Genomic DNA, 115,343 nt, shown 5'->3' with positions numbered 1-115,343 from the left:
TTCGTGCTGCGAGTGTGCTTTTTGATAAAGAACTCCATCAACAGATTGATGTCGGTCCGCCGTTCGCGAAGCGGCGGAATTTCGATGCTCAGAACGTTTAGCCGATAATATAGATCCTCTCGGAAGGAACCTTCCTGCGTCATTTTCAGCAGATCGCGGTTGGTCGCCGCGACGACGCGGACATCGACGTTGATCTCGCGTGTACCGCCGACGCGACGGATCTGTTTCTCCTGCAGCGCGCGCAGGATCTTGGCTTGAAGGCTGATGTCGAGTTCGCCGATCTCGTCAAGAAAAAGCGTTCCGTTGTCGGCAACCTCGAACAGCCCCTTCTTTTCGCCGATCGCGCCGGTGAACGATCCCTTCTCGTGACCGAAAAGTTCGGATTCGAGCAAATTTTCGTTGATCGCCGCGCAGTTGACCGCCTGAAATATCTGATTCGAACGCAGACTATTGTTATGTATCGAACGCGCGATCAGTTCTTTACCCGTTCCCGATTCGCCGCGGATCAGAACCGTCGAATTCGATTTCGCGACCTTCAGGATCATCTTTTTGACGCGGTCCATTTCGGGCGAGATCGAGACGATCTCCGCATCCAGATTCGTCAGCTTGTTGAGCGCGCGCGAGATGGTGTCGAGAAGCTTTTCGCGGTCGTACGGTTTCTGAAGGTAGTCGAACGCGCCGAGCCGCAACGCGTCGACCGCCGAATCGACGGTTCCATGCGCCGTCAGTAGCAGGACGATGATCGATTTGTCGAAGTCCGTCAACTGTTTGAGCAGTTCGAGTCCCGTCATTCCGCCCATCTGGAGGTCGGTCAAAACAAGATCGAAATGGCGGTCGGCGACAAACTTCATTGCCGCCTCGCCCGAACTCGCCGTCGTCACGTCATACCCCTCGCCCGACAAGATCATCTCGAGGATCTCTCGCTGGGATTTTTCGTCATCAACAACCAGAATTGATTTACGTGCCATATTTCCACTCATTATAGTCCAAACGATCAAACTTCCCACGCGCCGAACCGCTCGTTTTTTTTAAGATTTAGATAACTCTCCGATAACAGAAATTCCACACCGTCGGGCGAATATCAAAATAAACCAATCCAAATGTCAAAACGAAAACTCGATATCGCAGTCATCTCAGATGTCCATCTGGGAACTTACGGTTGTCACGCAAAAGAACTCGAACTTTACCTGAGATCGATCGATCCGGAATGGCTGATCATCAACGGCGACTTCTTCGACGGCTGGCAATTCAGCAAATCATATTTTCCGGAAACGCATACGCGTGTCCTACAGTACATCTTCAAAATGATTTCGCGCGGCGTGAAGGTCGTGTACGTCACCGGAAATCACGATGAGGTGCTGCGGCGCTACAGCGGCTTTCGGATGGGCAATTTCCGGCTCGAAGACAAATTGCTGTTGACGCACGAGGGCAAGAAGATTTGGTTCTTTCACGGCGACGTTTTCGATCTTTCGATGCAGCACGGGAAATGGCTTGCGAAGCTTGGCGGATTCGGTTACGACTTGCTGATCCTTATCAATCGATGGTTCAACAGATGCTTGGAGCGGCTCGGCCGGGAGAAATACTCGTTCTCGAAAAAGGTCAAGGATTCGGTCAAACTGGCTCTCAAACACATCAACAATTTCGAGCAGACGGTCGCCGACATCGCGATCGAAAACGGCTATGACTTCGTCGTTTGCGGTCACATCCACGAGCCGGTCATCAAGGAGTTCAGCGATCGGCGCGGATCTGTCACGTATATGAACAGCGGCGATTGGATCGAAAACCTGACCTCGCTCGAACTGGTCGATGGCCGATGGAACGTCCAATACTACGCGAGCCTCGATTACGTTGAAACTGAAGAGCTCGAGATCGATCTGAACGCCTTCGATGCAGAAACGGCGGTCATCCTCATCGAGCGTTTCAGCTAGATCGCGGAAGCCAGAGGGTGAATTTCGTTCCCTCGCCGACGGTCGATTCGACCTCGATCGAGCCGAGGTGGACGTCGACGATCTTTTGGACGATCGCGAGGCCCAGTCCGGTGCCCGTCTCCTTTGTTGAGAAATACGGCTCGAAGATCTTCTTCAGGTTTGCTTCCGGAATTCCCTTGCCGGAGTCAATGATCTCGACGCGAACGAAGTCGCCGTCCGGCGAGATCTTGACGTTCAAAAGCCCGCCGTCGGCCTCCATCGACTGCACCGCGTTGATCAACAAATTATTGAACAAAGAACGCAAATACTCGGGGTCGGCGGCGACCGGCGGAACGTCTTCGTGCTCGACGACGCTGATCTTCACGCCGCGGTCTTCGGCCTGAACCTCGACGATGGCGAGCGAGTCTTCGATCGCCTTGCGAATGTCGGTCGGCCGGATCTGCGGATTCGGCGGCCGTGAATAACTCAGGAAATCACCGATCTGCTGATTGATCCGCGCGACCTCGGCCTTGAGCTGCGACGTAAGCTTGTCGAACGTTGCGCTCTTTTCCGTATCATCGGGCCTGAACTTGCTGCGCAAATGATCGAGCGTCAAGTTAATGTAATTCAACGGGTTGCGGATCTCGTGCGCGATCGCCGAACCGAGCCGTCCGACGACCGCCGACTTTTCCGCCTCTTTTAGTTTCGCCTCGAGATCGTGCTTCTTTTCAAGTTGCGCCGTCATTTCGTTGAACTGGGAGGCGAGTTCGCCCATTTCGTCGCTGCGCAGATTCTCGTTGATGCGGACCGTGAGATTGCCGGCCGCGACCTCGCGCGCGGCGTTCGAAAGCTCGGAGATCGGACGCGTGAACCTCCAAACCAAAAAAAGCGTGATGATCGACGAGATCAACAAAACCAAGAGCGTATATATCAGCGGCCGCGCGGCGCGTTCGGCGGTTTCCTTTTTATCGTTCCGGAGCACGACCATCGCATACCAGCGGCCGTCGTATGAAGTGTCGATGGGCAGCACGTGGGCTTCGCCGTCGGCGGCGAGATCATCGTCGAGCGCTGCGTTGGGAAAGTTCTTCACGTCTTCCCCAAGCCGTCCGGCTTCCATCAGCGGCGGCAGATTCCGAATATCGCCAAGGTTGACGTAAACCGCGTCATTGTCGTCGTTTACCGTCGGAGCGAATTCCGGATTAAGACTGTCGATGATCTGCCATTTGTTGTTGATGACGAGAATCTCTTTGATGCGTTCCTTCGTATTCGCATCATAAAATGGCTGGTCCGGCCGCTGAACGAGAACTTCGAGATATTCCTTTGAGGTGATGCTGCTGAAGGCGAGGGCGAAACCGGCGACAAGCGCCTGTTCCTGTTGTTCACGGAGTTCGTTGCTTTCCTGTTGCGTCCGGAGATTCAGATAGTACTGGAATCCAAGCGTCGCGATCAGCAAAAGCGCGAGAATGATCAGCAGCCGGCCGCGGAATGTTTCCAGGAAATTCGTCATTTTCGATAAGCGGAGTCGTCACGCGGGCTTTGCGAAAACTACCCTTTTCCGGCGGCGTCGGCGCAAGAATCTCTTTGCCCCCAGATGCTTTGAATGTTATAGTTTTAACGGCTTTCGCGCAAATTCTTTGAGCAACTCGGAAGTCATTCTTTTCATCAACAGTTTCGGCTCTCCTTAAACAGCACCTGAATTCCGAACTGAGGTATCACCGATGTTTTTTGACCCCCGAAAGTTGTACTGCAAAATCTTCTTCGGCTTGATCATCTTCTCTTTTCCGTTGTTGGATGCCTCGGCGCAAACGCGCAAAACTCCCGCAAAACCGGCGCCGCTCATCAAAAAGACGGCTGCGAAAAAGAACTCGCGCGCCGAAGCCGAGAAGATCGCCGCCGCACGGAAGATCGAGGAGCAACGCCGTCAGGCCGCGCTTGAGGTTCAGCGCCGGCGCGCCCAGGCCGCGCGCGAAGCCCAGGCGCGTCGCGTCGCGTTCGAACGCGGCCTGCGCACGATGACCGTCGACAACATTTCCGGCGATATCACCGACGGTGAAGATCTCGAGGTCCGCCGCGCCGCGATCGACGCGCTCGGCGACCGCGCAGGGACAGTGGTCGTCCTCGAACCGCAAACCGGAAAGGTGCTTTCGATCATCAATCAGGAATGGGCGATCCGGCAGAGTTTCAAGCCGTGCTCGGTGATCAAACTCGTGACGTCTGTCGCCGGACTCAATGAAAGCGTGATCAATGCCGACGGCAGTTTCTCGGGAGGCAGCATCGGCATCGGGCTTGACGACGCGCTCGCCTATTCGAACAACGCCTACTTCCAGCGCGTCGGCGTCAATCTTGGAAGCGAAAAGATGATCGGCTACGCCAAGATCCTCGGGCTCGGCGCCCCGACCGGACTCAACGCGAGCGGAGAAACCCCCGGCAGACTGCCCTATGGCAACAACAACGCGCGCATCTATTCGCACGGCGACGACTTCGCGGTGACGCCTTTGCAACTGGCGGTGATGGTCTCGGCGCTTTCCAACGGCGGACGGGTGATCGTTCCGCAGATTCCGCGTCCGGGTTTCGAGAAGGCCGCGTTTCGCGGAATGTACCGGCGCCAGATCGAGCTTCCGCCTTCGACGCTCGAGCACGTTCTTCCCGGAATGATCGGCGCCGCGACCTACGGGACCGCGCGCAACGGGGTCGATTCGTCGCTCGGGATCGCCGGAAAAACAGGCTCCTGCATCGGCCAGGGCTCGTGGCTCGGCCTTTTCGCATCGGTCGCTCCGGTCCGGGATCCGAAACTCGCGGTCGTCGTCATCACACGCGGCCAGTCGGAACGCGGAAAGTACGCCGCCGCGGTTGCGGGCAGAATCTACAACGCGCTCCGCGTGCGGCTCGGCCAAAAAGGCGCCGCCACGCCGTTGGCGAAGGTCCCGGTCGAACTGAAACCGCAAACGAAGATCGACGCCAAGACATCGATCAAGATCGACGACGCGCGAACGGAGGATTCCGACGACGAACCCGGCACGCTTCGGGTGGGCAAGAAGGGCGCGCAGGAAACCGTCGGCCCGAGAAAGAACGATCAGAAGAATGAACCGTTGTTCCCGACCATCGTCATCAAGCCGAAATCCGAAGAGATCACGCGCCCGAGGGTGGTGAAGCCGTAGGCGGGTTCCGTAAGCGTTGAGATACCATAGTTTTGCGTGACCGTGAACGAGCGAAAGGACCGCTCGCTGACGGTTGCCCGGCACTATTTACGTTACACGGATCCCTATCCGGCAACGACTTCGGCTTGACACAAGTGCAAAAATTACGAGATTATTTACCTTTTCCGCCCCATACGGAGAACGTTACTTGTATTCTGGATTGCCAAGCTGGAATTTACACAAATTATGCAACCTTTTTCGGATCGCCGAACATCTATCATTTCGCAATTCGAACGGTAGAAACATAGGGTTTCCCGGCGGTTGCGGAAGGCAGGGATTTAACTTGTTTTGGAGGATTGATTCAATGAAAACTTTACTTCGGGTCTTTGCGGTGACGATGTTTCTGACCACGGTCGGCATCGTTTCTGCCAACGCTCAGGACACCACGGAAAAATGTCCGGACCTTGCGGCTTGTTTCGAGCTTTTCAAGGCCGAACTCAACAAACCGTGCGGAACCCGCGACAAGGCGATCGAATACGGCGAGTACATCGGCGAGAAATTCAAGGATGACGTCGAAAACGCGGAACTCGTCGCCAAGATCAAAGGGCGCGCGGCCAAACTCAAGAACGAGGACGAACCGCCGTGCAAGCGCATCGCCGCATACAACGATAATTTCAAAGCCAAGCGGTGGGACGACTTCCTTTCGGTCAGCAAGGAAATAATGAACGATCCGAAGACGGATCCGAGTTTGGGGCTCGATATTATGCTGACGCATGTTTCGATCGGTTACGACCGAATCGTCGAGAAGAGCGACAAATACAACAACGAAACCGTGATGTACGCGAAGACGGCGATCCAGAAGATCGAGTCGGGCGTGATGTCGAAGAATCTCAAGTGGGGAACTTACGATCCGTTCGGCAGCAAGGAGAATGCGCTTTCGTGGTTGAACTACACGATCGGTTTCATCAATTACTATCGGCTTTCGAGTAAAGACGAAGGTATCAAGTACTTTTACAAGGCCAGTCGGTCAGGTGAAAAGAAGACGGACCCGGCAGTTTTCCAGGAGATCGGTTTCTGGTACACGGCGAAGGCCGCCGAATTCTTGGACGAGTCGAAGAAGATCTTTGAGGCAAACAACAAAACGGTGACCGACGAAGCGAAAGCGAAACTCGCGCTTGCCCGCGCCTATGCGGAAAGAGCAGTCGACGCCTTTGGCCGCGCCCAGAGCCTGGCAAAGGACGCGAAGCTGAGGACCGAGATCACCGAGACGTTGACCGAAGTTTACAAGATCCGCTTTAACGGCAAGGTCGATGGAATGGACAAGTACGTTTCCGAAGCGATCGCCAAGCCGATGCCGGACCCGGCGTCCGCTCCGGCACCGGTGATCCTCGAAGAGACGACCTCGACCGTGCCCGAAACGCCGGTCGTGACGGTGTCCAAGACGACGACCGTTGCGACGACGACCAAACCTGTCGTTAAGGCAACGACGCCGACCGCGACGACCGTCAAACCCGCTGCCGCGGTAAAGAAGCCGGCGCCGAAGAAGAAAGGTACCCGTTAATCCAAAAACAAGTTAAGTCTTGAATTAAAAGGCCGGATGCGCTACAACGAAGGCATCCGGCTTTTTCCGTTTCCGGCTTTCAGATGTCGAAGAAACTCGCAAAACTAGAACAATCCCTCGGACACAGGTTTCAAAAACTCGAACTCCTTGAGCGGGCGCTGACGCATCGCTCCTGGGCGCACGAGAGTCTGCCGGACGGATCCGGGGACAATGTGCGCGACCTTCAAAACGAATCGTTCGAATTTGTCGGAGATTCGGTTCTCGGGCTGGCCGTCGCCGAGCAACTGTTTCTCAAACACCCGAAGGCCAGCGAGGGGGATCTGACGCTGATGAAGCATCAACTCGTCAGCACCGAAACGCTTGCGCGGCTTGCGGCCGATCTTAAACTCGGAGACTTTATGCGCGTCGGCCGCGGCGAAGAGAAGACCGGCGGGCGCCGCAAACAGGCGCTGCTCGCAGACACCTTCGAAGCGATCCTCGCGGCGATCTTTTTCGACGCGGGCTATATCGCGGCGCGCGCCTTCATCGCCCGCATCTTCGCAGTAGACCTTCGAAGTTCGTCGCCGCGGACGGCGCTCGATTACAAAACTCTTCTTCAGGAGACGCTTCAGGCAAACAGATTGACCGCGCCGGCGTATAAGGTTGTCAAGACCGAAGGCCCGCCGCACGAGCGCACGTTTCTTGTCGAAGCGACGTGGGAGGGCGGAAGCGTGAGTGCGAGCGGGAGTTCGATCAAACAGGCCGAAATGCACGCCGCCAAAACCGCTTTGGATCTGCTCGAACGAAAAGATTCGCCGCGCGCACGACAAAAAAAGTGAATTGTTTTATCCTTTAGTTTTTGAAAAATCCTCTTGGTCCAATTGAATTTTTATGAGTGAAGAATCGAACGAACCGGTCAAATCGAAAAAAGTAGCGCCTCCGAAGTCGACATTCCGCGAGTATATGGAATCGTTCGTCGTGACGCTGATCATGGCGATTTTCGGGATGACGTTTGTAATTCAGGCGGTCACGGTTCCGACCGGTTCGATGCAAAACACGATCCTGATCGGCGACTATCTTCTGGTCAACAAATTCGTTTTCGCGCCCGGCGGAAAGCCGGTTCCGTTGCTGCCGCAAAAAGAGATCGAGCGCGGCGACATCATCGTTTTCAAGTATCCCGGAAACAAGGTTAATCCGGCCGGTGACCGCGCCCACGGGATCACCGCCTATCAGGTCAATTATGTTAAGCGGGTCATCGGACTCCCCGGCGAAACGGTCGAGTTTCGCGGGAATCAGGTATATATCAACGGCGAGTTGCTCCCCGAAAACCGACTCGTCGCGGACGATGCGACCGACACGACGGAAGTCCCGACCAAAGTCATCGACACCAACGAGAACGCCAAGTGGTCGGTGATGTATGACGCCGACGAGGTCGCGAGGGTCGCGAAAGGCGGCACCGGCGTCGTTCCCACAATGAATTTCGGGGTCGCCGGCAAAGAAATGAAGGTTCCCGAAGATTCGTATTTCGTGATGGGCGATAACCGGAACAACAGCGAGGACAGCCGCTTCTGGGGATTCGTCAACCGCGACCTGGTCATCGGCCGCGCGATGTTCGTTTATTGGTCGTGCGACCGCAAGGCGAGCAGCGACAGCATGCTCGGATGCGTCACCCACCCGCGTTTGAGCCGCATCGGCAAGATGATCAAATAGTTCTGACTTCCCCGGTGGACCTGCGATCTCGCGTCGTTCACCGCCGTCCGATTCCTTTTTGCAATGAACATCCGTTTCAACCAGGAAGTCCGCGAAGCGTTGGTCGCGAACCGACCGATCGTCGCGCTCGAATCGACCGTCATCGCGCACGGTCTTCCGTTCCCGCAAAACCTCGAAACCGCCAACCTCCTTGAGAGCACAGTCCGCGAAAATGGCGCGGTCCCGGCGACGATCGCGGTCTTTGGCGGCGAGTTCTGCGTCGGACTCGATGCCGCGCAGATCGAGAGACTAGCCACCGGAAACGACATCCGAAAGATCTCTCGACGCGACCTGCCGATCGCCGTCGGCCGCCGACTGACTTGTGCGACGACCGTCGCGACGACCGCGTTCATCGCGCATCGTGCCGGAATAAGGGTTTTTGCGACCGGCGGCATCGGCGGCGTCCATCGCGGATTTGCAGCCGACGTTTCGGCCGATCTGCCCGAACTCGCGCGCACGCCGATCACGGTCGTCTGCTCAGGCGCGAAGATCGTCCTCGATCTTGCCGCGACCCGTGAATGGCTCGAAACCAACGGCGTCACGGTGCTCGGCTGGCAATGCGTCGAGTTGCCGGCGTTTTACAGCCGGTCGAGCGGACTTGAAGTTGACGAGTCCGTCGAGACCGCCGCCGACGCATCCGCGATCATCCGCGCGCGCGACGCTCTCGGAACCGAGGGCGCGGTACTGCTGACCGTTCCGGTGCCGGAGGATTTCGAGATCCCGCGCGCCGAACTCGAATCGATTCTGGCGGACGCGCTGAAACTCGCCGACGAACGCGGTGTTCGCGGCAAAGAGATGACGCCGTTTCTTCTCGGCGAAATGTCGTCGCGGAGCGTCGGACGAACGCTCAAGGCGAACATCGCGCTGCTTGCCAACAACGCCCGCGTTGCGTCGCTGGTCGCCGTCGAACTCGCGCGCGCTTAGACCGGTTCGGCTTTCAGCTTTTCGTCGAGCGCGGCAAGTCGCTTACGGGCCTCAACGGCTTCGGCTGAATCAGGGAATTTCTGCAAGATCTCGCGCCAGGCGGTTCCGGCATAATGCAGTTTCCGCGTTCTCGCATTAACAAAGAAAACGACGCCGAGTTTCCGGTACCGGTCAAGCCCCGAGTAATTCAGCAGGTAACCGTGAACCGGCCCGCCCGCCGCGGCCATCGCGGCACGGTTGAGCCGCTTGGACGCCAACGCGGAGAGTTTCTCCGCCGACTCCTCGATCAGATCGCCGAACAGGAGCAGCATCTGCGCACGCTGGGGCGACGCCGGAAACTCGTTCAGAAATATCCGGACGGCTTCGATCTGCTCAAAATTCTTGAGCGATAGTATGAGACCCAGCAAACGCTCGTCGTCTCCCGCCGCGGTTCGCACGACGACCGCTTCGCGCTGGATCCAGCCGTTCGTGCGGGGCGAGATCGAGACGCGCAGAAAAACCGCGCCGTCGGCGGGCTTTGAACCGAGAACCGTCAGCTCGCGGCCGCGGCGCAGCCGTCGTACCGTTTGGCCGAAGTATCCGGGCGCATTTCGGACGACGGCAAGGCTGTTGTCGACGACGACCGCACGCACGCTTCTCGGCGCCGGTTTGCGTGGTTTCTGAGCAGCCGTCGGGATGATTGAAAAAATAAAAAGAAGCACGAAAAAGAGAGGTTTTCGCATAGGGATTCTCCTTGAGTGTTGAATTGTCGAACCTGTGAAGGGCTCGTGAGTTACTTGGCGAGTTTGAGTCTCGCCGCGACGCCCGCGTGGTGAAAATGGCAGATCGCTATCGCCAGCGCATCCGCCGCGTCGTGAGGTTCGGGAATGCTCTTGAGTCTGAGCAACAGCCGGACCATTTCCTGAACCTGGTGTTTTTCAGCGTTGCCGTAACCGACAACGGTTTGTTTCACGAGTCGCGGACTGTATTCCGCGATCTCGAGCTTCTCGCGTTCGCCGACGTACAAAACCGCGCCGCGAACCTGTCCGAGTTTGAGTGCGACCTTGACGTTGTTGGCGTAAAACGCTTCTTCGATCGACAGCACGTCGGGACAGAATTTTTCGATCACCGCGGCGACACCGTCACCGATCTTCAACACGCGCTTCGAAAACGATTCTTTGGGCGACGTCTTGACCGTGCCAAAATCGACGAGGCCGTATTTCAGCTTTTCGCCCTCGATGATACCCCAACCGAGAGTCTCGCTCCCGGGATCGATTCCAAGAACACGCATTTCGATTTCGGATTTGGGATTTGGGATTTGAGAACGGCTCCGGACCAAACCGCAATCCCAAATCACAATTCCAAATTTCGATTTTGGATTTTGGATTTCTGAATTGCTCCGGAACAATCAGCAATCCTAAATCACAATTCCGAATTCCGAATTCCGGCCCGGACCAATCCGCAATCCCAAATCACAATTCCCAAATCCAATCATTCCATTTCGCTTTCGTCGATATCGAAGTTCGCGTAAACCTTCTGGACGTCGTCGTTGTCGTCGATCGCATCGTAAAGCTTGAGCATCTGCTTGGCGTCCGCGCCTTCGAGTTTGATGTAGTTCTGCGGGATCATCGAGAGTTCCGAAACCTGCGGTTCGATGCCCGCGGCACGGATCGCCTGATCGACGGCGTGAAAGTTCTCGGGCGCGGTGTAGATCTCGAAAACATCGCCTTCGTCCTGCAGATCGTCGGCGCCGGCCTCGATCACGAGTTCGAAAAGCTCGTCTTCGGATCTTGAATCCTTGTCGACGATGATCAACCCCTTTTTGTCGAACATCCAGGCGACCGATCCGGCCTCGCCAAGGTTGCCGCCGTTTTTCGAAAAAAGATGGCGAATTTCCGCGACCGTACGGTTTCGGTTGTCGGTCATCGTTTCGACCAGCATCGCGACCCCGCCGACGCCGTAGCCTTCGTACGTGATCTCATCGTAGCTGACCCCTTCGAGTTCGCCCGTGCCGCGCTTGATCGCACGGTCGATCGTCTCGTTCGGCATATTTTGCCCTTTCGCGTCGTTCACGGCTTTCCGCAGACGGGCGTTCGAGTCAGGATCGCCGCTACCGCCAGTCCGCGCGGCGACGGTGATCTCCTTGATGAGCTTGGTAAATATCTTTCCGCGCTTGGCATCGAGCGCGCCCTTTTTATGTTTGATTGTATGCCATTTGGAATGTCCGGACATTGTTGATGATTACCTTGAGTTTCTTGATTTTGTTTTGAAAAAGAGACTATATCACGGGATTTTCGGGTCAATCAAATTTATCGCTTTCGCGACGGCATCCGAGGCCACGTTGCGGACCCTTATCGATTTTGATTTCGAATTCTTTCCCCCGGCGATCTCGACATCCGACTTTGAAACTCCAAGCTGTTTCGCCAGAAACTTGATCAACTCCTCATTGGCCGCGCCGTCGACCGGCGGCGACGCGATCCGGATCTTCAGAGCGCCGTCCAGTTCGCCGGCAATCTCCGTTCTCGACGCCCGCGGCACCACGCGCACGCGAAATGTCACCGCGCCGTCTTTTTCGGTTATGTCGATCACGGGTAAACGAAGATCCGCATAACGAGGGTTTGCAGAAACCCGATGAGGATCAGCAGAATCATCGCCGAAAGATCGATCATCCCGATCGGCGGAATAAGTTTTTGGAACGGAATCAAGATCGGATCGGTGACCCTTTGAACGAATCCGAGAAACGTGTTGCGCGTGAAAACGAACCACGAAGAAATGAATCGTATGAAAATGAAAAGCACCAGCAAACTGAGCAATCCGTAGAGCACAAAGCCGATGAAGAACTTCACATTGCCCGATGCGATACCGATCGAAAGACCGTCGATGACGAACATCGTGTTGCTGACGATGCCAAGCGCGAAATACACAAGAACTCCGGCGATGAGCGCCGTCACGATCGGGGCGAGCCTGGTGTCGACCCGAAAATTCGCCAAGAACCGGGCCGCCGGATAGACGAACCTGTCGGTACGCTTCTTGAGATGGTACGAGAACCGTCCGATCTTGCCGAACGGATTCGGATCGGCGTAATTGAAGATCAAACGCAGCACGAGCAGCGCCAGGAAAACCAGATAGACGGTCGTGACGACCAGACTGATCCACGGATAAACGTCTTTTGTCAGCATAATTATCGTTGATATTCGCGTTCGCCGAAGATCGCCGTTCCGACGCGAACCAGTGTCGCGCCCTCGGCGATCGCGACCGCAAAATCGTGGCTCATCCCCATCGAAAGTTCGCCGCCCGGAACGAAACTATCTCGAAGTTTGCGAAGTTTGCGGAAAAAGGGGCGCGCGAGTTCGGGATCATCAAAAAACGGCGGCAGAGTCATTAACCCTATAAGTTTCAACCGTTTGCATCCGCCGAGGAAATCGACGATCGACGGCAATTCGGCCTCCGTTGCACCGTTCTTTGTCGCCTCGAGCGCGAGATCGACCTGAATCAGGACTTGCAGTTCATTGCGTCCCTCTTCTTCGCAGATACGCTCAAGGCGCGCCGCGAGTTCGACCGAATCGACCGATTCAATGACATCAAACAAACGCACGGCCTTGCGCGCTTTGTTCGACTGCAGATGTCCGATCAGGTGCCATTCGGCCGAATCCCGTCCGAGTTCCGCGATCTTCGACTCTGCCTCCTGCACTTTATTCTCGCCGAAAACCCGCAAACCGCAGCCGATCGCCTCGCGTATCGTCGCGGCCGTATGCGTTTTGCTGACCGCAATTAACGAGACTTCCGAAGTCTTGCGACAAGCGTTTCGGGCGGCTTCGGCGATCGACCTTTCGACGGCCGCGATTCGTTCGGCGAGAGTTTCAGACATCGTCTAATGATAACAAAAGACCGTTTGAACTTTCACGGCACAAATTGTATATTGACATTTGCCTTTTCACGCGGACGTGGCGGAACTGGTAGACGCGCAGGTCTCAGAAGCCTGTGAGCTTAAGCTCGTGATGGTTCGATTCCATTCGTCCGCACCAAGATCTTGAGGGATGAAAGATGTGTGTCTTTCATCCCTTTTTTGATTCGGGGTTCAAGAGATTCCAGATTTTCCAGATGCCGGATTCCAGACATTCCAGAGATTCCAGACATTCCAGAGATTCCGGACATTCCAGAGATTCCAGACATTCCGGATTCCAGAGATTCCAGACATTCCAGACATTCCAGATTCCAAAGATTCCAGATTTTCCAGATTTCGGATTCCAGAGATTCCAGACATTCCAGACATTCCAGAGATTCCAGACATTCCAGACATTCCAGATTCCAAAGATTCCAGATTTTCCGGATTCCGGATTCCAGAGATTCCAGAGATTCCAGAGATTCCAGACATTCCAGACATTCCAGATTCCAAAGATTCCAGATTTTCCAGATTCCGGATTCCAGAAATTCCAGAGATTCCAGACTCGAGTTCCAGATTCACGAGGTTAGAAAAACCTAGTTAGCGGCGGTTCAGGGGCCGTTTCTGACAGAACACAGATAGATCGGATGCAAGCTGATGCTTCGAACTCAGCGTTGCTTGAGATCACCATTGAGTGAAACAAATCCGCTCCATCCCGGCAATCTGTGTTCTGGAGAAAACGCGATTTGTCTCATTCATCTCGGTTTTTCAATGATCTTCAATGCTCTCGAACTCTCGAATCTCTGGAAATCTCTGGAATTCCTGGAATCTCGGGAATTCCTGGAATCTCGGGAATTCTCTTGAATCCTGGAATTCTCTGGAATCTCTGGAATCCTGGAATTCTCTGGAATCTCTGGAATCCTGGAATTCTCTGGAATCTCTGGAACTCTCTGGAATTCTCTGGAATCTCTGGAATTCTCTGGAATCCTGGAATTCTCTGGAATCCTGGAATTCTCTGGAATTCTCTGGAATCCTGGAATTCTCTGGAATCTCTGGAACTCTCTGGAATTCTCTGGAATCCTGGAATTCTCTGGAATCTCTGGAATTCTCTGGAATCTCTGGAATTCTCTGGAATCCTGGAATTCTCTGGAATCCTGGAATTCTCTGGAATCTCTGGAATTCTATGGAATCCGGGATTCCGCAGCTACTGTCGCTTGAATTCGAACTCGTAAAAGTCGAGGTGCCGGATGAGTTCGCCGTCTTCGTAACGCAGATCGGCGTCCAATTCGAGATCCCACGTCCCTCGCGTGATGACGATCTCGTTGTACGGAATGAACACCGTCGCGTCCTCGTAAACGGCTGTGTCGTAACCGGGTTTGATCGCGTACGTGACTTCGAACTCACCGTCGGCGTTCGAAAAACTCGCGCTCGCGCTTTCGAGGTATGTGTCGCCACCCTTTCGGATTCGAATCGCGAGCAGTGCATCGACGCCCTTCATTCCCGCGACTTCGAAATTGACGTGAACAAGCATTCCCTTTTTCCCGCCGCGGCTGACGTTGTAATCGACCCAAATGCGGTTCACTTTCGTGCCGGATTCGTCAACTTCCTCTTTCTTCGTTTGCGAATACGGAAAATCCTTCCACGCCAGATGCTGAATCAGTTCGCCGTTTTCACGATTGAGATCGATGTCCATCCTCAGTGAGTATTCGCCGTCTTCGAGATCGAGTTGGCTGTACGGAATGAACAGGTCCAGGTCGTTGTAATCGGTCGTCTCGAAACCCGGTTTGAGTTCCCGCGTGACGACGACCTGGCCCAACGAATTGGAGAAACTGTCGTCGCTATCCATCAACGGTTCGTCGCCGTTGTAGAAACGGATCGCGAGTTCGGAATCGACGTTCTTCATATTCGTAACGGTGAATTTAACGTGGATTCGCACCCCGTTTTCTTTGTCCTGAACGACGTCGTCTTCAAACCAAGCATCTTTGAAAACCGCGTTCGACTTGCTCACCGGCGCGGATGGCGCACCCGCGCTCTGGGCCCTGACCAATACGCCGGACGTCAAGATCGCGAGCGCTAAAACAATAAACGAAGCGGTCGCGCTTTTGACCGCCGTGAATTTGTGCAACGTAGAAATAGATTTGTACAAAGTAGCCTCCAAATTGGTTTGGGCCTCGGGATCAGAGGTAGGATTGTTAACCAACCAAGCCTCGAATCCGCGGGCGGAATATCCAAACAGCTGAACGAAGAACGTTTTGACGAAACGATTTTGCATTTGATTTGCACTTGAACTTAAACTTTGTTCACGATGCAATTTGCCGAAGCAATTTCAATGAATCAGGGGGCGTTCGGTTTGCGGATCGAAGATGCCGCGATCAAGAAACTTGCCGACTTTTACGACCTTGTCCAGGAAAACAATCCAATTCTCCATTTGGTGGCGCCGGCGCCGGTTGAAGAATTTGCCGTCCGGCATATTCTTGAGTCTCTGACGCTGCTAGAGTATCTGCCTGAAAGCTGCGCTTTCGCCGATGTCGGAACCGGTGCGGGTCTTCCGTCGATTCCATGTCTGATCGTCCGACCTGACCTCAAGAGCGTCCTTATCGAGGCGAAACTCAAGAAATCCGGATTTTTAAGGGACGCGGTCGCAGCGCTCGGAATCGAAGACCGGACAAGGGTAATAAATCGCCAATTCGAGGAGATTACCGTACCCGACGTCGACTTCGTAACCTGCCGCGCGCTCGACAAATTTTCGCAAAAGCTCCCGCGACTCATCCATTGGGCCCGAGGACGACCCTTGCGGCTCTTCGGCGGGCCGAACATCGAGGCTGAACTTGTCAAAAACGGCGTGAGGTTCACGTCGAAGCTGATGCCCGGTTCGGAGCAGCGTTTCCTATTTGTTTGCGAAAGCGCCGCCGCGCCTCAGCGGATCGTCAGAACCAGATAGAACCTTGCCTTCGGCGTTGCTTCCGTCGGCCGTTTGCGGACGGTAACCAGATAGTCGCCGGTTTCGGGTGCGCGAAACGCGTATTCGGAATACGAATCCATCTCGGTCTCGAGGTCGAAACCGTCTCCGCCGAGCGTGAAATCAAAGAAGTTGCCTTTCGGTTTTGAAGAGACCTTCAACGAGACGGATTGGTCCTTTTTGGCGCTGAAAACAAGGTCCATCTCTTCATCGTTCGAGAGCGTGTTGGTGATCGTGGCCGACGACTTCCCTTTCGCGAATTTGATCCGCATCGGTTCCGCTTTCTGAGCAAAAACGCCGGCCGCGGAAAACGACAAAAAGATCATCAACAACGGCATATATCTGGTGAAAAATTTCATCAGCTGATTCTATCGTTTTTTTGCTAGAATTGGAATATGAAAATTCCGGTCATTTCGCGCCCCGCGGAAGATGAGTATTTTGCTTACTATGGCGGTTACGTCTCGAAGGTCGAAGGCGCCGATCTGCTGAAAACACTGCGGTCACGCTGCGCTTTCGTCGAGGAACTATATTCGTCGATCTCGGATGAACAGTCGCTCTACCGTTACGCCGAAGGGAAGTGGAGCATTCGCGAGCTTCTCGGCCATCTTATTGATACAGAACGAATTATGGCGTACCGCGCACTGCGCTTCGCACGCGCCGACGGGAATGAACTGGCGGGAATGGAGCAGGACGACTATATTCTCAACGCCTATTTCGACGACTGCTGCTGGCCGGATCTGATCGACGAATTCCTGCTCCTGCGGCGCTCGCATATTCTGATGTTCGGGCAGTTTCCGGAAGCGGCCTGGGATCGCCGCGGCGTCGCCAACGACCACGAAATCAGCGTCCGCGCGCTCGGCTATATCGTTGCCGGACACGAGATCCATCACACCAACATTCTGCTCGAACGGTATCTCGGAAGATGACCTACGACGCCGTCGTCATCGGCGCCGGAGCCGCCGGACTTTTCTGCGCCATAACTGCCGGAAGGCGCGGGAAACGCGTCCTCGTTGTCGAACACAATGTGCAGCCCGGCCGCAAGATCCTGATCTCGGGCGGCGGCCGATGCAATTTCACGAATCTGAACACGACGGCCGAGAATTTCATCTCGGAAAACCCGCATTTTGCGAAGTCGGCGCTCGCCGGTTATACGCCGCACGATTTTGTCGAACTCGTCCGCAAGCATCGAATCGAGTTCTACGAAAAGAAACTAGGGCAGATCTTCTGCCGTAATTCGGCGCGGCAGATCGTCGAAATGCTGCTGCTCGAATGCGAGCGCGCGAAGGTCACGATCCTAACGAACTGCCCGGTCGCGTCGGTCGGCCGAAGCGGTTCGGGGTTCGTGATCGATACCGGCCTCGGCAGATACGAAGCCAAAAAGCTAGTCATCGCCGCGGGCGGACTTTCGTTCCCGAAGGTCGGCGCGACCGATTTGGGTTACCGGGTCGCGCGGCAGTTCGGACTCAAGATCGTTCCGACCCGTCCGGCACTCGTGCCGCTCGCGTTCGCGGGCGGTTCGAAATTCGGAAAGCTCGCCGGCGTATCGATCGATGCGACCGCGTCGGTCGGCAGAATATCTTTTCGCGAGAACATACTCTTCACCCATCAAGGACTTTCCGGGCCGGCGATCCTGCAGATATCCAACTATTGGAAACCGGAAACTCCGGTGACGATAGACCTGCTTCCTGGCCGCGACGCACTGTCGCTGCTCAGGGAGAACGCCCCGTCCAGACAAACGCTGGCGAATTTTCTCGCCGGGCATCTCCCGAAAAGCGCTGCGGAAGTTCTGTCCGCGAAATGGAACAAACCGCTCGCACAGTTGAACCCGAAGGAACAGGCGGAGGTCGCCGAGAGTCTCAATTCGTGGTGCGTCGCATTCGACCGGACCGAAGGCTATCAGAAGGCGGAGGTCACCGCCGGCGGCATCTCGACCGCCGAGCTTTCTTCGCAGACCTTGGAATCGAAAACGATTACGGGCCTGTTCTTCATCGGCGAAGTCGTCGACGTCACGGGCTGGCTCGGCGGTTACAATTTCCAGTGGGCGTGGTCCTCGGGATTTGCGTGTGGACGCGCGATCTGATTTTTTGAACCACGAAGCGACACGAAGATCACACGAAGTTCTTTTTTTACGGTCGTTTTGCGCTTCGGCGTGATCGCGGGTCGGGCCTTTTTTTCGTTTGAACCTTGATGAAAAGACCGCATTTCTTGAACCACGAAGCGACACGAAGATCACACGAAGTCTCTTTTGCCGCTTCGCTTACCGGTTGGGCGTGATCTCTTCGTCGCCCTCGATGATCTCGATCACATCGGCCGGCATTTCTTCGGCGCTCCCGAGAACGATTTTCGCCCGAACGACAAAGCAAAAAACTCTTTCATAATCGTTTTGCATTGTTTATAATGTTTCAGACGCGACGAGTCTCCCGTTCGCCATTTCCCCCTATGCTTTCTACCAATCAAATCCTTCGGAATCGCTATCGCATCACCGCGCAACTCGGCCAGATCGATGCCGGACTCGGTTACGCAGCATTCGACAATACCGCCGGCAAAAACGTTATGCTCAAAGAATCTCAGCTCGAAGGAGCGTCATCTGAAATACGCGCGGTTCCGGCAACGGTCCGGCATCAGTCACTTCTATGCGCGACCGATTCCTTCAACGAATCGGGCCGGCGCTATCTTGTAATGGATCACGCCGATGGAAAAACCCTCGGCGAATTGCTTGAAAAGACGAAGAACGCATTTCCGGTCAAGGAAGTCTCTTTCTGGGCCGACGGTCTGCTGGACGCGCTTCATCATCTGCACACTCAGGTCCCGCCGATAATCCATTCCGACATCAAGCCGCAAAACATCAAGCTGAGCTCGGGCGGCAACGTCAAGCTCTTTGTCTTTGGAGTTTCGCCATCGGGCGAACACGCCGACGAAACCGAGACGATGTCATTCGACGCCGCCATTCTCGGCTACCTGCCGATCGAACAGATCTGGCTCGGCCTCGATGTCGGTTCGCGCAAGGTCATCCGCAGCGGTTATGACGAGCAATCCGCCGAGATTCTCGAACTGCCCCTGGACGTTCAGAGCGATATCTACTCGATCGGCGCGACGATCTATCATTTGCTGACGGGGCGCGTCCCGGCGGATGCTTTGACTCGTTCGATCGATCTGCTCGAAGGCAAACCCGATCCGCTGGTCCCGGCGACGAAACTCAATCCTGCCGTGCCGTCGGAGGTATCGGACATACTGACGCGAGCGATGAAGATCAGGCGCGAGGAGCGTTACGGATCGGCTTCGATAATGCGCCAGGTACTTCGGGCCGCATTCGCCCGCATCAAGGCGGACGCGAACCCCTCGCCTTCCGACGATTTTGGCGACGACGACGCCGTTCTCGAACTTCCGGCCTCAATTCCGGCGCCGGCCCCGAAACCTGTTTCGCCGATCCCGCCGGGAATGCGTTCCGGTGAATCGCAGCAGATTGAGATCATCAAGCGTCAGCTCCGCGAGGCCGAAGCCCGGCGACTCGAAGCCGAACGGCGCGCGGCCGATGCCGAACAGCGACTGTTGGAACGCGACACGGTGGATTTCAAGCTTGCCGACATCCCGGTCGAGGTCATCGACGAGCCGGCTCCCGAGCCTGTTCCCGAATCGTTCGCAACGCCGCACGCTCCAACGGTTGAATCCGCGGAACCTTTCGCCGGGATGATCGAAGAAGCCGAACGGGCGGGCGGGCATTCGATGGCGAAGGTAGCCGGCGCTGCTGCGCTCCTGCTGGTCGTCGGCGCGTCCGGTTGGGGAATCTGGACATTCGTGGCGGAAACGCCAGCCGGGCCTGTTCCGATGAAGGTTGAAGCACCGGCCGCTTCGTTGCCGAAACCCGAAGCGAATCCCGTCGCCGATAGTCCGGTGGTAACCACGTCCGAGGACTTCAAGCCGCAGCCGGTCGCGGCGACCGCGGCCACGCCGGACGCACCGGCGGACGATCCGTCGATCAAGGCAAAACCGACCCAGACTCCGCCGCAACAGGCGAAAAAGCAGCCGACGCCGACACCCAAAACAGACAAGCCACAGAAGAAATCGGTCACCCTTGACGACCTTCTCAAGGACAATTAACGAACCGAGGTATCAGATATGAAGAGACTTTCCCCCGTATTGCTTTCATTTTTCGCGACTTGCGCAGTATTGATTTCGGCACCGATCGCGTTTGGCCAGCAAACTCAGTTGAGCCTCGTCGATATCATCACGGCCCTGCGTTCAAAAAAGGCGACGATCGCCGAAAAGAACGAGATTCTCGCCGCCGGCGTGAAGCAGCGCGGCGTGACCTTCGCGCTCAATCCGGACCTTGAAAAAGAACTCCGCACGGCCGGTGCCGACGATCAGCTTATCGGCTCGATCCGTGCGAAGAGTCCGGTCGTCAAAGCCGATCCGACGCCGCAACCGAAGACCGAACCGACGCCGGCGCCGGTCGCGACACCTAAACCTCAGGACGCCACTTACTTTCAGAATCGCGCGAACGCGAGTTTCGTGATGGGTGAATTCGACGCCGCGATCAACGATTACACGAAGGCGATCGAGCTTAACGGGAAGGACCCGATGATGTTCTTTTCGCGCGGAATGGCTCATTTCAACAAAAAGAACTTCAACCCGGCGATCGCCGATTTCGACAAGGTGATCGAGCTCGACCCGACCGAATCGATGGCGTATTTCAACCGCGGCGTCGCGCTCGAGAATGTCGGAAACTTCGAAAAGTCCCTGGCCGACCTGAAAAAGGCGGTCGAACTTGACGCCGAGAACGAACCCGCAAGAAACGCGTTGACACGACTGCAAGCCAAAATGCCGAAGCCCGTCCAGCCCGTTCCGACCAAAGAAGTCGCGAAGGCCCAACCAAATGAAGAGCGTCCGAAGATCGTTCAGCCGGGTTCTTCGAATGAGTTGTATTCGGCGGGCTCGCTTCGGGAGCTGGCTCTCAAACTCGCAGTTCCGACGTATCCGCAGATCGAACGTCAGAACCGGACCGAAGGAGTTGTGACGGTTCAGGTGACGCTCGATGAAGAAGGCAAGGTGGTCACCGCAAAGGCGACGAACGGCCCGAAAGGCCTCCGCGGCGCGAGCGAGGAAGCCGCCAAGCGTTCGAAATTCAAACCGGTGACCGTCGAAGGCAAAGCTGTAAAAGCAACCGGCACGGTAGTTTACAATTTCAAGCTGAGCTGATTTTTCACGTTGCAATCAACAAGAAAGAGGATAGCTCAGAAGTCCCTTATGTCGCCGAAGGTGACGGACAACATAGCGTAGCGAGAATCGCTACGTGAGAATCGGGATTCGTCTTCCGTCTCCGAAGGAGACGAACATAAATCGACGATTGTTGGTCACTTACAGCGACCAAGACGGGAATGCAACGTCACGTAGGGTTTCGCTTCGCTTCACCCTACGCTATGTTCTCTGTCTCCTTCGGAGACTCAATTCGGTGACTTTTAAGACAGCCTCTTCTATTTTGTCTGGCCAAATTCCAAATTCCAGATTCCAAGAACAATTTCCAGATTCCAAGAAAAATTCCAGATTTCGAGATTTCAAGATTCCAGAATCCGGATTCCAGATTCCAGATTCGGGAGCTTTGAAAAACCCACGGGTTCTTTGTATTCGGGGCCGGGACGAGTCAGTACCATCTGCGGTAGCGGATGGTTGAAGATCGGTTGGTATCAATACTTCGGTCCGGGAGTGCCGCGTCCAACCATCCGCTACCGCAGATGGTACCGACTCGACGCGATTGCAACGCGATTCGGGATTCCCAGTCTGGAACCCTTGGAATTCTGGAATCTTGAAATCTCGAACCTTCCTTGGAATTTGGGATCTGGAACCCTTGGAATCCTGGAATCTGGAATCTGGAATCTGGAATCCAAAATCCAAAAATCCAAAAATCCAAAAATCCAAAAATCCAAAATCTAAAATCTAAAGTCTAGAATCGATCAGTATCCGCCGGCGACGATCGTCGATTTCACGCCGCTCGCTTCCTGGGCGATCTTGACGCCGACCGAAGCGCCGATGCGCGTCGCGCCGGCCTCGAACATTTTGCGCGCGTCGTCGATTCCCTTCACGCCGCCCGAAGCCTTTACGCCGAGCGCGTGGCCGACGGTGTGCCGCATCAAGGCGACGTCATCAGCGGTCGCGCCGCCCTTCGCAAAACCGGTCGAAGTCTTGACGAAATCGGCGCCGGCGTTTTTCGAAGCTAGGCACGCGCGGACCTTTTCGTCGTCGGTCAGAAGCGCCGTTTCGATGATGACCTTGAGCAGCACGTGGTTCTCGTGCGCGGCCTGCGCGACCGCGCGGATGTCGTCCTCGACGGCGCAGTCGTCCCCTGATTTCAGCGCGCCGATGTTGATCACCATATCGACCTCGCGGGCGCCGTTGAAGATTGCCCGCCGCGCTTCGAACGCCTTCACGTCCGGCAACGTCGCGCCGAGCGGAAACCCGATGACCGTGCAGACCGGAACATCAGAACCGGCGAGAAACTCGGCCGCCTTCTTGACCCACGCGGGATTGACGCAAACGGACGCGAACCCGAACTCGATCGCCTCGTTGCAGAGTTTCTTGATGTCCGATTCCGTCGCATCCGGCCTGAGCAGCGTGTGATCGATGAGGCTCGCCCAATCGTGCGCCGTCGCCGTCGATCCCAGAACAATGCCGATGCGCGATGCGCCGGCATCGACGATCCGTTCGACATCGGCGCGGCAGAAGCTCGGGCAATACGCATCGTCGCCGATCTTCGCGAGCACGAGGTCGGTGATCTGTTCGACAAGTTTTTCGTAGTCTGCGTTATTCATCTTCCGTCAGCCTCAATTTCAAAAACAAGAAATCAAATCAGTTCCCAATGCCTGAGAACATCGATCAGATGCGGCATTTCATTTTGCCACAACCAATTGGAGTCAATTTGCAGCCCGTCGATCACCCGGCTCTCAAAGACGCCGTCTTTCGAGATCGGAAGGCGATTGAAAACGCCACTCGGATCCAACCCAAAGAACTCTGCCATTCGTTGTGAAGGTTCAATTATCCAATACTCGCGAACCCCGGCGGATTCGTATTCCGCGAACTTTTCCACGCGATCGCGGGTAACACTATCCGATGAGACGACTTCGACCGCGAGATCGGCCGGTCCGTCGAGAAATCGTTCGGATACGCGCCCAAGGTTCGCTTTCGCGACGAACAGGACGTCCGGTTCGCGACCTTTGACGATTCCGTCGAACGTCAACTTCATCTGAAACGCATCGCCGTAGACCCGACCGAGGTCGCGAGCCTCGACGTAAGCTCGCAAGATCGCATTCAGAAAACCTGTCAGATTATCGTGAGTTCTTGTAACTGTCATTTTTGCAAGGACTTCGCCGTCAACATATTCAATATGCCGACCTGAGTGAAGGCGAAGGAAATCATCGTAAGTGAGTTTCACGGGCGCGATGACGGGCGCGGAGTTTGAGATTTCGGTGACGCTGTTCTGCATACTTTCACCTGTTGGCCTTAATTTGAGTCACCGCGATTCTACCACCAAAAACTAAACATTGAAACGAAAATCGACGACATCGCCGTCCTGCATCACGTACTCTTTCCCTTCGAGCCGTGCGAGCCCTTTTTCGCTCGCCGCCTTGCGCGAACCGCAGGCGACAAGGTCGTCGTACGAGACGATCTCGGCGCGTATGAAACCGCGTTCGATATCGGAATGGATCTCGCCCGCGGCCTGCGGCGCCTTGGTTCCGACGGGAATCGTCCAGGCTCGGACTTCTTTCTCGCCCGCAGTCAGAAAACTCATAAGTCCGAGCATCTTGTAGGCGGCTTTGATGAGTTTGTCGACGCCGCTCGACGTGACCCCGAGGTCGGCGAGAAACTCGGTTCTTTCGGCGGGTTCGAGCGCGACGAGTTCCGCCTCGAGTTTGGCGCAGATGAGCACGACTTCGGCGTTTTCCTTCGCGGCGTGCTCGCGGACGACGGCGACGTGCGGATTCGCCGCCTCGTCCATCAACGTGTCCTCATCGACGTTCGCGGCGTAGATCGTCGGTTTTGACGAGAGCAGGAACCAGGTTCTGACGACCGCGCGTTCGTCGTCGGTCAGATCGGCGGTGCGCGCGGCGCGGCCATCCTCGAGCACCGGCTGGAGTTTGTCGATGATCTCGAGATCGCGTTTCGCGTCCTTGTCGCCCGCTTTCGCGGCGCGCATCGCTTTGTCCCGGCGTTTTTCGATCGACGCGAGATCGGCAAGCGCGAGTTCGATCTGGATCGTCTCGATATCGCGGACCGGATCGACCGATCCCTCGACGTGAATGATGTCATCATCCTCGAAACACCGCACGACCTGGACGATGGCGTGCGTTTCGCGGATGTTCGCGAGGAACTGGTTGCCGAGCCCGGCGCCTTCCGACGCGCCTTTGACGAGTCCGGCGATGTCGAGAAATTCGACCGTCGCGGGCACGACCTTTTGCGCCTTGTTGAGTTTTTCAAGCACGGCGAGGCGCTCGTCCGGAACGGCGACGACGCCGACGTTCGGTTCGATCGTGGCGAACGGATAATTCGCCGCGAGCGCCGCTTCCTGGGCGGTCAAAGCGTTAAAAAGAGTTGACTTTCCGACGTTCGGAAGTCCGACGATTCCTGCTTGCAGCATAAGTTATTAAATGGCGTGCGAACTCAAAACGCTTATTCTACCTTTTCTCTTCCAAAGTGAGAAATTACGCACGACGAGTTTGAATCATACGGCCGCTAAACCGTGCCGCCGTTTGGACGCCCGTGCGGCTTATCCAAATCCGAGAAGTTTGTTATAAATGATGCAATGATTATCACCTTCGCGATCATCGTCTTGATAACCGCCGGCGGCGGCGCGCTGACGTATCTATACGAAAAGCACGATTCGCTGCTCGCGCGGCTCGCGGCCGGAACCGTGATCGGTCTCGCGATCTTCGCGACCGCCGGATTCCTGCTCGCCTGCGTCTTCGGTCTTTCATCGATAACCGCCGTTGCGGCGCTGGTGCTGACCCTGACGCCGCTCGCGTTGCTGTCGAATCCCAAACTGATCAAGGAATTGCGTCACGATTGGGCGAAGGCAAAAGGCAAAGCTCAAGGCGCGACCACCCAGAAAACGATCCGTTTCGGCTATTACGTCTTCATTCTCGTCGTGCTCGCGTTCTTTTTCGAACGCGCGATGATCGAGACCGAGAGCGGCATCTTTACGGGCGGGTCGCAGAATCTCGGCGATCTGCCGTTTCATCTCGGGGCGATCTTTTCGTTCACCGAGGGCAACAATTTCCCGCCGCAGAATCCGTCATATGCGGACGCGAAGTTCACATATCCGTTTTTCGCCGATATGTTGACGGCGTTTTTCGTCAAGCTCGGCGCGGGCGTTCGCGAGGCGATGCTCGTGCAGAATGTCTTTCTCGGCTTCTCGCTGGTCGTTCTGCTCGAAAAGTTCGTCGTGAAGTTGACCGGCATTCGAAAGACCGGAAAGATCGCCGTGTTGCTTCTGCTCTTCAGCGGCGGACTCGGATTCGTCTGGTTTCTGAAGGATTACTGGCAGGGCGCGCAGGGATTTTTCGAGATTCTCTGGAAGCTGCCGAAGGACTACACGATCGGCGAAAAATTCCGTTGGGGCAATTCGCTAGTCGTTTTGTTTATGACGCAACGGAGCCTTTTGTTCGGAATGCCTTTGACGCTGATCGCGCTGACGAAGATCTGGGAGATCTTTGCAGGTGAAACAACGGACGAGTCCGCGGATTACGGTTTCCGCATTTTTTCGCTTTTCCCGTTTTCGACGTTTCCACTTTTCTTGGTCGGGCTTTTCGCCGGAACGCTGCCGCTGATCCACGTCCACAGCCTTGCCGTGCTTTTCGTCGTTTGCGGGTTTCTTTTCTTTATGCGGCTCGACCGCTGGCGCGAATGGCTCGCGTTCGGAATCGGCGTCGCGGTCATCGCGCTGCCGCAATTGATCTGGTCGCTGACGGGCAGCGCGAGCAACCTCAAAGAGTTCATCGGCTGGCATTTCGGATGGGACTCGAAGGACGATAACATTCTTTTTTTCTGGGCCAAGAACATCGGACTTTTCATCCCCCTGCTGGCGCTCGGGCTTTACCTGATCAGCCGTCGTCACCCGAAAGCCGGCGAACACGAATCGTCCGACAATAGATTGATTTTGTTCTACATTCCCTTCGCGTTTCTTTTTCTTGTCTCAAACACCGTCAAACTCGCACCGTGGGAATGGGACAATATCAAGGTCCTGATCTACTGGTTCGTCGGTTCATTGCCGTTTGTCGCGTACGTGCTGGCGTGGGCGTGGGAGAGATCGGTTGTGCTGAAGGCCGCGGCCGTCGGCGCGATCCTGATCCTGACGCTTTCGGGCGCGCTCGACGTTTGGCGGACGATCTCGGGACAGATCAGCTACAACGTTTTCAGCCAGGATTCGGTAAAGATCGCCCAGCAGATCAAGGCGAAGACGCCGCCGAATGCCTTGTTTCTGAATGCGCCGACCTACAATTCGGCGGTCGTCCTTTCCGGGCGCCGCTCGCTGATGCGTTATTCGGGACATCTCAGCTCGTACGGCATCGATTACGCGCCGCGCGAGGGCGAGGTCAAGCGTATCTACGAGGGTTCGTCGATCGCCGAAAGCCTGTTGCGCAAGAACAACATCGAGTACGTCATCATCTCGCCCGAGGAAACCGCCAACATCTCGGTCAGCAAGGAATTCTTCGACAGGTTTCCGCCGCTCGCCCAGATTGGCGAATACAAGGTCGTAAAAGTAAAATAGCGAACGCGGACTTCTCGCTCCGCGGCCGAAACAATGGATAACAAAGAAATCGATATCGAGGAACAAACGTTTCCGGACAAAGAAGCGTCGGAGCGCGACTATCTTTGGCTTTTCAGTTGCGGACTCGTCACCGCGATCGCGGCGTTCCTTCGTTTTTTCTGGCTCGAACTGAAACCGCTCCACCACGACGAAGGCGTCAACGGTTATTTCCTGACGACGCTGTTTCGCGACGGAGAATACCAGTATGACCCGGCGAACTATCACGGTCCGGATCTTTACTACCTGTCGCTCGCGTTCACCAAGGTGTTCGGACTGAATACTCTGAGCGTCCGCTCGAGCGTCGCCGTGTTCGGCGTTTTGACGGTCGTGCTCGCGTTTTGCCTGAAGCGTTACATCGGCAAAACAGGTGCGTTGTTCGCCGGCCTCTTTCTGGCGCTTTCGCCGGGAATGGTCTTCATTTCGAGATATTTCATACACGAGATCCTCTTTGTCTTCTTCAGTCTCGCGATCGTCGTCTCCGTCGTCTTTTTTCTCGAAAAACGCCGCGCCGGGATCTTTGCGATCGGCTGGATGACGCTCTTGCTGCTGATATGCTTCCTGCCCTCGACGCTCAATCTCGCGAACCAGATCGGCGGTGACAATGCGACGCTTCTCTGGACCTTCCGGATCGCGTTTCTCATCATCGAGGCCGTCCTCGTCGTTTTTGTGGTTCGGATGCTGCTTGCCTGGAACGAGGGCCACGCGATCTATTTGATGCTCGCGTCGGCGTCGGCCGTGTTGCTCTTCGCGACCAAGGAAACGGGTTTCATCACCGTCGGGACGATGCTGATCGCTTGTTTGTGTGTTTGGATCTGGCAGAAACTTGCCGCGTCGGAGGCCTTTCAGAAATCGCGATTTTGGATCTTCGCGATTCCGACGGTTCTCGCGATTCTCGCCGCGATCGGGCTTTCGGGCCGCATCAAAGAGTTTTTCGCGTGGTTTTCGAACGAGTTCCTTACGCTCAATGACGGCGGACAGACGCTGGTCTTCTACTCGATCGTCGCTTTGGTCGCGATCGCAACCGGTATCTGGTTCGTAATTCTGCGGCGCATCAAGACGAACTCCGATTCGGACTCGGAGATCGACGAGCCGCCGGTTCTGACTTTCGAGACGCTGCGCGAAAAACTGCGCGCGGCGGATCTTTCGGAGATCCTGATCGTCAAATGCGCGATCGGTTCGTTGAGCGTCTTCGTCGTTTGGGTCTTCGTGCGCATCGTGATCGAGATGCTTGTCGGTTCAAAGACCGCCGGGGGCGCGATGGCGGCCTGGCGAAAACTTGAATTCGCGAATTTCGATTATGTGATCCTCGGTTTCGCGCTCGCGATGCTGCTGACGGCAGCGTTCCTTTACCGTTTCCGTCGTCCGGCCAAGTTTTCGGCCGACCTGGCGCTGATGGTCGTCGCTGCGATCGTTGTTTTCTTTTACGTCGGAGCGCTTTTCTTTTCGTCCTTCTTCACTTATCCGGAAGGACTTCAGGGCGCGTTCAAGGCATATGCCATCTGGACCAAGACCGGCAACACGGATCACACGCAAAACGGATTTTTCGCGTATCTGAAATGGGGGATGAAGCTCGAATCGCCACTGCTGATCCTGTCGGCGCTCGGATTTCTTTACGCGCTCGTCCGCGCGCGCCATCGTTTCGCTCTCTTTGCCGGACTTTGGGCGTTCGGGCTCTTCGCGGCGTATACCATCATCCCGTACAAGACTCCCTGGCTTGCGCTTTCATTCCTGCTGCCGATGTGCATCGCCGGCGGTTACGCGGTCAACGAACTGATCGCGTCGAAGAATACCGGACTGAAAGTTCTCGGCGGCGCAGCGGCGGCGGTCGCGAGTGTGATCCTCGCCTTTCAAACCTACGACATCAACTTCCAGCGCTACGACGACGACTCGATGCCGTACGTTTACGCGCACACCAAGCGGGGCTTTGTCGATCTCATCAAACAGATCGAGTATTACGCCGACAAGAGCGGCAACGGAAAGGAAACCTCTATCGAGATCGTGACCAACGAGTATTGGCCGATGCCCTGGTATTTGAACGATTATTCAAAGGCCAACTTCCACGGTCGGATGGTCGATTCGAACACGTCGGAGATCATCGTCGCCAAAATGGTCGATCAGGAGTCGGACGTGATCGAGAAATATGCCGTTCACTACAAATTCGCGGGACAATTCCCGTTGCGCCCGGGCGTCGATCTGATGCTCCTCGTCCGCAACGACATCGCCGATTCCGACGCGCAGGATATTTACACGGTTTTCGGTGAACCTGTGACGGTTGGCCCTGAAGAGTCGAGCGCAATGCCGCTTGATCCGAAATGAGTCGGAATCGACAAACTGAACTCGAACGATTAAAAATGACGCCGGCCAAGATTCGACCGGCGTTCATTTGTGCGATCAGTTTTCTTGATTAGTCGTTGACCCGTTCAAATCCCGTGAACGAAATCAGATAAACGTAAGGAGTTCCGGGTGGAAGCCGACTGGGATCCTTGAATGACTCTTCGAACGTCCAGTCGCGTGACGGAGGCGAGTAAACCGCATTGCAGCACTTGTGACGTGCGTTGCTGTTGAACGCATTGTAGAGATTGATAAATGAACCTGAATAGTTGAAACGTTTGCTTGACCAGGTTTCCAGATAACGCGGAAAATTGATCAGGCCGCCGTTCTGATTTCCGGTCAGACCGGCGCTCGGTGAATATCCGGTTATCGGATCCCCGGCAAGCATCGCGAAGCGGACCTGGGTGTCGTTTGCAACGCGGTTGGCGGGCGTGTTCGGCGAAGCGAAACTTTGCGCGTCGTTCCAGGCGGATGAAAGCACGGTTACCAGGTCGCTCGCGATCGATGCCGGAATATGCAGCGAAGAATTATACGGCGCATACTTGTCCGACGTTGACACGTTGGTTCCACCTGCAACCGCGACCGATGTCGCGTTGAAGTTTCCTTGCGTATAAACGGAATTCTCGGATGCGAACGTGAAACCCCGGGTGTTCGTCGAAACGGTTGCATCGTAAATACCGGGAAGCGTCACGGCGTTGATCAGTCGTACCGAACGTCGGTAGAACGCGTGATCGGTAACCGATGATTGAGCAGCGTTGACCTCTGAATCCGCGTTCGGAGCCTCATTGGAGTAGTCGGTATCAACCGCACCATTTCCATCGAGGTCTTCCTCAATCAGCGAATTCGAATTCGGGTTGACGTCTTCCATATTGTATCGGCCGTCGAAGTTATAGTCGCCGCGACGGTCGGAAACATAAACGACCCAGCCTCGATTCTGCGGCACATCGGTGCTTCGGAGACCAACATTTCCTTTTGAGATTGCGTAAGGCGTATTGTTCGGAAGTTTTCCGTCGTGCGTTCCATTTAGAAACGCGCGCAAATTCGCGACATCAATGTCAACGATGCTCATCACTCCGTTCTTATACACATTACCGGTCGATAATCCGGCAGCGTCGTCGTCTCGATTACCCTCACGAGTGTCGTGCATCTGAATCGGAAACGGCACGATCACGTAGCGATTGGCCTGCGCCGTCCCGTTGATCGTAGCGATCTTGTAATGAGCGGACTCGTTCGTCGTCGTGCTCGATGTGCCGGAATTCAAAATTGAAGCCGTGAATGCATCGTCCGCGGTACAAGCGGATCCGGTACATTGCGTCGCCGGATTTGTCACCGATGTCGCAACATTTTTGAATCTGGTCACGAGATTCAGTGATTTTGAGTTCACCGTGTAATTGGAAACATAACTCGTTGTCGAGTTCGGAATCGCCGGCCCCGGAATAACGAAGCGTTGAAGCTTGACGATTGAGCGTGAATCGTTCGCGGTCGTGTAACCGGGAACGGTCAGGCTTGTGGTTGATGAATTGATGACGGGTTCGGTGACTCCGAGACTCAAGATATCTTCCGTAACGTCAGTAGAAATCGGCTTCTCATTGTCGTAATCAAACGTCACAAGTTCGATCTTGATCCAAACTTCCCGGCCATTGACCGCCAAACGGTTGCCATTGACGGCAGTCGCTTGATAATCGGTCATCGGACGCGGCACGTATCCGAGAGACGAGCCGTATGTACCGTCAAGGCGAACGCCGCAAGGGTTCGTGGATAAAACCGTGGCGCATTGCGGAAGCCGACTCCGCGAGTCTGCGAGGCTGATTCGAATTCCTTCCTTGTTGGCGTAGCGTTCGCGAGCCAGGATACCGCGCTCGTCCCTCGCGGTCGTGACGTTGATCACCGAACCGCTGACATTCTCCATATCGCCGTAGTTCTTTCCGCGTCGGACCATCTCTATCAGCGGAGCCGGAAGGCGGTCGAGCGGCAGGGTCAGTTGTTTCGCACTGGTGACAACGTTCCCTTCGAAGTTTTGAGAAAACGATGCCCAGTTCGGATTCCGCACGCAGTTTGGATACGGGAAATTCCGTCCCATATTGTCTCTCAGAATCCCGCCGGATCCTTGCGAGCAAGAGACGCTCCCCCTATTGTTCGGCAACTGCGTATCGACGTTGAGAGTGTTCTGCGCGTAAACGGCCGCGCTTTGTTCCGACGAAGTCTGCGCCGCACCGTTCTTCCAGATGTCACGGACAAGCTCGCCACCGACGGTGATCTTGGATTTGAAACGAATGTCGTTGCCGTTCGAATGCACAAAGAAATTCCCGTTCGTATGGACGCGACCGTTGAACAGGAACGTCGGCGGGTTGGTGACTTCGAGATCGTCCTGGTAGAACGCGCCGAATTGAAAAACCGGGATTCGATCATTAAAGAAACGGCGCCGGACCTGCGTTTCCACGCCGGTAGCGTCGTGGCGCGTCGTGATATCGATCTGCCATTCGTCGCGCAGGCTGATCAGGCCTTGATACTGGCCTTTCGTTTGTGTCACGACCTGGGCGGCCCGGAGTTGGGTTATTATCTTCGTGAAAGTATAGCCGTTGGTGGAAAAGAACGGGACAGGTTTGTTCTGAATGTTCGTAATATCCTGCGGGGTCGGGATCAGCTTGTTCTCGACGACAGTCGCAAAATCGCGGGTTGCGTCTTCGAGCGCGGCCTCGCCGGCATTGAACGCGCGACTCTCCGCCGTGTCGTTAGAGGTAATCGCGGTTTCGGAAACCGTGCGCGTCAGGATCAACGCGGCAAACCCGAGCAACATCACCATCACCATCAACGTGATCGCCAGAGCCGCACCGGCATCATTCCGAATTGTCTTCAACTTTGACTGTCTCATAAGGTTATTCCAAGACTTTAGCTTGCTTCGTAGCGGAGATTCTTCGTACTTATGAACTCCTTGATCACGATCGGCGCGGAAGACTGCGCTCCATTGCTCGAGTCGGCGGCGATAGTGATCGACACCTGAATCTGGACGACACTGTTCATTTTGATTTGATTCGTCCGTCCGGAATTGCCGACCGACGGGTCGTCCCCGCTGGTACCGTCTTCCATAAAGTACTTGATCTGAAAATCACTGACGTTGTAAACCAACTCACGCGTTTCGATTTGTTCATTGGCCAGTTTGCCGGTTTGATTTCCGTAGGTCTTCCTTACCAAAACACCTGCCTCGGTGACGCTGTAGCTGATCAAATTCACTTTCTTTATAGTTCCGCCGCCCGCAGTCGAAATCAACATATTGAGCGCTTGACCCGTGCCGGTCGCGGATTGATTGATGCCGAGAGGATCGATCGAGCCGTTTCCAAGCTGGATCGTCGTGGCGTTCGGAATTGAAGTCGCAATCCCAACGACTTGGGTAGTTCCGGTCGAGGACTCAAAGAGATAAAGATCGTAAGGACGGCAGTTCGTTGTGCCGCCGGCGGTAGTGGTAACGTTGACGTTGTTGCCGCTGGCTGCAGCTCCGGTGTAATTGACCAGCAGAGCGCCGTTGAATGCAATGTCACGGCTAATGAAGGCGGCAACATCGGTTTTTCCACCGAAGTTCAACGTATTCGCGGTGATGTTGTCTCCGCCGATAATCGAGGTCATCAAATCGCGTTCGGTATCTGCGTCCGCTTTGATCCCGAAGAGCGCGTTGCCAACGTTGTCGGGAACATTGCCTCCAGTGCGATGGTATCCAAGTCCGGCGTTGATCGCATCACGGCGGAGATACTCCAACGCGATGCGTGCGCTCCGCATTTGATCGATCCGGGTGTTCACCGTGTTCTTCTGAACAGAAGCAAGCCGGGCAACTCCGTAAACGGCCGCAATCGCAATCAAGAAGACCGTCATTGACAGGACCATTTCAATCAATGTGAATCCCTGAGCATCGGGCTTGTACTTCTGATGGACATTGATGTTCATAATTGTCGAGGTTCAAAAATCTTAGTTAACCGGCAGTTTCGCAAGGATGGTTGACTGCGTTTCCTCACGCTGGATCTTTCCGACGAAATATCTGACGCGAACCGTGAAGATCCTCTTTCTGATGGCTCCGTTTTCGATGAGATCCGTTACCTCGATCTTTCGTTCGACTCCCGGAATCACCGCACTGCTGTTGGTTGTCGAATTGACGACACACGATGCGATCGGATCACAAGAGTCATCCGCGGTTCCGTAAATACCATCCGCTCCGGGACTCTCGCGGATGGGTTTCCATCCATCGAGGAAGATCCCGCCGTTGTTGCCGCTTTGAATTTGAAGCGCGTTCCAGTTGTATGTCGTGCCCGTTGCCGCGGGGTCGAATGCCAACATATCGCGAATCGAGAAGATCGTCTCCATCGTCGAACGCACCGTCTCTTTGGACAACGTGCGCTTCTCAGACTCCTGCATCGAAACGACTCCGAATGTCATTGCTGAAAGCGTTGCGAGGACGCCGATCAGCAAAATAACCATCGCGACTATCGTCTCGATAAGTGAAAATCCTGATTGCTTGTTCTGCTTGTGCATAAGTATGAGTTTGTCACTTCACCCACGAGCCGCAACGTCCGTAGGTGTCAAAGGTGCATTTCAACAGCGCAGTATCGCCTGTAGAACCGAGTACGGTAACGGCGCGCACAAGATTCGGACTGGTTACCGACGGCGTGTTTGAATGAACATAGATCGTAGCACCCGAAACCAGGCTCCCTGTTCCGATTCCATCGGTTCCCGCATCGACGACCTGACCGTTCCGCCGGAAACGGAGCGTTATTTTTTGATCGCCCGAACTGAGCACATAATTGCTGGCGAGATATTGCGGCACCGGTATCGGCGATGTCGCGGTTGGCGTCGTCGTGACGTTGTCCGGTTTCGCGCCGATCACAACGCTCGAAGACAACGGCTCGCTCTTAATGACTACATCGTCGTTTGCCGTGGCGATCGAATTTTCATCGATCAGAATGATCCGATTCTTTGTTTTGTTGATCTCGACGCGGAAAGTCGTACGCTGATTGAGGGCTTTTTGTCGCGCTTCGTCGAGAACATCAATGATCTTGCGGGCCTGGTCATCAGCCGCCGTCTTCGTAATGTTGTTAAATGAGTACATCGCAATCGCCGATGCAACGGCGATCACCATCATTACGACAATCAACTCTATAACAGAGAATCCCTTTTGGTTTGTAGAGTTTGACATATGAATCACACGTTCACCCTCTTAATCTTTTAACACGTGACGTACAACTATGTCAATAATTGTTGATATTTGTTGAACATTCATCGTGAGAGCAAAAAAGGGGATTTCCGCGCAGGAAATCCCCTTCGGGCAGTAACGCTCAACCTATCGACTAGTCAAAGCACTTTTGCGGAACGTTTTCCAACGTGTTCTTGATGAGCATATCGACGACGGCGTTGAAGTCGTGGCCGGATTCCTCGTAGACCTTCAATTGTTCGTCCGCCGAGGTTCCGCGGTCGAGGATAGTGTGGATGTGCTCGATCTCTTTTCGCGAACCGAGATCGTCGACAACATCATCAATGAAATCAAGGAGTTCGAGAATCAGATCTTTGACCGGAACCTCTTTTTGCTTTCCGAGGTCGAGCAGTTTGCCGTCGAGTCCGTAGCGGATCGCTCGCCATTTGTTCTCCTGGATCAGACGCCGGTGATAAAGCCGGAAACCGAGATTCTTGTCGATCAGAACCGTCAATTTCGCGACGATCGCCTGGAAAAGCGCCGCGACGGCAATTGTGTCGTCGACCCGTGTCGGGATGTCGCAGATACGAAATTCGAGCGTCGGGAACTTGCAATGCGGCCGGACGTCCCACCAGATCTTGGTGCCGTCCTGAATGCAGTTCATCTTGACCAGCAGATCGAGGTAGCTCTGGTACTGCTGGAACGATTCGAAATGATCCGGAATGTCCGTGCGCGGAAACTTCTTGAAGACTTCGGAACGGTAAGACTTGAGTCCGGTGTTGAATCCGAGCCAGAACGGCGACGACGTCGTCAACGCCAGAACGTGCGGCAAAAAGTAGCGCGCCGCGTTCATAATGTGGATCCGGCGGTCGAGATCCGCGATGCCGACGTGAACGTGAACGCCGAAGATCAGCAGACTGCGCGCGACCATCTGGAGTTCATCGACGAGCAGTTTGTAGCGGTCGTGTTCGAAGATCTCCTGTTCGGACCATTTTGAAAACGGATGCGTCGATGCGGCGACGATCTCGAGTCCTTTTCGTTTCGCGAGCGCCGAAATGATGCATCGAAGCTTTGAAATATCCTCGCGCGCTTCCTGGATATTCGCGCAAACGCCCGTTCCGACCTCGATCATCGACTGGATCATTTCAGGCTTAACTTTCTCGCCCAAAAGGAGTTTGCCTTCGTCGAGGATCTCCGATACGTGGGATTTCAGTTCGCGGGTCACGGGATCGACGATCTGAAATTCTTCTTCAATACCCAATGTAAACTGATCAAACATAGAATCTCCTAATTTGTTTCAAGATTGCGCCGGCCATTGATGATGGACTATTCGAGTTCGAGTTCGCTCTTCAAGAGTCCCGCCGCTTCATCGGTCAGATTGTGGAAACGGACGCCGACCCCGTGCCCCGGATCGGTATAAACGACGACGCCGCTGATCGCCAGTTCCTTGCCGCCGACGATCATCCGCAAGAAGATCAGCGTTCCGGTGTCGAGCCGGGCGTTTGTCGTCATATAAAGTCCGCCGATTCCGATATCGCGAGTGTTCGCGATTCCGGTTGCGTCGCCGCCGTTGAAGTTGACATCGACGATCAGCTTCTTACGGTCCGAACCGCGTCTTTCAGACGGTGAAAGGGCTTCTGAAAAGTCTTTTTCGTTCATATTAGATTGGTTCCAGAGTTATTGGGATTCTGACTTCAAATCCGCCAAAAGGCAAACTTCTCTGACATTCTAGAGTATTTCAACGGAAAGCGCGATAAATTGCAGTGTGCGACGAACGGTTTGTTCAGCTTTGCCACGAATCGCGCCAATAACTCGAAAATGTCTAGACATTGCGAGTTTCGCAAGAACGCAACAGGGACCCGATCTTCGTCATCCGTGCAATTTGTGCGATTCGCGGCAAAATCGAACAAACGGATTTTCAGGCCGAACTCATATCCTTCGCCAGTTTCAAAAAGACCTTCGCCGCGTGCGACAGTTCCGAATTCCGGCGGTATACGATGTTGAGTTTGCGTTCGAGCTTCATTTCGGTGACCGAAAGCGCCTTGAGGTGGCCGCTCGCCAACTCGCTCTGGGCCGAAAGCTTCGGAACGAGCGCGACGCCTGCGCCGGTTTCGACGAGTCGCTTGATCGCCTCAAGCGACGGCAGTTCGACCGAAATGTTCAGCCGTGTCTTGTTCTTTTCGAACGTCTCGATGACCTTTTGGCGATATGGCGAAACGGCGTTGTGCGCGATGAATGTCTCGACGCCGAGTTCTTTGACCGAAACGCTCGTGCGCGGCGCAAGCGGATGGCCCGGCGCGACGATCAGCGCGAGTTCGTCGGTCATCACTGGAACGGCGACGATCGAACTGTCGGTCGGTTTGAACGAAACGACTCCCAGTTCGACCTCGCGCGCGGTGATCTCTTTCGGAATGCGGCTTGCGACTCCCCGCTGAACCTCGATCTTGATCATCGGATATAGTTTCCGAAACTCACGGATCACCGGCAAAAGGTAAAAAACCGTATGCTCGTTCGCGCTGATCGTGACCTTGCCGTGATGCAGATCGCGCATCTCCTTGATCGCGTTCTGCGCGGTCTGCCGCAAATTCAGCATCTGGCGCGCGTAATCGAGGAGAATCTCGCCGCCGAGGGTCAAGGTTCCGTCCTTGGATGAGCGGTCGAAGAGTCTTTCTCCGATCTCCTGCTCGAGCCGTCGGATGGCCTGACTAACCGCCGGCTGAGTTCGATTGAGAACTTCCGCGGCGCGGGAAAAACTCTTTTCCTGCGCGACGGCGACCAAAACCTCCAACTGATTGATGTCCATAGGCGCTTCGCGTCCGATGCCGGGCTAGTTATCTGTCTTTGCTGTTGTTGCTCAAATTTATCAAAATGCGTCCGACATAATCAAATCTTTTATCCGGGATTATGCAATAGAGACTTCTTTCCCGCATCACGCCAAAGACACTTAGAATGGACCTCAATCCTGCTTTTAGCGTCTTCCGCGTGTTTTGCGGGAAAAATCCGGACGTCGGAACGATGCGGTTCCCGGACATCGAAGCAGCCCCACTTTCCGGGGTCTGTGATCACTCCCGCGGATTTCCGTTGACCGGTTTTTCGAAGCCGAAGTATATGCCGACCGACGACAGTCGGCCTGCATCAATCATTTGGTTCTTAGGATCAGCGCGTTGGGCGGCGGTCAGGGCGACCTGTTTGGTCTCCCAGGTGAAGGACGCTGCCCGACGATCGCGTAAACGTCGTATTCGGCCCGCTGACGTCGCGGATTTGAACCGGGCCGGTCGAGCGAGTCGGGTTCAGGCGTTGGGCCGAGCCATTACAAGTCGATGTCGATAACAAGTTTCAGGTTGCTTGTGTCTCCCGTGACGACGTGCAGTTGGAAGTTCTTGAAGCAGTTGGCGAAATGGATCGTCACTTGATCGCCCATATCCTCGTCCTGTTCGCTGATCAATTTCAGCAGTTCACGAGCAATCTGGTCAGAAGACTTGCTCGCCTTGAACTGGTACATGAAGTTGAAATCGCCTTTGACGGTCAGGTGCAGATCCATTCCGAAATTGACGACGTAGTTCCAGAACATATTCTGGCCGAGCTTTTTGAACTGAGACTCGATGCCGTCGACGATGGCGCCCTGCGCCTGCTTCAATGGACTTTTCGGTACGGCCTTGAGTGCATTGGCGATCCAGATGTCGCCTTCCGTCCAGGCACTGCTGTTGAATTTGAAACCGTTGCTTCCTCGTGCACTTAATTCGAATCCGATCATAAAATTTCTCCTTCCGGACTTGACGGTGCTTCCGGCAACTTTTGCTTACTGTTACCGCCGCGCGTCTCGACGACGACCGAATTGCCCGCATCAAATTCCTTCTTGGCCTCGCCGGGAGCGTTTTCGATCGTCATCGTTGCGGCGGACGCGCCGTCTTTCGCGGACGAACTTCCCAATGAGTAATCTGGGTTTGGTATTCGCCGAGAATAAAAGTTGATCAGCGCATCTTATCGTATCACTTTTTGTTATGTATAAATGACTTTAATAAGCTTGACTTTTGGCCGCCGAGTTCGTTAGCATCTTGCTTCAAGTCGTTTGGAACCGAAAAACATTGGATTGGAGCAAAGATGAACCCTGAGAAAATCGATATTTTTGACACAACTCTTCGTGACGGCGAACAGTCGCCGGGTTGTTCGATGAACCTGAACGAAAAGATCCGAATGGCGCGCCAGCTTGAATTTCTCGGCGTCGACATCATCGAGGCCGGTTTTCCGATCGCCTCGGAGGGCGATTATCAATCTGTCCGGGCGATCTCGGAAGAATGCCGCGATGCCCGCGTCGCGGCTCTTTGCCGGACGACGGAGATCGACATCGTCCGCGCCGCGCAGGCGCTCGAGAAGGCCCGACGGCCACGCATCCACACATTTGTCGCGACATCCGACATTCATCTCGAATACAAACTCAAGAAGACCCGGGCGGAAGTTTTGGAAATGACGCGCAACGCCGTCCGGATGGCGCGCGGATACGTCGACGACGTCGAGTTCTCGGCCGAGGACGCGACGCGCAGCGATCCGGATTTCGTCTGCGAAGTATTCCGCGCGGCGGTTGATGAGGGCGCGCGAGTGTTGAACGTACCCGACACGGTCGGTTACACGATGCCGAACGAGTATGCGACGTTGATCCGAAAGGTGAAAGAAGAGGTCGTCGGCGAACGCGACGTCATCATCAGCGTTCACTGCCATAACGATCTCGGACTCGCTGTCGCCAACAGTCTGTCGGCGGTCGTTGCCGGAGCGCGCCAGGTCGAATGCACCGTCAACGGCATCGGCGAACGCGCCGGAAACGCCTCGCTCGAAGAGATCGTGATGGCGTGCGTCGTGCGTGCCGATCGGATGCCGTTCTTTATGGGAATCGAGACTTCGCAGCTCTACCCGACGAGTCAGCTTCTGTCTTCGATCATCAGTTTCGGAGTTCAACCGAACAAAGCGATCGTCGGCCGCAACGCCTTCGCGCACGAGGCCGGAATTCATCAGCACGGCGTTTTGAGCAATCCTCTGTGTTATGAAATTATGACGCCGGAATCGGTCGGCGTGCCGCATAACGACATCGTTCTCGGAAAACACTCGGGACGACACGCGCTTGCCGCGCGCTTCAATGACCTCGGCTACGAACTCGATCACGAGGAAATCGGCGAGGTCTATCAGAAATTCACGGCGCTGGCCGACAAGAAAAAGAACATTTACGATCAGGACCTGCTGGCGCTTTTGCCGAATCAATACCCGACGGCAATGGCGGCGTAGATCGATTTTGGATTTTGGATTTTGGATTGATCGTGAGCTGCGAACCGATCGATCCCGGTGATCCGAAAATCCAAAATCCGAAATCCAAAATGAAAATCACTGTTTTACCAGGCGACGGAATTGGCATTGAGGTCACGCGCGAGGCAGTTAAAGTGTTGCGCGCAGTTGCCGGCGTTTGCGGCTTGAACGTCGAAACCGAAGAACATCTTATCGGCGGCGCGGCAATTCGCGAGGCCGGAATGCCGCTCCCGGAGGCGACGCGTGCAAGCTGCGCGGCGGCCGACGCCGTCTTGCTCGGCGCCGTCGGCGCGCCCGAATTTGATCAACTGTTGCCCGAAGAGCGTCCGGAGATCGGACTCCTGCAGTTGCGCCAGGTTCTCGGCGGATTTGCGAACCTGCGTCCGGCAAAGGCGTTCCCGGCGCTGATCGATTCGTCGCCGCTCCGCCGTGAGATATTTGAGGGGACCGACCTCCTGATCGTCCGCGAGCTTCTCGGCGGACTCTACTTCGGACAGCCGCGGGCGATCGGCGCGACGGAGGCTTACAATACGATGCGATACTCGGTCGCAGAAGTTGAGCGAGTTGCGCGCGTCGCCTTTGAATCGGCGCGTCTCCGAAAGAAGAAAGTGACGTCGGTGGACAAGGCGAACGTTCTTGAGACATCGCGTCTGTGGCGCGAAACCGTCGATCGCGTTGCGAGAGATTATCCCGACGTCGAGGTCGAGCATCTTTTCGTCGATGCCTGCGCGATGCATCTCGTTACGGCCCCGACCCGTTTTGACGTCATCCTGACCGAGAATCTGTTCGGCGACATTCTTTCGGACGAAGCAGCGGTGCTCACCGGAAGTCTCGGAATGCTCGCTTCTGCGACTGTCGGCGGCGCCGTCGATCTTTATGAACCCGTTCACGGTTCGGCGCCAGACATCGCCGGCAAGGACATCGCAAATCCGCTCGGCGCGATCGCATCGGTCGCGATGATGCTCCGGCACACGGCGAAAAACGAAACCGCCGCACGCGCCATCGAGGACGCAATTGACCGGGTCCTTGCCGAAGGTTTTCGAACCGCGGATTTGACGACCGACAAATCGAACGCCACCGGAACCGGAGCGATCGGCGATCTCGTCGCAGAATACGCCGCCGGATTCGCCGCGTCCGACAGTGCGCTCGGCGCCGCATAGGATTCCGCCAGCAGATTACGCAACGACTCACGAAAATTCGTATTCGTCTGTCTTCGTGGTAAAAAGTATTGAATGAAAACGCTCTACGACAAGATCTGGGAGACGCACGTCGTCCGGCAGGAAGCCGGAAAGCCCGCGCTGATCTACATCGACCTGCACCTGATCCACGAAGTGACGACACCGCAGGCGTTCGAAGGGCTGCGCCTCGCCGGCCGCAAGGTTCGCCGGCCGGACCTGACGTTCGCAACGCTTGATCATTCGATCCCGACGATCGGCCGGAACTTGCCGTTCAACGATCCGATCGCCGCGCAACAGGTCGAAACGCTTCGCGCCAATGTCAGGGAATTCGGGATCAAACTATACGATCTCGATCGCATCGAACAGGGAATCATTCACGTCTTCGGTCCAGAACAAGGATTGACGCATCCCGGTCAGACGATCGTCTGCGGCGATTCGCACACCGCGACGCACGGCGCTTTCGGCGCGCTCGCGTTCGGCATCGGCACGTCCGAGGTCGAGCACGTGCTCGCGACACAGTGCCTGCCGCAAAGCAAGTCGAAGAATCTGCTGATCGAAGTCGCCGGCGAATTGCCGTTCGGCGTCACCTCAAAGGATCTGATCCTCGGAATAATCAACCGGATCGGCACCGACGGCGCGACCGGTTGCGTCATCGAGTATGCCGGCAGCGCGGTCCGCGGACTTTCGATGGAAGGCCGGATGACGGTCTGCAATATGTCGATCGAAGCGGGCGCGCGTGCCGGATTGATCGCGCCCGACGAAAAGACGTTCGATTACCTGCGCGGCAAACCGTTCGCGCCGAAGAACGAAAATTGGGATCGCGCGGTCGAATATTGGCGGACGCTGGCCACCGACCGGGGCGCGACGTTCGACCGGACGGTGACGATCGACGCCTCGGAGCTTGAGCCGTTCGTGACCTGGGGAACTTCGCCCGGAATGAGCACGACCATCACCGGACAAGTCCCCGAGCTTTCGGCCGCGAAAGACGAAAACGAACGGAAGTCCTACGAACGGGCCTATGAGTATATGGGACTCGAACCGGGCACGCCGATGAACGAAGTCGCGATCGACCGCGTGTTTATCGGAAGCTGCACGAATTCGCGTATCGAGGATCTTCGCGAAGCCGCGCGCGTCGCGAAAGGCCGCAAGGTTTCAAAAGGCGTCAGCGCTATGGTCGTTCCGGGGTCGATGCTGATCAAGAAGCAGGCGGAAGACGAAGGACTGGCGCGGATCTTCATCGATGCCGGTTTCGAATGGCGCGATGCAGGCTGCTCGATGTGTCTCGGAATGAACGAAGACATTTTGAGCGAAGGACAGCGATGCGCCTCGACGAGCAATCGAAACTTCGAAGGACGCCAGGGTCGCGGCGGACGGACACATCTCGTCTCGCCGCCGATGGCCGCCGCCGCCGCGATCGCGGGACATTTCGTCGACGTCAGAAACTGGAGCTTTGGTTCGGAGTTCCGCCTTTAGGTGGCCCCGGTTCTAAGACACATTCAAGTTCAACGTCGAGGCCGCCTGAAGGCGGAACTCCAAACTCGATCTTATGAAGAAACACACAGGCCAGCCGGTGGCACTTTACCGACCGAACATCGACACCGATCAGATCATTCCGAAGCAGTTTCTGAAACGCATCGAGCGAACCGGCTACGGCGATTTTTTGTTTTTCGACTGGCGTTTTCGTACGGACGGTTCACCCGACACGGCATTCGTTCTCAACGATCCCAAATTCAAAAATGCCTCGATCCTCATCGCCGGCGCGAATTTCGGCTGCGGCAGTTCGCGTGAACACGCCCCGTGGGCACTCGCGCAGTTTGGATTCCACGCGGTCATCGCGCCGTCGTTCGCCGACATCTTTTACAACAATTCTCTCAAGAACGGTCTCTTGCCGGTGCGCCTCGACGAATCGCTCGTTGCCGAACTAGTCGAGCGCGCGAACTCGATCGAAGATTACACGATCTCGGTCGATCTTGAGACTCTTGCCGTCCGTGACGAGCACGGATTCGATGCACGGTTTGAGATCGACGAATTCCGGCGCTACTGCTTGCTGAACGGACTCGACGACATCGCCCTGACGCTTCAGAACGCAAGCTCTATCGATCGGTTCGAGGCGACGCGGCCCGTCTGGAAGAACTTCGCCCAAGCCTCCTAAACAGCTCCGGTTCTTGGGTTTGACAGCCGTCGACCGCGAAAGATACGATAATTTTCGCGAATTTGCCTGCCCCAGTAGTTAAATTCCATCAAAAGCTATAAAATAAGGGAGTTTTTCCGAAAGAACTTCTTTCCTTCATCGTCTATGGGCTTTTCAACAATTGCAATTCACGCCGGAAACGAACCCGACACCGCCACCGGCGCAGTCAGTGTCCCGATCTATCAGACCTCGACCTATGCGCAGGACGGACTCGGAAAACACAAAGGCTACGAATACGCGAGAACACAGAATCCGACGCGCGCCGCGCTTGAGCGGAACATCGCCGCGCTTGAAGGCGCCGAGTTCGGCTACGCCTTCGCCTCCGGAATGTCCGCGACCGACGCCGTGCTCAAACTGGTCAAGGCCGGCGAACATGTGATACTCGGTGACAACACCTACGGCGGAACATTCAGGCTATTTAATCGAGTTTTGTCGAACTACGGCGTCGAATTCGATCTTGTCGACACGACCGACATTTCGGCTGTCGAACGCGCCTTCAAGCCGAACACCAAGATGGTCTTTGTCGAAACCCCGACGAATCCGGTGATGAGCGTTACCGACCTCCAGGCCGTTTCGGACGTCGCTCACGCGCAGGGCGCGAAGGTCGTTTGCGACAATACGTTTATGTCGCCATATCTTCAACGTCCGCTTGAGTTTGGAGTCGATATCGTGGTTCATTCGACGACCAAGTATCTTAACGGACATTCGGACTCGGTCGGCGGGTTTGTCGCGCTGAACGATGCGGAAGACGCCGAATGGATCCAGTTCATTCAAAACTCGGTCGGGGCGATCCTTTCGCCGTTCGATTCGTTTCTTGTTCTGAGGGGCACGAAAACGCTTGCGGTTCGAATGCAGGCACACGATCGCAATGGGCGGCAGGTTGCCAATTTCCTTGCCGAACATCCGAAAGTTCAGAAGGTTTATTATCCCGGATTGGCATCGCATCCGCAGCACGAACTGGCAGCGCGCCAGCAAAAAGGCTTTGGCGGAATGGTTGCATTTGAAACGGGTTCACTGGATAATGCAAAAAACGTCCTGGAGAGCGTCAAGCTTTGTATCTTGGGTGAAAGTCTCGGCGGCGTTGAATCGTTGATTTCGCATCCGGCAACGATGACACACGCTTCCGTCCCGGCTGAAAAACGTCAACAATTGGGTATCACGGACGGTTTGGTTCGAATTTCGGTTGGAATCGAGGATGTCGAGGATATCATTGAAGACCTGGACCAGGCGCTGAGTTAGTAAAAGGGTCGTGAGTCTTGGGTTTTTTGGGTCAATCGCGCGATCATTGGCCAGCGGCTCCCGGCTCCGGAACTCAAAACTTCGTTAATTATGTTGATCGTCGAAACACACGCAACTTCGCATATCGGACGTGTCCGCAAGGGCAACGAAGACAACTACCTTTTGCTGGACATTTCCGATGCAAAGGCCTGGACCAGCTCGCAAGATCCTGACGAGTTCGTGATCGAGTCGCAGCGGTTCCAGATCGACTCCGAAGGTATAGTCCTCGCGGTTTCGGACGGAATGGGCGGCGCGCTCGCCGGCGAAGTCGCGAGCAAAATGGCGGTGGAAACCGTCAGCAAAACGTTTCTTGACGATGATCCCGACAAGACGATCGTACCGGTTTCGGAGAACGACTCGCTCGTCGGAAAACTTTATGAGGCAACGCTCTACGCGAATTATCTGATCCATCAGCAGGGCCGCGACCCCCAGTTTCAGGGAATGGGAGCGACATTCACCGGTATCGGCATCACGCCTGAGGCCGTCGATCTGATCCAGGTCGGCGACAGCCGCGCGTATCTCGTCCGCAACACGAATATTTATCAGATCACAAAGGATCAATCGCTTGTTCAGCAATTGATCGATGCGAACCAGATCTCCGCCGAAGAAGCCGAAAGCCACGCACTCAAGAACGTGATTCTGCAGGCACTCGGTGCCCAGCCCGAGATCTTTCCGGTCTCGGCCCGCCTTATCCCGCGAAAGGACGACATTCTGCTGGTTTGCAGCGATGGGCTTTCGAACAAGGTTTCCGGAATCGAGATGCAAAGGATCGTGCTTGAAAATCGCGAACGGCTCGAAATGGCCTGCGCCGACCTCGTCCGTTTGGCGAATGAAAATGGCGGCGAGGACAACATCACGGTGATCCTGGCGAAGATCACCGGCCCCGAACTGCCCGAAGACGACAGTGACGAAGTCAGGCTCGAACTTCTGAACCTCGGCGACATACACGACACGCAAGATCAGGACACGGCGGAAATTCTTTGATAGATGGACGTTGGATGTCCACGGTAGTTTCTGAAAAAGCAAAAGGCGCGAATTGAACCGGTCGTTCATCGCGCCTTTTGTCTTTCTGGTCGGAATCACTCACTCGCAGTGAACGCCGCGTCCACGCAGTAGAAAACTTTCTTTCCCGCGAAACATCACGCCAAAACGCTTCGTGTATTTCGTTTCGCGGGGAAAATCGGCCTCCGGTCGCCTCTGACGAGAGTCTCATCCCCCCGAGCTTTCTTTCCCTTTCCGCCATTCCGGAAGTTCGCGCGACGTGTTCACCGGGCGAACCCAGATCGAATTTCCCTGAACCCGAACCACTTCGACCTTTTCGCCTTCGATGAGCGGTTTTGAATCGTCTTCGGGGTAGGCGGTCCAGGTTGAACCGAACACCTTCACCGCGCCTTCGTTGAGGGCTCCTTTGCTCTCCGACAAGACGGTGCCGACCTGTCCCGGCAGCGAGTCCATTCCCATCTTCATATCGTTTTCGTCGCCGTGCGAAAGATATCTGACGAAGATCGTCCGCGACATCACGGTGAGAACCATCGAAACACCGGCGAAAACCAAAAACTGGACACCCAAACCGAAACCTAGAAATCCAAGCGCCGCCGCCGCGATCGCGCCGATCCCGAACCAAAAAAGCACGAATCCAAACGTGAAGATCTCGGCGATGATGAGTCCGATTCCGAGTACCAACCAAAATATCCAGGCTAATTGTTCCATCGTCGTTTGAAGAAGTTTACGCCCGAATGATAGCACAAAAACCGACGATTCGTTGGCAATTCGAGGCAATCGTGCTAATCTCTAGAGACTTCGCTTGGGTGGCGGAATAGGTAGACGCACAGGACTTAAAATCCTGCGACCTTAGGGTCGTGCGGGTTCGATTCCCGCCCTAAGCACCAGTTTTCTTGAACGCCTCGTATTTGCGGGGCGTTCGCGTTTTTGTCGGCACGCCGCCTGTTTTGCGGTGGAGGCTCTTGTGATCTGCGAACGTGCGATGGACTTGAGACGCTCGGAATCCCGACTTCCCGTCGGCGACCCAGAAACCTGCCGGACCGTTTATTTTGCGGCCCCGCCCGACGCCGAACAGATCGCTGGCGTACGCGGCTCGATCCGGGGCACGAGTATTGCTCCGTTACGTTCATATGAAGAACACGATTCAGATAACCTTCCTGATTCTTGCAACCGCCGCGGCAGCGTTCGCGCAAAAAGCCGCACCGCAAATGGTGATCGACGAGGCGGAGCAAATCAGCAAAGACAAGTTCGCGTATGTTGTAAAGTCCGCCAAGGGCGCGGTCGTCTACGGCGTTACAAAACCGACGGACGAGATGCTCAAGGCGATCGACAAAGGCCTCGGCGATCTGTTCGCGGTGGCGAAGAAAAACAGATACAAGAAGCGTTTGAAGTTCAGCGACTACACGATCTTCATCGCCAAGCCCGACCGGCAAAAGGACTATCTGGGCAACTACTCGCCTGATCTGGCCGTCGCGGCGAAGCAATATGCGGGGACTGAGTACGACAAAGGCGGTTACATATATGCCGCCGGGATCGTCGTCGCGTTTCAGCCGTGCGCTTTTATGATCGGCGAGCATACGAAGGACTTTAACCGCGTTTCGGATGTTGTTCGTTACGAGGGCGAGCATATCGTCCTGTTCCATAACGACCGAAAACGCTATCAGGAAACCGCCGACCATAGCAAAGGCGGAAGCCATCCGATTCTTCAGTAGTACGAACTCCAAACGAACCATATCGTGCACCTCGTATCCGATATTGTTGGACTTTCCATTCGCTTAGACTGTAAAATGCGGCAGAACCTTGCCGTTTCTGAACTGGCACAATCGTTGCAATAGCCTTCGCGGATGTCGTTTGATTAATCCGCGAAGATGGAGGTCAGATATGATCATTCTTCGTCAGACTGCCAAAGTCTTCGCAATTATCTTCTTGTTCTTTGCAATTTCGGACGCGCAGAGTTCGATCTACAGGCTCGAAGCCGGAACGAAGATCCGGGTCAAAATGGATGTCGAGGTCAATTCCGAAGTCGGAGCGAAGAACGATACGTTCATCGTCAAGACCGATCAACCTGTCCGGAACGGCGAGACGATCCTCGTACCGGTGGGAACGCTCATCGAAGGACGGATTGTCGATTCGAGCGCGGCCCAGTCGGGTGGAAGGGGCGGCAAGCTGATCCTGCGGTTTGAAAAGATCCTTCTCGAAGGAGGCGAAAGCCGCACGATCGAGGCTCTGCGAGAACTCAAGGCTGAATCTTCGCAAAAAGCCTCGGTACTTTCGATCATCGGTGGGACGGCGATCGGCGCGTTGATCGGGGCGGTGACGAAATCCGGAAGCGGAGCGTTGATCGGAGCCGGAATAGGAGCCGGCGCCGGAACGGGAGTCGCACTGGCCCGCAAAGGCAAGAACGTCCGCATCAAGACCGGTGAGATTTTTGAGATCGTTCTTGCGAAAGAAGTCGTTCTGCCGGTAAGAGATTATTGAAAATTTGGTCGTTGAAACCAATGGCCAAGTAAAAAAGCCCGTCGTGAAGGGGAGAGCACGGCGGGCTTTTCGATTTGCGATTTGCGATTTGCGATTTGCGATTTGGGATTTGGGATTTGGGATTTGGGATTCCAAGGATTCCAGATTCGGGAGCTTTGAAAAACCTACTCTACGGCGGTCTCGGTACCGTTTCTGACACAGATGGACACAGATAGATCGGATGCAAGAGGATAGTTCGAAACCAACGTTTCTCTATCGATTGAAACAAATCCGTCCCATCCAGCCAATCTGTGTTCATCCGTGGAGGAAACGCGATTTGCTTCCTTGTCGGTTCTTCAAAGCTCCCGATTTGGGATTTGGGATTCCAGATTCCAGATTCCAGAAATTCCGAGTCGCGTTTCGCGTCATTTAGCGCCATTTCGCGGTCAAAAGCTCTGTCGCCTAATCTGGGCTAGGCAAGTCTTCAGAAATCTTGGAATCTGGAATCCGAAATTCGGAATTCCTGGAATCCCAAATCGAAAATCGCAAATCGAAAATCGCAAATCACCTGGCTTTTGCAACCATTTCCCTTACCTCTTTGGCGAGCGTCGGGGCGTGGAACGGGATGCCGTCCTTGATCGTCCATTCGATTCCGCCCGTTTTGTATACCTTGCCTTCGCGGATCTCCTCGACGCCGAGCGGCGACAGGACCTTCAGATTTTCCAATGGGTTGCCGTTGACGACGATCAGGTCGGCTTTGTAACCGACTCGAACGCGTCCGAGCGTCTCTTCCTTTCCAAGGATCTTCGCGCCGTTCGATGTTGCGTGCTGAATCACCTTGAGCGGATGAAATCCCGCTTCCTGATGTAGTTCGAGTTCGCGCAGCAAGCCGAATCCGTACAACTGATAAATGAACCCAGAATCTTCGCCGGTCCCGATGAGTCCGCCGCGGCGTTCGAATTCGTAAACGGCGTTCATCCAGATCCGGTAATTCTCTTTCCAAAAAGTCTCGTCGGTCGACGACCATCCGATAAAATATGAGCCGTGATTCGCCGGATTCGGCTTGAAATACTCCGCGAGCACCGGATGCAGATATTCGGCGAACGCCGGATTGTTCTGCGCACGCTGCAGATCCCGCGACGCTTCATAAATGACGAGCGTCGGATCCCAGGCGACGCCCGCGGCGACCATTCCGTCGAGGACCTTCATCAGCTTTTCGGGATTCGCCTCGCGCCAAAGACGGCCTGCGTAACGAAACCGATCGACCTCGTTGTTGTAATTGTAAGAGGGAGGAAAATTCTGTCGCCCCGAATCGATCGCCGCATCCGGAATTCCGTACCAATGTTCGATGCTCGTCGTTCCGAATTTGATGTCGTCCCACGCATTGGTTTCCTCAACCCCGACGTGATGCATCACCCGCATTCCCAGTTTGCGCGACTCGTCCATCATCGCCGCCATCAGGTCGCGGTCGATGGTATAGAGCTTGATGCCGTCGTAACCGGCCGATTTGAGATCGCGAACACGCTGGCGCGCCTGCTCGGCGTTCGTCGGCGTCGGCGCGTCGAAATAGCCACCGTAGGGGAATATCCGCGGACCGACGAGTTTACCGGCATTTATCTGATCGCGATAGCCGAGGACTTTCTTGTTCGCCCAGGCGTCGCGAACGGTCGTGATCCCGCACGCGAGCCAGAGCTTGGTGCAATATTCGACGGGCTGCGAAACGCCGCCGCGCTCGTCCTGTGTGTGGCCGTGCAGATTGATCAGGCCCGGCAGAACGTATTTGCCGGTCGCATCGATCTCGACCTCGCCGGCGGCCGGACGGCGCGCCTTGCCTTCTTTGGCCGCGACCGGATCGAAACTTACGATCTCTTTGATCAGGTCATTTTCAACGACGATGTCGAACGGTCCGGAAGCCGGTTTGCCGCTACCGTCAACGACCATCGCGTTGCGGATCACGAGGCGTCCGTAACGCGTCCCGCTGACGATCGTCTTTTGACCTAACGCGACCAGCGGAGCGATCAAACAAATAGCGACAAGAATCGCGACAAATCTCATTTTCATAGACGGATTTTGCCACGAATTGCCCGGATCTTACGAATCGGGCGAGAAGAAATCGAACGGTTTTTGCCACGAATCGTGCAAATTTCACGAATCAGGTATGACGAGAAGACACACCGAAGAATCCAAAGCATTTTCATCCGATACCATTCGTGAAACCCGTGCGATTCGTGAAAACAAGCGCCGATCGAAACAAGAAGCGACAAGAATCGCGACAGATCTCATTTTCATAGAGGGTTTTTGCCACGAATCGTGCAAATTTCACGAATCAGGTATGACGAGAAGACACACCGAAGAATCCAAAGCATTCTCATCCGATACCATTCGTGAAACCCGTGCGATTCGTGAAAACAAGCGCCGATCGAAACAAGAAGCGACAAGAATCGCGACAGATCTCATTTTCATAGAGGGTTTTTGCCACGAATCGTGCAAATTTCACGAATCAGGTATGACGAGAAGACACACCCAAGAATCCAAAGCATTCTCATCCGATACCATTCGTGAAACCCGTGCGATTCGTGAAAACAAGCGCCGATCGAAACAAGAAGCGACAAGAATCGCGACAAATCTCATTTTCATAGAGGGTTTTTGCCACGAATCGTGCAAATTTCTCGAATCAGGTATGACGAAAAGACACACCGAAGAATCCAAAGCATTTTCATCCGATACCATTCGTGAAACCCGTGCGATTCGTGAAAACAAGCGCCGATCGAAACAAGAAGCGACAAGAATCGCGACAGATCTCATTTTCATAGAGGGTTTTTGCCACGAATCGTGCAAATTTCACGAATCAGGTATGACGAGAAGACACACCGAAGAATCCAAAGCATTCGCATCCGATACCATTCGTGAAACCCGTGCGATTTGTGAAAACAAAGCGCCGATCGAAACAAGAAGCGACAAGAATCGCGACAAATCTCATTTTCATAGAGGGTTTTTGCCACGAATCCTGCAAATTTCACGAATCAGGTATGACGAGAAGACACCCCGAAGAATCCAAAGCATTTTCATTCGATACCATTCGTGAAACCCGTGCGATTCGTGGCGACAGCGCCGATCGAAACAAGAAGCGACAAGAATCGCGACAAATCTCATTTTCATAGAGGGTTTTTGCCACGAATCGTGCAAATTTCACGAATCAGGTATGGCGAGAAGACACACCGAAGAATCCAAAGCATTTTCATTCGATACCATTCGTGAAACCCGTGCGATTCGTGAAAACAAAGCGCCGATCGAAACAAGAAGCGACAAGAATCGCGACAAATCTCATTTTCATAGAGGGTTTTTGCCACGAATCGTGCAAATTTCTCGAATCAGGTATGACGAGAAGACACGCCGAAGAATCCAAAGCATTTTCATCCGATACCATTCGTGAAACCCGTGCGATTCGTGGAAACAAGCGCCGATCGAAACAAGAAGCGAAAAGAATCGCGACAAATCTCATTTTCATAGACGGTTTTTGCCACGAATCGTGCAGATTTCACGAATCAGGGATGACGAAAAGACACACCGAAGAATCCAAGGCATTCTCATCCGATACCATTCGTGAAACTCGTGCGATTCGTGAAAACAAGCGCCGATCGAAACAAGAAGCGAAAAGAATCGCGACAAATCTCATTTTCATAGACGGTTTTTGCCACGAATCGTGCAGATTTCACGAATCAGGTATGACGAGAAGACACACCGAAGAATCCAAAGCATTTTCATCCGATACCATTCGTGAAACCCGTGCGATTCGTGAAAACAAGCGCCGATCGAAACAAGAAGCGACAAGAATCGCGACAAATCTCATTTTCATAGAGGGTTTTTGCCACGAATTGCCCGGATCTTACGAATCGGGTGAGAAGAAATCGAACTCCGAACGACCAAAGCGGCACCATTCGTGAAACCCGTGCGATTTGTGGCGACGATCGGTTTCTATGTGAAAACAAAGCGCCGATTGAAAAGTCGCCGAAGTCAAAATAGAATGGTTAGCATCGGTTTTTTTTCAAACACTTATTAAATCAGAGAGGATAAATAACATCATGGCAGCAGGAAGAAATAAGATCACGGTTGTCGGAGCCGGAAACGTCGGTGCGACGGCCGCGCATTGGATCGCTTCGAAGGAACTCGCGGACGTCGTTTTGGTTGACATCGTCGAAGGCACGCCGCAGGGCAAATCGCTCGATCTCGCGCAGGCCGCGCCGATCGACGGATTCGATGTCAAACTCGTCGGCACAAACTCGTATGAGGAAACCGCGAACTCGGATATCGTCATCATCACCGCCGGACTTCCGCGCAAACCCGGAATGAGCCGCGACGATCTTTTGAAGATCAATTCGGACATCGTCGGAACGGTCACCGATCAAGTTGCGAAATACTCGCCAAACGCGTTCATCATCGTCGTTTCAAACCCGCTCGACGCGATGACGCAGGTCGCCTACGTGCGTTCCGGATTCCCCAAGAACCGCGTTATGGGAATGGCTGGAATACTCGACTCGGCGCGTATGCGCTGCTTCGTCGCCGAAGAACTCAATGTTTCGGTCGAGAACGTCACCTGTTTCGTCCTCGGCGGACACGGCGACACGATGGTTCCGTTGCCGCGTTATTCGACGGTCGCCGGAATCCCGATCACGGAACTGATCCCGAAAGACCGCCTCGACGCGATCGTCGCCCGCACCGCGAACGGCGGCGCCGAGATCGTCGGACTGCTCAAGACCGGTTCGGCATTCTACGCCCCGTCGCTGGCGGCCGTCGAGATGGCCGAAGCGATTCTGAAGGACAAGAAGAAGATCCTGCCGTGCGCGGTCTATCTCGAAGGCGAATACGGCATCAACAACCTGTTCGTCGGCGTCCCCGTAAAACTCGGCAAGAACGGCGTCGAGCAGATCATCGAGATCTCACTCACAAACGACGAGCGCGCCGCGCTCCAGAAGAGTGCCGGTTCGGTCCAGGAACTGATCGACGTTTTGGGAATCTAGTCAGGAGTTCACGCTTCAGCGTGCAGTTCATTGTCGATCGGCGCCGCAAGTCATCAGAGATTGCGGCGTCGATTTCTTCTTTTGCAGATCCGCAGCTACACAAATGAGCGATCGGTTTCGCTCGATTCCGCCGAACCGAATCCATGAACTACAGACCAAAAATCTACGATGAGGTAACGTCCGCGAGTCTGGGGGGCGATGTCGAATGGTATTGCGCGAAAGCGCTTCAGACGGGCGGGCCCGTTCTTGAACTCGGGGCCGGAACCGGCCGCGTGACGATTCCGATCGCCGAAGCCGGCATTCCGATCCACGCGCTCGACGCCGACGCCGGGATGCTCGATGGGCTTCGGACCAGGCTCGAAGATCGGCCGGCGCGAATTCGCGAGCTTGTAACCGTCGTGCCCGGCAATATGCGCGACTTCGATCTTGGGGCGCAATTTGCCCTCGTTATCGCACCGTTCCGGGCGTTCCTTCATAACCTCGATGAAAGCCAGCAGCGCGCGTGTCTCGACTGCGTGCGCCGGCATCTTGTTCCGGGCGGGCTCTTCGCTTTCAACATTTTTCATCCCTCGCTGGAGTATATGTCTTATCACGCTGGACCGCTCCAAGGGGTTTGGCGTTGGGTCGCGACGTTCGATCGGCCGGACGGCGGGTTCGTTATGCGATCGGAGTCGAATCGTTACGATACGCTGAATCAGATTGTCCATTCAAATCACAGATATGACGAGTACGGCCCCGACGGGACGCTGATCGGTTCGTGGATGCAACGGCTCAAACTGGCTTATTTGTATCCGAGGGACGTCCGTGCATTGTTGTCGGCGGCCGGCTTCAAAGATATCCGCATCGATGGCGATTTCAACGGCAGCGATCTGTTGAAGGACACCGACGAACTGGTCATCCAGGCGCGCCGGTGACACGCGGACAACCGTCGCCGGCCTTCCGATGATGTGGAACCATCCCATTGGCGGAAGCGCTCTTATCGTTCCTTGAACTGAAGCCCCAACCCCTTCATCCTTCGATAAAGATGGCTGCGGTCGACGCCCATCGAGTCGGCGGCCTTTGAGACGTTGCCTTCGAATTCGGCGAGTTTGTGGAGGATGAACTCGCGTTGGTAGGCATCGGTCGCATCCTTGAACGACGGAAACCGGAAACTCGACGCGGGCGGCTCGTCAGTGATATTGAACCGCGGCAGATCGTCGGCGTCGATCCTGTGTTTCTGGGTCATGATGACGACGCGCTCGATCGTGTTCTTGAGTTCGCGGACATTGCCGAGCCACGCATAGTTCCGCAGCGCATCGATCGCGTTAGCGCTGAATTCTTTTGGTTTCTTGCCGTAAGCTCCCGAAAACCGCTGATTGAAATGCTCGACGAGCATCGGGACATCCTCGATCCGGTCGCGCAGGGGCGGAATCTGAAACGGGATCACATTCAACCGGTAAAAGAGATCGACACGAAAATGTCCGTCATCAATCAGATCGCCGAGTGGTTTGTTGGTTGCCGAAATAACCCGGACGTCGACCTTGATAGGCGTGTTCGAACCGACCGGTTCGAAACGCTGCTCTTCCAGGACGCGCAGCATTTTGGCCTGAACGCGCGGCGACATATCGCCGATCTCATCGAGAAAAAGTGTTGCTCCGTCGGCGATCTCGAACTTCCCTTTTTTGGCTGCAGTCGCGCCCGAAAAAGCTCCTTTCGCGTGACCGAAAAGCTCTGATTCGACAAGTTCCTCAGGAATCGCCGCCGAATTGATTTCGACGAAAGGCGCGTTCCGACGCCGCGATTGGGCGTGGATCGCGCGCGCGACAAGTTCTTTTCCGGTTCCCGATTCGCCCGAAATCAACACGCGGCCGTCGGTCGGCGCAACGATCGCGATCTGTTTTCGCAGCGCGCGCATCGCGACCGATTCGCCGATCATCGCGTATTCTTCCGAGAGTTGTTCCGCGAACTGAGCGTTGACGCGTTCGAGTTCTCGCTGTTTGATCGCATTCCGAACGGTGAGAACGGTCTTTTCAAGGCTCAGTGGCTTTTCGATGAAATCGAACGCGCCGAGTTTTGTCGCATTCACGGCCGTTTCGATATTGCCGTGTCCCGAGATCATCACGACCGCCGAATCCGACCCGTTCTCACGCAAGCGCTCAAGCGTCTCAAGCCCGTCGATTCCCGGCCCCAGCCAGATGTCGAGCAAAATGCACGCAAAATGCGTTGTTTCGACGGCCGCCAGGCAGTCTTCGCCGGTGGCGACGGTCTCGACCTCGAAACCTTCGTCCTCAAGCACGCTGCTCAGCGTGTCGCGGATTCCGCGCTCGTCATCAACTATCAGTACCGTGTTCATTTTTCGGTCAAATCACAATCATACGTCACGGGCGATCAACTCTTCGAATCACCGCTCAGAATCTCAACGACTCCTGAAACATCGCGACCAAGCGCCGGGATTCAGCCAACGCCTTGTTGGACGCGGTGTTCGCCGCGTTTCCGACAACCGCCCGCTCACCATCCATAGTCTTGAACATTTTGCCGGCGGCGAAATAGATCCGCGTCTCTTTTTCGGAATCCTTGCCGAAGAAGAAAATCAAACGGCGGCTTTCATCGAAGAGATACTCCGCCGATTCGGTCATCGCCGAGCGTTTCGTCTCGATCACGATCTTCAGCAAACGATCGGGATACGGGTTCTTCTCGCGGTCGCCGTACGTATAGTAGAACTTCACGCGGGTATTATAGATCCCAACCGCAGGATACGAACCGTTGTTTTTGTTGGCAACGAGTTCGGTCAGAAATGTTGATGATGTTTCTCCGTCGGACTCGCATTCGGCAACCATTTTATCGACCTGCCGCGCAACGTCGCGAATCGCGTCGATTCGTTTGTCGGTCTGCGCAAATAGCGCCGACGCCGCCGAAAACAGAATGAACAAACATTTGATGGTACTTTTCATAAGACCTCCCTATTAAATACCTATCGAGATTCTCGAACTTTCGAAATAATATTTCGTCCCTTCGGAATAGCTGAAAATTGAAAGTTGTTAGCTGAAAGTCCTCGAAATCCACACCATATCGGAAAAAACTTGGTTTTCAGTTCCCATCTCTCAGTTCCCAGTTCTCACTTCTCACCTCTCACTTCTCAGCTCCCGGTTCTCACTTCTCCCTTCTCAGCTCTCAGTTCCCACTTCTCACTTCCCACTTCCCACTTCCCACGCCCACTTCTCCCTTCTCAGTTCTCAGTTCTCACTTCTCAGCTCCCAGTTCTCACTTCCCACTTCTCAGCTCTCACTTTTCACTTCCCGTCGGAAGTTCAACGATGAACTTCGCTCCGCCGCCCGAATTGTTGACGGCCTTGATCTTGCCGCGATGTTCCGACACGATTCGCTGGACGATGGCCAGCCCGAGTCCCGTTCCGCGGCCCTTGGTCGAAAAATACGGCTGAAAAAGCTTCTGAAAATCCGCCGGAGAAATCCCTGCGCCGTTATCCGAAACCTCGGCAACGATCAGATCGCGACCGGAGTCCAGAAAGGACTTCAACGATATGCGTTTGTCCGCCTGAGTTGGATCGAACGCCTCGATCGCGTTCTCGATAAGATTGACGAAGACCCGTTTCAACTGCTCGTCGTCGATCATTGCCTCGGGCAGGTCGGCGGCAAGATTCTGTTCGAGGGCGACTCCTCGGTCTTCATAGAGCGCCGCCGCTTGGGCGATCGTCTCGTTCACGGAGCCGCTTTCGAGTTTTACGTTCGGCAGCCGCGCGAACCTCGAGAATTCGTCGACCAGAGCTTTCAAACTGTTGACCTCGCGCAGGATGGTTTCCGTGCCGTCCTTGACCACGCCCGCGGCCTGTTCCGGATTTCCGCCCAGCGCACAACGTTTCGCGATGCGCTCGGCTGAAAGTTGAATCGGCGTCAACGGATTCTTGATCTCGTGCGCCATTCGCCTTGCGACCTCAGCCCACGCGGAAGCTCGCTGCGCTGCGATCAACTCGGAAAGATCTTCAATGACGAGCACGATGCCGCTCGCCTCGGCGAGCCCCTGAGGCAGCGCCGTCGCCGAGATCGCCACCGGCAAACTTCCGACGCTGTCCGTGCCGCCGGCGACATTCTCGCGCTGCAGAACCGTTTGCTCACTCGCCTGTCCGACACGCCGTGCACGGCCCAAAAGCCGTTCGATGACGACGCGATTCTCTTCTTTGAACAACTGTTCGAGCCGGAATCCGGTGAAATCCGCGTCCTCGAGCCGCAAAATCTGTATTGCGGCGCTGTTGATGGTAGTCACGCGATTACCCGCGTCGAACGAGATGACGCCGGTCGAAAGCGAAAGCAAGACGGTTTCGGTGTAGCGACGCCTTTCCTCGAGTTCGGCCGAGTTCTCACCGAGCTTCGCCGACATTTGATTGAACGAACGGACCAGAAGCGCAAGTTCATCCTCGGCAAAAACATCGACCTGATGACCGAGTTTGCCGCGCGCGATCTCGTCCGCGCCTTCGGCGAGCGCATTTAGCGGTACTGTCAGACCACGGGCAATGTAAACGGCCATCCAACTCGACGCGAAGATCAGAAGGAACGTCAGCAGTCCGAGAGTCGAAAGTCCGATCTGCCGAACCGTCGTTTGCTCCCCCTTGAGACGATCGAACTCGATCAGCGATTGATCGACGAACTGGCTCGCGCTTTCTTCCGCAAAAAGACTCGAAACAACGAGCAATCGACGCCCGTCGCGGAGCGTTGCCACCGCCGCGTCGAAGCCTTTGCCGTCGCTGAGTTTCGGATCGTCGAGACCTCCCGATCGCGCCATCGCGATGGTCGCCCGAAACTCCTCGTTTTGGGCGCTTTCACGTGTTGCCGATTCAACCGTTTTGCCGTCACGCGAAAGAACTTCGACGTGAGACAACCCGCCGGCTTCAGCTACGCGCGCAAGTTCGCCATTTCCGATCTGATGCTCGTCAAGCGTCACGGCGAGCATCTCGGCGGTTTCGCGGAACTTTTCGGCCTGCAACCCTATCGCCTTGTTCTTGATCTCCTGCGAGCGCCGGACGACGTCTTCGGGAATCTGCGTGAACCATCGCTCGAGCGCTCGGTTCATAAAGAGATACGAGAACCCGGCCATCGCAATGATCGGTAAAACACTGATAAGAAAGAAATAAAGCCAGAGCCGGGTCTTGAACTTCGACCCGAGCACGAAAGCGCGCCGCTCGCGCGAGAGTTTCAAGAGACTCCGCAGAAAGATGAAACCGAAAATTACGAAGGCAAAGAAATTCAGCGACGAAAGCGCGTAAAGCAGCAGTGTGTCGTTGGCGGATTCGACCGAGAGTTTTTTCCAAAGGTTAGACGACTGAAGCAGAACCAGAAACGTCATCAGCACGAGCACGATCGCCCCGAGAAGCCACGGAGAGACTCGCCGGACACGCTTTTGATCCTTTTCGGCCATCGGGAAAATTCTAACACAATGCGAAAAGCGAGTCGCCGTTCTTGAGAGTTTCGGCCGGACTGGTTAGTCTTAGTTTCAATGAAACTGAGCAGCATATTTATCGACGATTCGAGTCGCGTTCGGAGTGGGTGGCGCGTGGCGGTTTTTCTCGTTTCATGCTTTTTTGCGACGCTTGCCGCGCTGGTTGCCGGCTCACCGTTGTTTGCGTTGCTCGAAATCCGGATGACGCAAAGCTCGACCTCGGTTCTTGTCATCCAATTCCTGATCTCAGCGACGGCCGCACTGTTTTTCGGCTGGCTCTGGGGCAGATTGTTCGAAGATCTGCCGTTTCGCGCGCTCGGCGCGTGGTTCACGGGCGGATGGTTCAGGGATTTGATCTGGGGACTCGTCATCGGCGCCGCTTCGATCGGCCTGGCGGCCGGAATTGTCGCCGCGTTCGGCGGGCTTTCAATCGGGCTCAACCGCGAGAGCGCTGGCCAAGCGGTCACTCAAACGCTCTTGAACACACTGATCGTGTTCATTTTCGGTGCGCTTTTCGAAGAGGCTTTCTTTCGCGGTTACGCGTTGCAAACTCTTTTTCGTGCGCGATACGCGGCATTCGGAATTGTCCTGACCTCGCTTTTCTTCGCGACGACGCACAACGCCAATCCGGGAGCCAATCCGTTGTCGTGGTTCAACACGTTTCTGGCCGGGATCTGGCTCGCGGTCGCCTATGCGAAAACCCGCAACCTATGGTTTCCGTTCGGAATTCACCTGGCCTGGAATTGGGTCCAAGGGTCTGTGCTCGGAATCACGGTCAGCGGACTGGAGACGCTCGCGCCGGATCCGTTGATGCGGGCAACGGTTTACGGCCCTGAATGGCTTTCGGGCGGAAACTACGGTGTCGAGGGCGGCGTTGCGTGTACCGTTGCATTGCTTGTTTCGACCGCCGTCATCGCGTTTGCGCCATTTCTGAAACCAACCCGGGAGATGCTCGAATTCACGACGCCGGCCGCGGATTAGGCTGGAGCTTTTTGTCGAGGGCGTCGAGAAATTTCGCCACGTGGCGCCGGTTTTCGCCGAAGTCGCTTTTGCCGACACGCGACGCCGAACGCACATTGACGCGGGCCGAATCGCCCGCATAGTTGATGGTTACCTGCAGGTCATCGGTGAAAACGACGACCGGGACTTCCGCCTTGATGACGATCTGGTTTTCCTGTCTCGCCCCGGCGTCCGCCAGTTTCCAGTTCGAACCGTAAGTCGAAAGCGTCGGGATCACTTCGCGCACTGCCCGTTCTGCCGAGTCAGGATCGGCGCGGTAATAACGCGTCACAAGGTGCTTCGGACCGCCGTCCGGCGATGTTTCCGCCACGTTGTCGGGATAGAAAACACGAGCGATGATCAAGATCGCGACCAGTGGCACAAGCACGATTGCCACGATTATCAGCAACTTCTTTTTCATTATTTACACCACTGGAAGATTTAAGATTCCAGGGATACCGGATTCCAGATTCCAGATTCCAAGGTTCGGGATTCCAGGATTCCAGGATTCCAGGATTCCAGAATTCCAGAATTCCAGGATTCCAGGATTCCAGGATTCCAGGATTCCAGATTCCAGATTCCAGGATTCCAGGATTCCAGAATTCCAGAATTCCAGGATTCCAGGATTCCAAGGATTCCAAGGATTCCAGGATTCCAGATTCCAGGATTCCAGGATTCGAAGATTCCAGGATTCCAGATTCCAAGAATTCCATGTTCCGGAAATTCCAAGTTCAGGAGATTTCGGGTCCAGAATCTGGAATCTGGAATATCTGGAATCTGAAATCCCTAGAATCCCTGGAATCTGGAATTCCTGGAATCTGGAATCTGAAATCCTGGAATCTGGAATCTGGAATTCCTGGAATCTTAAATCCGTGGAATCTGGAATCCGTGGAATCCGTGGAATTCCTGGAATCCCAAATCCGAAATCCCAAATCCCAAATCAAACCGCCTGTATCTTGAACGAAATGTCGACCGCTCGGGCGGAATGGGTCAGACGCCCGACGGAGATCAGATCGACGCCGGCGTCGGCAAACGCGCGGACGCGGTCAAGGTCCATTCCGCCTGAGGCTTCGATCAGGACGTTCGGGTTAAGCGAATGTGTCATCTCGACCAGTTTCCGCGCCTCTTCCGGCGTCTGGTTGTCGAGCATCACGATATCCGCACCGGCTTCGATCGCCTCGCGGAGTTGCGCCCAGTTCGAGATCTCGACCTCGATCTTGTGCAAATGCCCGCATTTGATCTTCGCCATCGTCACTGCTTCGGTGACGCCGCCGGCGAGCGCGATGTGATTGTCTTTGATGAGTACGCCGTCGTCGAGACCGAGCCGATGATTCTTGCCGCCGCCGACGGTGACGGCGTATTTTTCGAGCATCCGAAGTCCGGGCGTCGTCTTGCGCGTATCAACGATCTGCGCGCCGGTTCCGTCGACCGCTTTCACGTACTGGCGAGTCAGCGTCGCGATTCCCGACATCCGCTGGAGAAGATTGAGCGCGACCCGTTCACCCGTCAAGAGAACGTCGGCGTAGCCTTTGAGTGTTGCCAGCACCGTTCCGGCCGGGACTTCGTCGCCCTCGATGAAAGTCGTTTCGATCTCCGGATTTTCATCATCGAGCGAAAGAAAGACGGCTTCGGCGACCGTCAACCCGCAGATCACGAGATCTTCTTTTGCAAGGAACCTGCCAAATCCGCGAACGTCCGGCGAAACCGTCGATTGCGTCGTGATGTCGCCACGGCCGATGTCTTCGCTCAAGAACTCGCTGATGCTTGCGAGAACATTGCCTGTTTCGAAAAGATTCATAAAGTTTGACGATTATCTGTGAATTACGCGGCAAACGCAACGCAGACCTTCCGCCGCGAATATCGCGGATCGTTCGAATCTTTGCGCCATTTGTGTTGTTCGTCGCGCAAAGTGATTTATTTCAGAGCTTCAAGATTCAAACGCAGCGCCGAAACCTGCGTCTCGATCTCGGCGACGCGGTCGCGGATTCCCTGCACCTTTTCGACCGGCGCGCGGTCGACGAAATTCGCATTCGAAAGCTGGCCGTTGAGACGTTCATTCTCGGTCTCGAGCTTGGCGAGATGGCCTTCGAGCCGCGCGATCTCTTTTTCAAAATCGATCAATCCCTCGAGCGGCACGGCGATCTCCGCGACGTTCGTAACCGCCTTCGCCGAAGCCTTCGGAACGTCGAGTTTCTCGTCGAGCACCAATTTGTCGGCCCGCGCGAGTTTCAGGATCTGCGCCTCGTTTTCGGCAAAGACCCGGTTTGCTTCCGCGCTCGCGGCCACGTGGATCGCTATCCGATCGGATGGCTTGATCTGCATTTCGGCGCGAATGTTGCGGACTTTGCCGATCAGATCGATGACCGACTGCATTTCGAATTCGGCTCGTTCGTCGATCGCACGGACGTCGCCCGGCGGAAACGACGCAAGCATAATCGTCGCATCCGCCGAGCCATACGCCGCGTGATGAAGCGAGTTCGATGTTCCGGGCAGTTTCTGCCACAGTTCTTCCGTCAAATAAGGCATAAACGGATGGAGCATTCGAAGCGCGATCTCGAGAATCGTCAGAATACGAGTTCGGGCTTCGGTCTTGGATCTTTGATCTTCGTTCCCGTAATCGCTGATCTCGTCCTTTACCAATTCGATATACCAGTCACAGAAATCATCCCAGAAAAAGTGATAGAGCAGCGAGACGGCTTCGTGAAAAAAGTACTTGTCGAGGGCTTTGTTGACGTCAAGCGCGGTGCGGTTGAGGCGCGAGAGGATCCATCTGTCGACGATGCTCGGGGTTTCTGCCGCCTGAAGACGGAACTCCAAACACGAATGGTCGACCTTCGCGCCTTCCGAATTCATCAGACAAAAACGCGTCGCGTTCCAGATCTTGTTGGCGAAGTTGCGGTACGTTTCGATCAGCGCGTCGTTCCAGCGAATGTCCGCGCCGGTCGCGATCGAGGCGAGATAGACACGCGTCGCGTCAACGCCGAATTTGTCGAAAAGATCGATCGGATCGACTCCGTTGCCGCGTGATTTGGACATCGGCTTGCCGTCCTTCCCGAGCACGGTGCCGGTCACGATGACGTCATTGAACGCCGTCCTGTCGACGAACTTCTTGGTCGTCATCATCATTCTCGAGATCCACAGGAAGATGATGTCGCGACCGGTGACGAGAACATCGGTCGGACAAAAGGCATTCAAATCCTCGGTTTCGGTCACCTCCCCGTTCCATCCGAACGTCGAGAATGCCCAGAGCGCCGATGAAAACCAGGTGTCGAGAACGTCGCTGTCCTGCGCCAGATCATTTGTCCCCGCCAGTTCGCAGGCTTCGTCGAATGTTCGCGCAACGAAGATATCGCCAAACTGGTTGTACCAGGCCGGTATCTGGTGTCCCCACCAAAGCTGCCGCGAGATCGTCCAGTCTTTGAGGTTTTCGAGCCACGTCGTGTAAACCCTTTCGTGCGGCACTTGCGGCGAAAAATGCGGGACGCCCTCGGTTCGCATAAGTTCCAGTGCGAGATCGCGCATTTCGTCCATTTTTACGAACCACTGCTCGGACAGGATCGGTTCGACGATGGTTTTGCAGCGTTCGCAGATCGGCAAACTTATCTCGTAATCGTCGATCTTTTCAAGCAGACCGAGTTCCTCGAACTGCTCGATCACTTTCTCGCGCGCCTTGAAACGGTCCAGCCCTTGAAATTCGGCGCCGGCGGCAGCGTTCATCGTCGCGTCGTCGTTCATTACGAGCAGTCGCGGAAGGTCGTGGCGCTGACCGATCTGGTAATCGTTCGGATCGTGCGCCGGCGTGATCTTCACCGCGCCGGTCCCGAACTCGGCATCGACGTATTCGTCGGCGATGATCGGAATTTCGCGGCCGGTGAGCGGCAATTCGATGATTTGGCCGACAAGTTCGGAATACCGCGCGTCCTTGGGATTGACCGCGACTGCCGTATCGCCGAGCATCGTTTCAGGCCGCGTCGTCGCGACCGTCACGCGCCGGTCGGTGCCTTTCACCGGATACTGCAAATAGAAGAGTTTGCCGTCCTTGCGCGATTCTTCCTTGACCTCGAGATCGGAAAGCACGGTCTTGTCCTTCGGACACCAGTTGACGATGCGCAACCCGCGATAGATCCAGCCCTCTTCGTAAAGCGTGCAGAAAACCTCGCGCACAGCCTTCGAAAGGCTTTCGTCCATCGTGAAGCGATGTCGGGTCCAGTCGACCGACGCTCCCTCGCGACGCATCTGCTCGACGATAGTGTTGCCGTACTCTTCTTTCCAACGCCAAGCGCGGCGGATGAACTCCTCGCGGCCGATGTCGAGCGGCGATTTGTTTTCGTCCCTTCTAAGTTGTTCGACGACCTTGCGCTGCACGGAGATACCGGCGTGATCCGTTCCCGGCAGCCACAGCGTACGGAAGCCCTGCATCCGCTTCCGACGGATCAGGACGTCCATCAACGTGTGCTGAAGCGCGTGGCCCATATGAAGGCTGCCTGTGACGTTCGGAGGCGGAATGACGATCGAATACTTGATCGCATTCGGATCCTGATTGATCTCCGGCGCAAAAAACCCGCTCTTCTCCCAGCGTTCATAATGCGAGTTCTCAGCTTCCTTTGGATTGTAGGCTTTGTCGATCTCTATCATTTCTTTTAGTTATTGAATTCTTCCAATCGGAACGGCAACGCGTCGATTGGACGCGCGCGTACTGCCGATCAACTCTCTACGATCAACCAACAATAATTAACAAAGGCCGGTTTTCCTTTTTTGCGAAAGCCGGCCAGATCAAAAACTTGAGTAATCGCGTTCAACTCTGCTCTTTCGCCTCGCCGAGTTCACTGAGAACATCCCGCGTTACTTCGCGCACAACGTCGGCGTCGAGCGCACGCGCGATCCGCTCGGCCAGTTTGTCGGCGACGCGGGCCGTTATGTCGGCGATCATCTCCTCGGTCACGACCGGCGCAGCCGGGGCGACAGGTTCGCTGATCGTCTCAGGTTCAAACGTTTCAAACGCCGGTCGAATTCCTGTTTCTTCGACAAGTGGCGGAAGATCAAGCGGATTGACGTCGTCGAGCCGGACCGGTGCTTCCGGAACGAACGACGGGGCCGGAATGCTTGCCGGTGAAACCTCCGGAACGCTTTCCACGGCCGCCGCCGGCTCATTTGAAATCGCCTCGGCGTCGCCGCCGACAAACGCAAATTCCTTCAGTTCTTGGTGGTCAAGCGGCTGCGTCTTCGCCAGATCGTCTTCGTCAGATTCCGCTGACGAATAATCGACGGCGCTGCTCGCTTCGATCATTTCGTCATCCATTCCGGCGTCGCCGTAATTGTAAGCCGGCTCGGGCGGTGTTTCCATTTCCAGCGTTCTGGCTCCGGTATCGCCGAGATGTTCGAACGGTTCCGCGACGTCACTTGACGGCAGCGCTCCAAACGGCTCGGGCGACGGCTCCGGCTCCAACGTATCTACAAACTCCTGGCCTTCCGGCTCCGGAACCTCGGCAAACTCAACGGGCGGCTCGGCCTCGTCCTCCGTCGCCTGCCCGGCTCCGAGCAGATCAGTAACTTTGTTGACCAATTGCCGAATCGACTGAAACGGCTTCGTCATATAGTCGTCGGCGCCGACACGTCTCGCTTCCGCCTCGTCAAACGGCTCGAACGATCCGACCAGCAAGATGACCGGCAGCTTGCTCGTTTCCGGATTTGACTTGATCCGCTCGCAAACCTCATAGCCGCTGAGGCCCGGCATATTGACGTCGGCCATTACGAGATCCGGCTTGAATTCCGCGACCTTTTCCATCGCGGAATCACCGTCGCCGACCGTCATCACTTCGATTCCTTCGTCGGCAAACGTGAGATTGACGACCTTTTGAACGGTTACGGAATCATCCGCCAAAAGCAGTTTGTGTTGTGACATCAGAATTCGTCTCCCTTTTTGAACGCTATTTTTTCTGGATGAACATACGAAGCATCGTTTGAAGCTGCGCATTAGTGAACGGTTTCGGCAAAAACGCCACGGCTCCGGCCGCAAAACTATCCGACGACAGGCGCGCGCTTTGTTCGGCGGTCATCATAATCACCGGGATGGTCATATGCCGTTTTTCCGATTGCATATATCGAACCAATTCCGTTCCCTGAATGTACGGCATCACGACGTCAAAGATCGCCGCCACGAACTTTTCGCCGGTCTGCAGGATCTTGTACGCTTCCTTTCCGTCGCGCGCGGTGACGACCGCGTAACCTTCCTTTTCAACGATCGCCTTGACAAGGCGCAGGATCGCCGGATCGTCGTCGGCGATCAAGATCTGTTCCGGCTCTGAGCTCGATACTTCAGTCATTGTATTAGTTTGCCGAACGGGTCGAGCAAGGATTCATTCTAGCAAAGTTTGTCCGTTTTTCTAATTTCGGCGAGCGTGGCGGCCAATTTGACCGCGGCGACCAGACTCGATTCGTCCGCCCGTCCGAGGCCGGCGATATCGTACGCCGTCCCGTGATCGACCGACGTACGTATCAACGGCAGTCCGAGCGTGACGTTGACAGACGCTCCGAACGAAAGACACTTGACCGGGATCGTCGCCTGATCGTGATAACAGGCGACGACGACGTCGAACTCGCCGCGATATGCCCGGAGAAAAATCGTATCCGGCGGGAACGGACCGTGGACGTCGATTCCCAGTTTGCGGCATTCATCGATCGCGGGCGTGATCTCAAGTCCTTCCTCCTGTCCGAACATTCCGCCTTCGGATGCGTGCGGATTGAGTCCGGCGACGGCGATGCGCGGCTTTTTCTTGAGCAAGCCGGCGATCTCCAGGTCCGTGAACCCGATCAGATCGACCAGCTTTTCGCGTTTGACGAGCCCGATCGCGTCGCGCAGCGAAACGTGCGTTGAAAGCAGCACGACGCGCAGTTTGTCGGCAAAGAACGACATCGCGAAACGTTTCGTATCAGTCAAAAAGGCAAGAAATTCCGTGTGACCGGGAAAGTCGTATCCGCCGAGTTGGATCGCGGCTTTGCTGATCGGAGCAGTTGCGATCGCATCGACCTTTCCGCGACTCCAAAGCTCAACCGCTTTCTCAATATACTCGGCCGAAGCGCGTCCCGTAACGGCACCGTCCTTGCCGATTTCAAAAGGCAGTCCGATGTTGGCGAGATCGCACACTGGAACGTTCCCGAAAGATCCGTGAATATCGCCGGCGGCGACATCAAGCGCGGGGAACAGTCCGAGAGCCTCGGCATTGTCACGAAGAACACGCGCATCGCCGATGACCAGCGGTCTGCAGATCTCGAAAATCGATCGATCCGCAAGCGCTTTCAGGACGATCTCCGGACCGATGCCCGCAGCATCGCCCATCGTGATCGCGATGCGCGGCAAACTCAGTTGTTTGGTATCGGATTCGTTGGCCACTCAAACGAGGATAACACTTCGGGGCAACGGCGGTTAAGGAGCCGATCAAAAACGAATTCGCGGTCGGACAGACTATTTCTTGGCTTTCACGGGTGGTTTCCGGTCCTCGGCCTTGTACATATACTTGATGTTATGTTTAAGCACCAGAAGATTCGGATCGTCGGTCCGATTTATCTTCAACGCTTCGCGGTCGTGCCATTCGATCGTTCCTTCGATCTCTTCGCCGTCCGTCAAAACGACAACCATCAACGTGCGCGAGTTGATCTGCTTCCGATAGTAAAAGATCTCGGCATTAGTATCGACCTGCACGCTTCGATCACGGTTATCGGGAAAGTCACCTTTCGGACGAGAATAGTTTTGCATATTTCTGACCTCCTGATTCGACTCAGGACTCTAGTCGGCCTGACGGCGGATGAACGTCGGAACACTCAGGTCTTCGTCATCTTCAGGTCTGCCGCTGCCCGCGCGTTGATGGCTGATTCCGACGGCAATTGTTTCGGTATGACCCGCCGTCGACGAAACGGCGGCATAGCTGACGCTGTCAAAGCCGGTCGCGATGACCGTGATCCTGACGGCGTCGTCGTCTTCGTCGCTGAACACCGTTCCCCAGATGATGTCGGCATCGTCGTGCGCTTCGGCTTCGATGAGCGCGATCGCGGCCTCGACCTCATTGAGCGGCGTACTCATTGAACTCGTGATATTGATAAGTGCGCCCCTCGCCCCTTTGATCGAATTCTCTTCGAGCAGACGCGAATCGATCGCCGCCTTCATCGCCGCCACCGCCGCCCCTTCGCCGCGCGCCTCGCCGATACCCATCAACGCAACGCCGCGCCCGCGCATCACGGCCCTAACGTCAGCGAAATCAAGATTGATGACGCCCGATGTCGTGATCAGGTCGCTGATACCCTGGACCGCTTGCAGCAAGATGTCGTCGGCACGTCGGAAAGCGTCCATGATCGAGATCTTTTCTTCAACGTCCTTGAGCTTCGAATTCGGGATGGTGATGATCGTATCGACGCAGCCGCGAAGTTCGGCGAGTCCGCGTTCGGCCTGTGCGGTGCGTTTTTTGCCTTCGACGCTGAACGGCTTGGTGACGACCGCAACCGTCAGAATTCCAAGCTCCATCGCCAGCGACGCGACGACCGGCGCGGCGCCCGTTCCGGTTCCGCCGCCAAGTCCGGTCGTGACGAAGACCATATCGGAACCTTCGAGCACATCCATCAGCTTCTCGTGATCTTCGAGCGCGGCGTTGCGGCCGACGTCCGGATCCGAACCGGCTCCGAGCCCGCGTGTGAGGCGGCTGCCGAGCTGGATCTTGAGCGGCGCTTTCGAATCGTTGAGAGCTTGGAGGTCGGTGTTCGCGACGATGAACTCGACGCCTTTGACACCGGCCTCGATCATCCGGTTGACCGCATTTCCGCCTCCGCCGCCGACACCGATGACCTTGATCTTCGCACCAGTGATCGGAGGTTCGTCGATCAAGATCCTGATTCCGCTGATTTTCGATTGAAGTCCGTCAGTCATTATGATTGCTTCCTTAAAAAACTAACTAATTGCCGTGCTCGTGATGAAAAACTTCAGAGGCTGACCTTTGTGCTGCTCAACTATATATTGTGCCTTCGGGCAAGAAGCATACAACGATTTGTGATTAAAAATCCAGTCCTGAAGTTACATTTACTTGAATTTGCCACGAAAACTTTCGAACCAGGCGGCGACTTTTTGCGTCGCCGTCGTCGGCCCGAGCATCTGTTCGCGGATCTGCCGACGCATCGAAATCAGCGCCAATCCGCACGCGGTCGCCCATTCGGGTTTCTGAACTTCGGCAACGAGTCCGCCGAAAAGTTCGCGATTGACGAATCCGAGTCTGGTCGGAGCGTCGAACACCTGTTCCGCGATCTCGACCATCCCCCGCACCTGCGATCCGCCACCGGTCAGAACGACGCCGCTCGAATTCTGTGCGCCGGTCCGGTTCACCTCGTGAGCCAGGTGTTGGAGCAGTTCGATCGCGCGCGGCGCCAGAATGTCGCACAGGATCTCTTTCGAAAGACCGCGAGTTTCGCTGCGCCCGACAGGGTTGATCTCGATCACCTCCTGTGCCTCGCCGTCGCGGAAGAGAAATGGCGCGACGCAGCCGTAGTCGCGCTTGATCGCGTTTGCTTCGGGAATCGACACGCGCAATCCAAGCGCGATATCTTTCGTGAAGTGCATTCCGCCGAATGGGAAAACGCGCGTGTGCTGCACCGCTCCGCGGCCGAAGATCGTCAGGCTTGTCAGTTCAGCGCCGATGTTTATCAGCGCGCAGCCGTACTCCTTGTCGTCGTCGGTGAGCGTGCTCGTCGCGGCCGCGAGCGGTTCGAGAACCATTCCCTCGACCTCGAGCCCGGCGCGGTTGACAGCTTTTTCGATGTTCTGCTTGCCGGCACTCGGACTAATGATCACGTGGACGCGGCTTTCGAGCCGCGCACCGCGCATTCCGACCGGCTCAGTGATCCCGTCCTGGCCGTCGATGATGAATTCCTGGGGCAACCGGTCGATTATCTCCCAACCGGCCGGCAGCGGCATCGCGCTCGCCGACTCGATCGCGCGTTCGACATCGTCCTCGGTGATCTCGCGGCCCGCTCCGGCAACCGCCACGACGCCGCCCTTGTTCTCACCTTGAAGATGCTCGCCCGAAAGATTGACCGTCGCCATCTGGACCTCGAGCCCGCTGACCTGCTCGGCGTCTTCGACCGCGCGTTTAATCGACTCCGCGACGGCGTCCGTCGTCGAAACGATTCCACGTCGCAGTCCGCGGGATTCGGACTCGCCTATACCGACGACGTTCATTACGCCATTTTCCGATGGTTCGCCGATCACGCACCGGACCTTGCTGGTTCCGATGTCCAAACCGACCGCTTGTATCTGACGATTGATCATTTTTCCTTACCGTTGCCCGCGACCTGCCGCGGAATCAAACGCAAATTTTGTCCGACGAGTTTGATGCCCTCGTATGTTCCGCCTTTGTTGGCAATGCCCTCGATCCCGCGCTGCAGATGCTTGCCGAACTCGTCCTTTCCGAGTTCGATGAAAACGTCGGTGCCCGAATCTTCAATGATGACGCGCGGTTCGTCGAGGTCAGAGAGGTTCACGGTCTTGACCCGTTTGATGAGGTCGAAGGTTTTCCATTCGTCGACCATTTTCTGATAGATCTTGACTCGGGCCACGTTCTCCTTCTGAGCCTTTTCATTCCGGTTCTGGTCCCAACCGGTCAACAACGGCGGATGCTGCTCGTTCTTTGCGACCGGCGCGACGACATTCGCCTCGTCGTCGACCCAAAATTCCGAGCCGTCGATGCGAACTGCCGCCTTCGGCACACGCTCCGTCAATTGCACACGGACGCCGTCCGGGAGAACGCGTGAAACCGCCGCGGATTTGACGAAGCTGAGAGATTCGACGCGTTCGCGGATCGCCGTCAGATCGGCGTTCCAGACTCCGGAGCGCTCGGTCAAATTTCTGACGATTCCCTCGACGCTTTCTTTCGGCACTCGCGCCGCGCCGCGGACGTCGATCTTCCGGACCTCAAAGAATTCCGATGCCGTCACCGTGCGGTACCCCATAAACGCCAGAAAACCGAGACAACCGATGATGGCGACGATAAAGACCAACGGAACCAGAAAATTCACGAGGTTACCGTTTGATTTTGCCGCGCGCCGCGTCGTTCGCCTTTTCGGAGCGGATTTGTTCGTCGTGCGGACGGTCGTTCGTCGTGTTCGTTTTGCCATATTCTGAAAATCGCCTTAACTGGACAATCGTTCGACAAGTTCATCCGAAAGCCGCGTTATGCTTCCGGCACCAAGTGTGATCACGAGATCGTTCTCCTGAAGAAACGGGATTACTTTGTCGGCCGCGTCGGCGACGTCGCCGATGTAAACGGCGTTCTTGTGGCCGTATTGCTTGATGTTTTCGGTCAGGATCTCGGCGGTTACGCCCTCGATCGGATTCTCGCTCGCGGCGTAGATGTCGGTCACGAAAAGCACGTCGGCATTGTTGAAACACAAAGCGAATTCGTTCATCAGTTCGTGCGTCCGCGAATAACGGTGCGGCTGGAAAACGACGACCGTCCGACGTCCGTTGCCGCCGGCCTTGGCGGCCGAAAGCGTCGCCGTGATCTCGGTCGGATGATGGCCGTAATCATCGACGATCATCACGCCCTTCGCTTCGCCCTTGAATTGAAATCTGCGGTTCGCGTTCTTGAAATCGGCGAAACCGGCGGCGATCATCTCAAACGGAATGCCGAGTTCGAGCGCTACTGCCGTCGCCGCCAAAGCATTGTAAACATTATGTTCACCGGGAACCGGCAGGTTGATCTCCCCAAGCACTTCGCTCCCGCGCCAGACGCTGAAACTCGAGCCGAAACTGTCGTGATACCAGATGTCGTGCGCCGAAACATCGGCCTGCGCCGTAATTCCGTATGTCACGCGGCGACGCTTGATCTTCGGAATTATGAGCTGCACGTTCGGATCGTCGAGACAAATGATGCAGGCGCCGTAAAACGGGACTTTATTGACGAAGTCGGTGAAGCACTGCACGACGTCCTCCATCCCCTTGTACGATTCCATATGCTCCTTGTCGATGTTGGTCACGACCGCGACGGTCGGGTTGAGCATCAGGAACGAGCGGTCCGATTCGTCGGCTTCGGTAACGAACCACTCGCTGGAACCGACGCGCGCGTTGGAACCGAGGATCTCGACGACGCCGCCGACGACGGTCGTCGGTTCGATTCCGGCTGCGCCGAGAATGGTCGCGACCATCGACGTCGTCGATGTTTTGCCGTGTGTCCCGGCGACCGCGATCGAATACGGTTTGAGCGTCATCAGTTCGGCGAGCATCTCGGCCCGCGGGATGATCGGAACCTGTGTTTCGCGGGCCCGAACGATCTCCGGGTTGTCTTCCTTGACCGCCGACGAATAGACGACGACCTCGGCGTCACCGACGTTTTCGGCGCGATGGCCTTCGTGAATGACAGCGCCGAGCCTTTCAAGCCGTTCGGTGTTCTTTGACCTGCTCAGGTCCGAACCGGTGACGTGAAATCCGAGGTTGCACAGAACTTCGGCGATGCCGGACATTCCGATGCCGCCGATTCCGATAAAATGAATTTTCTTTACGTGCCTAAACATCGTTCGATTTTGGATTTTGGATTTTGGATTTGGAGTTTGGAGTTTTGACTTCTCCGCTGTCAGTTCTCCGTTTTTTCCTCTTTCCTTTTTCCCTTTTCCCTTTTCCCTTTTCCCTTTTCCCTTTTCCTTTTTCCTTTTTCCTTTTCCCTTTTTCCTTTTTCCTTTTCCCTTTTCCTTTTTCCTTTTTCCCTTTTCCCTTTTTCCCTTTTCCCTTTTCCTTTTTCCTTTTTCCTTTTTCCCTTTTCCCTTTTCCCTTTTTCCCTTTCTTACTTACTCATCTCTTCCATCAGATCGACGGCCGCTTCGGCGGCGTCGCGGCGGCCGAGTTTTCGGGCCGCGGCCTCCATCGCGCCGATCGCGTCGCTGTCGCCGATCAGATCAAGCAGCGTTTTCGACAGCGATTCGCCCGTCAGTTCGGATTGAAGGACCATTCGCGCGGCGCCCGCACGCACCAGCGCTTCGGCGTTCTTTCGCTGGTGATCATCGGCGGCGGTCGGTAGCGGGATCATTATCGACGCCTTGCCAGCGGCCGCCAGTTCGGCGCATGTCGTCGCCCCGGCACGGCAGATCACAACGTCCGCTTTCGCGAACTCATCGACCATATTCGTGATGTAGGCCCGGACGTCGGCGTCCGGGAACGGTGTTCCTTCGTAACGCTGGCGGACGGATTCGAAGTCCGTCTCTCCGGTCTGATGGGTGATCGTGAGCCGGTCCGGCGGTAGCGAATCGAGCGCATCAACCATCGCATTGTTGATCGCGCGCGAGCCCTGAGACCCGCCGAAGATCAGTACATTCACCTTTTCGCCACGGGTTTTCGGCTCGATATCAAAAAACTCGCGACGCACCGGATTGCCGGTGACGACGCCCTTTTTGCCAAAATACGGCAAGGCCTCGTCAAAGGTCAGCGCCGCTTTTCTGATGAACGGCGCGAGCCGCCGGTTCGTAAATCCAGGCAAAGCGTTCGAATCCATCACAAGCGTCGGAATACGCTGAAGCGCTGCCATCAGAAGAACCGGTCCCGAAACATACCCGCCGGCGCCAACGACAACGTCGGGACGGAACTCGCGGATGATCGTCCGCGCTTCGAGAAAACTCTTCGGCAGGATCAGAAGCCCCTTGAGCTTTCCGGCGAAGCCCACATTCTTGAGTCCAGCGCTGTTTATCAAAGAAAGCTGAAAACCGTTTTCGGGAACGATCTTCGTCTCGAGCCCGCGCGCGGTGCCGACGAACAGTACCTTCGACGACTCGTCGCGCCGCACTATCTCGTTTGCGACCGCAATTCCCGGATAAATATGTCCGCCGGTCCCGCCGGCGGCAATCAAAACACGCATAATGTTTGGAGTTCCGCCTTCAAGCGGCTTTCCTCCGTCGTTCGTCGCCCGAAGGCGGAACGCAGAACTATTTCCTTTTCCTCTTAGCAGTTTCCGTCCGATCAACTGACACAAATCCCGCGTATTGAGAAATATTCAACAGAATACCGACGGCGATCAGTGTAAAGATGATCGAACTTCCCCCGTACGAAATGAACGGCAGCGGAATCCCCTTCGCCGGAAGCATCGAGATCACGACCGATATGTTGAACAACGCCTGAACGGTCAGTCCGGTTATCAACCCGATGCCGAGCAACCTGCCGAAACGGTCCGGAGCCATCAGCGCCGCGCGGGTCCCGCGCCAAAGAAGCACCGCGAATGCGATGACGACGCCGAGCGTCCCGACCAATCCGAGTTCCTCGCCGACGACGGCGAAGATAAAATCCGAATACGGGTACGGCAGATAGAACAGTTTCTGCTGTCCCTTTGCAAAACCCTCGCCGAGCACGCCGCCGGAGCCGATAGCAAGCAGCGACTGGCAAACCTGATAACCGGCGTTGGCCGCGTTTTCCGCGCTGCACGGATCGAGAAACGCGATCAGGCGACGAACCCGAAACGGCGCGAAAACCAACATTCCGACGCCGATCGTGACAAGGATCGCAGCGACGCTGGCGAGATGGACGATTCGAGCGCCGGCCGCAAAATAAACCGTCGTGAAGATCGCGCACAAGACGATCGCGGTTCCGAGATCAGGCTCGAGCACAACCAGTCCGCCGAAAAACCCGAGCACCGCGAGGCACGGCAGAACGGTGGTTTTCAATTCGCCGACCGTTTTTTCGCGTTCCGTCAAGAACCAGGCGAAGAAGATCGGCAGCGCGATCTTTGCGATCTCCGACGGTTGGAACGACATTCCCGGAAGCCGGATCCAACGCTTTGCGCCGTTGATCGCCGGAAAAAAGAAAACCGAAATAAGCAGCAGAGCGGTGACGATCAAAGCCGCGGCAATGACGCTTTTGTTTCGGTAAAGCTTGTAGTCGACCCGACTGACGATCCACATACCGATCAGTCCAACGACGGTGAACGTGAACTGTTTGAAGAAATACTGAAACTGCGTCGGGCCTTCCGCATTGCCGCTCGTTTCCTTGAGCGAGATCATCGCCGACGCCGAATAGACCATCACCGCGCCGAACAGCGCGAGCGATGCGGCAATCGCAAACAAAGACCAGTCCATGCGCAGCTTTTTCGCCATTCCAATCTTGCGTCCTTAAACCGATCAGAGACTCAAACCGGACACTTCCGACTTGAAGACACGCCCTCTTTCCTCAAAACTTCCGAACATATCAAAGCTCGCACAGGCCGGAGCGAGCAACACCGAATCGCCAGATTCCGCGGCGTCAAAACCCTTTCGGACGGCATCGGCCATCGAACCCGCGCGGATGATCCCGACCGTCCCGGACAGTTGCGATTCGATATTGTCGGCGTCTTCGCCGATCAGCACCAACGCCCGGACGATCTTTTTGATAAGCGGCACGAGCGGCGCATACGGAGCGTTCTTTCCGCGTCCGCCGAGGATCAGAATCGTCTTTCCCGGTTCCTCACTGAGCGCTTCGAGGGCCTTGAGCGAAGCATCGACGCTCGTCGCTTTCGAATCGTTGTAAAACTTGACGCCGCCAATCTCGGCCACGAACTCGATTCGATGTTCGACGCCGCGGAATTCGCGAACGGTTTCACGCATAGACTCGGGGGACGCACCGGCCGCGAGTCCGGCGGCAAACGCCGCAAGGACATTCTCGACGTTGTGCAATCCGCGGACAAAGATCTCGTCGCGGGTCGTCAGCACCTTTTCTTTGCCGTCGGCGCGGCAAACGAGATCGCGGCCGCGAAGAAAAAGGCCCTCGTCGAGTTCGCGCTGAACCGAAAACATCGAAACATGCGCTTTCAGCCCGCTTGCCCAACTCGCCGTCGTTTCGTTGTCGGCGTTGAGAATCGCAACGTCTTCCGATGTCTGGTTCATAAACAGACGATGCTTGGCAGCCGCGTAATCGGCAAAAAAATCATAGCGGTCCATATGGTTCGGCGTGACGTTCGTCGCGACGGCGATCTCGGGACGGAAGTCGCGGATCGTCTCGAGCTGAAAACTCGACAATTCGACGACCGACCAGGTGTTCTCCATCGCCTTTTGCGTCAATTCGAGCAACGGGGTCCCGATATTGCCCCCGACGAGCGTTTCGAACCCGGCGTTTTTGAGCAACTCGCCGATCAGCGTTGTCGTCGTCGTTTTGCCGTTCGAACCGGTGATGCCGATGATCCGGCCCTTCAAAAATCTGTAGGCGAGCTCGACCTCGCCGATGACCTCGCCGTCCTTGCGTTCGACATAACGCGCCGGGATCGTGTTTGTCGGAATTCCAGGACTGATGACGACCATCTCGATCTGGTCGAGAAGCCACGACGGAATTTGCCCGTCAAGCAATCCGACGCCCGATGATTCCTTCAGCGACCGGGCCTCCGCGGCCCATTCCGCCAGCGGCTTGCGATCGTGAAGCGCGACCGTCGCGCCGTGGGCGGCGAGAAACCGCGCAGACGCAATGCCGGACTTTCCGGCGCCGAGAACGAGAGTTTTTTTACCGCTTAGTTCCACGTTTTGAGTCCCGTTTGGAGTCCCGCGTTCAGGCGGCCACTACTTTAACCAACGAACCGAATCTCGGAGCAGGCCGCCTGAAGGCGGAACTCCGAACCTAATCACCTGAGTTTCAACGTCGACAAACTGAACAACGCGAACAAGATCGCCGCGATGACGAAACGGAAAACGATCTTCGGCTCCTTCAACCCGGAGAGTTGGAAATGGTGATGCAGCGGCGCCTGCAGGAAAATTCGTTTCCCGGTTCCGGTCGTCTTTCGGGTGAACTTGAAATAGCCCACCTGGAGCATTACCGAGAGCGCTTCCATAATAAAAACGCCGCCGATGAAGATCAGCAGAAACTCCTGCTTCGTCAGGATCGCGACCGTTCCGAGCGCGCCCCCGATCGCCAGACTTCCGACGTCTCCCATAAAAACTTCGGCCGGCGGTGCGTTGTACCACAAGAATCCGAGGCTCGCGCCGACCATCGAACCGCAGAAGACCGTCAGTTCGGCCGCTTCGGGTTTATGCGTGATATCGAGATAAGCGGCCCAGCGACCGTCGCTCGTGACATAGGTCAGTGCCGTCAGCGCCGCCATTGCGATGAACGTCATACTCGCCGCGAGACCGTCCATCCCGTCCGTCAGATTAACCGCGTTGGAAGAGCCGAGAAGCACAAAAACGATGAAGAGCAGATAGCCCCACGGGCCGATCCAGGTGATCGCCTGACTGTACTCCGAGATCGCCGTCGATTTGAAAAACGGTATCGCCAGGTTCCAGGGATAATTCGCGACGAGATAAAGGCAACCCCAAACAACGCCCGCCGTCAGCAACTGGCCGGCGAGTTTCTCGCGCTCGGTCAATCCGAGACTGCGTTTCTTGACGATCTTGATATAGTCGTCCGCAAATCCGATGATCCCGAAAAGCATCGTTGCGCCGAGTGCGAGCCACAAATAGAGACTATCGAGCCGCGCCCAGAGAATAGTCGAGAGGAAGACCGATCCGAGGATCAGCACGCCGCCCATCGTCGGCGTTCCTTTTTTGGCCTGATGTTCAAACGAGAGTTCTTCGCGGATCTCCTGACCGATCTTGAGTTCCTCCAGTTTGCGTATAACGCGGCCGCCGAAGACGAGCGTGATTACAAGCGCCGTGATCGTCGCCCACGTCGTCCGGAAAGTGATGTACTGGAAAACGTTGAGGCCCTTGTAGAAGATCGACTCGCTCGCGGCGCCGTATTGTTTGAAGACCAGTTGGTATAAGAAGTAATAAAACACTTTTCTATTTGGACTTTGGACTCCGGAATCTTGGCTCAACCGTCAACCAACTCCGGATCCGGTCATTTGTTCTTTACGTTAAACTTCTCCAACAACTTCTCGATTATTCGTTCCGTTCGCACACCGCGCGAACCCTTCACGAGAATCAGATCGCCCGGTGCGACCATTTCCACAAAACTCTCCGCCGCGATGTGCGAGTTTTCGAAAAACCCGATCTCGCTGTGTCCGGCGCTCTCGGCGCCCCGAACCAGTTCGGCGGCAAAGCCCTCGACCCCGACAAGGACATCGATCCCGAGCGACGCGATCTCGACGCCGGTTTCAAAATGAATCTCCTCTGAATCGCCGCCGAGCTCGCGCATTTCGCCGGCAACGACGATCTTTCGAATCGCGCCCGTTCCGCCATCGACGATCGTCCGGATCATCGAAATCAATGCATCCGGATTCGAATTGTAGGTGTCATTGACGACCGTGAAACCCTCGACAAAATGGAGCACTTCGCCGCGTTGCGCCGGGGGCGCGACGGTTTCCAGACTCGCCGCGATCTCAACGGCGCTCATCCCGAACACGATGCCCGCGGCCGCGGCGGCGAGGGCATTCATTATATTGTGCTTTCCGTTGAGCGGAAAAAGGACTTCGGCCGCTCCCGCCGGGGTCACCAGGGTAAACTCGGTCTCGCCGAAGCGATCAAACCGGATATTTCGGGCCATCACGTCTGCCTCGCTGTCGATCCCGAAGGTCAACGTATTGCCTTTGCTCAGTTTACGCGATGCGATCACCCGGTGGTCGTCGGCGTTAAGGATCGCCGTACCGCCTTCCTTCATTCCCTCGACGATCTCCGCCTTGGCCTGCTGGATCCTCTCGATCGATCCGAGATGCTCGAGATGGACCGGCAAAACATTGAGTTTTATCGCGACGGTCGGCGGCGTGATCTCGCAAAGCCGGGCGATCTCCCGATTCGGGGTCGACATTCCCATCTCGAGAACGGCGACGTCGTAACTCGGATCCTTGACAAGATTGAGCACGGTGATCGGCAATCCGAGACCATTGTTGTAATTCTTTATGTTGCGAAGGACCTTGCGGCCCGAAGCGCTCAAGACGTGAGCGGTCAATTCTTTCGCCGTCGTCTTTCCGGCGCTTCCCGTGATCGCGACCACAGGTTTTCCCCATTCGAGGTAAACGTGATGCGCCAGGTTCTGAAAAGCGATGATGACGTCATCCGCGAAGAGCAGGCGGTCGCGGAACGGAGCGAGTTCCGCCTCGCGCTCGGCGTATCGGTCACGGCGCACGACGGCCGCGACCGCGCCGCGTTCGAGCGCCGAAACAACGTATTTCGTCGAATCCTCGAACTCGCCGTTGAAGCAATTGTCGCGGTATTCGGGCTGCGAAAGCGCGAAAAACACTTCTCCCGCCTGCACCTCGCGCGAGTCGATGACGAAAATGTCAACTCGCGCGCCGCGCAAGGCGGGATCAAGGGTCGAGGCGTCAGCGCCCATCAATTCTGCTGCTTTTTCGAGTTTCAAGTCTTTTTCTTTTGCTTGTCGTCCGAGGATTTGATCTTGCGCCCGTCCGTTGCGAGCGCCGCCGTTTTTGTGACCTTTACTGTGTCCTCCTTTTTGCCCGCAACCGTCTTTTCGTTGGAATCGCGCGACTTTCCATCCTTCGTCGACGGTTCGATCTCCGACGGGATCTCCGCTGCGGTGTAAACTCCGGGACGAATGTTCGCGTCCGGGGCGACATTGAGTTCGGGCAGAATCTGCTCGGCGATCTCCTGAAAGATCGGCGCCGCCACCTGTCCGCCGTCGCGCGCGCCGACCCGCGGTTCGTCGAGGACGACCGCAATGACAACGCCTGAGTTTTCAAAGGGTGCGAAACCGATAAACGACGAAACGTATTTGTCCTGATTTATCTTCTTCAGCTTCGCGTCATACTTCCAGGCGGTTCCCGTTTTGCCCGCAGACGTGTATCCGCTGAGTTGCGCGCGCTTTCCGGTTCCGGTCAATACAACCTGCCTCAGCATCTTCTTCAACACGCGCGCGGTTTCCGGCGTCACCACTTGCGTTTTGCTCACCTCGGCGGCCGGAACAACACTGCCGTCGGCCTGTTTGATTTCCTTGATTATGTGCGGCTGAACCCTGATTCCGTCGTTTGCTATCGTCGCAAAAGCCGTTGCCATTTGCAACACCGAAACCCCAATTTCATAGCCGATACTCATCGATGCGAGACTGTCGCCGTTCCACGTGTTCGGAGCCCGGAGAATACCGCCCGTCTCGGCTGGAAGTTCGACTCCGGACGGCACTCCGAAGCCGAATCTCTGCGCGTAAAAATGGAACTTGTCACGGCCGACCGCGGTCGCCGTTTTCATTGCGGCGATGTTGCTTGAAACGGCCATCGCGTCAACGTAATTGAGCCGCTGAACGCAGTGTTTGTCGACGATCTCGCGCCCCGGGATCTTGAGTGTGCCGTTGCCGCAGTCGACAATGCCGTCCGGGTTTATCGCGCCCTCGTTGATCCCGGCGCTATAGGTCACGAGCTTGAATACCGAACCCGGCGAATATGAATCGTGAACGGCGCGATTGACGAACTGTTCGTTGGTGAATTCGCGGAAGCGGTTCGGATCGAACGTCGGATAGTTCGCCATCGCGAGGATCTCGCCGTTGCGCGGGTCGAGAACGATCGCCATACCGGATTTCGCATTGGCGTTCCTGACTCCCTTTTCAAGAGCGAGCTCCGCCTTGTACTGGATCGAGTGGCTGAGTGTCAGATAGACATCTCGCGGCGGTTCGAGTCGTTCGGTTTCGGTCTCGCCGTAAACGCGCCCAAGCCGGTCGCGGTCCTTTGAGGTCTTGATGACCTCGCCGCGGAGAACCCTCTCCTGCGACTGCTCGATTCCCGCACTGCCGACATCCTCGGCGTTGCTGAAACCGAGAACCTGCGCCGCAAGGGTGTTATACGGATAACTTCGCTTTTGATCTTCCTGCCAATGGAGACCTTCGAACTTCGGCAGGTCGGACTTGCGGAGTTCTTTGTTCTCCAAGACCTGGTTGACGCGCTGAAATGCTTCGTCTTCCAGTTTCGGGGCGAGAACGACGTACTTGCGTTTATTGCCGCGCGCATCCTTGAGTTTCTTGGCGATCTCCGACGGATTCGTTTTGAGGGCCTTCGCGATCTCGCGCGACGCGGCGTCAAGATCCGTTATTTCGTCCGGATTGGCGTATAGCGATTTGACCGGAACCGTCATCGCCAAAGCGCGGTTCGTGCGGTCGTAGATGGTTCCGCGGAGTTGTTTTTCCTTGACCGTTTCGCGACGTTGTCCGGTCGCGCGTCCGAGCAGTTCCTCGTGCTGATTGACCTGCAACTGCACAAGACGGACGCCGATCACGCCGATCCACAATCCGAAGAATCCGACGACGATCAGGAATCTGGTGACGATCGTCTGCATCGGATTCGAAGTCTTCTTTCGCTGTCCACGTCTGGGCATCTTTCTCACCTTTTATTTGCCGGTTTTTGATAACTTCCGTTCGCGCGCATCGATCGATGCGACGGACTCTTTCGACGTCTTGTCGACCCTTCTCTCGCGAGTTTCACCCATCCCCGCCGCGTTCGCCTGCTTCGTCCTTTCGACCGGTCTCGCGTCAACCGTCTTCAGCACCAGCGGATTCGATTCGGAAACGGTCCGGCTTCCCGGGTCTTCGGTCGACTGGATGTTAAGGGCCGTCATCTCGACCAATCCGAGCTTGCGGGCTGCCTTTTTTATCTCGGCCGGCGCAAGCGCGATCTCCTTGGCGAAGATCAGGCGGCGCTTTTCGGCTTCAAGCTCGCTCAACTGTTTCTTAAGGTCCGCGTTCCGAATGCAGTAATTGATCGAGGCGAAGTGTGTCTTTGCGGCCCAGAAAAGTCCGCCGACGATGACAACGCCGCACGCAAGCGTCGCAAAACAGTACTTCCAAGGGAGCGGATCGCTTTCGCGGCGAACGTTCTCGCGGTATGACTTTTTCGGTTGGGTTTTTTTTCTCACGCTCTTTTACTCCTTACAACTTCTTACAAACACGAAGCTTGGCGCTCCGCGCGCGAGGATTCTCGGCTATTTCGATCTCACCGGAAACAATCGGTTTCCGCGTCAGAATCTCCACTTTTCGTTCGGCGCCGCAAACACAATGCGGAAGGCGCGGCGGGCACGAACATCGTCCGGCAAACTTCTGAAAAGAGTGCTTGACGATCCTGTCTTCGAGCGAGTGGAACGTGATCACGGCCAATCGCCCTCCGGTTTTCAAAAGATCGATCGCGTCGGCGATAAAATCTTCAAGTATTTCAAGTTCCCCATTGACCGCGATCCGCAGCGCCTGAAATGTCCGCGTCGCCGGATGGATCTTGTCTTTCGGCCTTTTGCCGATCGCCTTTTCAACCGTTTCGGCGAGTTCGCGGGTCGTTCTCACCGGTTCGCCGATCTCGCGCTTCCAGACGATTCGCCGGGCGATCTTCCGCGAGGCGCGTTCCTCGCCAAGCCGGTAGATCAGGTCCGCGATCTCGGTCTCGTTGAGCCGTTCGAGCAGTTCGGCCGCCGTTTCGTCTTCCGAGTCCGGATCCATCCGCATATCGAGCGGCGCGTCGAAGCGAAAACTAAAGCCGCGTTCCGGACTGTCGAACTGCAGCGACGAAACCCCGAGATCGGCGACGATCCCATCAACTTTCTCCGGAACGACCTGTTTGATCCCGGCGAAATTCGCGTGAATGATCGTCAGGCGCTCCTTGTATTTCGCGAGCCGCGCGGTCGCGATCGCGATCGCCGCACGATCCTGATCGATCCCGATCACCCGCACGGTGTCGCCGGTTTCAAGGATCGCCAGCGTGTGGCCGCCAAGTCCGAGCGTCGCGTCGACGATCGTCTCGCCGGGCCGCGGCGCCAACCACTCAAGCGTTTCGCCGAGCAGGACCGAGACGTGCAGATTTTCGTTTTCTCCCGAAGGCATCTTCAAAGAACGTTCAGCGTTTTAGAGACACAAATCGACTGTTCAGTCAAAAACCGACTTCCCGGAAAATCCAATTAGTTTTGTTCGCTAGTTGCGCGGCTTTAAGGGTAGTTTGTACAATTGACCGTCCGTCTTTTTCATTACCGCGCAGCCCCTTTCTCTTTGGCTTGTAGTGCTTAATCGCTTAAGACACTGTTTTGTGGAAAACTGACCTGTCCAACGCTCTTTATTGGACTTCTTCAACTAAGTGTTAGGAGTTTAGCTCTAATTTTTGACTTCTGTCAAGCGGATTTTTAATCAAGTGTTTAATTTTTTGCGAAATCTTAAACGGTTTTCGGTTTAGAAACTTCGGCCTTCAGACCGACCGGATCCTGTACATACAAGCTATCCGCAAATCGGCTAATGATCGCACAAAATATGGTGGTTTCGACCAAAATTCAGGACTCGCGTTCGGGCGGTCGCTGACGCGGCTTTGTTTGCAAACTCCGCCATTTGCGCTAAAGTTTAGAATTCGCGAATCCAATGAGCGCATCGTTCTTACAGCTTTTGTTCTTCGGAATCATCGTCGCCGGGGCGAACGTCCTCGGCGGCCTGATCCTGTTTCCGTCCACCATCCACCGAAACTACAAGCGGTTCCTCAAATACATACTCGCGCTCAGCGCGGGTTTTATGCTCGCCCTGACGTTTCTCGAGATCCTGCCGAAGACCATCAAACTTTGGCAGACGCCGGAAAATCTCGCGCTTGCCGGCGAGGATCTGTATGTTCCGATGTTGTTATTGCTCGCCGGCTACTTGTTGACGCAATTTTTCGAGCATACGATCGCGCCGCATTTTCACCTCGGCGAAGAAGTTCACCAAACGGAACACATCAAGCCATCGTCGGCGTACACGGCGATCGGCGGCCTGATGATCCATACCTTTTTCGACGGCGTTTCGATCTCGGCCGCCGCGCTGCTCGATTACAAGGTCGGAATTCTGGTTTTCATCGCTGTGTTTCTTCACAAATTCCCTGAAGGATTTACGATCGGCTCGATGATGCTCGCTGCCGGCAAAGGCTTGCGCGAGGTCCTGATCACGACGTCGCTCGTCGGTCTGACGACCATCATCGGATTGCTTGCGTTCTATTTCATCGGCACGAACGTCGGCTTCTCGCTCGCCTACGCGCTGCCCCTGGCGTGCGGCGTAACGCTTTATGTCGCGGCCAGCGATCTGATTCCTGAAGTCAATCATCACGCCGGAAAACGGCCGCTCGTTTCGCTTTCTGTCTTCGCCGGCGTCGCCATCTTTTTCGCATTGCATTTCCTGCTTCATTCGCTGCTCGAAGGCTGATTTCCCGAACTTCGTCAAGCGTTCTTCGTATTCTCTCTCGGTTCTGTCAAAATGAATGTACAGATGAAAATAGTTCGCAGCGGTTCCCGGTATTTGGCGGCGTTTGCCCTTTTGATCGTCTGCGTCTCGTTTGCGTTCGCGCAGACGAACGAACCGCAGTCGCTCGACAAATCGCCGCTTCCGCAACCGACGGAGCCGGTCAACGATTTTGCGGGCGTCCTCGATGACGCGACGAAGCAGCGGTTGAATCAGAAGATCAAGGAATTCAAAGCGAAGACCAATCCGCCGGTCGTTCTTGCCGTCGCGATAGTCAAGACGACGGGCGGGCGGCCGATCGAAGAATACTCGCTCGCCGTTTACCGCGGATGGAAGATCGGCACGATGACCGACGACAATCCCGGCGCGTTGCTTTTCATCGCCGTCGACGATCGGCGCTATTTTACCCAGGTCGGCCGCGACCTTGAGGATGAACTACCCGACGGCGTCGCTGGCCAACTGCAGCGTCAATATCTCGTTCCGGCGCTAAAGCAGGGCGACTACAACAAAGGCGTGAGTGATACGATCGACGCGTTTATGCGCACGATCGAGCAAAAAACGGGAACGGTCACGCCAAAACAGGAACCGGGCAAAGAGAAATCGCAGGTGGCGGGGGTCTCTTTCAAATCTGTCGTCTGTTGTCTCGTCGTGCTCGCGATCATCTTGTTCATAATCTTCAGCCGCAGATCGGGTTCGGGCGGCAAGAACCGCAACGACCGCGACAGGTGGGGCGGCGGCGGCAGTTCAGGCGGTGGCTGGATCTTCTTGCCCGGCGGAGGCTTCGGCGGCGGATCGTCATCGTCTTCGAGCTGGGGCGGGTCAAGCGACTGGGGCGGCGGCGGCTCGAGCGATTGGGGCGGCTTCGGCGGCGGCGGTGACGCCGGCGGCGGCGGCGCTGGAGGGGATTGGTGATTTCGGATTTGGGATTTCGGATTTGGGATTTGGGATATTTGGGATTTGGGATTTCGGATTTGGGATTTGGGATATTTGGGATTTCAGAGATTCCAGATTCCAAATTCCAGATTCCATTGAATCTGGAAGATGTTGGAATCCGGAATCTCTGGAATCTGGAATTCCTGGGATCTGGAATCCGTGGAATCTGGAATTCCTGGAATCCGGAATTCCTGGAATCCGGAATTCCTGGAATCCGGAATCCGTGGAATCTGGAATCCGTGGAATCTGGAATCCGTGGAATCTGGAATCCGTGGAATCTGGAATCCGTGGAATCTGGAATCCGTGGAATCCGGAATCCGTGGAATCTGGAATCCGTGGAATCCGGAATCCGTGGAATCTGGAATCCGTGGAATCTGGAATCCGTGGAATCTGGAATCCGTGGAATCTGGAATCCGTGAAATCTGGAATTCCTGGAATCTGGAATCCGTGGAATCTGGAATCCGTGGAATCTGGAATCCGTGGAATCCGGAATTCCTGGAATCTGGAATCCGTGGAATTTGGAATCCGTGAAATCTGGAATTCCTGGAATCTGGAATCCGTGGAATCTGGAATCCGTGGAATCCGGAATCCGTGGAATCTGAAATGTTTGGAATCTGGAATCCTTGAAATTCCGAGATTCGATTTACGATTATGGACAATCAACTCAGAGCCTTTCTCGATGACTTGAAGTCGACGCACGGCGGGAATCTGGTGTCGGTCGTGCTTTACGGCTCGGCGGCGGCCGGGGATTTTGTGCCGCGGGCTTCGGATTACAACCTGCTCGTCGCACTGGAAAAGATAACGCCGCTCGAACTTCGCAACGCCAACGCGTGCACGCGCGAATGGGCGCGGCTCGGCCATCCGGTTCCGGTCTATTTCACCGTTGACGAACTCAAAACGGCGGCCGACGTTTTTCCGATCGAGTTTCATCAGATGGAACGCGCGCGACGAGTCCTTTATGGCACCGACGTCCTGGCCGACCTGAAGATCTCGGACGATTTTCTGAGGCACCAGACCGAGTACGAGTTGCGCAGCCGCCTGATACAGCTTCGCCGAAGCTATATTCCGGCATCGCAATCGGTCAACGGACTCGTCAATCTGATGGCCGAAAGCCTGACTAGTTTTGCGGCGCTGTTTCGGGCTCTGCTTTTGCTGAAGAAGATCGAACCGCCGACAGACAAGCATTCGATCATCGCGCGGACCGTTCTCGAGCTCGAATTGGACGGAAAACCGTTTGAAAAGATCTTCAATATTCGGGAAAATAACTTCGAAAAGAATTTGACGGAGGTTTCGGCGAACGAGCTTTTCGCCGAATATATGGAACAGATCGAACGGGCAATCGCCGCGGTCGATCGGATGAGGGATTCGTAAATTGTTGATAGTTAATGGTTAATCGTTTTTCAGCCCCGATTTTCAGGAAAGCTCGATTAACTTGTTAACGATTAACGGCTAACAATTGACTATTTATGAGGAGACAAATGAAAAAAGCAGTATTACTAACCATCGCCTTGTTTTTCGCGTTCGGGCTTTCCGGATGCAGTTACAACGATCTGACGGCCAAACAGCAAAAGGTGAAAAGCAGTTGGTCAAACGTTGAAAGCAGCCTTCAGCGCCGCGCCGATCTGATCCCGAATCTGGTGGAAGCCGCAAAAATGGCGGGAATTCAGGAACAGGAAGTCTTCGGCAAGATCGCCGACGCGCGCTCAACTCTGCTCAGCGCGCAGGGCGCGACGCCGCTCGGAACCGAGGGAGACAAGTCGCCCGAACAGCGCAAAGCGGTCATCGAAGCGAACAGCGGGTTAAGTTCCGCGCTCGGGCGACTGCTCATGTTGCAGGAAAACTATCCGCAATTGACTTCGAACGAGTCGTTTTTAAAACTTCAGGATGAGCTTGCCGGAACCGAGAACCGGATCAACGTTTCGCGCATCGATTATACGAGAGCCGTCGAGGACTACAATACCTTGCGCAATTCGTTCCCAAGCGTCCTGACCGCGAGTTTGATGGGCTTTAAGGAAGAACCGTACTTCAAGGCCGACGAGGGCGCAAAGACGGTTCCGAAGATCGACGCCGAATCGTTGCGCAAGAAGGACGAACCGAAGACGAATACCGCGCCGGCGACGAACACGGCCAACACAACTCCGGCTGCCAACACGGCGCCCTCGGCCAACACCAATAAATAGTCGGATCTGAATGCGATAAAAAGGCGTGATTTCGGGATTTTTCCGAGATCACGCCGTTTTTGTTGAGGAGAAATCCAAAATCAGAAATCAGAAATCAGAAATCCAAAATCTAAAACCCTCTGCTGCTGCACATCGAGCAGTTGTCGCACGGCTTTCCGGCGGGCTCATACGGGCATTCCTTTTGATTGTTCAGGCGGTCGAGGATGACGTCTGCAATTTCGCCAAGGCTCGTGAAGCGTTGCAGTGCCGGATGTTCCAACTTTCGATTCTCGATCTGCGGACGAGAATCCGACGATTCCAGCTTCGACTCGAGCCGGTCGAGGCGCTGATTGAGTTTTTCGATGGTCAGGCGCAAATCATCGCCGCCCTCCGCGCGCGATTCGGCTTTCAGCAGCGCGGCGATCTGTTCGGCGAGATTGTTTGCAGTTTTGTCGTTCAATTGCTTGTCCACGTCGGCGATCAACCAACCACCGGCGGCGGCGACAGTTTTACTTCTTCATTCGGCAAAAGATCGACATAATCGACGACCCCGACAATTGCCGAATCGATCGCGGCACCGGCTTTGCCCGTTGCGGCCGTCGAAGCCGACCATCCTTCCTGAGCGATGACGACGATGTCGCCCTCACCCGAGTTCACCGAATCAAGCGCGAGGCAGGTGTAATCCATATCGTCGCCTTCCGGGGTGATCTGGCGGCACAACATAATCCGCGTGCCTTCGTAGCGCTGATTCTTTTGCGTCGCGACGACGTTTCCTATGACACGAGCCAGTAACATTTGCGATTTGCGATTTGCGATTTGCGATTTGCGATTTGCGATTTGCGATTTGCGATTTGGGATTCAGGAAGTGCAAATCCACCCGATCTTCCCAATCATTGAGGCTTCCCTTTTGCCCTTTTTACTTTTGCCTTTTTACTTTTGCCTTTTTACTTTTGCCTTTTTACTTTTGCCTTTTTACTTTTGCCTTTTTACTTTTGCCTTTTTACTTTTGCCTTTTTACTTTTGCCTTTTTACTTTTGCCTTTTTACTTTTCCCTTTTTGCTTTTCCCTTTTACCCGACATTGTTCACATGTGCGTCGGAATCGACGATCCCGACGATCGTGCAATCGGTCGGCGTTTCGTCGCGTTTGAACGGGAAACTCGCCTCCTTTCCGCGGCACCAAAAAACCAGTTCGCCGACGCCGGCGCCGACCGCATCGAGCGCGACCATCGGCTTCCCTTTCGGCTCCAAATCCGCGTCGAGCGTCTGGACGATCAAAAACTTCCGACCGTGAAGCGATTCGTTCTTCACGGTCGAGACAACGGTTCCGATGACGCGCGCGAGCTGCATTTCTTGATTATGGATTTCGGATTTTGGATTTTGGATTCGAACGAGGCGGCCGTTCTATCGGCGCCCCAATCCAAAATCTAAAATCCAAAATCCAAAATCAACTGACGTCGATCTCGTCGATCACGCCGATTATCGCCGAATCGACCGGGCAGTCCTTGTTGCCTTCGGCCATACGCGCCGACGACCCGCCGACGACGATCACTTTTTCGTGAAATCCGGCGCCGACCGTATCGACCGCGACGATGTAACCGCTCTGGTCCGTACCGTCGAGATTGATCGGCTTGACGATGAGCAGTTTCTTGCCGTGCAGACGTTCGTCCTTATGGGTCGAAACGACAGTGCCTAAGATGCGTGCGATGATCATTTTTCAGTGGTCAGCGATCAGTGGTCAGTTAACAGCCAATTCCGACTGCTGGCTGATAACTGCTCACTGCTGACTATTTAAGAACTACCGGCAAACGTTCGTCGACGCTCGAGTGCGGGCGCGGGATGACGTGAACCGAAACCAGTTCACCAACGCGTCTCGCGGCGGCGGCTCCGGCATCGGTTGCCGCTTTGACCGCAGCGACATCGCCACGGACGATCGCCGTCACGAATCCGGCGCCGATCTTCTCGTATCCGACAAGCTGGACGTTCGCCGCCTTGACCATCGCGTCGGCCGCCTCGATCGTCGCGACAAGCCCTTTTGTTTCAACCATTCCCAATGCTTCTTGCATTCAGTTTCTCCTGCTGACTAATAATTGCGAAAAGAATGTAAATTCTACCCTACATTTGCCGCCTGTGCCAAAAGTTCGATCAGTTCTTCGCGGCTCAGGCTGATCTTTCGCCCGCCGTCGGCCGCGTGAACGTCGCACGAGATCCCGGATCCTTCGAGATAGCCGCAGGCCTGACAACGCGCCGTCGCGGTCAGATAACCTGCCTTTTCGCGGATGTTGATCAGTTTCGATATCGCGTCTTTCGGCAGATCGTTGGCGCCGCCGAGAGCGCGGGCGAGAATCGCGATCTTTGCCGTATGCTCGAGCGTTTCGAGCCGGTCGAACGCTTGCCAGAGGTCCGCGCCGTACGCGACCGCGCCGTGGTTCGCCATCAAAAGCGCATTGTGATGCTCGACGTAAGGCTTCATTGCATCGGTCAGTTCATCGGTTGACGGCGTCCCGTAGTCGGTCAGCGGCACGCAGCCGAGCGTCAGGATGACTTCCGAGAGAATCGGCGCGTCGATCGCGAGTCCGGCGACGGCGAACGCGGTTCCGTGCGGCGGATGCGCGTGGCAAACGGCCTTGATATCTGGCCGCATCTTGTAGATCAGAAGATGCATCGCCAACTCCGACGAAGCTTTTCGATCGTTCAGTGCTTTGCCGTCGATATCGGTGATCGCCAAACAATCTTCCGTCATACGCCCCTTGGAGGTCATTGTCGGCGTCGCAAGAACACGATCTTCATCGAGACGAATGCTCACGTTGCCGTCGGACGATACGACGTAACTTCTTTCGTAAAGCAACTTACCAACTTCTATGATTAACTTTCGGGCCGCTGATTCTTCCATATCGGTCGTTTTCGAAGTTTAACCGAAATCGCCCCCAATCGAAAACTAGCCGGACTCTTTTCGAACGCAAAAAAACGCTAAATCATACGAATTTTCATTCGTATGATTTCGCGGTCTTTTCGCGGTTGGCTGAATTGTCTAACGGTTCGAACGCGAGCGCGGAACCGAATCCATCGGCATCGTCTCGACCGGCGGAACGTCGAGCTTCAGTTGTTCGACGCGGTTTCTAAGTTCGAAATTCTCTCGGCGAAGTTGCTCGTTCTCAACATTCATCCGCTTCTTGCAGTGGTTTCGTTTATGCGAACCGTGACGCTCGAAACGAGAAAAACCAACTGAAACAAAAAAACTCGCAACAAAAAGCCCGATGGCAAAGGCGACGAAAAACGGCAAAAATCTCTTAACAAAACCCATTTGTAACTCCCTTGAAAAAAAATCCCTCAAACAATTATTCGCGTCAGGCGCGCCGCAGGTTTCAGTTTTTCTTTCCGTTCGAAATTGGCTGCGCAAGAAAATACGATAGACTTTCCAACGAGATCGTCAGATCAACGGTCTTAAGTTTCACATTTTCCGGAACCTGCAACGGTACCGGCGCGAAGTTCATAATAGCTTTGATGCCTGAAACCGTAATTTGTTGCAAAACAGTCTGCGCAAATTCCGCCGGCACGGCAATCACCGCCACATCTATATTAAACTCTTCCGAGATTTCCGGAAAGTTTTTTATGTCAAAAACACTGACCTCGCCGATGCGTTCACCGATCTTCGCCGGATCCGAGTCAAACAGCGCCGCAACCGCGAAATTCGACTGCGCGAACCGATAATAATCCGCGAGCGCCGTGCCGAGCCTGCCTGCACCGATAATCGCAAGGGCGTGCGGCCGGTCGAGTCCGAGGATCTTCGTCAGTTGTTCACGAAGTTCATCGATGTTATAGCCTACGCCGCGGATACCGAAATCGCCGAAATACGCGAGGTCCTTGCGAATCTGAGCCGAGTTCAAGTGGAATTTCTTCGCGAGCCCTCAGACGAAACCGTCTTCTCCCCGTTCGCCGAAAGCTGGTTGAGACATCTAAGGTAAATGCTCAGCCGATTCGTGGTTAATTCTGAGATCTTTTCAACCTTCATTTGCATATGAAATTATAGCGACAAATTGTGAAAAGTTTAACTAGGTCAGTGCAAAGTGCAAAGTAGTGAATGGGCAAAAGCGAATAACTCCGCACTTTGCACTATGCACTATCCACTATGCACTATTAAGTTGCCGTTCCTTCCCACTTGCTCTATAGTGTTTCAAGGATGAAACAATGATCGCTTATCTTGCGGGCAAATTGTTGGAAAAGGAAGCGAATACGGTGATCGTCGATGTCGGCGGCGTCGGGTACGAGGTAGTAATTCCGCTTTCGACGTTTTACGAACTCGGCGATGTCGGCACTGATGTTTCGCTTCGCATCTACACGCACGTCCGCGAAGACGCGCTGCAGCTTTTCGGTTTCAAAAGCATTCGTGAGCGCGAACTTTTCTTGAATCTGATCGGCGTTTCGGGCATCGGCCCGAAAATGGCGATCACGGCGTTGTCGGGAATGAGCGCTGACGAGATTATCGCCGCGATCCGGACGAACAATCTTGTCCGCCTCAATTCGATCCCCGGGGTCGGAAAGAAAACCGCCGAGCGGATCGTCATCGAATTGCGTGACAAGGTCGCGAAATTGTCGGCCGCCGGCAGCGACGAAGCGAGGGCCGATGACACGGCCGGGCTTTCGGGCGATTCGATCTACGACGATTCTATCTCGGCGCTCGTGAATCTCGGCTACCAGCGCGCGGCGGCCGAAAAGGCACTGAAACAGGCGATGCAGGAAGGCACCGATATCAGCGTCCAGAAACTGTTGCGGCGCAGCCTTCAGATCCTGGCGAAGTGACGTCGTACGAGTCACGCGTTCACGCGTGGTCAACTTGTTGTTTCCGAAACTTGGTCCAGATACCAGTTTGACCGGCCTGAATTCGATGAAGCTTGAGATAATCAACCGCAAGCCTGATATCCAACGTTTCGACGCCCCATTGTTGTTCGTTCACGGAACCGGTCACTCGGCTTGGTGCTGGGACGAGAATTTTCTTCCTTACTTCGCTACAAACGGTTTCGATTCGTACGCGCTGAGCTTGCGCGGACACGGCACGAGCGAAGGCGCCGAGAATCTGAAATGGACATCGATCGCCGACTACGTGAACGACGTCGCACAGGTTGCGTCCGCGTTCGAGTCTCCGCCGGTCATCGTCGGGCATTCGATGGGCGGGTTGGTGGTTCAAAAGTATCTTGAACTTCATAGCGCGCCGGCCGCCGTGCTTGTCGCGCCGTCGCCGTCGGAAGGGATGTTTCGTTCGGCGATGTTTCTTCCGCTGAAGCACCCGCTCCTGTTTTGGAAGATCGGCCTCAAACAGGACTACTCGATAATGTTCTCGACCGTCGAGCGTGCAAAACGGTTTCTCTTTTCCGATGACGCCGACGAAGAACGCATTGCCGGGTACGTCGGGCGATTCGGAAAAGAGTCGTACCGAGCGAATCTTGAAATGATCTATAATTTGCCGGACACGCGAAAGATCACGGCGCCGATGCTTGTGGTTGGGGCCGAAAACGACGCCCTGGTTGCGGTCCGCGCGGTCGAAAAAACGGCCCGCGCTTACAATGCGGACTGCAAGATATTTACGGAGATGGCCCACGATATGATGCTTGAGCAACGTTGGCGTGAGGTTGCCGACTTTGTTATCGAATGGCTTGGGAAGACAATTCGTTGATTTGAAATGACCGAAGAACTCGAAAACTTAAGCACCCGCGACCCGAATGCGCTCGACGACGAGGCGCAGATCGAATTGTCGCTTCGGCCGACGAAGCTCGCCGAATACATCGGCCAGCGCAAGGTCAAAGATAATCTGCGCGTATTTATGAAGGCCGCCCTGACGCGGCGCGAGTCGCTCGATCACGTTCTTCTGACAGGCCCTCCGGGCGTCGGAAAAACGACCTTGAGCGCGATCATCTCAAATGAAATGGGCTCGCAGCTGCGCTCGACGGCCGGCCCGATCATCGAAAAAGCGGGTGACCTCGCGGCGCTTCTGACGAACCTTGAAGAGGGCGACGTTCTGTTCATCGACGAAATCCATCGTCTGAATCCGGCGATCGAGGAAGTTCTCTATCCGGCGATGGAGGATTACAACCTCGACCTGATGATCGGCCAGGGCACCGCCGCGCGTTCGATCAAACTCGATCTGCCGAAATTCACGCTGGTCGGCGCGACGACGCGGCCCGGATTGATCACGGCGCCTCTCCGCGGCCGTTTCGGGATCATCTTTCATCTCGATTTTTATTCGATCCCGGATCTGCACACGATCGTCGATCGTTCGGCGAGGATTCTGGGCGTCGAAATCGATCACGCGGGCGGCAACGAGATCGCCCGGCGCTCCCGCGGCACGCCGCGCATCGCCAATCGACTGCTTCGACGCGTGCGGGATTACGCGGAAGTGGACTACGACGGGCGGATCACGGAAGAGGTCGCGAAAGACGCGCTCAACCGGATGGAGGTCGACACCTACGGACTCGACGAGATCGACCGCAAATTGTTGATGACGATCATCGAAAAATTCGACGGTGGCCCGGTAGGCCTGAGCACTCTCTCGGCGTCGATCCACGAAGAAAAAGACTCGATCGAAGAGATCATCGAGCCTTATCTGATCCAAACGGGTTTCCTCAACCGAACCCCGCGCGGCCGCACCGTAACGCGCCTCGCATACGAGCATTTCGGATTGGATTCGCTGCTCAAAGCGAGCCTCGCACCGTCGCTGTTTGACTGAGACCCTTCCAGGAACCGCAATGGAAATCTCCGATAGTTGCGAGTCAATAAGTGACGGTGCGCGCCTTAATTATGATCTGTCATTTATTATCTGTCCGTTGTCGCGAAATGGACGGTCTCAGGCGCACTTGAATGCCATTGGAAGGTTACCATCCTACGAAACTCAGTTGGAGGCGCATCATTTCATCGCTTATCATTATTCCGTTTTTGGCGAAATACGCGTTTTGGATCGAGAATGCCGGACACAACGATTTGACCGCAAACGGCGGCGATGCGTATCTTCAGGCCATCCAGGACTTCGCGGCGAAATTGTCCGACTGATCCGGGCGACCTTTGCGTCCGTTCCAGAAAATGTCCCGGCCTCGGGGGTTCAACAAGATCCGTAATCACAAATCCCAAACCCAGAATCGAACCAGCCAAAGCGGCCCGTTTGCCACGTCGTCTTGCTGTTCACGGTCCGAGCGGTTGCGGAAAATCTTCAGTAATACGCGCAGGCTTAATTCCGAAAATGGCGAGCAACCCAATTTTCTTTTACCCTTCGCGGCCTCATCAAAATGGTAACCACAATCGGCGCCGCCCCCTGCTGAAAAAATAATTGCTCGCCCTGCTGTTATGGCCCTTATAAACCTTCTCTACAATCATATTCACCCCATCCACCTGCGGATTCCCGTTAGAAGTAAACGAATCGGCACGAACGATCATCACCACATCCGATGATGCAAACTCCGAGCCCACAGTCGGGGCCGGCAGGCACGAACAGGCGTAGGAAACGCTATGGGCGAAGAGCAGGAAGGAGATTGCGAATACTAGCTTTTGGAACATAATCATTTCTTTCCGCAATTTTTGAAAGGCATCCGCAATTCCCATCCGGTTATATCTCGATCGGCGATGATCGAAGCGGTCGCACGCTTGGTTAGAAACCTCGGCCTTCTCGTCAAAGTCGCCTTATCCGTAAAGGACGGATCACATTCCTTAACCCGGCAGCAGGCCAAAAAATACGTCGGGCTAATCCAGACCCCGGCCCCTTTGATGGCCCGCAGGCTGAAACGGCCTTCGGCATCGATTTGCAAGTCGCCCCCATCGCTCCGCATCTCACCCGGAGGCCTGCTTCCATAATTAAGGATTCCACCGCCTATCTTTTCGCCGTCTGCATAAAGTGCGCGCCCCGAAACAGTAACAACCTCGAAGATTTCACTCAAGCGGATATCTATATTATTGATCTCCACACCGGGTCCGAGTTTCAGCGATTTGCCGGGGATGCGAGCATCTGTCCCGGTGTAGTAATGTCGAAAATAGGGCTCATCCGGGCTGAGGTAGCCACCCTCGTTAACGATCACGACATAATCGCCCGGCAATTCAGTGGCCAGCTCATAGCGTCCATCTTCACCGGTGCTTACCCAAACCGGGCGTTTTCTTATAACCTCATCGAGATCGGTATTGACCAGGGCTATCCGCGCCCCTTTTACCCCAGCGCCGTCCGGCCCGTAAACCCACCCCCGCACCCGAGCAGGTTCCAACGGGAAGGCATAGAAAACTGCGTTAGCGAAGATAGTTATAACGAAACCAAGAAAAAGTTTTCGAACCATGGCTTCATTTTACATCACCTGTAAAGGCCTTTTGATACCCGAAGAAAAGCAGCGGGAACACCTCGAAATAAATCGAAGGATCTCAGAAATCGATGCCGCCATCGAAATATTCAAGGAGGATATAATTGGCCTCGCAAAAAATCCAGAGTTTGCTGGAATGAAACGCTCTCAATACTTCGACTATATCGAAGAGAGACTGAATATCCTCTCCGAAAGGACAAGATCAAGGGGTAAACTCAATTTGCTCGATCTCAATAATCATCGATAAAAACTGGATACTCAAAGAAATTCGCAGCCTCGAAATAGACCGGCTTAGAGAGATTTTTGAGTTTTTTGAAAAAGAGTTTGGAAATAGCGGACATAATCAACTGAAAGCCGTAAAAGAGAACTTTTCCCAAAACGTAACAATCGGCGAAGATGCCGTAGGTAACACAGTTATTACAGGAAAGAATAATCATATAACTATTATCCAGACGTCTAACACCTTTGATGTTGTTCGCGGCATAACAAATAAGACCTCCGCTCAACCGCAAATTGCAACGAATCCCTATCTTGGCCTGGCGTCTTTTTCCGAAAAAGACTCGAAATAATTCTTTGGACGGGAACAATTAATCGATGAAATCTGGCAAGAATTTGATCGGATGCATCAAAGTCTCACTCTTCGTCTTCCCTTAATTTCTCCAAAACGGAAAAATCCTCGAGCGTCGTAACATCGCCCGCAATCGCGCTGCCGGCGGCGATCTCGCGTAGGAGCCGGCGCATGATCTTGCCAGAACGCGTCTTCGGGAGCATATCCGTGAAACGGATGTCATCCGGTTTTGCCAGAGCGCCGATCTCCTTTGTTACGTGATCGCGCAGTTCCTGTTTGAGTTCGTCCGTTCCGGTTCGGCCGCCTTCGAGCGTCACAAATGCCGCGATCGCCTGTCCTTTGAGTTCGTCCGGCCGCCCGACGACCGCCGCCTCGGCGACGGTTTCGTGCGAGACGAGCGCGGACTCGATTTCCGCCGTGCCCAATCGATGGCCGGAAACGTTGATGACGTCGTCGACGCGTCCCATTATCCAGTAGTAACCGTGCTCGTCGCGCCGCGCGCCGTCGCCGGCGAAATAATTGCCGGGAATTTCGGACCAATAAGCCTGCTTGTAACGCTCGTCGTCGCCCCAGATCGTGCGGAGCATCGACGGCCACGGATGTTTGATGACGAGATAGCCGCCTTCACCGGCGGCCACCGGTTTTCCCGATTTTGTCACGACATCGACGCTGATCCCGGGCAAAGGCCGCGTCGCCGTTCCGGGAACCGTCGGCGTTGCGCCCGGCAAGGGCGAGATCATAATTCCGCCGGTTTCCGTCTGCCACCAAGTGTCGACGATCGGGCAGCGGCCTTTGCCGATGATCTCGTGATACCACATCCAAGCCTCGGGATTTATCGGCTCGCCGACCGTCCCGAGCAGACGCAGACTGTCGAGGTTGTGTTTGAAGGGATGCTGTTCGCCCCATTTTATGAAAGCGCGGATCGCGGTCGGAGCAGTATAGAAGATGGTGACCTTGTGGCGGTCGATGAGATGCCAGAATCGATCCTGTTCCGGATGATTCGGTGCGCCCTCGTACATAAAAACCGTTGCGCCGTTGGCGAGGGGACCGTATACGACGTAAGTGTGTCCCGTGATCCAGCCGATATCGGCCGTACACCAGTAAACGTCTTCGTCCTTGAGATCGAATACGAGTTTCGTCGAATAGACCGCGTGCGTCAGATAGCCGCCGGTCGTATGCAGAATACCCTTCGGTTTGCCCGTCGTTCCGGACGTGTAAAGGATAAAGAGCGGATGTTCGCTGTCAAGGCTCGCCGGTTCCAGTTCATCGTCGGCGATCTGCATCATCTCGTGCCACCAGTGATCGCGCCCGGGGCGCATTTTAATCTCCGAGCCGGTGCGTTTGTAAACGACGACGCTCCGGACCGACGGCGTATGCTCGACGGCTTCGTCGACGGCGTCCTTGAGCCGGACCTCGGTTCCGCGTCGGAAGGCGCCGTCGGCGGTAACGATCATCTTGCACCCGCAGTCGTTGACGCGGTCGCGGATCGCTTCGGCCGAGAATCCGCCGAAGATGACCGTGTGCGTCGCTCCGATCCGGGCGCAGGCAAGCATCGCGATCGCGAGTTCCGGCACGAGCGGCATATAAAGCGCGACGCGGTCGCCTTTCACGATTCCGAGTTTCTTGAGGACGTTCGCGAATTTGCAGACCTGCCGATATAGTTGCAGATAAGTCAGCGTGCGGATCTCGCCCGGTTCGCCTTCCCAAATGATCGCGGCCTTGTTCTTGCGCCACGATTTGAGATGGCGGTCGATGCAGTTGTATGAAAGGTTGAGTTTTCCGCCGACGAACCACTTCGCGTGCGGCTCTTCCCATTCGAGAACGGTATCCCACTTTTCAAACCAGTCGAGATTTTCGGCCTGATTCGCCCAAAATCCTTCGGGATCCGCTTCGGCCTCGGCGTAAAGCCTTTCGTATTCCTCGAACGACTTGAGATGCGCGTTCACTGAAAACTCCGGCGGCGGCGGAAAAACCCGCGATTCAACCAGTACCGATTTGATGTTGTTTCCTTGATCAGACATATGCGTATTTTAGCATTTGCGATTTTCGATTTGCGATTTGCGATCGCTTGTTTTCCCGAGAAAAACCCGAAACTCCGCGAATGGCTTGGTGTGCAAACGGACGGACAACCCCACAAATCCAAAATCCAAAATCGTCAGGCCGGTCCTTCGATATCCGGCACGAGTTCGGGATGTCCCTCGACTTCGGGATGCTCCGGCAGCCCGTGTTCACGGCGATCCTCGAGTTCGTCCCAGATCTTGACGTTTTGGGTGTCGGGCAGCAAAAACGACCCGACAACGAAAGTGATTCCGGCGATGATCATCGGATACCAAAGCCCCGCGAGAATGTTCCCCGTTTGAGCGCACAGTATCAGGCCGATCGTTGGCAGCAATCCGCCGAAAACGCCGTTGCCGATATGGTAGGGCAGAGACAAAGACGTGTAGCGGACCTTCGCCGGAAACGCTTCGACAAGATACGCCGCGATCGGCGCGTAAACCATCGTGACCCAGATCATCTGAACGAACACCAGCAAGACCAGCATCCCCGAGTTGGCGTTCGGCGCGGAAGTTACCGGCACGGTCAGTTTCTGTCCGGCGGCGTCGATCGTATGCGTGACCGGCGCGAGTTTCGGTTCTTTGGTGATCGGGTCGGCGGTCGATTCGATCGCCGAAACGTTGTTGCCGGCGAAATGCACCATCCCCTGATAGATCGGATAGTAACTCAGAACCGCGAGGAGGCAGCCCGCCATCATTATCTTTTTGCGCCCGATCCGGTCCGAAAGCCACCCGAAGAAAATGAACAAAGGGATCGCCAGAACGATCGCGGCGGCAATGATGTAACTTGCCTGGACGCGCTCGATCTTGAGGATCGTCTGCATATAGAACAACGCGTAAAACTGCCCGGTGTACCAAACGACACCCTGGCCGGCCGTCGCGCCGAAGAGCGAAATAAGGACGCGTTTCAGGTTGGCGCGGTTCGTGAACGCATCGACGAGCGGTTTCGACGACGCCATTCCGGATGACTTTATGTGTTGAAAGATGGGCGATTCTTTCATACGCATCCGGATGAACAGCGACATTCCGACAAGAACGATCGAGATCAGAAACGGAATGCGCCACCCTGCCGTGAACGAGTCTGCACCGAATGCGTCCTTCGTCATCCAGGTTTGCAGCCCGATAACCACGACAAGCGATATCAGAAGGCCGAACGACGCCGTTATCTGTATGAAACTGGTGTAAAATCCGCGAGACCTGTCCGGCACATGTTCGGCGACGTAAACGGCCGCGCCGCCGTACTCGCCGCCGAGCGCGAGTCCCTGCATCACCCGGATGACGATCAAAGCGATCGGCGCCGCGATTCCGATCTGGCTATAGGTGGGCAGAAATCCGATCGCCGCCGTCGCGCCGCCCATCAGGAGCAGGGTCACGATAAAGGCGTATTTGCGCCCGACGACGTCGCCGATTCGGCCAAAGAACAGCGCACCGAACGGCCGCACCACAAATCCGACCGCAAACGTCATCAGCCACATAATGTAGGCGAGATTCTCGTTCCCCGGAGGATAAAAAAGCGGCGCGATGATCGTCGTCAGACTGCCGAAAATATAGAAGTCGTACCATTCGATGACCGTCCCGGCCGATGATGCGCCGATGACCTGCCAGATCTTGTAGTCCTTTTTAGCGTGTTCAATTTCAGCGATTGTGGACATAAGGTATTTGCGATTTTTGATTTGCGATTTGCGATTTTGGGGGTTTCAGGATTCCAGGATTTCAGGATTCCAGGATTCCAGGATTCCAGGATTCCAGGATTTCAAGATTCCAGGAATTCCAGGATTCCAGAATTCCAGGATTTCAAGATTCCAGAATTCCAGGAATTCCAGGATTCCAGGATTCCAGAATTCCAGGCCTGGAATCCCTGGAATCCCTGGAATCCGATGTAATCGCTGGAATCCCTTGAATCAGATGAAATCCCTGGAATCCCTGGAATCCCTGGAATCCTGGAATCCTGGAATCCCTGGAATCCCCAAATTGTCCTTGCCTGAAATAGGTTGACCGTTTTTTGAGTTTAATTTCAACTCAAGGAGCGAACAACTATGGCAAATTTAAGTGAATATGAAAAGCTGACGGTCAAGGAACGACGCAACAGGACTTTCAGTGAAGAGTTCAGGCGAAAGAAAGTGGGTGAGATCGAGCGTTGCGTCACGTCGGTCAGTGAGGTGAGCCGCGAATATCAGGTTTCCCGGTCTGCAATATATGCATGGATGCGTCAGTATTCACGTATGAGAAAAAACAGGAGCGGCTTGTGCTGGAGAGTCTGAGCGACACGAGAAAGATCAAGGCGTTGAAGGAAAAGGTGAAAGAGCTGGAGCAGGCTGTCGGGCAGAAGCAGATACAGATCGATTTCTTTGACAAGATGATCGATCTGGCGGAGGAAGAGTACGGCATTGATATTAAAAAAAAATGTACTTCAAAGCCCTCCGGTGGTTCTGGTCGAACCGGGAAAGGCACGGGCACAAAATGAATCAGCTGTATCGGGCAATGGGTATCAGCAAGCAGGCGTTTCACCAGCATACGGAACGTCATCTCAGGATGTTGGAAGAGCAGGAGCAGCTTCTGCCGGTGATCGCCGAGATACGGCGCGATCATCCGCAAATGTCGTCGCGCGTCATGTACGGGATGATAAGGCCGATGCAGTTTGGCAGAGACCGGTTCGAGCAGTTTTGCTTTTCGCACGGGTTCAAGATCGAGCGGAAAAGGGCATATCACCGCACGACGGATTCGCGCGGGGTGACGCGATTTGACAATTTGATTGCCGGATTCGAGTTGACGGGTGTAAACCAGGTTTGGGTCAGCGACATAACCTACTACAGAATAGGCGAAAGGTTCTATTACCTGACCTTCATTATGGACCTCTTCTCAAGACGGATCGTGGGCTATGCGGTCTCGGACAACCTGATGACCGAACACACCACGCTGCCGGCAATACGGATGGCGATCGCGGGTCGCCGGCCCGCACCTGGTCTGATATTTCATTCGGACGGCGGCGGCCAGTATTACTGCAAGGAATTCGTGAAACTGACCCAAGCCTGTAATATGAAAAACAGCATGGGCACGAGTGTCTATGAGAATCCGAATGCCGAACGCGTAAACGGAACTATTAAAAACAGTTACGTCAGATTCTACGGGCCGGAGAATTTATCCCAGCTAAGGCAGATGACTGAAAAGGCGGTCAATATGTACAACAATTACAAGCCGCATACGGCATTGAACTCCTTAAGCCCCGATGCATTCGAAAGGCAGCAGGAACGAGTTTTCTTAGGCATGGAGGGTTCAAAAGTAATTGAAGAAAAGCCGGACAATAAATGCCCGGCTCCGCGACAAACTACTTCGTCACCCGGAGGTCTATCCCTGGTGAGTTGCTCTCCAGCATTGCTCACTTCCGTTTCGATCTCCGAAACGAAGGTATCCGATATTTTGACGAAAAAGCAAACAAATGTTTTCTAGCAAACTCAAAAAACGGTCAACACTATTCAGGCATTGACAAATCGCAAATCGAAATTCGCAAATCGCAAATCACTCGTCTTCTTCCTTCTTCTTTCCGGTAAGGATCTCACGCATCACTTCGGCGCCGGGGATCAGTTTCTCCCACATCTGCGGCGCGGCGCTCGCCATTTCGAGCATCGACCGGAAACGATTGTCGAATTCTTCTTTTGTCTTGAGATAAGCGTTGAAACTCGCAGCAAGGTGATTCTTGAAGAAATCCTGCACGGAATCCTCGCGCGAACGGAGGATCTGAAACAGAAACTCGGTCGGAAGAATCGTCTTTTTGTTCTTTTCCTCTTCGAGTATGACCTGTATCAATACTGCCTTCGTCACGTCCTCTTTCGTGGTCGAATCGACGACTTTCAAATCGCGACCGTCCCTGACGAGTTCCGCAAGTTCGTCATAGCTGATGTAGCCTTTGGTTTCCGTGTTGTAGAGTCGCCGGTTGCCGTGACGTTTGATCACGAGTTGTGCGTCGGCGGTTTCATCGGCTTTTTTCTTGCGCGGCATAGTTCGGGAAGATTACCACAGTTTTTCGGCCGAATTAACCGTCGAGAAGCCGAAACACATCGGTCCAACCACCAAAAGGCGCCTGGCATTCCTGCAAATATGTGTTTTGCGATATGGCTAACATCTCATATTCATAGATGTTTACCCCGTGTTTGATGTATTTGTCTCGCAGATGCGAGATTTTTGCTTGACATTCGTTTCGGCTTCGACTATCTTGTAATTGGCAAACGGAAGTTGCCCGGTATCAAACGGAATTATTTAGTGAGGAGATCAAGACAATGACGAAGAAAGCTACAAATCAGATTCAGGAAGGAATCAACACGGCGATGGAACTTTCGCAGAAATCGGCGAACACGATGCTCAAGGGCGCGGTTCAAACGGTTGAAGTTACCGAGCATTACGTGCAGGGACTTTACAAAGTCGGTTACGACACAAACGTTGAAGCGTTGAAGGTTGCGAAGAACTACTGGGATGCGATGACCGAACTTCGCCACGACTGGCTGAAGCTTTTCTCGGAAACCGGTGAGAAGGCGATCACGGCCGTTGGCAACATCGAAGTTCCCTTCCAGAAGCAGGCGACCGATTTCATCGGCAATATGGTCGAAAGCGCCCAAAAGACCATCGACAACATTGCCGCTCCGGTGAAGTCGGCAGCCAAATAAAATCTTTACAGCGCAAAGTCTGCGGTTGCCTTCAACCGCAGACTTTTCTATATTTGTAGAGCCAAAGGGATTTTGACCGAAACCGGGGCCGTCCGGCCCGTTTTTTATTTAAGGAGCAGCAATGTCAGAAGCAAAAAAGAGCGCACGCAAGACGTCGGCACGCAAGACGGCCGATGCGCATTCCGAAGCGCCGAAAGCGGCCGCGGCGTCGGAACTCCCGACCGATTGGGCACGAACGATCGTCAACCAACTGGTCGAAGCGCAGAAGATGTGGCTTGAGATCGTCACTCAGCAAAACGCCTTGGTTTTCAAGACAGTTTCGGAAGTTATGGGGATGACCGAAAACGCGCCTTCCGAAGCGCTCGCCGGCTGGGCAAAGCAGGCCGTCGAGGGTTTTGTTGCCGCGCAGAAACAGTGGTCCGAGATCGCGATCCAGCAGGGCGAACAGATTATGAAGGCTGTCAGTTCGGGCGGCAATCTCGCAGATGCGAATATGCTCGGAACGATCCAGGAAACTGCCGGTTCGGGAATGCAGACGCTCGTGAAGATGCGTATGGCCTGGCTCGATTTTGCCGCGCAGCAGAACGCGCAAATGATGAAGGCGATGAAAGACGGATTGAATCTCGACGATTCTTCGCCCGCCACCGCGCTTGCCGATTTCGCGCAGGCGACGATGGCAAGTTATGTCGAAATCCAAAAACGCTGGCTCGATATGGCGATCCAAATGCCGCTTTTTAGCGGTTTTTCGAAGGAGAAATGATCGTTGATCGTTGATCGACAAAAGCGGTTTTCGAAAGAGATATGTGATGTCGAACCGGCTCAGTAAATCAGAAGCCTAAAGGTCGAAGTTTCAAGGCTCGAGTTCGAAAATCAATCGCAAATTGCAAATCGAAGTTCGCAAATAGAATATGCCAAAACATTCCGCATCGAAACGAAAGTATCCGTGGACGACGAAGATCGACGGTTCGACCGTCACTTTGCGTTTGATGACCGCCGCTGACCGTGACGCGATGCTCGACTTCGGCCGCAGCCTTCCGGAATCGGACCTGCTGTTTCTCGCCGTCGACATCACGCAGGAAGAGGCCGTCGACGACTGGGTCCGCCGTATCCAGAACGGCCATTTGCAAACGATCCTTGTCGAGATGAACGGCAGACTCGTCGGCCACGCAAGCCTCCTGCACGAGGAGCAGGTTTGGACCCGGCATCTCGGCGGCATCATTTTGCTGCTTTCGCCGGAAGTTCGCGGCAAAGGCCTCGGGAACATTCTTGCAGGCGAGATCTTTGCCCGGGCGGGCGAGTTGAAACTGAGGAAAGTAATGGCGCGGATGGCCGCTTCGCAAAAAGGCGCGATCCAGGTTTTTGAGAAACTCGGTTTCAAGATCGAAGCATTGCTTGCCGATTGCGTCATCGACCGTAACGACCGGACGCACGACCTGATCATAATGTCGTATGATGTGACTGGACTGACGGAAGAATGATTTGGGAATTGGGAATTCTGATTTCGGATTTCGTGCGGACATGCCCGCCCGATTAATCCAACTGGCGCGACAAATCCGCAATCCCAAATCACAAATCCAAAATCGAAATGCCTGTACCTGAGCAAAACCGCCGAATGAGTTCGCTTGACGCGGCTTTCCTTTATCTTGAACGAAAGGAATGCCCGATGCATATTGCGTCGACTAGCCTTTTCGATGGGGACCTCGGTTATGAAGAACTCGTCAAACACATCGGCGATCGCATTCACGCGATACCGCGTTACCTTCAAATGGTCGTACCCGACCCGTTCAACCTCGGTCATCCGACTTGGGAATACGACGAGAATTTCGACATCCGCAACCATATTTTTGAGGTCAACGCCGGATCATCGGTCTCTCGAGACGAACTGATCGAAATCGCGGGAAGGATTCTCAGCGTCGTGATGGACCGAAAGAAGCCACTTTGGGAGCTTTATCTCGTTCATAACGTCCAAGGCGCTGGATCGGCGATGATCGCCAAGGTCCATCATTGTATGGTCGACGGCATTTCGGGCGTCGATCTGATCAAGGTCATTTTCGATATCGCGCCCGAAGGGTCGCCGCCGCCGCCGATACCGGAGGCGCGGCCGGTCGTTCCGAAACCTGATCCGACGCGCGTTTTTCTCGATTCCCTGCTCGGTGCAATGCAGGAAGGAATGAACCGATTTACAGAGATGCAGGCCGGGCTTTTGCATCTGACGCAGTCGATGCTGAATCCGCAAGGACTGGAGAAACTGCCGAGTCTGTCGGCCGCGCTTCCGGCGGCCGTAACTCCGCCGCCGATCTTGCCGTTCAATGGCAAATGCTCGGGTGAGCGGCGTCTCGCGTGGAGCGAATTCTCGTTTTCGGCCGCGCGCGCGATTCGCGGAGTTCTCGGCGGAACGGTCAATGACGTCGTCTTGACGGTCCTGAGCGAGTCGGTCGCGCGTTACGTCAAAGACCACGGACAGTCGCCGGCCGGCCGGGTCGTGCGGTTTATGGTCCCCGTCAGTCTCCGCCAAAAGGATCAACGCGGTGCGCTTGGAAATCTGATCTCGTTCGTCCCGATCGAGATCCCGCTCGACATCGACGATCTCAAGGCGCGGTTCGATGAGGTGAACCGCAAAACCGGTTTGATGAAAGAAGCACATCTAGCCGAGGGCTTCGGCGTGGTCGGCGCGATGTACTCGCTTCTTCCGGCGCCGATTCAGTCGATACTCGGCGCGGTCGCGGATCTTCCGTTCCCGCCGTTCAATATGGTCGCGACGAACGTACCGGGCCCCCAAATCCCCCTTTACCTGGCCGGTCGCAAGCTCATCGCGCAGTATCCGTATGTACCGATCGGCTACGGCCTCGGACTCGGCTGCGCGATATTCAGTTACAACCAAGTTCTTTATTTCGGACTCTCATCTGATGCGCAGGCGATGCCTGACGTCGAGAAGTTCAAGGAAATCCTCGACGAGGTATTCGAGGATTTGAAAAACTACGCTGCGGCTATGGAAATGAAGGCTGCGACGGCGACTTGAGCTTGGATTTGTGATTTGTGATTTCGGATTCTGATAGAATGAAATTGAGGGGAGCGATCAGCTCGATTTGGAATTTGCGGCAAACCGAATTCACAAATCCCCGATCCCCGATTGACTGATGGACATTTTAGACGGCGAACTTGAGGTAATTACCGGATTCGACAAGGAAATGCGGTCGCATGCATTGCCGATCTGGTTCGAGTCGTTGGTCGGCGTCGATTGGATGCTGCTCCATATGTCGCCGGTCTATTTCGGTTGGGGGGTTCCGAAAGGCGACGGGTCGGCCGTCATTGTTGTTCCGGGCTTTCTCGGCGCTGACGTCTATCTTTACGAACTTTATCTTTGGCTCTCCCGGATCGGGTACAAACCTTACCTGTCGAACATCGGCTGGAATGCCGAATGCCTTAATACCCTCAGCGATCGGCTGATCGAGACAATTGAACGCGCACACGAAGAAACTGGCCGCAAGGTTCACGTCATCGGACACAGTCTCGGAGGCGTGCTCTCGCGGTCGGCCGCGACGCAGCATCCGGAAATGGTCGAATCCGTGATCACTCTCGGCTCGCCGTTCCGCGGTGTCAGTTCCCACCCGCATGTCATTAAGCTCGCCGAAACGATCAGACTTCGAATCTTCCGAAAAGGTGACAAGAGCGATTATCCGCAATGCTACACGGGGCACTGTCACTGCGCCGCCGTTACCGCGCTGCATCGTTTTTTCCCGAAGAATATCAGTCAAACGGCGATCTACACCAAATCCGACGGCATTGTCGATTGGCAGAAATGCCGCTCGCGTTTCGCGTCCAACAACTTCGAAGTCACAGGTACGCACATCGGCCTCGTCTTTAATTTCCAGGTTTACAAACTGATCGGCGAAAGACTGGCGGCGTGATTTCGATTTGCGATTTGCGATTTGTGATTTGTGATTTGCGATTTGCGATTTGTGATTTGTGATTTGCGATTGGAGCGCGTCCGTCCGTCACACTAACGTCATCGCTTACCTCTTGGATCGCGCTCTGGAACGTTCGCACAGATCCCGACACGCATCGCGCCAATCGGCGAATTCAAATTCGAATCCGGCATCGAGCAATCTGCGCGGAACGACGCGGCGGCTTTTGAGGATCAGCTCGGTCTCGGTGCGCATAAAGATCGCGCCGATCTCGAGCATCAGCTTCGACGCGGGAAGCCCGATCTTCGTTCCGCACGAATCCCTGAAAATCCGCATAAACTCCCTGTTCGGCAAAGGGTTGGGTGACGCGATATTGACTGGGCCCGAAATTGAATCGTGTCCGATCAGGAACTTCAACGCACCGACGAAATCACGCTCGTGAATCCAAGAAATGAATTGGCGACCATTGCCGGCGGTTCCGCCGAGACCTTTGCGGACAAGGTCCAGCATTACATCGAAAATGCCGCCCCGATCGGGGGACATCGTCACCGCGGATCGCATCAGCACGAGCCGCGTATTCGGAACTTCGAACGAGTTTGCGGCGGCTTCCCAGGCGCGCGCGACGTCGATGCTGAAGTTCCACGTATCGGGTGCGTCGGGCTCCGATCCGCCGATCGATCCCGTCAGATCGTCATTCGCTGCGTCGAACCGATGCGCATAAATAGTCGCCGTCGACGCTTGAAGCCAAACCCTTGGCGGATTCTTTGAATTGACGATTGCCGCGCCGACAGCCCTTGTCGAATCGACCCGCGAATCCATAATCTCTCTTCGATTTTCGGCATTGTATCGACAATTAACGATGCGGCCTGCAAGATTGACGACAACGTCCGCACCGTCGATCTCGCGGACCCATTCGCCTTGCGTCTTCGCGTCCCATTGAACGACGCGTCCGCCGTTTGCGTCCGACGAGCCGCGGGAGAGTACGACAACCTCGTGCCCGTCCGCCGTAAAGGCGCGTGTAATTATTCTTCCGACTTGACCCGATCCGCCCGGAATTACGATCTTCATTCGTCAAATCCGTTTAAGAAACGGCCTCCAGGCAGGAAATGAGCAATTGTTGTGCCGAGGTTGACCTTACGCTTACAAAGGCGGTACCGTCCCGTGATCACCGCCTTGGCGTGCCCGCTAATCGCAAATCGCAAATCGAAATTCGCAAATCGCCTAAAACACGATCCTCGCGCGCAGGGTTCCTTTGACTCCTTTCAGGACCTCGAGCGCCTCCTTCGAAAGCTCCTGATCGACGTCGAGGATGACGTATCCGACCTCGTCGTTCGTTTTCAGATACTGCCCGAGGATGTTGATTCCCTTCTCCGAAAGCCGCGAGTTGATCTCGGACAACACGCCCGGGATGTTTTGGTGGATATGCAGGATGCGGTGCGTTTTGTCCTGCAATGGCAAACTCACGGGCGGGACCGTATGCGAGCCTTCGGACGCGCCGAACTCGATGTATTTGATCAGCTTCGAAGAAACGTCGAATCCGATATTCGCCTGCGCTTCTTCAGTCGATCCGCCGATGTGCGGCGTGAGGATTACGTTCGGAAGATTCTGCAAAACGCTTTCGAACGCGTCGCCGTTCTTTTCCGGCTCGTGCGGAAAAACATCGATCGCCGCGCCCGAGATCTTTCCGTTTTCGATGTACCGGCGGAGCGCGTCGAGATCGACGACGTCACCGCGCGAGTAATTGAGGAGGATCGATCCCTTTCGCATCAATTTCAGCGTGTCGTCGTTGATCAGATTCCGCGTCGTCCTGTCCGAGGGAACGTGCAGCGTGACGATCTCCGAGATCTCCAGAAGTTCTTTTAATTCACGAAGTTGGCGGGCATTGCCGTGGGGCAGCTTGGTAACGACGTCGTAGTAGAAAACGTGCATCCCGAGCGACTCCGCGAGCACCGAAACCTGCGAGCCGATGTTCCCGTATCCGATGATCCCGAGCGTCTTGCCGCGTAGTTCGTAACAGCCTTTCGCGTCCTTTTGCCAAACGCCCCGGTGCGCCGCGATGTTCTTGTCGGAAACTTTGCGAATAAGCATCACCGAGAGGCCGACGACGAGTTCAGCGACCGAACGCGTGTTGGCATGCGGCGCGTTGAAGACCGCGATTCCGCGGCTCATTGCCGATTTGATATCGACCTGATTTGTCCCGATGCAGAAACATCCGACTGCGAGGAGTTTGTCGGCCGCTTCGAGAACCCGTTTCGTGACGTGGGTCTTCGAGCGGATGCCGAGAATATGGACGCCCTTGATCGCCTCGACAAGTTCGTCCTCGCCGAGCGCGCCTTTGTGCCGGGCGATATCGACATAGCCGCTGAGACGAAGTTCGTCGGCGGCGGCGTCAGAGATGTTTTCGAGCAGGAGGACCTTGACCTTGCTGCGCGGATAGGATGTCGGTTCGGCTTTCATTTTTTAGCACAATTATAAACCTTTCGAAAGTAAACCCGAAGCGTGGCCGCAAGATGCACAAACTCCCTGACTTTCGCGACTGATAACCCTGAACAACTTCCAATCGAAAATCATCACAAGTAAACCAGGAGTCGGTGCGGGCCTCACGGTATGGAACGTCCCTTACCCGCTGTTTCTGCAATTTGACTCCCAATTCTGGAGGAACAGGTCAAGTTTTGACGCTTCCAAGTGCTCTATTGCCTTGTGGAATTTGAGTACAAGCCCGACTTCTGTCGAATCAGTTATGAGCCAAAAAGAAGATGTTCTACTGTCAACAGTCTTGAAATCAAATTCCTTTACTTCCACCGCGGAGATGCGTATAGTCACGGGAATCCAACTTTTCTCGGAGGCGATGAATCCATGGCGATTTATTTGAAATTTGAAGGGATCGAAGGTACCGGGACGGGCAAATATAAAGGCTGGATTGAGCTCCAGTCCTGCCAAATCGCTCCGGAAAGGGGCACATCAAATGCTTTGGCGACCATTACATGTACAAAATTCAACGATAGTTCGAGCCCCGGTATTTTTTCCGAAGCAGCTGGGGGTTCTGAAAAGAAAGCGACCATCGTTTTTGTCAAGGGTACTGAGGCTCCCTTTTTGAGTGTTGAACTGGAGAAAGCATACATTTCGGCGATAAACGTTGGCAGGCTCCATGAGAAAACCATGGAAACGTTTTGGTTGAGTTTTGACAAAGTATCATACACGACCTCGCCAACAGCCGCCTCAAAGGACCCGAAGGATGCTAAGGACAAAGCGATGTGGAATTTCTTTGCTAAATGACGTCAACCTGTGCGATCGGGCGCTCTCCGCGGATCAATTGATTGTCTGCAAACATATTTTCGATTTGAGCGTTTTGACGATAAGATTTTACTCGATGTCGAATTTCGCATGGATGATTTTTCTGGTCGTGATCCTGACGCTCCTCGGATCGGGAACCCTATTTTTTATAACGGTCAAGTATTACTGGGGCGAGCGCGGAACACCGCCGCCTACCGGCGAAGAGCGGAAACGGTTGCACGAGGAAGAACTTCAATTGCGCGCGAAACAGATCGAACACGCGAGGAAAAACAAATGGGAAACCAGGAGCGAGAATTTCTTTGACAACACGAAGGGATCGACACGGCGATGAGGCTTGCGAGCTTAAACTGCATCAGGGTCAGTTTAATACTCGTCCTTATCAAACTTCTCAATGATCCTTCGCAAGGATTGTCGAACCTTACCGTCTGCAACAATGCCGGATCGTTCAAACTCGGTTCCGATATTGCACATCTCGATCAGAAGATAATCGTCGCCCCCGCGCTCGTACATCTCATCATCCAACGACAACACTTCGGAGAAAACCTCGTTGGCCTTGGCCGGAAGTCCGATCTGTGCGTATTGTCGGGCGATAATCGCATATACGTCGTACCTGTTCGAATCAAAAATCTGCCGCCGACCGGTTCTGACGAGCGAGTGCGCATCGTCGAGCAGCTTTCGGAGCTCCGCATTCGGTTTTCGGCCGCGACTGACGGCGACGAACTCTGTTAAGGCAAGCGCCTTGAGATACGGCTTCGAAAGTCCTCGGATAATCTCGAGGACGCGTTTGTCACGACGCATATCGATGTAGCGGACGGCGATCCGAGCCCGATACTGCGCCTGCCGCCATTTCCCGGAGGTCCAAAGCCGGCCGCTTTCGGCCTCGCTGGTATCGATCCTGGAAGTCGCTGCGAAAGCGAGTTCCAGGAGTTCCGACGCACGGGCATGATCGCCAATCTTTATGCGTCGATCGGCAAGCATCATTAGCTCGGACTGCTGAAGATGGTCGTTGCCGGTGAGTTTTGCCGCAATCGCTTCAGAACGGTCGAGATCATTCATTCCCAAATACAGTTCGAACAACTGGTCGAGCTCGAATGTGTCGTCGTAAACTGTCGGGTCTTTTGTCGATTCGATTATCCTTCGGAACTCTTCGAACCTCGATTTCTCGTTTCTTCGAAGCGCAATCGAAGCAAGGACGTAAGTCCGACCCACATCAGCGTCCTCTCCGGCCTTTTTGATCAACTCATCAACGCGAGTCCAATCGCCCGCGAGCGCAAACACCTCGACGGCCTCTTCGACGATCCGTGCATATTCGAATTCAAGGCGTTCCTTTGACCAATCGACCTCGGTCAGCGCGAGCTCGGCAAAGCGTTTCGCATCGTCGATCTTTCCGATACGCGCCGCGCGAACCGCATATTTTGATCTGTCCCGAGGATACTTGGAATCGGTCACGGACTTTTCGTACCGTTTAAGCAGAGCATACGCGCTGTCGGGTTTGCCGAGTTTGAGGTATTCGTCGATGGCGGGAATTGCGTCGTCGATGTCGGGTTCGAGACTTTCGAGGAAATTGAGCGCTTCCCGATCGCGTCCGAGTCTGATCAAAACCGGGACCAATTTCTCCGGAAAGTCATCTTCGCCTGCGCGTTTGATAAGGTACGACACGAACTTGCCCGCTTCATCAGCACGACTGAGGACGAGCATCTCTTCTACAACCGCAAGCAACTCGTCTCGATACGATCCCGGCTTCAACAATTGCGCGGCCGGTTCGACTTCGGAAAACCGTCCGGACCGCGCCATAGATCTGGCGAGGCAAGCTTTTTCGTCTCCGTTTGAGTCCGCTTCCTTTTGCGAAAGAATGTGGAAAACCGCATCCAACGGGCTCGAGTCAGGCAATCGCCGCGCAACTTGCGCATCAATTGCCACGACTGTCAGCCCAACCAGGAAGAGACAATTTAGAAGTTTCATCTCAACAAATTGGAACCACCGATACGCAAAAAAGTTGCCCCGGTCGAGTTTGACGTCGTCGGGGCTTTTCTCAATCGCCGCTCACCGCTCACCGCTCACGGCTCACCGCTCACTGACTACATATGAATCGTCAGATCGTGGACACCTTCGGCGGCTTCCATCATTGATTCGGAAACGGTCGGGTGCGCGTGGATCGTGTTCGCGATCGACTCGGCCGTCGCTTCGAGGCTCATCGCGACGCAGGCTTCGGCGAGAAGTTCGGTCGCGTGCGGACCGATGATGTGGACGCCGAGGACTTCGTCGTATTTTTTCTCGGCGACGATCTTGATAAATCCGTCGGTCTCGCCGAGGATTCGCGCCTTGCCGCTTGCCGAGAATGGGAATTTACCGACCTTGACGTCGTATCCGGCTTCTTTCGCCTTGGCTTCGGTCAGTCCGACGCTCGCGACTTCCGGATCGCAATATGTGCAGTTCGGGACCAGGCGCTGGTTGATCGGCTCGACCTTTTTGCCGGCGATCCGTTCGACGACGAGACAGCCTTCCTTCGACGCGAGATGAGCGAGCCACGCGGTGTCGATGACGTCGCCGATCGCATAGACGTTCGGTTCGTCCGTCTCGCAATACTCATTGACCTTGACCGTGCCGCGCGGATTGACGACGACCTTCGTGTTTTCGAGCCCGAGTTTTTCGAGATAAGGCATCCGGCCGATGGCGACGAGAAGCATTTCGGCTTCGAGTTCGACGTGTTTGCCCTTCGAATCCTTGCCCGAAACCTTGACGCCCGACTTTGACTTCGTCATCTTATCCATCTTGACGCCGGTCATGCACTTGATGCCGCGCTTTTTGAAAGCGCGTTCAAGTTCTTTCGAAACATCCGCATCTTCGAGCGGAACAATCCGGTCGAGGAGTTCGACGACCGTCGTTTCGCATCCGAAGCGGGAATAAACGCTGGCGAACTCGACGCCAACCGCGCCGGAGCCGAGAACGACCATCGATTTCGGAACGTGGTTGAGTTCGAGGATCTGATCGGAGTTGACGACCTGTTTGCCGTCGACCTCGAATCCGGGGATCGGGCGAACGACCGAGCCGGTGGCGATGATGATGTTCTTGGCATCAACCGTTTCCTTTTTGCCGTCGGCGTACGCGACCTCGACCTTGCCTTTTCCGGCGATGCGTCCGAAACCATTGAAAACAGTGACTTTGTTCTTCTTCATCAAATACGTGACACCGGCCGAGTTTTTGGCGACGACGCCCGATTTGTATTCCTGGACCTTTTCGAAGTCGTAGCTCAAGCCTTCGGCCTTGAGCCCGAAATTCTCAAAATGCTGTGCCTTTTCATAAAGATGCGCCGCATTCAAAAGCGCTTTCGTCGGGATGCATCCGCGAAGTCCGCAGGTTCCGCCGAGCCGCGCGTCAGCTTCCTTTTCGATCAACGCGACCTTCAACCCCATCTGCGAACCGCGCACCGCCGCGACGTATCCGCCCGGTCCCGATCCGATAATTACAACGTCAAATTGTTCTGCCATAAAGATCCTCTTGTTGTCTGTATAATCAAACGAGTAAGTATAAAAGTTTTGGCGTGAAAGAAAAAGAGAAGGCGAGAGGATAGTGCAGAGTGCAGAGTGCAGAGTGCAGAGTGCAGAGTGCAGAGTGCAGAGTGCAGAGTGCAGAGTGCAGAGTGCAGAGTGCAGAGTGCAGAGTGCAGAGTGCAGAGTGCAGAGTGCAGAGTGCAGAGTGCAGAGTGCAGAGTGCAGAGTGCAGAGTGCAGAGTGCAGAGTGCAGAGTGCAGAGTGCAGAAAGTATGTTGGATGACGATTGGAAGTCAACTTGCACTCTGCACTTTGCACTGCTCCACTTTGCACTGCCCACTACCTCCTCGCCATTCACAAATGTAAAATAGGAATATGATCCATTCCGAAGAGTTTCTCGAACTTGTCGAAAAATCGAGATCGCGCGTCAGCGAGATCACGATCGAGGCGGCAATTGAACGTATGAAAGCCGGTGCCGTTTTGATCGATGTCCGCGAAGACAACGAATGGGACGCGGCGCACGCCGGCGGCGCCCGGCATATGGGCCGCGGCATTATCGAACGCGACGCGGTGCAAACGTTCCCGGACAAAGGCATCGAGTTGATATTGTATTGCGGTGGCGGATTCCGGTCGGCGATGGCCGCCGACAATCTTCAGACGATGGGTTACACTAACGTGCATTCGATGATCGGCGGTTGGACCGCCTGGAAGGAGTCGGGCGCACCGATCGAACCGGAGGAATTATGAAGTATCTTGGAGTTTTTGTGATCGCGATAGTTTTCGCGTTCAGTGTCGGATGCCAGGAGGCGAAGGTCGTCGAGGTTCCGCTTCCTTCGGCGATCCAACAGGTATCGGTTGAAACCGCGAAGACCGAGATCGAGGCGAAGAAAGCGCAGTTCATCGACGTGCGTTCGCCCGAGGAATTCAACGCCGAACACGCGGCGAAAGCCGTCAACATCCCGCTTGAAACGGTCGAAACCGAGCTTGTGAATCTCGATAAATCGAAGCCTGTTTACATCATTTGCCAGACCGGCAGACGGTCGCAAATAGCTTCCGAAACGCTTGAAAGGAATGGGTTTACCCAAGTCTTCAACGTTCAGGGCGGAACCAACGCTTGGACCAAAGCGGGTTATCCCACGGAAAAACGATGACGATTTCAAGGGTGTTTTGCCACGAATTTCACTAATTTCACTAATTCTTTTTCTTGTTTTCCAAGGTTGGCAGCTCCTGTTTGAGTGCTCGGCGTTTTGGAAAAAAGCATTTCGTGAAATTCGTGACATTCGTGGCGATGCAAGGCAATCCGGCTCGAGTCCGTTTGGGGTGTTTTGCCACGAATTTCACTAATTTCACTAATTCTTTTTCTTGTTTTCCAAGGTTGGCAGCTCCTGTTTGAGTGCTCGGCGTTTTGGAAAAAAGCATTTCGTGAAATTCGTGGCGTCGAGTCCGTTTGGGGTGTTTTGCCACGAATTTCACTAATTTCACTAATTCTTTTCTTGTTTTCCAAGGTTGGCAGCTCCTGTTTGAGTGCTCGGCGTTTTGGAAAAAAGCATTTCGTGAAATTCGTGGCGTCGAGTCCGTTTGGGGTGTTTTGCCACGAATTTCACTAATTTCACTAATTCTCTTTCTTTTTTTCTAAGGTTGGCGGCTCCTGTTTGAGTGCTCGGCCTTTTGGAAAAAAGCATTCGTGAAATTCGTGAAATTCGTGGCGATCCAAGCCTCAAAAAATTAGACGTTCGGATTCGAGTCCGTTTTGTCCAAAGTTCAACAGGATTCCCAACCGGAATCCGGTCGCTTTCAAATAGTTCAGGGTTTGAGCCCGATGAGCGCCGGAAATCGACTTCGCGGACTTCAACTCCAGGATGATCTTTCGGTCAACTATGATGTCCGACTCATAGTCACCGACGATCACGCCCTGAAATCTGACCTTAATATCAACCGACTGCTCGGCCTCGATCGAGTTTTGGCGCAATAATACCATCAGCGAGTTTTCGTAGACTTTTTCCAAAAAGCCATAGCCAAGTTCCCGGTGGACCTGCATTGCAAGGCCGACGATCCGATATGAAAGTTCGGGATAAAGAACTTTTTCTGTGAGCATTTCATTTCTCCTTGTTAATTGGATTTCGCCACGAATTTCACGCATTCGGCAAGATTGCGAATTGATCTCGGAAAGTCTGTTCGCCGAGGTTACCCGCCCGCTAACGCAGGCGGTACTGACTCGTTCACCGCTACGACGTCGCCGTTAAGCGGCGCCTCGGCCGCGACTTGATCTCTCAAACCAAGCGGCCAAACCAGATTCGTGTTATTCGTGAGTTTCGTGGCAAAACCTTTCTAGTCCGTCGTCATCGCCCAGCCGTTGACGTAATTGTTGTTCCCGATCACTTCCGAACCGGAGTTAACAAGACAGTAGCCGATTGAATAGGTTCCGGCGGGTAAAGAAACAGTTCCGGTAACGGAATATGGCCGTCGAACCGCATCGACGTCCACATTCAGGTGATTGTCTGCGACGAAGGGAATGATCGGCCCGTTGGCGGATGCCTGATGGCACAGCGCGGTCGCGGCCCGCGTCTTCCCTGAGTTGGTTCCGAGGACCGCGGTTGCGGTGGCAACGATCTTCTGTCCTTCGATAAGTGTGATCGATCTCACCGGACCGAAAAATTG

The 115,343-nt window shown here is 55.0% G+C and carries 114 protein-coding genes, 2 tRNA genes and 2 pseudogenes (2 of these 118 running past the window's edge); 50 read left to right on the top strand and 68 right to left on the bottom strand.

Annotated features, from left to right (window positions below):
- Nucleotides 1-980, bottom strand: partial view of a sigma-54-dependent Fis family transcriptional regulator gene (locus IPN69_16100; protein ID MBK8812232.1) — the 5' portion only. It extends 388 nt beyond the left edge of the window; 980 of the gene's 1,368 nt are visible here — the first part of the coding sequence; its start codon is at nt 978-980; its stop codon lies off the left edge, out of view.
- Between the two features lie 120 nt (nt 981-1,100).
- On the opposite strand from IPN69_16100, the gene IPN69_16095 reads away from it, so the two are divergent.
- Nucleotides 1,101-1,928: a UDP-2,3-diacylglucosamine diphosphatase gene (locus IPN69_16095; GenBank protein ID MBK8812231.1), complete on the top strand. Its 828-nt coding sequence runs from the start codon at nt 1,101-1,103 to the stop codon at nt 1,926-1,928.
- On the opposite strand, the gene IPN69_16090 is transcribed toward IPN69_16095, so the two are convergent.
- Nucleotides 1,921-3,414: a HAMP domain-containing protein gene (locus IPN69_16090; GenBank protein MBK8812230.1), complete on the bottom strand. Its 1,494-nt coding sequence runs from the start codon at nt 3,412-3,414 to the stop codon at nt 1,921-1,923. The genes IPN69_16095 and IPN69_16090 overlap by 8 nt on opposite strands.
- Nucleotides 3,415-3,646: 232 nt before the next feature.
- On the opposite strand from IPN69_16090, the gene IPN69_16085 reads away from it, so the two are divergent.
- The 5 genes from IPN69_16085 to IPN69_16065 all read left to right on the top strand — a co-directional run bounded on the left by IPN69_16085 (nt 3,647) and on the right by IPN69_16065 (nt 9,257).
- Complete coding sequence (locus IPN69_16085; protein MBK8812229.1) at nt 3,647-5,065, top strand: hypothetical protein; 1,419 nt, start codon at nt 3,647-3,649, stop codon at nt 5,063-5,065.
- A gap of 343 nt (nt 5,066-5,408) precedes the next feature.
- Nucleotides 5,409-6,605, top strand: coding sequence for a hypothetical protein (locus IPN69_16080; GenBank protein MBK8812228.1), 1,197 nt, complete (start codon nt 5,409-5,411; stop codon nt 6,603-6,605).
- Between the two features lie 83 nt (nt 6,606-6,688).
- Nucleotides 6,689-7,423 (top strand): ribonuclease III, encoded by a 735-nt coding sequence (rnc, locus tag IPN69_16075; GenBank protein ID MBK8812227.1) that lies wholly within the window; start codon nt 6,689-6,691, stop codon nt 7,421-7,423.
- Nucleotides 7,424-7,475: 52 nt separating this feature from the next.
- Nucleotides 7,476-8,294: a signal peptidase I gene (gene lepB / locus IPN69_16070; GenBank protein ID MBK8812226.1), complete on the top strand. Its 819-nt coding sequence runs from the start codon at nt 7,476-7,478 to the stop codon at nt 8,292-8,294.
- A 63-nt stretch (nt 8,295-8,357) separates the two neighbouring features.
- Entirely contained in the window at nt 8,358-9,257 is a 900-nt protein-coding gene (locus IPN69_16065; GenBank protein MBK8812225.1) for a pseudouridine-5'-phosphate glycosidase, read from the top strand.
- On the opposite strand, the gene IPN69_16060 is transcribed toward IPN69_16065, so the two are convergent.
- From IPN69_16060 to IPN69_16035, 6 genes are all read right to left on the bottom strand, one after another.
- On the bottom strand, nt 9,254-9,979 hold the full coding sequence (locus tag IPN69_16060) for a hypothetical protein (protein ID MBK8812224.1): 726 nt from the start codon (nt 9,977-9,979) through the stop codon (nt 9,254-9,256). The two genes, IPN69_16065 and IPN69_16060, sit on opposite strands and share 4 nt — an antisense overlap.
- Before the next feature lie 50 nt (nt 9,980-10,029).
- The gene (gene ruvC, locus IPN69_16055) at nt 10,030-10,527 is read right to left on the bottom strand and encodes a crossover junction endodeoxyribonuclease RuvC (GenBank protein ID MBK8812223.1); all 498 of its coding nucleotides are present in this window, start codon (nt 10,525-10,527) and stop codon (nt 10,030-10,032) included.
- A 200-nt stretch (nt 10,528-10,727) separates the two neighbouring features.
- Nucleotides 10,728-11,468: a YebC/PmpR family DNA-binding transcriptional regulator gene (locus tag IPN69_16050; GenBank protein MBK8812222.1), complete on the bottom strand. Its 741-nt coding sequence runs from the start codon at nt 11,466-11,468 to the stop codon at nt 10,728-10,730.
- Nucleotides 11,469-11,519: 51 nt separating this feature from the next.
- The gene (locus IPN69_16045) at nt 11,520-11,825 is read right to left on the bottom strand and encodes a YggU family protein (protein MBK8812221.1); all 306 of its coding nucleotides are present in this window, start codon (nt 11,823-11,825) and stop codon (nt 11,520-11,522) included.
- Nucleotides 11,822-12,415: a YggT family protein gene (locus IPN69_16040; protein MBK8812220.1), complete on the bottom strand. Its 594-nt coding sequence runs from the start codon at nt 12,413-12,415 to the stop codon at nt 11,822-11,824. The genes IPN69_16045 and IPN69_16040 overlap by 4 nt, the downstream gene beginning before the upstream one ends.
- Before the next feature lie 2 nt (nt 12,416-12,417).
- Nucleotides 12,418-13,104: a YggS family pyridoxal phosphate-dependent enzyme gene (locus tag IPN69_16035; GenBank protein ID MBK8812219.1), complete on the bottom strand. Its 687-nt coding sequence runs from the start codon at nt 13,102-13,104 to the stop codon at nt 12,418-12,420.
- A 70-nt stretch (nt 13,105-13,174) separates the two neighbouring features.
- Between IPN69_16035 and IPN69_16030 the strand changes: the two genes are divergently transcribed.
- Both IPN69_16030 and IPN69_16025 read left to right on the top strand, forming a co-directional pair.
- Nucleotides 13,175-13,261 (top strand) — tRNA-Leu (locus IPN69_16030).
- 19 nt (nt 13,262-13,280) lie between these two features.
- Entirely contained in the window at nt 13,281-13,709 is a 429-nt protein-coding gene (locus tag IPN69_16025; GenBank protein ID MBK8812218.1) for a hypothetical protein, read from the top strand.
- Between the two features lie 614 nt (nt 13,710-14,323).
- Here the strand turns inward: IPN69_16025 and IPN69_16020 are convergent.
- Entirely contained in the window at nt 14,324-15,244 is a 921-nt protein-coding gene (locus tag IPN69_16020; protein MBK8812217.1) for a hypothetical protein, read from the bottom strand.
- A 180-nt stretch (nt 15,245-15,424) separates the two neighbouring features.
- Between IPN69_16020 and IPN69_16015 the strand changes: the two genes are divergently transcribed.
- Nucleotides 15,425-16,060, top strand: coding sequence for a class I SAM-dependent methyltransferase (locus IPN69_16015; GenBank protein MBK8812216.1), 636 nt, complete (start codon nt 15,425-15,427; stop codon nt 16,058-16,060).
- On the opposite strand, the gene IPN69_16010 is transcribed toward IPN69_16015, so the two are convergent.
- Nucleotides 16,036-16,437, bottom strand: a complete 402-nt coding sequence (locus IPN69_16010; protein ID MBK8812215.1) for a hypothetical protein — start codon at nt 16,435-16,437, stop codon at nt 16,036-16,038. The two genes, IPN69_16015 and IPN69_16010, sit on opposite strands and share 25 nt — an antisense overlap.
- A gap of 36 nt (nt 16,438-16,473) precedes the next feature.
- On the opposite strand from IPN69_16010, the gene IPN69_16005 reads away from it, so the two are divergent.
- From IPN69_16005 to IPN69_15985, 5 genes are all read left to right on the top strand, one after another.
- Complete coding sequence (locus IPN69_16005) at nt 16,474-17,004, top strand: DinB family protein (protein MBK8812214.1); 531 nt, start codon at nt 16,474-16,476, stop codon at nt 17,002-17,004.
- Nucleotides 17,001-18,158, top strand: a complete 1,158-nt coding sequence (locus IPN69_16000) for an NAD(P)/FAD-dependent oxidoreductase (protein ID MBK8812213.1) — start codon at nt 17,001-17,003, stop codon at nt 18,156-18,158. Before IPN69_16005 ends, IPN69_16000 begins: the two co-directional genes overlap by 4 nt.
- A gap of 359 nt (nt 18,159-18,517) precedes the next feature.
- Nucleotides 18,518-20,176, top strand: a complete 1,659-nt coding sequence (locus IPN69_15995; protein ID MBK8812212.1) for a protein kinase — start codon at nt 18,518-18,520, stop codon at nt 20,174-20,176.
- 18 nt (nt 20,177-20,194) lie between these two features.
- Nucleotides 20,195-21,274, top strand: coding sequence for a TonB family protein (locus tag IPN69_15990; protein MBK8812211.1), 1,080 nt, complete (start codon nt 20,195-20,197; stop codon nt 21,272-21,274).
- A gap of 280 nt (nt 21,275-21,554) precedes the next feature.
- The gene (locus IPN69_15985) at nt 21,555-21,746 is read left to right on the top strand and encodes a hypothetical protein (GenBank protein MBK8812210.1); all 192 of its coding nucleotides are present in this window, start codon (nt 21,555-21,557) and stop codon (nt 21,744-21,746) included.
- Nucleotides 21,747-21,798: 52 nt separating this feature from the next.
- On the opposite strand, the gene IPN69_15980 is transcribed toward IPN69_15985, so the two are convergent.
- From IPN69_15980 to ychF, 4 genes are read right to left on the bottom strand one after another with little or no spacing between them, the layout of a single operon-like run.
- The gene (locus IPN69_15980) at nt 21,799-21,975 is read right to left on the bottom strand and encodes a hypothetical protein (GenBank protein MBK8812209.1); all 177 of its coding nucleotides are present in this window, start codon (nt 21,973-21,975) and stop codon (nt 21,799-21,801) included.
- Nucleotides 21,976-22,026: 51 nt separating this feature from the next.
- Nucleotides 22,027-22,881 carry a deoxyribose-phosphate aldolase gene (gene deoC, locus IPN69_15975; GenBank protein ID MBK8812208.1) on the bottom strand — a complete coding sequence of 285 codons (855 nt, stop codon included), beginning with the start codon at nt 22,879-22,881 and terminating at the stop codon, nt 22,027-22,029.
- Between the two features lie 32 nt (nt 22,882-22,913).
- Nucleotides 22,914-23,552: a Uma2 family endonuclease gene (locus tag IPN69_15970; protein MBK8812207.1), complete on the bottom strand. Its 639-nt coding sequence runs from the start codon at nt 23,550-23,552 to the stop codon at nt 22,914-22,916.
- Nucleotides 23,553-23,603: 51 nt separating this feature from the next.
- A complete protein-coding gene (gene ychF, locus IPN69_15965) occupies nt 23,604-24,701 on the bottom strand; it encodes a redox-regulated ATPase YchF (GenBank protein MBK8812206.1) in 1,098 nt (365 codons plus the stop codon).
- A 168-nt stretch (nt 24,702-24,869) separates the two neighbouring features.
- Between ychF and IPN69_15960 the strand changes: the two genes are divergently transcribed.
- Nucleotides 24,870-26,834, top strand: coding sequence for a hypothetical protein (locus IPN69_15960; protein MBK8812205.1), 1,965 nt, complete (start codon nt 24,870-24,872; stop codon nt 26,832-26,834).
- 33 nt (nt 26,835-26,867) lie between these two features.
- Entirely contained in the window at nt 26,868-29,189 is a 2,322-nt protein-coding gene (locus IPN69_15955; GenBank protein ID MBK8812204.1) for a glycosyltransferase family 39 protein, read from the top strand.
- 88 nt (nt 29,190-29,277) lie between these two features.
- Here the strand turns inward: IPN69_15955 and IPN69_15950 are convergent, their stop codons facing one another.
- From IPN69_15950 to IPN69_15910, 9 genes are all read right to left on the bottom strand, one after another.
- Nucleotides 29,278-32,076, bottom strand: coding sequence for a hypothetical protein (locus IPN69_15950; protein ID MBK8812203.1), 2,799 nt, complete (start codon nt 32,074-32,076; stop codon nt 29,278-29,280).
- A 17-nt stretch (nt 32,077-32,093) separates the two neighbouring features.
- On the bottom strand, nt 32,094-33,140 hold the full coding sequence (locus IPN69_15945; protein ID MBK8812202.1) for a prepilin-type N-terminal cleavage/methylation domain-containing protein: 1,047 nt from the start codon (nt 33,138-33,140) through the stop codon (nt 32,094-32,096).
- A 21-nt stretch (nt 33,141-33,161) separates the two neighbouring features.
- Nucleotides 33,162-33,722 (bottom strand): prepilin-type N-terminal cleavage/methylation domain-containing protein, encoded by a 561-nt coding sequence (locus IPN69_15940; protein MBK8812201.1) that lies wholly within the window; start codon nt 33,720-33,722, stop codon nt 33,162-33,164.
- A 13-nt stretch (nt 33,723-33,735) separates the two neighbouring features.
- On the bottom strand, nt 33,736-34,383 hold the full coding sequence (locus IPN69_15935; GenBank protein ID MBK8812200.1) for a type II secretion system protein: 648 nt from the start codon (nt 34,381-34,383) through the stop codon (nt 33,736-33,738).
- Nucleotides 34,384-34,534: 151 nt separating this feature from the next.
- Nucleotides 34,535-35,656: a carboxylate-amine ligase gene (locus tag IPN69_15930; GenBank protein ID MBK8812199.1), complete on the bottom strand. Its 1,122-nt coding sequence runs from the start codon at nt 35,654-35,656 to the stop codon at nt 34,535-34,537.
- Nucleotides 35,657-35,703: 47 nt separating this feature from the next.
- Nucleotides 35,704-36,036: a PilZ domain-containing protein gene (locus IPN69_15925; GenBank protein ID MBK8812198.1), complete on the bottom strand. Its 333-nt coding sequence runs from the start codon at nt 36,034-36,036 to the stop codon at nt 35,704-35,706.
- 259 nt (nt 36,037-36,295) lie between these two features.
- Nucleotides 36,296-37,180, bottom strand: coding sequence for a LysR family transcriptional regulator (locus IPN69_15920; protein ID MBK8812197.1), 885 nt, complete (start codon nt 37,178-37,180; stop codon nt 36,296-36,298).
- A gap of 507 nt (nt 37,181-37,687) precedes the next feature.
- Nucleotides 37,688-38,131, bottom strand: a complete 444-nt coding sequence (locus tag IPN69_15915) for a hypothetical protein (GenBank protein MBK8812196.1) — start codon at nt 38,129-38,131, stop codon at nt 37,688-37,690.
- Nucleotides 38,128-38,265: a hypothetical protein gene (locus tag IPN69_15910; protein ID MBK8812195.1), complete on the bottom strand. Its 138-nt coding sequence runs from the start codon at nt 38,263-38,265 to the stop codon at nt 38,128-38,130. The genes IPN69_15915 and IPN69_15910 overlap by 4 nt, the downstream gene beginning before the upstream one ends.
- 213 nt (nt 38,266-38,478) lie before the next feature.
- Between IPN69_15910 and IPN69_15905 the strand changes: the two genes are divergently transcribed.
- The 6 genes from IPN69_15905 (at nt 38,479) to IPN69_15880 (ending at nt 45,300) form a co-directional block, all read left to right on the top strand.
- Nucleotides 38,479-39,651, top strand: coding sequence for a 2-isopropylmalate synthase (locus tag IPN69_15905; protein MBK8812194.1), 1,173 nt, complete (start codon nt 38,479-38,481; stop codon nt 39,649-39,651).
- An 89-nt stretch (nt 39,652-39,740) separates the two neighbouring features.
- Nucleotides 39,741-40,829, top strand: coding sequence for a 3-isopropylmalate dehydrogenase (gene leuB, locus IPN69_15900; protein MBK8812193.1), 1,089 nt, complete (start codon nt 39,741-39,743; stop codon nt 40,827-40,829).
- A gap of 72 nt (nt 40,830-40,901) precedes the next feature.
- On the top strand, nt 40,902-42,320 hold the full coding sequence (leuC, locus tag IPN69_15895; GenBank protein ID MBK8812192.1) for a 3-isopropylmalate dehydratase large subunit: 1,419 nt from the start codon (nt 40,902-40,904) through the stop codon (nt 42,318-42,320).
- A gap of 73 nt (nt 42,321-42,393) precedes the next feature.
- Nucleotides 42,394-42,999 (top strand): 3-isopropylmalate dehydratase small subunit, encoded by a 606-nt coding sequence (gene leuD / locus IPN69_15890; GenBank protein MBK8812191.1) that lies wholly within the window; start codon nt 42,394-42,396, stop codon nt 42,997-42,999.
- A 144-nt stretch (nt 43,000-43,143) separates the two neighbouring features.
- Complete coding sequence (locus IPN69_15885; protein ID MBK8812190.1) at nt 43,144-44,277, top strand: cystathionine gamma-synthase; 1,134 nt, start codon at nt 43,144-43,146, stop codon at nt 44,275-44,277.
- 90 nt (nt 44,278-44,367) lie between these two features.
- Nucleotides 44,368-45,300, top strand: a complete 933-nt coding sequence (locus tag IPN69_15880; protein ID MBK8812189.1) for a serine/threonine-protein phosphatase — start codon at nt 44,368-44,370, stop codon at nt 45,298-45,300.
- Between the two features lie 225 nt (nt 45,301-45,525).
- Here IPN69_15880 and IPN69_15875 read toward each other — a convergent pair whose 3' ends face one another.
- Nucleotides 45,526-46,026 carry an NfeD family protein gene (locus IPN69_15875; protein ID MBK8812188.1) on the bottom strand — a complete coding sequence of 167 codons (501 nt, stop codon included), beginning with the start codon at nt 46,024-46,026 and terminating at the stop codon, nt 45,526-45,528.
- 92 nt (nt 46,027-46,118) lie between these two features.
- Between IPN69_15875 and IPN69_15870 the strand changes: the two genes are divergently transcribed.
- The 3 genes from IPN69_15870 to IPN69_15860 all read left to right on the top strand — a co-directional run bounded on the left by IPN69_15870 (nt 46,119) and on the right by IPN69_15860 (nt 47,796).
- A tRNA-Leu gene (locus IPN69_15870) sits at nt 46,119-46,205 on the top strand.
- 243 nt (nt 46,206-46,448) lie between these two features.
- A complete protein-coding gene (locus tag IPN69_15865) occupies nt 46,449-47,030 on the top strand; it encodes a hypothetical protein (protein MBK8812187.1) in 582 nt (193 codons plus the stop codon).
- A 169-nt stretch (nt 47,031-47,199) separates the two neighbouring features.
- Entirely contained in the window at nt 47,200-47,796 is a 597-nt protein-coding gene (locus IPN69_15860; GenBank protein MBK8812186.1) for a hypothetical protein, read from the top strand.
- A gap of 543 nt (nt 47,797-48,339) precedes the next feature.
- Here IPN69_15860 and IPN69_15855 read toward each other — a convergent pair.
- On the bottom strand, nt 48,340-49,830 hold the full coding sequence (locus tag IPN69_15855) for an amidohydrolase family protein (protein MBK8812185.1): 1,491 nt from the start codon (nt 49,828-49,830) through the stop codon (nt 48,340-48,342).
- A gap of 103 nt (nt 49,831-49,933) precedes the next feature.
- On the opposite strand from IPN69_15855, the gene IPN69_15850 reads away from it, so the two are divergent.
- From IPN69_15850 to IPN69_15840, 3 genes are all read left to right on the top strand, one after another.
- Nucleotides 49,934-50,860: a hypothetical protein gene (locus tag IPN69_15850; GenBank protein MBK8812184.1), complete on the top strand. Its 927-nt coding sequence runs from the start codon at nt 49,934-49,936 to the stop codon at nt 50,858-50,860.
- A gap of 997 nt (nt 50,861-51,857) precedes the next feature.
- Nucleotides 51,858-52,793: a malate dehydrogenase gene (gene mdh / locus IPN69_15845; GenBank protein MBK8812183.1), complete on the top strand. Its 936-nt coding sequence runs from the start codon at nt 51,858-51,860 to the stop codon at nt 52,791-52,793.
- Nucleotides 52,794-52,936: 143 nt separating this feature from the next.
- On the top strand, nt 52,937-53,707 hold the full coding sequence (locus IPN69_15840; protein ID MBK8812182.1) for a class I SAM-dependent methyltransferase: 771 nt from the start codon (nt 52,937-52,939) through the stop codon (nt 53,705-53,707).
- 62 nt (nt 53,708-53,769) lie between these two features.
- Here the strand turns inward: IPN69_15840 and IPN69_15835 are convergent, their stop codons facing one another.
- The 3 genes from IPN69_15835 to IPN69_15825 form a co-directional block, all read right to left on the bottom strand.
- On the bottom strand, nt 53,770-55,125 hold the full coding sequence (locus IPN69_15835) for a sigma-54-dependent Fis family transcriptional regulator (protein ID MBK8812181.1): 1,356 nt from the start codon (nt 55,123-55,125) through the stop codon (nt 53,770-53,772).
- Between the two features lie 55 nt (nt 55,126-55,180).
- Complete coding sequence (locus IPN69_15830) at nt 55,181-55,723, bottom strand: hypothetical protein (GenBank protein ID MBK8812180.1); 543 nt, start codon at nt 55,721-55,723, stop codon at nt 55,181-55,183.
- Between the two features lie 331 nt (nt 55,724-56,054).
- A complete protein-coding gene (locus tag IPN69_15825) occupies nt 56,055-58,199 on the bottom strand; it encodes a HAMP domain-containing protein (protein ID MBK8812179.1) in 2,145 nt (714 codons plus the stop codon).
- A gap of 78 nt (nt 58,200-58,277) precedes the next feature.
- Here IPN69_15825 and IPN69_15820 point away from each other — a divergent pair, with 78 nt between their 5' ends.
- Complete coding sequence (locus IPN69_15820) at nt 58,278-59,201, top strand: CPBP family intramembrane metalloprotease (GenBank protein ID MBK8812178.1); 924 nt, start codon at nt 58,278-58,280, stop codon at nt 59,199-59,201.
- On the opposite strand, the gene IPN69_15815 is transcribed toward IPN69_15820, so the two are convergent.
- The gene (locus IPN69_15815) at nt 59,179-59,640 is read right to left on the bottom strand and encodes a DUF1499 domain-containing protein (GenBank protein ID MBK8812177.1); all 462 of its coding nucleotides are present in this window, start codon (nt 59,638-59,640) and stop codon (nt 59,179-59,181) included. The genes IPN69_15820 and IPN69_15815 overlap by 23 nt on opposite strands.
- Here IPN69_15815 and IPN69_15810 point away from each other — a divergent pair.
- A complete protein-coding gene (locus IPN69_15810; GenBank protein ID MBK8812176.1) occupies nt 59,610-60,179 on the top strand; it encodes a hypothetical protein in 570 nt (189 codons plus the stop codon). The two genes, IPN69_15815 and IPN69_15810, sit on opposite strands and share 31 nt — an antisense overlap.
- On the opposite strand, the gene nadC is transcribed toward IPN69_15810, so the two are convergent.
- From nadC to rsmH, 18 genes are all read right to left on the bottom strand, one after another.
- Nucleotides 60,160-61,017, bottom strand: a complete 858-nt coding sequence (gene nadC, locus IPN69_15805) for a carboxylating nicotinate-nucleotide diphosphorylase (protein MBK8812175.1) — start codon at nt 61,015-61,017, stop codon at nt 60,160-60,162. The genes IPN69_15810 and nadC overlap by 20 nt on opposite strands.
- A gap of 116 nt (nt 61,018-61,133) precedes the next feature.
- On the bottom strand, nt 61,134-63,854 hold the full coding sequence (locus tag IPN69_15800) for a valine--tRNA ligase (protein MBK8812174.1): 2,721 nt from the start codon (nt 63,852-63,854) through the stop codon (nt 61,134-61,136).
- A gap of 160 nt (nt 63,855-64,014) precedes the next feature.
- The gene (locus tag IPN69_15795) at nt 64,015-65,121 is read right to left on the bottom strand and encodes a response regulator (protein ID MBK8812173.1); all 1,107 of its coding nucleotides are present in this window, start codon (nt 65,119-65,121) and stop codon (nt 64,015-64,017) included.
- Between the two features lie 25 nt (nt 65,122-65,146).
- Nucleotides 65,147-65,542, bottom strand: coding sequence for a response regulator (locus IPN69_15790; protein ID MBK8812172.1), 396 nt, complete (start codon nt 65,540-65,542; stop codon nt 65,147-65,149).
- 38 nt (nt 65,543-65,580) lie between these two features.
- Entirely contained in the window at nt 65,581-66,555 is a 975-nt protein-coding gene (pdxA, locus tag IPN69_15785) for a 4-hydroxythreonine-4-phosphate dehydrogenase PdxA (GenBank protein ID MBK8812171.1), read from the bottom strand.
- Nucleotides 66,556-66,681: 126 nt separating this feature from the next.
- A complete protein-coding gene (locus IPN69_15780) occupies nt 66,682-66,972 on the bottom strand; it encodes a hypothetical protein (protein MBK8812170.1) in 291 nt (96 codons plus the stop codon).
- A 30-nt stretch (nt 66,973-67,002) separates the two neighbouring features.
- On the bottom strand, nt 67,003-68,133 hold the full coding sequence (ftsZ, locus tag IPN69_15775; protein MBK8812169.1) for a cell division protein FtsZ: 1,131 nt from the start codon (nt 68,131-68,133) through the stop codon (nt 67,003-67,005).
- Nucleotides 68,134-68,283: 150 nt separating this feature from the next.
- Entirely contained in the window at nt 68,284-69,525 is a 1,242-nt protein-coding gene (ftsA, locus tag IPN69_15770; protein MBK8812168.1) for a cell division protein FtsA, read from the bottom strand.
- Complete coding sequence (locus tag IPN69_15765; protein MBK8812167.1) at nt 69,522-70,370, bottom strand: FtsQ-type POTRA domain-containing protein; 849 nt, start codon at nt 70,368-70,370, stop codon at nt 69,522-69,524. The genes ftsA and IPN69_15765 overlap by 4 nt, the downstream gene beginning before the upstream one ends.
- A gap of 15 nt (nt 70,371-70,385) precedes the next feature.
- On the bottom strand, nt 70,386-71,765 hold the full coding sequence (locus IPN69_15760; GenBank protein MBK8812166.1) for a UDP-N-acetylmuramate--L-alanine ligase: 1,380 nt from the start codon (nt 71,763-71,765) through the stop codon (nt 70,386-70,388).
- A gap of 266 nt (nt 71,766-72,031) precedes the next feature.
- A complete protein-coding gene (gene murG / locus IPN69_15755; protein MBK8812165.1) occupies nt 72,032-73,096 on the bottom strand; it encodes an undecaprenyldiphospho-muramoylpentapeptide beta-N-acetylglucosaminyltransferase in 1,065 nt (354 codons plus the stop codon).
- A 67-nt stretch (nt 73,097-73,163) separates the two neighbouring features.
- Complete coding sequence (ftsW, locus tag IPN69_15750; protein MBK8812164.1) at nt 73,164-74,324, bottom strand: putative lipid II flippase FtsW; 1,161 nt, start codon at nt 74,322-74,324, stop codon at nt 73,164-73,166.
- A gap of 24 nt (nt 74,325-74,348) precedes the next feature.
- Entirely contained in the window at nt 74,349-75,713 is a 1,365-nt protein-coding gene (gene murD, locus IPN69_15745) for a UDP-N-acetylmuramoyl-L-alanine--D-glutamate ligase (protein ID MBK8812163.1), read from the bottom strand.
- A gap of 101 nt (nt 75,714-75,814) precedes the next feature.
- Nucleotides 75,815-76,966, bottom strand: coding sequence for a phospho-N-acetylmuramoyl-pentapeptide-transferase (locus IPN69_15740; GenBank protein ID MBK8812162.1), 1,152 nt, complete (start codon nt 76,964-76,966; stop codon nt 75,815-75,817).
- A gap of 62 nt (nt 76,967-77,028) precedes the next feature.
- A complete protein-coding gene (gene murF / locus IPN69_15735) occupies nt 77,029-78,459 on the bottom strand; it encodes a UDP-N-acetylmuramoyl-tripeptide--D-alanyl-D-alanine ligase (protein ID MBK8812161.1) in 1,431 nt (476 codons plus the stop codon).
- A 23-nt stretch (nt 78,460-78,482) separates the two neighbouring features.
- A complete protein-coding gene (locus IPN69_15730) occupies nt 78,483-80,444 on the bottom strand; it encodes a penicillin-binding protein 2 (GenBank protein MBK8812160.1) in 1,962 nt (653 codons plus the stop codon).
- A gap of 12 nt (nt 80,445-80,456) precedes the next feature.
- Complete coding sequence (locus tag IPN69_15725; GenBank protein ID MBK8812159.1) at nt 80,457-80,981, bottom strand: hypothetical protein; 525 nt, start codon at nt 80,979-80,981, stop codon at nt 80,457-80,459.
- Between the two features lie 13 nt (nt 80,982-80,994).
- Nucleotides 80,995-81,933, bottom strand: coding sequence for a 16S rRNA (cytosine(1402)-N(4))-methyltransferase RsmH (gene rsmH, locus IPN69_15720; GenBank protein MBK8812158.1), 939 nt, complete (start codon nt 81,931-81,933; stop codon nt 80,995-80,997).
- Nucleotides 81,934-82,455: 522 nt separating this feature from the next.
- On the opposite strand from rsmH, the gene IPN69_15715 reads away from it, so the two are divergent.
- Nucleotides 82,456-83,262, top strand: a complete 807-nt coding sequence (locus IPN69_15715) for a ZIP family metal transporter (protein MBK8812157.1) — start codon at nt 82,456-82,458, stop codon at nt 83,260-83,262.
- A 63-nt stretch (nt 83,263-83,325) separates the two neighbouring features.
- Entirely contained in the window at nt 83,326-84,210 is an 885-nt protein-coding gene (locus IPN69_15710; GenBank protein MBK8812156.1) for a TPM domain-containing protein, read from the top strand.
- 83 nt (nt 84,211-84,293) lie between these two features.
- Here the strand turns inward: IPN69_15710 and IPN69_15705 are convergent, their stop codons facing one another.
- The gene (locus IPN69_15705) at nt 84,294-84,890 is read right to left on the bottom strand and encodes a hypothetical protein (GenBank protein MBK8812155.1); all 597 of its coding nucleotides are present in this window, start codon (nt 84,888-84,890) and stop codon (nt 84,294-84,296) included.
- Here IPN69_15705 and IPN69_15700 point away from each other — a divergent pair.
- Both IPN69_15700 and IPN69_15695 read left to right on the top strand, forming a co-directional pair.
- The gene (locus tag IPN69_15700; protein MBK8812154.1) at nt 84,883-85,602 is read left to right on the top strand and encodes a nucleotidyltransferase domain-containing protein; all 720 of its coding nucleotides are present in this window, start codon (nt 84,883-84,885) and stop codon (nt 85,600-85,602) included. The two genes, IPN69_15705 and IPN69_15700, sit on opposite strands and share 8 nt — an antisense overlap.
- A 107-nt stretch (nt 85,603-85,709) precedes the next feature.
- Nucleotides 85,710-86,411 carry a LemA family protein gene (locus IPN69_15695; GenBank protein MBK8812153.1) on the top strand — a complete coding sequence of 234 codons (702 nt, stop codon included), beginning with the start codon at nt 85,710-85,712 and terminating at the stop codon, nt 86,409-86,411.
- 109 nt (nt 86,412-86,520) lie between these two features.
- On the opposite strand, the gene IPN69_15690 is transcribed toward IPN69_15695, so the two are convergent.
- From IPN69_15690 to IPN69_15650, 9 genes are all read right to left on the bottom strand, one after another.
- Entirely contained in the window at nt 86,521-86,850 is a 330-nt protein-coding gene (locus IPN69_15690; GenBank protein MBK8812152.1) for a hypothetical protein, read from the bottom strand.
- A 20-nt stretch (nt 86,851-86,870) separates the two neighbouring features.
- Nucleotides 86,871-87,185 carry a EutN/CcmL family microcompartment protein gene (locus IPN69_15685; GenBank protein MBK8812151.1) on the bottom strand — a complete coding sequence of 105 codons (315 nt, stop codon included), beginning with the start codon at nt 87,183-87,185 and terminating at the stop codon, nt 86,871-86,873.
- 274 nt (nt 87,186-87,459) lie between these two features.
- Nucleotides 87,460-87,738: a EutN/CcmL family microcompartment protein gene (locus IPN69_15680; protein ID MBK8812150.1), complete on the bottom strand. Its 279-nt coding sequence runs from the start codon at nt 87,736-87,738 to the stop codon at nt 87,460-87,462.
- Nucleotides 87,739-87,835: 97 nt separating this feature from the next.
- Nucleotides 87,836-88,102 carry a EutN/CcmL family microcompartment protein gene (locus tag IPN69_15675; GenBank protein ID MBK8812149.1) on the bottom strand — a complete coding sequence of 89 codons (267 nt, stop codon included), beginning with the start codon at nt 88,100-88,102 and terminating at the stop codon, nt 87,836-87,838.
- A gap of 73 nt (nt 88,103-88,175) precedes the next feature.
- Entirely contained in the window at nt 88,176-88,454 is a 279-nt protein-coding gene (eutM, locus tag IPN69_15670; GenBank protein ID MBK8812148.1) for an ethanolamine utilization microcompartment protein EutM, read from the bottom strand.
- Between the two features lie 44 nt (nt 88,455-88,498).
- Nucleotides 88,499-89,281 (bottom strand): class II aldolase/adducin family protein, encoded by a 783-nt coding sequence (locus IPN69_15665; protein ID MBK8812147.1) that lies wholly within the window; start codon nt 89,279-89,281, stop codon nt 88,499-88,501.
- Nucleotides 89,282-89,419: 138 nt separating this feature from the next.
- Nucleotides 89,420-89,692 (bottom strand): hypothetical protein, encoded by a 273-nt coding sequence (locus IPN69_15660; protein MBK8812146.1) that lies wholly within the window; start codon nt 89,690-89,692, stop codon nt 89,420-89,422.
- Between the two features lie 61 nt (nt 89,693-89,753).
- Entirely contained in the window at nt 89,754-90,275 is a 522-nt protein-coding gene (locus tag IPN69_15655; GenBank protein MBK8812145.1) for a redox-sensing transcriptional repressor Rex, read from the bottom strand.
- Nucleotides 90,272-90,400 (bottom strand): hypothetical protein, encoded by a 129-nt coding sequence (locus tag IPN69_15650; GenBank protein ID MBK8812144.1) that lies wholly within the window; start codon nt 90,398-90,400, stop codon nt 90,272-90,274. Before IPN69_15650 ends, IPN69_15655 begins: the two co-directional genes overlap by 4 nt.
- A gap of 176 nt (nt 90,401-90,576) precedes the next feature.
- Here IPN69_15650 and ruvA point away from each other — a divergent pair, with 176 nt between their 5' ends.
- The 4 genes from ruvA (at nt 90,577) to IPN69_15630 (ending at nt 93,429) form a co-directional block, all read left to right on the top strand.
- Nucleotides 90,577-91,188, top strand: coding sequence for a Holliday junction branch migration protein RuvA (ruvA, locus tag IPN69_15645; GenBank protein MBK8812143.1), 612 nt, complete (start codon nt 90,577-90,579; stop codon nt 91,186-91,188).
- Nucleotides 91,189-91,273: 85 nt separating this feature from the next.
- Nucleotides 91,274-92,059, top strand: a complete 786-nt coding sequence (locus tag IPN69_15640) for an alpha/beta fold hydrolase (GenBank protein MBK8812142.1) — start codon at nt 91,274-91,276, stop codon at nt 92,057-92,059.
- 6 nt (nt 92,060-92,065) lie between these two features.
- Entirely contained in the window at nt 92,066-93,109 is a 1,044-nt protein-coding gene (gene ruvB / locus IPN69_15635) for a Holliday junction branch migration DNA helicase RuvB (GenBank protein MBK8812141.1), read from the top strand.
- Between the two features lie 131 nt (nt 93,110-93,240).
- Complete coding sequence (locus tag IPN69_15630) at nt 93,241-93,429, top strand: hypothetical protein (GenBank protein ID MBK8812140.1); 189 nt, start codon at nt 93,241-93,243, stop codon at nt 93,427-93,429.
- 503 nt (nt 93,430-93,932) lie between these two features.
- Here IPN69_15630 and IPN69_15625 read toward each other — a convergent pair.
- From IPN69_15625 to IPN69_15615, 3 genes are all read right to left on the bottom strand, one after another.
- Nucleotides 93,933-94,694, bottom strand: coding sequence for a carboxypeptidase regulatory-like domain-containing protein (locus IPN69_15625; GenBank protein MBK8812139.1), 762 nt, complete (start codon nt 94,692-94,694; stop codon nt 93,933-93,935).
- Between the two features lie 654 nt (nt 94,695-95,348).
- Nucleotides 95,349-97,304, bottom strand: coding sequence for an acetate--CoA ligase (gene acs / locus IPN69_15620; GenBank protein MBK8812138.1), 1,956 nt, complete (start codon nt 97,302-97,304; stop codon nt 95,349-95,351).
- Between the two features lie 134 nt (nt 97,305-97,438).
- Entirely contained in the window at nt 97,439-98,989 is a 1,551-nt protein-coding gene (locus IPN69_15615; GenBank protein MBK8812137.1) for an MHS family MFS transporter, read from the bottom strand.
- Between the two features lie 33 nt (nt 98,990-99,022).
- Here IPN69_15615 and IPN69_15610 point away from each other — a divergent pair, with 33 nt between their 5' ends.
- The 3 genes and pseudogenes from IPN69_15610 (at nt 99,023) to IPN69_15600 (ending at nt 100,580) form a co-directional block, all read left to right on the top strand.
- Nucleotides 99,023-99,220: a hypothetical protein gene (locus IPN69_15610; GenBank protein ID MBK8812136.1), complete on the top strand. Its 198-nt coding sequence runs from the start codon at nt 99,023-99,025 to the stop codon at nt 99,218-99,220.
- A gap of 153 nt (nt 99,221-99,373) precedes the next feature.
- A pseudogene (locus tag IPN69_15605) lies at nt 99,374-99,801 on the top strand (transposase).
- A pseudogene (locus IPN69_15600) lies at nt 99,798-100,580 on the top strand (IS3 family transposase). Before IPN69_15605 ends, IPN69_15600 begins: the two co-directional pseudogenes overlap by 4 nt.
- Before the next feature lie 273 nt (nt 100,581-100,853).
- Here IPN69_15600 and IPN69_15595 read toward each other — a convergent pair.
- On the bottom strand, nt 100,854-101,333 hold the full coding sequence (locus IPN69_15595; GenBank protein MBK8812135.1) for a transcriptional regulator: 480 nt from the start codon (nt 101,331-101,333) through the stop codon (nt 100,854-100,856).
- Between the two features lie 278 nt (nt 101,334-101,611).
- Here IPN69_15595 and IPN69_15590 point away from each other — a divergent pair, with 278 nt between their 5' ends.
- From IPN69_15590 to IPN69_15570, 5 genes are all read left to right on the top strand, one after another.
- Nucleotides 101,612-101,995: a hypothetical protein gene (locus IPN69_15590; GenBank protein MBK8812134.1), complete on the top strand. Its 384-nt coding sequence runs from the start codon at nt 101,612-101,614 to the stop codon at nt 101,993-101,995.
- A 121-nt stretch (nt 101,996-102,116) separates the two neighbouring features.
- A complete protein-coding gene (locus IPN69_15585) occupies nt 102,117-102,755 on the top strand; it encodes a hypothetical protein (protein MBK8812133.1) in 639 nt (212 codons plus the stop codon).
- A gap of 148 nt (nt 102,756-102,903) precedes the next feature.
- A complete protein-coding gene (locus tag IPN69_15580) occupies nt 102,904-103,473 on the top strand; it encodes a GNAT family N-acetyltransferase (protein ID MBK8812132.1) in 570 nt (189 codons plus the stop codon).
- 134 nt (nt 103,474-103,607) lie between these two features.
- A complete protein-coding gene (locus IPN69_15575; GenBank protein MBK8812131.1) occupies nt 103,608-105,014 on the top strand; it encodes a wax ester/triacylglycerol synthase family O-acyltransferase in 1,407 nt (468 codons plus the stop codon).
- Between the two features lie 118 nt (nt 105,015-105,132).
- Complete coding sequence (locus IPN69_15570) at nt 105,133-105,903, top strand: alpha/beta fold hydrolase (protein MBK8812130.1); 771 nt, start codon at nt 105,133-105,135, stop codon at nt 105,901-105,903.
- A gap of 105 nt (nt 105,904-106,008) precedes the next feature.
- On the opposite strand, the gene IPN69_15565 is transcribed toward IPN69_15570, so the two are convergent.
- Nucleotides 106,009-106,968, bottom strand: coding sequence for a TIGR01777 family protein (locus IPN69_15565; GenBank protein ID MBK8812129.1), 960 nt, complete (start codon nt 106,966-106,968; stop codon nt 106,009-106,011).
- 153 nt (nt 106,969-107,121) lie between these two features.
- Nucleotides 107,122-108,357 carry a phosphoglycerate dehydrogenase gene (serA, locus tag IPN69_15560; protein ID MBK8812128.1) on the bottom strand — a complete coding sequence of 412 codons (1,236 nt, stop codon included), beginning with the start codon at nt 108,355-108,357 and terminating at the stop codon, nt 107,122-107,124.
- Between the two features lie 243 nt (nt 108,358-108,600).
- On the opposite strand from serA, the gene IPN69_15555 reads away from it, so the two are divergent.
- Together IPN69_15555 and IPN69_15550 are read left to right on the top strand one after the other, a co-directional pair.
- The gene (locus IPN69_15555; protein MBK8812127.1) at nt 108,601-109,176 is read left to right on the top strand and encodes a type VI secretion system tube protein Hcp; all 576 of its coding nucleotides are present in this window, start codon (nt 108,601-108,603) and stop codon (nt 109,174-109,176) included.
- A gap of 94 nt (nt 109,177-109,270) precedes the next feature.
- Entirely contained in the window at nt 109,271-109,525 is a 255-nt protein-coding gene (locus tag IPN69_15550) for a hypothetical protein (GenBank protein ID MBK8812126.1), read from the top strand.
- A gap of 32 nt (nt 109,526-109,557) precedes the next feature.
- Here the strand turns inward: IPN69_15550 and IPN69_15545 are convergent, their stop codons facing one another.
- Nucleotides 109,558-111,156: a hypothetical protein gene (locus IPN69_15545; GenBank protein ID MBK8812125.1), complete on the bottom strand. Its 1,599-nt coding sequence runs from the start codon at nt 111,154-111,156 to the stop codon at nt 109,558-109,560.
- Nucleotides 111,157-111,272: 116 nt separating this feature from the next.
- Nucleotides 111,273-112,682, bottom strand: coding sequence for a dihydrolipoyl dehydrogenase (gene lpdA / locus IPN69_15540; protein ID MBK8812124.1), 1,410 nt, complete (start codon nt 112,680-112,682; stop codon nt 111,273-111,275).
- A 378-nt stretch (nt 112,683-113,060) separates the two neighbouring features.
- Here lpdA and IPN69_15535 point away from each other — a divergent pair, with 378 nt between their 5' ends.
- Nucleotides 113,061-113,432 (top strand): sulfurtransferase, encoded by a 372-nt coding sequence (locus IPN69_15535; protein ID MBK8812123.1) that lies wholly within the window; start codon nt 113,061-113,063, stop codon nt 113,430-113,432.
- Nucleotides 113,429-113,836, top strand: a complete 408-nt coding sequence (locus tag IPN69_15530) for a rhodanese-like domain-containing protein (GenBank protein ID MBK8812122.1) — start codon at nt 113,429-113,431, stop codon at nt 113,834-113,836. The genes IPN69_15535 and IPN69_15530 overlap by 4 nt, the downstream gene beginning before the upstream one ends.
- Nucleotides 113,837-113,841: 5 nt before the next feature.
- Here the strand turns inward: IPN69_15530 and IPN69_15525 are convergent, their stop codons facing one another.
- The 3 genes from IPN69_15525 to IPN69_15515 all read right to left on the bottom strand — a co-directional run.
- The gene (locus tag IPN69_15525; protein MBK8812121.1) at nt 113,842-114,189 is read right to left on the bottom strand and encodes a hypothetical protein; all 348 of its coding nucleotides are present in this window, start codon (nt 114,187-114,189) and stop codon (nt 113,842-113,844) included.
- Nucleotides 114,190-114,402: 213 nt separating this feature from the next.
- On the bottom strand, nt 114,403-114,780 hold the full coding sequence (locus tag IPN69_15520) for a GxxExxY protein (protein ID MBK8812120.1): 378 nt from the start codon (nt 114,778-114,780) through the stop codon (nt 114,403-114,405).
- A 233-nt stretch (nt 114,781-115,013) separates the two neighbouring features.
- Nucleotides 115,014-115,343 carry the 3' portion of a hypothetical protein gene (locus IPN69_15515; GenBank protein MBK8812119.1) on the bottom strand. 162 nt of this gene lie beyond the right edge of the window, so 330 of the gene's 492 nt are visible here — the last part of the coding sequence; its start codon lies beyond the right edge, outside the window; its stop codon occupies nt 115,014-115,016.

Source organism: Acidobacteriota bacterium, from assembly GCA_016715115.1.
In the GTDB taxonomy this organism is placed as follows: domain Bacteria; phylum Acidobacteriota; class Blastocatellia; order Pyrinomonadales; family Pyrinomonadaceae; genus JAFDVJ01.
Note: the sequence above shows the minus strand (reverse complement) of the source record. Positions and strands in the feature narration are given on the sequence as shown.

Coding starts and splice junctions, on each gene's coding strand:
- IPN69_16095 (MBK8812231.1), top strand. CDS start 1,101: ATGTCAAAACGAAAACTCGATATCGCAGTCATCTCAGATGTCCATCTG.
- IPN69_16090 (MBK8812230.1), bottom strand. CDS start 3,414: ATGACGAATTTCCTGGAAACATTCCGCGGCCGGCTGCTGATCATTCTC.
- IPN69_16080 (MBK8812228.1), top strand. CDS start 5,409: ATGAAAACTTTACTTCGGGTCTTTGCGGTGACGATGTTTCTGACCACG.
- rnc (MBK8812227.1), top strand. CDS start 6,689: ATGTCGAAGAAACTCGCAAAACTAGAACAATCCCTCGGACACAGGTTT.
- lepB (MBK8812226.1), top strand. CDS start 7,476: ATGAGTGAAGAATCGAACGAACCGGTCAAATCGAAAAAAGTAGCGCCT.
- IPN69_16065 (MBK8812225.1), top strand. CDS start 8,358: ATGAACATCCGTTTCAACCAGGAAGTCCGCGAAGCGTTGGTCGCGAAC.
- IPN69_16060 (MBK8812224.1), bottom strand. CDS start 9,979: ATGCGAAAACCTCTCTTTTTCGTGCTTCTTTTTATTTTTTCAATCATC.
- ruvC (MBK8812223.1), bottom strand. CDS start 10,527: ATGCGTGTTCTTGGAATCGATCCCGGGAGCGAGACTCTCGGTTGGGGT.
- IPN69_16050 (MBK8812222.1), bottom strand. CDS start 11,468: ATGTCCGGACATTCCAAATGGCATACAATCAAACATAAAAAGGGCGCG.
- IPN69_16040 (MBK8812220.1), bottom strand. CDS start 12,415: ATGCTGACAAAAGACGTTTATCCGTGGATCAGTCTGGTCGTCACGACC.
- IPN69_16035 (MBK8812219.1), bottom strand. CDS start 13,104: ATGTCTGAAACTCTCGCCGAACGAATCGCGGCCGTCGAAAGGTCGATC.
- IPN69_16025 (MBK8812218.1), top strand. CDS start 13,281: ATGTGTGTCTTTCATCCCTTTTTTGATTCGGGGTTCAAGAGATTCCAG.
- IPN69_16015 (MBK8812216.1), top strand. CDS start 15,425: ATGCAATTTGCCGAAGCAATTTCAATGAATCAGGGGGCGTTCGGTTTG.
- IPN69_16010 (MBK8812215.1), bottom strand. CDS start 16,437: ATGAAATTTTTCACCAGATATATGCCGTTGTTGATGATCTTTTTGTCG.
- IPN69_16005 (MBK8812214.1), top strand. CDS start 16,474: ATGAAAATTCCGGTCATTTCGCGCCCCGCGGAAGATGAGTATTTTGCT.
- IPN69_16000 (MBK8812213.1), top strand. CDS start 17,001: ATGACCTACGACGCCGTCGTCATCGGCGCCGGAGCCGCCGGACTTTTC.
- IPN69_15995 (MBK8812212.1), top strand. CDS start 18,518: ATGCTTTCTACCAATCAAATCCTTCGGAATCGCTATCGCATCACCGCG.
- IPN69_15990 (MBK8812211.1), top strand. CDS start 20,195: ATGAAGAGACTTTCCCCCGTATTGCTTTCATTTTTCGCGACTTGCGCA.
- deoC (MBK8812208.1), bottom strand. CDS start 22,881: ATGAATAACGCAGACTACGAAAAACTTGTCGAACAGATCACCGACCTC.
- IPN69_15970 (MBK8812207.1), bottom strand. CDS start 23,552: ATGCAGAACAGCGTCACCGAAATCTCAAACTCCGCGCCCGTCATCGCG.
- IPN69_15960 (MBK8812205.1), top strand. CDS start 24,870: ATGATTATCACCTTCGCGATCATCGTCTTGATAACCGCCGGCGGCGGC.
- IPN69_15955 (MBK8812204.1), top strand. CDS start 26,868: ATGGATAACAAAGAAATCGATATCGAGGAACAAACGTTTCCGGACAAA.
- IPN69_15950 (MBK8812203.1), bottom strand. CDS start 32,076: ATGAGACAGTCAAAGTTGAAGACAATTCGGAATGATGCCGGTGCGGCT.
- IPN69_15945 (MBK8812202.1), bottom strand. CDS start 33,140: ATGAACATCAATGTCCATCAGAAGTACAAGCCCGATGCTCAGGGATTC.
- IPN69_15940 (MBK8812201.1), bottom strand. CDS start 33,722: ATGCACAAGCAGAACAAGCAATCAGGATTTTCACTTATCGAGACGATA.
- IPN69_15935 (MBK8812200.1), bottom strand. CDS start 34,383: ATGTCAAACTCTACAAACCAAAAGGGATTCTCTGTTATAGAGTTGATT.
- IPN69_15930 (MBK8812199.1), bottom strand. CDS start 35,656: ATGTTTGATCAGTTTACATTGGGTATTGAAGAAGAATTTCAGATCGTC.
- IPN69_15925 (MBK8812198.1), bottom strand. CDS start 36,036: ATGAACGAAAAAGACTTTTCAGAAGCCCTTTCACCGTCTGAAAGACGC.
- IPN69_15920 (MBK8812197.1), bottom strand. CDS start 37,180: ATGGACATCAATCAGTTGGAGGTTTTGGTCGCCGTCGCGCAGGAAAAG.
- IPN69_15915 (MBK8812196.1), bottom strand. CDS start 38,131: ATGATCGGATTCGAATTAAGTGCACGAGGAAGCAACGGTTTCAAATTC.
- IPN69_15910 (MBK8812195.1), bottom strand. CDS start 38,265: ATGACGATCGAAAACGCTCCCGGCGAGGCCAAGAAGGAATTTGATGCG.
- IPN69_15905 (MBK8812194.1), top strand. CDS start 38,479: ATGAACCCTGAGAAAATCGATATTTTTGACACAACTCTTCGTGACGGC.
- leuB (MBK8812193.1), top strand. CDS start 39,741: ATGAAAATCACTGTTTTACCAGGCGACGGAATTGGCATTGAGGTCACG.
- leuC (MBK8812192.1), top strand. CDS start 40,902: ATGAAAACGCTCTACGACAAGATCTGGGAGACGCACGTCGTCCGGCAG.
- leuD (MBK8812191.1), top strand. CDS start 42,394: ATGAAGAAACACACAGGCCAGCCGGTGGCACTTTACCGACCGAACATC.
- IPN69_15885 (MBK8812190.1), top strand. CDS start 43,144: ATGGGCTTTTCAACAATTGCAATTCACGCCGGAAACGAACCCGACACC.
- IPN69_15880 (MBK8812189.1), top strand. CDS start 44,368: ATGTTGATCGTCGAAACACACGCAACTTCGCATATCGGACGTGTCCGC.
- IPN69_15875 (MBK8812188.1), bottom strand. CDS start 46,026: ATGGAACAATTAGCCTGGATATTTTGGTTGGTACTCGGAATCGGACTC.
- IPN69_15865 (MBK8812187.1), top strand. CDS start 46,449: ATGAAGAACACGATTCAGATAACCTTCCTGATTCTTGCAACCGCCGCG.
- IPN69_15860 (MBK8812186.1), top strand. CDS start 47,200: ATGATCATTCTTCGTCAGACTGCCAAAGTCTTCGCAATTATCTTCTTG.
- IPN69_15855 (MBK8812185.1), bottom strand. CDS start 49,830: ATGAGATTTGTCGCGATTCTTGTCGCTATTTGTTTGATCGCTCCGCTG.
- IPN69_15850 (MBK8812184.1), top strand. CDS start 49,934: ATGACGAGAAGACACACCGAAGAATCCAAAGCATTTTCATCCGATACC.
- mdh (MBK8812183.1), top strand. CDS start 51,858: ATGGCAGCAGGAAGAAATAAGATCACGGTTGTCGGAGCCGGAAACGTC.
- IPN69_15840 (MBK8812182.1), top strand. CDS start 52,937: ATGAACTACAGACCAAAAATCTACGATGAGGTAACGTCCGCGAGTCTG.
- IPN69_15835 (MBK8812181.1), bottom strand. CDS start 55,125: ATGAACACGGTACTGATAGTTGATGACGAGCGCGGAATCCGCGACACG.
- IPN69_15830 (MBK8812180.1), bottom strand. CDS start 55,723: ATGAAAAGTACCATCAAATGTTTGTTCATTCTGTTTTCGGCGGCGTCG.
- IPN69_15825 (MBK8812179.1), bottom strand. CDS start 58,199: ATGGCCGAAAAGGATCAAAAGCGTGTCCGGCGAGTCTCTCCGTGGCTT.
- IPN69_15820 (MBK8812178.1), top strand. CDS start 58,278: ATGAAACTGAGCAGCATATTTATCGACGATTCGAGTCGCGTTCGGAGT.
- IPN69_15815 (MBK8812177.1), bottom strand. CDS start 59,640: ATGAAAAAGAAGTTGCTGATAATCGTGGCAATCGTGCTTGTGCCACTG.
- nadC (MBK8812175.1), bottom strand. CDS start 61,017: ATGAATCTTTTCGAAACAGGCAATGTTCTCGCAAGCATCAGCGAGTTC.
- IPN69_15800 (MBK8812174.1), bottom strand. CDS start 63,854: ATGATAGAGATCGACAAAGCCTACAATCCAAAGGAAGCTGAGAACTCG.
- IPN69_15795 (MBK8812173.1), bottom strand. CDS start 65,121: ATGTCACAACACAAACTGCTTTTGGCGGATGATTCCGTAACCGTTCAA.
- IPN69_15790 (MBK8812172.1), bottom strand. CDS start 65,542: ATGACTGAAGTATCGAGCTCAGAGCCGGAACAGATCTTGATCGCCGAC.
- pdxA (MBK8812171.1), bottom strand. CDS start 66,555: ATGGGCGATGCTGCGGGCATCGGTCCGGAGATCGTCCTGAAAGCGCTT.
- IPN69_15780 (MBK8812170.1), bottom strand. CDS start 66,972: ATGCAAAACTATTCTCGTCCGAAAGGTGACTTTCCCGATAACCGTGAT.
- ftsZ (MBK8812169.1), bottom strand. CDS start 68,133: ATGACTGACGGACTTCAATCGAAAATCAGCGGAATCAGGATCTTGATC.
- ftsA (MBK8812168.1), bottom strand. CDS start 69,525: ATGATCAATCGTCAGATACAAGCGGTCGGTTTGGACATCGGAACCAGC.
- IPN69_15765 (MBK8812167.1), bottom strand. CDS start 70,370: ATGGCAAAACGAACACGACGAACGACCGTCCGCACGACGAACAAATCC.
- IPN69_15760 (MBK8812166.1), bottom strand. CDS start 71,765: ATGTTTAGGCACGTAAAGAAAATTCATTTTATCGGAATCGGCGGCATC.
- murG (MBK8812165.1), bottom strand. CDS start 73,096: ATGCGTGTTTTGATTGCCGCCGGCGGGACCGGCGGACATATTTATCCG.
- ftsW (MBK8812164.1), bottom strand. CDS start 74,324: ATGGCGAAAAAGCTGCGCATGGACTGGTCTTTGTTTGCGATTGCCGCA.
- murF (MBK8812161.1), bottom strand. CDS start 78,459: ATGGGCGCTGACGCCTCGACCCTTGATCCCGCCTTGCGCGGCGCGCGA.
- IPN69_15730 (MBK8812160.1), bottom strand. CDS start 80,444: ATGCCCAGACGTGGACAGCGAAAGAAGACTTCGAATCCGATGCAGACG.
- rsmH (MBK8812158.1), bottom strand. CDS start 81,933: ATGCCTTCGGGAGAAAACGAAAATCTGCACGTCTCGGTCCTGCTCGGC.
- IPN69_15715 (MBK8812157.1), top strand. CDS start 82,456: ATGAGCGCATCGTTCTTACAGCTTTTGTTCTTCGGAATCATCGTCGCC.
- IPN69_15710 (MBK8812156.1), top strand. CDS start 83,326: ATGAAAATAGTTCGCAGCGGTTCCCGGTATTTGGCGGCGTTTGCCCTT.
- IPN69_15700 (MBK8812154.1), top strand. CDS start 84,883: ATGGACAATCAACTCAGAGCCTTTCTCGATGACTTGAAGTCGACGCAC.
- IPN69_15695 (MBK8812153.1), top strand. CDS start 85,710: ATGAAAAAAGCAGTATTACTAACCATCGCCTTGTTTTTCGCGTTCGGG.
- IPN69_15685 (MBK8812151.1), bottom strand. CDS start 87,185: ATGTTACTGGCTCGTGTCATAGGAAACGTCGTCGCGACGCAAAAGAAT.
- IPN69_15680 (MBK8812150.1), bottom strand. CDS start 87,738: ATGCAGCTCGCGCGCGTCATCGGAACCGTTGTCTCGACCGTGAAGAAC.
- IPN69_15675 (MBK8812149.1), bottom strand. CDS start 88,102: ATGATCATCGCACGCATCTTAGGCACTGTCGTTTCGACCCATAAGGAC.
- eutM (MBK8812148.1), bottom strand. CDS start 88,454: ATGCAAGAAGCATTGGGAATGGTTGAAACAAAAGGGCTTGTCGCGACG.
- IPN69_15665 (MBK8812147.1), bottom strand. CDS start 89,281: ATGGAAGAATCAGCGGCCCGAAAGTTAATCATAGAAGTTGGTAAGTTG.
- IPN69_15660 (MBK8812146.1), bottom strand. CDS start 89,692: ATGGGTTTTGTTAAGAGATTTTTGCCGTTTTTCGTCGCCTTTGCCATC.
- IPN69_15650 (MBK8812144.1), bottom strand. CDS start 90,400: ATGAAGGTTGAAAAGATCTCAGAATTAACCACGAATCGGCTGAGCATT.
- ruvA (MBK8812143.1), top strand. CDS start 90,577: ATGATCGCTTATCTTGCGGGCAAATTGTTGGAAAAGGAAGCGAATACG.
- IPN69_15640 (MBK8812142.1), top strand. CDS start 91,274: ATGAAGCTTGAGATAATCAACCGCAAGCCTGATATCCAACGTTTCGAC.
- ruvB (MBK8812141.1), top strand. CDS start 92,066: ATGACCGAAGAACTCGAAAACTTAAGCACCCGCGACCCGAATGCGCTC.
- IPN69_15630 (MBK8812140.1), top strand. CDS start 93,241: ATGCCATTGGAAGGTTACCATCCTACGAAACTCAGTTGGAGGCGCATC.
- IPN69_15625 (MBK8812139.1), bottom strand. CDS start 94,694: ATGGTTCGAAAACTTTTTCTTGGTTTCGTTATAACTATCTTCGCTAAC.
- acs (MBK8812138.1), bottom strand. CDS start 97,304: ATGTCTGATCAAGGAAACAACATCAAATCGGTACTGGTTGAATCGCGG.
- IPN69_15615 (MBK8812137.1), bottom strand. CDS start 98,989: ATGTCCACAATCGCTGAAATTGAACACGCTAAAAAGGACTACAAGATC.
- IPN69_15595 (MBK8812135.1), bottom strand. CDS start 101,333: ATGCCGCGCAAGAAAAAAGCCGATGAAACCGCCGACGCACAACTCGTG.
- IPN69_15590 (MBK8812134.1), top strand. CDS start 101,612: ATGACGAAGAAAGCTACAAATCAGATTCAGGAAGGAATCAACACGGCG.
- IPN69_15585 (MBK8812133.1), top strand. CDS start 102,117: ATGTCAGAAGCAAAAAAGAGCGCACGCAAGACGTCGGCACGCAAGACG.
- IPN69_15580 (MBK8812132.1), top strand. CDS start 102,904: ATGCCAAAACATTCCGCATCGAAACGAAAGTATCCGTGGACGACGAAG.
- IPN69_15575 (MBK8812131.1), top strand. CDS start 103,608: ATGAGTTCGCTTGACGCGGCTTTCCTTTATCTTGAACGAAAGGAATGC.
- IPN69_15570 (MBK8812130.1), top strand. CDS start 105,133: ATGGACATTTTAGACGGCGAACTTGAGGTAATTACCGGATTCGACAAG.
- IPN69_15565 (MBK8812129.1), bottom strand. CDS start 106,968: ATGAAGATCGTAATTCCGGGCGGATCGGGTCAAGTCGGAAGAATAATT.
- serA (MBK8812128.1), bottom strand. CDS start 108,357: ATGAAAGCCGAACCGACATCCTATCCGCGCAGCAAGGTCAAGGTCCTC.
- IPN69_15550 (MBK8812126.1), top strand. CDS start 109,271: ATGTCGAATTTCGCATGGATGATTTTTCTGGTCGTGATCCTGACGCTC.
- IPN69_15545 (MBK8812125.1), bottom strand. CDS start 111,156: ATGAAACTTCTAAATTGTCTCTTCCTGGTTGGGCTGACAGTCGTGGCA.
- lpdA (MBK8812124.1), bottom strand. CDS start 112,682: ATGGCAGAACAATTTGACGTTGTAATTATCGGATCGGGACCGGGCGGA.
- IPN69_15535 (MBK8812123.1), top strand. CDS start 113,061: ATGATCCATTCCGAAGAGTTTCTCGAACTTGTCGAAAAATCGAGATCG.
- IPN69_15530 (MBK8812122.1), top strand. CDS start 113,429: ATGAAGTATCTTGGAGTTTTTGTGATCGCGATAGTTTTCGCGTTCAGT.
- IPN69_15520 (MBK8812120.1), bottom strand. CDS start 114,780: ATGCTCACAGAAAAAGTTCTTTATCCCGAACTTTCATATCGGATCGTC.